The sequence below is a fragment of the Pyxidicoccus sp. M15 genome (assembly GCF_056858435.1).
In genome coordinates this window covers 7,105,876-7,221,218 of sequence record NZ_CM166495.1, presented here as the reverse complement: position 1 = coordinate 7,221,218, position 115,343 = coordinate 7,105,876, and the positions used below count along the sequence as shown (strand labels likewise).

Annotated in this window: 84 protein-coding genes and 1 pseudogene (2 of these 85 only partly in view); 38 read left to right on the top strand and 47 right to left on the bottom strand. The window is 68.5% G+C overall.

The window, feature by feature from the left end; translation table 11 throughout:
* The 5 genes in view from ACX9TP_RS26685 to ACX9TP_RS26665 are tightly spaced (at most 6 nt apart) and all read right to left on the bottom strand, a layout consistent with a single transcriptional unit that may run on beyond the window.
* Positions 1-1,182 carry the 5' portion of a CapA family protein gene (locus ACX9TP_RS26685; protein WP_482973437.1) on the bottom strand. Its footprint begins 48 nt before the window's first position, so only the first 1,182 of its 1,230 coding nucleotides appear in the window; it begins with the start codon at positions 1,180-1,182; the stop codon falls past the left edge of the window.
* Entirely contained in the window at positions 1,179-2,162 is a 984-nt protein-coding gene (locus ACX9TP_RS26680; protein WP_482973436.1) for a fatty acid desaturase family protein, read from the bottom strand. The genes ACX9TP_RS26685 and ACX9TP_RS26680 overlap by 4 nt, the downstream gene beginning before the upstream one ends.
* Before the next feature lie 6 nt (positions 2,163-2,168).
* Positions 2,169-2,780 (bottom strand): methyltransferase family protein, encoded by a 612-nt coding sequence (locus tag ACX9TP_RS26675; RefSeq protein ID WP_482973435.1) that lies wholly within the window; start codon positions 2,778-2,780, stop codon positions 2,169-2,171.
* A complete protein-coding gene (locus tag ACX9TP_RS26670) occupies positions 2,777-4,051 on the bottom strand; it encodes a hypothetical protein (protein ID WP_482973434.1) in 1,275 nt (424 codons plus the stop codon). The genes ACX9TP_RS26675 and ACX9TP_RS26670 overlap by 4 nt, the downstream gene beginning before the upstream one ends.
* A complete protein-coding gene (locus tag ACX9TP_RS26665) occupies positions 4,033-5,052 on the bottom strand; it encodes a hypothetical protein (protein ID WP_482973433.1) in 1,020 nt (339 codons plus the stop codon). The genes ACX9TP_RS26670 and ACX9TP_RS26665 overlap by 19 nt, the downstream gene beginning before the upstream one ends.
* A 498-nt stretch (positions 5,053-5,550) precedes the next feature.
* Between ACX9TP_RS26665 and ACX9TP_RS26660 the strand changes: the two genes are divergently transcribed.
* The 5 genes from ACX9TP_RS26660 (at position 5,551) to ACX9TP_RS26640 (ending at position 11,071) form a co-directional block, all read left to right on the top strand.
* Positions 5,551-6,021, top strand: coding sequence for a MarR family winged helix-turn-helix transcriptional regulator (locus ACX9TP_RS26660; protein ID WP_482973432.1), 471 nt, complete (start codon positions 5,551-5,553; stop codon positions 6,019-6,021).
* 95 nt (positions 6,022-6,116) lie between these two features.
* Positions 6,117-6,881 (top strand): NADPH-dependent F420 reductase, encoded by a 765-nt coding sequence (locus tag ACX9TP_RS26655; protein ID WP_482973431.1) that lies wholly within the window; start codon positions 6,117-6,119, stop codon positions 6,879-6,881.
* A gap of 152 nt (positions 6,882-7,033) precedes the next feature.
* Positions 7,034-7,780 carry an NADPH-dependent F420 reductase gene (locus tag ACX9TP_RS26650; RefSeq protein WP_482973430.1) on the top strand — a complete coding sequence of 249 codons (747 nt, stop codon included), beginning with the start codon at positions 7,034-7,036 and terminating at the stop codon, positions 7,778-7,780.
* Between the two features lie 385 nt (positions 7,781-8,165).
* The gene (locus ACX9TP_RS26645) at positions 8,166-10,550 is read left to right on the top strand and encodes a pyridoxal-dependent decarboxylase (protein WP_482973429.1); all 2,385 of its coding nucleotides are present in this window, start codon (positions 8,166-8,168) and stop codon (positions 10,548-10,550) included.
* A gap of 62 nt (positions 10,551-10,612) precedes the next feature.
* Positions 10,613-11,071, top strand: a complete 459-nt coding sequence (locus ACX9TP_RS26640) for an allene oxide cyclase barrel-like domain-containing protein (protein WP_482973428.1) — start codon at positions 10,613-10,615, stop codon at positions 11,069-11,071.
* A 296-nt stretch (positions 11,072-11,367) separates the two neighbouring features.
* On the opposite strand, the gene ACX9TP_RS26635 is transcribed toward ACX9TP_RS26640, so the two are convergent.
* The gene (locus tag ACX9TP_RS26635; protein ID WP_482973427.1) at positions 11,368-12,222 is read right to left on the bottom strand and encodes a CPBP family intramembrane glutamic endopeptidase; all 855 of its coding nucleotides are present in this window, start codon (positions 12,220-12,222) and stop codon (positions 11,368-11,370) included.
* Between the two features lie 459 nt (positions 12,223-12,681).
* Between ACX9TP_RS26635 and ACX9TP_RS26630 the strand changes: the two genes are divergently transcribed.
* Together ACX9TP_RS26630 and ACX9TP_RS26625 are read left to right on the top strand one after the other, a co-directional pair.
* Entirely contained in the window at positions 12,682-15,882 is a 3,201-nt protein-coding gene (locus tag ACX9TP_RS26630) for an FG-GAP-like repeat-containing protein (RefSeq protein ID WP_482973426.1), read from the top strand.
* Positions 15,883-16,220: 338 nt separating this feature from the next.
* Positions 16,221-16,682 carry a hypothetical protein gene (locus ACX9TP_RS26625; RefSeq protein ID WP_482973425.1) on the top strand — a complete coding sequence of 154 codons (462 nt, stop codon included), beginning with the start codon at positions 16,221-16,223 and terminating at the stop codon, positions 16,680-16,682.
* 184 nt (positions 16,683-16,866) lie between these two features.
* Here ACX9TP_RS26625 and ACX9TP_RS26620 read toward each other — a convergent pair whose 3' ends face one another.
* The 10 genes and pseudogenes from ACX9TP_RS26620 to ACX9TP_RS26575 form a co-directional block, all read right to left on the bottom strand.
* Positions 16,867-17,268, bottom strand: a complete 402-nt coding sequence (locus tag ACX9TP_RS26620) for a hypothetical protein (RefSeq protein ID WP_482973424.1) — start codon at positions 17,266-17,268, stop codon at positions 16,867-16,869.
* Entirely contained in the window at positions 17,265-17,411 is a 147-nt protein-coding gene (locus tag ACX9TP_RS26615) for a DUF5996 family protein (RefSeq protein ID WP_482973423.1), read from the bottom strand. The genes ACX9TP_RS26620 and ACX9TP_RS26615 overlap by 4 nt, the downstream gene beginning before the upstream one ends.
* A 363-nt stretch (positions 17,412-17,774) precedes the next feature.
* The gene (locus ACX9TP_RS26610; RefSeq protein ID WP_482973422.1) at positions 17,775-18,527 is read right to left on the bottom strand and encodes a hypothetical protein; all 753 of its coding nucleotides are present in this window, start codon (positions 18,525-18,527) and stop codon (positions 17,775-17,777) included.
* Positions 18,528-18,817: 290 nt separating this feature from the next.
* A complete protein-coding gene (locus tag ACX9TP_RS26605) occupies positions 18,818-20,104 on the bottom strand; it encodes a hypothetical protein (protein WP_482973421.1) in 1,287 nt (428 codons plus the stop codon).
* 179 nt (positions 20,105-20,283) lie between these two features.
* On the bottom strand, positions 20,284-21,204 hold the full coding sequence (locus ACX9TP_RS26600; RefSeq protein WP_482973420.1) for a polysaccharide lyase: 921 nt from the start codon (positions 21,202-21,204) through the stop codon (positions 20,284-20,286).
* Positions 21,201-21,614, bottom strand: coding sequence for a glycogen debranching enzyme N-terminal domain-containing protein (locus ACX9TP_RS26595; RefSeq protein WP_482982225.1), 414 nt, complete (start codon positions 21,612-21,614; stop codon positions 21,201-21,203). Before ACX9TP_RS26595 ends, ACX9TP_RS26600 begins: the two co-directional genes overlap by 4 nt.
* Before the next feature lie 256 nt (positions 21,615-21,870).
* A complete protein-coding gene (locus tag ACX9TP_RS26590; protein ID WP_482973419.1) occupies positions 21,871-22,293 on the bottom strand; it encodes a hypothetical protein in 423 nt (140 codons plus the stop codon).
* Between the two features lie 77 nt (positions 22,294-22,370).
* Positions 22,371-23,027, bottom strand: a complete 657-nt coding sequence (locus ACX9TP_RS26585) for a hypothetical protein (RefSeq protein WP_482973418.1) — start codon at positions 23,025-23,027, stop codon at positions 22,371-22,373.
* 208 nt (positions 23,028-23,235) lie between these two features.
* Positions 23,236-23,468: pseudogene (locus ACX9TP_RS26580) on the bottom strand (DDE-type integrase/transposase/recombinase); the annotation flags it as partial.
* Positions 23,469-23,542: 74 nt separating this feature from the next.
* Entirely contained in the window at positions 23,543-23,818 is a 276-nt protein-coding gene (locus tag ACX9TP_RS26575; protein ID WP_482973417.1) for a DUF3892 domain-containing protein, read from the bottom strand.
* 345 nt (positions 23,819-24,163) lie between these two features.
* Here ACX9TP_RS26575 and ACX9TP_RS26570 point away from each other — a divergent pair, with 345 nt between their 5' ends.
* Both ACX9TP_RS26570 and ACX9TP_RS26565 read left to right on the top strand, forming a co-directional pair.
* Positions 24,164-24,925, top strand: coding sequence for a hypothetical protein (locus ACX9TP_RS26570; protein WP_482973416.1), 762 nt, complete (start codon positions 24,164-24,166; stop codon positions 24,923-24,925).
* A gap of 347 nt (positions 24,926-25,272) precedes the next feature.
* Positions 25,273-26,622 (top strand): hypothetical protein, encoded by a 1,350-nt coding sequence (locus ACX9TP_RS26565; RefSeq protein ID WP_482973415.1) that lies wholly within the window; start codon positions 25,273-25,275, stop codon positions 26,620-26,622.
* A 347-nt stretch (positions 26,623-26,969) separates the two neighbouring features.
* Here the strand turns inward: ACX9TP_RS26565 and ACX9TP_RS26560 are convergent, their stop codons facing one another.
* Together ACX9TP_RS26560 and ACX9TP_RS26555 are read right to left on the bottom strand one after the other, a co-directional pair.
* The gene (locus ACX9TP_RS26560; protein WP_482973414.1) at positions 26,970-27,425 is read right to left on the bottom strand and encodes a hypothetical protein; all 456 of its coding nucleotides are present in this window, start codon (positions 27,423-27,425) and stop codon (positions 26,970-26,972) included.
* A gap of 216 nt (positions 27,426-27,641) precedes the next feature.
* Complete coding sequence (locus ACX9TP_RS26555; RefSeq protein WP_482973413.1) at positions 27,642-29,024, bottom strand: serine/threonine protein kinase; 1,383 nt, start codon at positions 29,022-29,024, stop codon at positions 27,642-27,644.
* Positions 29,025-29,381: 357 nt separating this feature from the next.
* Here ACX9TP_RS26555 and ACX9TP_RS26550 point away from each other — a divergent pair, with 357 nt between their 5' ends.
* Genes ACX9TP_RS26550 through ACX9TP_RS26540 form a run of 3 tightly spaced genes read left to right on the top strand, consistent with a single transcriptional unit; the run spans position 29,382 to position 32,938 of the window.
* Positions 29,382-30,200 carry an HmuY family protein gene (locus ACX9TP_RS26550; RefSeq protein WP_482973412.1) on the top strand — a complete coding sequence of 273 codons (819 nt, stop codon included), beginning with the start codon at positions 29,382-29,384 and terminating at the stop codon, positions 30,198-30,200.
* Entirely contained in the window at positions 30,197-31,762 is a 1,566-nt protein-coding gene (locus ACX9TP_RS26545) for an MXAN_6640 family putative metalloprotease (protein WP_482973411.1), read from the top strand. Before ACX9TP_RS26550 ends, ACX9TP_RS26545 begins: the two co-directional genes overlap by 4 nt.
* 54 nt (positions 31,763-31,816) lie before the next feature.
* Complete coding sequence (locus ACX9TP_RS26540; RefSeq protein WP_482973410.1) at positions 31,817-32,938, top strand: hypothetical protein; 1,122 nt, start codon at positions 31,817-31,819, stop codon at positions 32,936-32,938.
* A 30-nt stretch (positions 32,939-32,968) separates the two neighbouring features.
* On the opposite strand, the gene ACX9TP_RS26535 is transcribed toward ACX9TP_RS26540, so the two are convergent.
* On the bottom strand, positions 32,969-33,850 hold the full coding sequence (locus ACX9TP_RS26535) for a dienelactone hydrolase family protein (protein ID WP_482973409.1): 882 nt from the start codon (positions 33,848-33,850) through the stop codon (positions 32,969-32,971).
* A gap of 238 nt (positions 33,851-34,088) precedes the next feature.
* Here ACX9TP_RS26535 and ACX9TP_RS26530 point away from each other — a divergent pair, with 238 nt between their 5' ends.
* From ACX9TP_RS26530 to ACX9TP_RS26510, 5 genes are all read left to right on the top strand, one after another.
* Positions 34,089-36,335, top strand: coding sequence for a S41 family peptidase (locus ACX9TP_RS26530; protein ID WP_482973408.1), 2,247 nt, complete (start codon positions 34,089-34,091; stop codon positions 36,333-36,335).
* A gap of 27 nt (positions 36,336-36,362) precedes the next feature.
* Positions 36,363-37,400: a hypothetical protein gene (locus tag ACX9TP_RS26525; protein WP_482973407.1), complete on the top strand. Its 1,038-nt coding sequence runs from the start codon at positions 36,363-36,365 to the stop codon at positions 37,398-37,400.
* Between the two features lie 99 nt (positions 37,401-37,499).
* Complete coding sequence (locus ACX9TP_RS26520) at positions 37,500-38,951, top strand: hypothetical protein (protein ID WP_482973406.1); 1,452 nt, start codon at positions 37,500-37,502, stop codon at positions 38,949-38,951.
* A gap of 229 nt (positions 38,952-39,180) precedes the next feature.
* Positions 39,181-39,993 (top strand): GNAT family N-acyltransferase, encoded by an 813-nt coding sequence (locus ACX9TP_RS26515; RefSeq protein WP_482973405.1) that lies wholly within the window; start codon positions 39,181-39,183, stop codon positions 39,991-39,993.
* Positions 39,994-40,069: 76 nt separating this feature from the next.
* Complete coding sequence (locus ACX9TP_RS26510; RefSeq protein WP_482973404.1) at positions 40,070-40,780, top strand: iron-containing redox enzyme family protein; 711 nt, start codon at positions 40,070-40,072, stop codon at positions 40,778-40,780.
* Between the two features lie 116 nt (positions 40,781-40,896).
* Here the strand turns inward: ACX9TP_RS26510 and ACX9TP_RS26505 are convergent, their stop codons facing one another.
* Positions 40,897-41,991 carry a helix-turn-helix transcriptional regulator gene (locus tag ACX9TP_RS26505; RefSeq protein WP_482973403.1) on the bottom strand — a complete coding sequence of 365 codons (1,095 nt, stop codon included), beginning with the start codon at positions 41,989-41,991 and terminating at the stop codon, positions 40,897-40,899.
* Between the two features lie 213 nt (positions 41,992-42,204).
* Here ACX9TP_RS26505 and ACX9TP_RS26500 point away from each other — a divergent pair, with 213 nt between their 5' ends.
* Positions 42,205-43,245, top strand: a complete 1,041-nt coding sequence (locus ACX9TP_RS26500; RefSeq protein ID WP_482973402.1) for a peptidoglycan-binding domain-containing protein — start codon at positions 42,205-42,207, stop codon at positions 43,243-43,245.
* Between the two features lie 15 nt (positions 43,246-43,260).
* Here ACX9TP_RS26500 and ACX9TP_RS26495 read toward each other — a convergent pair whose 3' ends face one another.
* Positions 43,261-44,031, bottom strand: a complete 771-nt coding sequence (locus ACX9TP_RS26495; protein WP_482973401.1) for an RICIN domain-containing protein — start codon at positions 44,029-44,031, stop codon at positions 43,261-43,263.
* Positions 44,032-44,199: 168 nt separating this feature from the next.
* Positions 44,200-44,682 (bottom strand): hypothetical protein, encoded by a 483-nt coding sequence (locus ACX9TP_RS26490; protein WP_482973400.1) that lies wholly within the window; start codon positions 44,680-44,682, stop codon positions 44,200-44,202.
* A gap of 384 nt (positions 44,683-45,066) precedes the next feature.
* Here ACX9TP_RS26490 and ACX9TP_RS26485 point away from each other — a divergent pair, with 384 nt between their 5' ends.
* Complete coding sequence (locus tag ACX9TP_RS26485) at positions 45,067-47,160, top strand: PQQ-dependent sugar dehydrogenase (RefSeq protein WP_482973399.1); 2,094 nt, start codon at positions 45,067-45,069, stop codon at positions 47,158-47,160.
* 86 nt (positions 47,161-47,246) lie between these two features.
* On the opposite strand, the gene ACX9TP_RS26480 is transcribed toward ACX9TP_RS26485, so the two are convergent.
* The 3 genes from ACX9TP_RS26480 to ACX9TP_RS26470 all read right to left on the bottom strand — a co-directional run bounded on the left by ACX9TP_RS26480 (position 47,247) and on the right by ACX9TP_RS26470 (position 52,974).
* Complete coding sequence (locus ACX9TP_RS26480) at positions 47,247-47,642, bottom strand: hypothetical protein (protein WP_482973398.1); 396 nt, start codon at positions 47,640-47,642, stop codon at positions 47,247-47,249.
* A 112-nt stretch (positions 47,643-47,754) separates the two neighbouring features.
* The gene (locus ACX9TP_RS26475; RefSeq protein WP_482973397.1) at positions 47,755-49,371 is read right to left on the bottom strand and encodes a hypothetical protein; all 1,617 of its coding nucleotides are present in this window, start codon (positions 49,369-49,371) and stop codon (positions 47,755-47,757) included.
* 231 nt (positions 49,372-49,602) lie between these two features.
* On the bottom strand, positions 49,603-52,974 hold the full coding sequence (locus ACX9TP_RS26470; RefSeq protein WP_482973396.1) for a di-heme oxidoredictase family protein: 3,372 nt from the start codon (positions 52,972-52,974) through the stop codon (positions 49,603-49,605).
* Between the two features lie 407 nt (positions 52,975-53,381).
* Between ACX9TP_RS26470 and ACX9TP_RS26465 the strand changes: the two genes are divergently transcribed.
* Positions 53,382-54,959: a peptidoglycan DD-metalloendopeptidase family protein gene (locus ACX9TP_RS26465; RefSeq protein ID WP_482973395.1), complete on the top strand. Its 1,578-nt coding sequence runs from the start codon at positions 53,382-53,384 to the stop codon at positions 54,957-54,959.
* 142 nt (positions 54,960-55,101) lie between these two features.
* Here ACX9TP_RS26465 and ACX9TP_RS26460 read toward each other — a convergent pair whose 3' ends face one another.
* The 3 genes from ACX9TP_RS26460 to ACX9TP_RS26450 all read right to left on the bottom strand — a co-directional run bounded on the left by ACX9TP_RS26460 (position 55,102) and on the right by ACX9TP_RS26450 (position 60,403).
* On the bottom strand, positions 55,102-56,457 hold the full coding sequence (locus ACX9TP_RS26460; protein ID WP_482973394.1) for a hypothetical protein: 1,356 nt from the start codon (positions 56,455-56,457) through the stop codon (positions 55,102-55,104).
* Between the two features lie 668 nt (positions 56,458-57,125).
* A complete protein-coding gene (locus tag ACX9TP_RS26455; protein ID WP_482973393.1) occupies positions 57,126-59,954 on the bottom strand; it encodes a KGGVGR-motif variant AAA ATPase in 2,829 nt (942 codons plus the stop codon).
* On the bottom strand, positions 59,954-60,403 hold the full coding sequence (locus ACX9TP_RS26450) for a HEPN domain-containing protein (protein WP_482973392.1): 450 nt from the start codon (positions 60,401-60,403) through the stop codon (positions 59,954-59,956). The genes ACX9TP_RS26455 and ACX9TP_RS26450 overlap by 1 nt, the downstream gene beginning before the upstream one ends.
* A gap of 667 nt (positions 60,404-61,070) precedes the next feature.
* Between ACX9TP_RS26450 and ACX9TP_RS26445 the strand changes: the two genes are divergently transcribed.
* Positions 61,071-63,248, top strand: coding sequence for a M4 family metallopeptidase (locus tag ACX9TP_RS26445; protein WP_482973391.1), 2,178 nt, complete (start codon positions 61,071-61,073; stop codon positions 63,246-63,248).
* 63 nt (positions 63,249-63,311) lie between these two features.
* Here the strand turns inward: ACX9TP_RS26445 and ACX9TP_RS26440 are convergent, their stop codons facing one another.
* The 3 genes from ACX9TP_RS26440 to ACX9TP_RS26430 all read right to left on the bottom strand — a co-directional run bounded on the left by ACX9TP_RS26440 (position 63,312) and on the right by ACX9TP_RS26430 (position 64,796).
* A complete protein-coding gene (locus ACX9TP_RS26440) occupies positions 63,312-63,806 on the bottom strand; it encodes an ankyrin repeat domain-containing protein (RefSeq protein ID WP_482973390.1) in 495 nt (164 codons plus the stop codon).
* 228 nt (positions 63,807-64,034) lie between these two features.
* Positions 64,035-64,295, bottom strand: coding sequence for a hypothetical protein (locus tag ACX9TP_RS26435; protein ID WP_482973389.1), 261 nt, complete (start codon positions 64,293-64,295; stop codon positions 64,035-64,037).
* A 30-nt stretch (positions 64,296-64,325) separates the two neighbouring features.
* Complete coding sequence (locus ACX9TP_RS26430; RefSeq protein ID WP_482973388.1) at positions 64,326-64,796, bottom strand: DUF2752 domain-containing protein; 471 nt, start codon at positions 64,794-64,796, stop codon at positions 64,326-64,328.
* A 109-nt stretch (positions 64,797-64,905) separates the two neighbouring features.
* Between ACX9TP_RS26430 and ACX9TP_RS26425 the strand changes: the two genes are divergently transcribed.
* The gene (locus tag ACX9TP_RS26425; protein WP_482973387.1) at positions 64,906-65,823 is read left to right on the top strand and encodes an oxygenase MpaB family protein; all 918 of its coding nucleotides are present in this window, start codon (positions 64,906-64,908) and stop codon (positions 65,821-65,823) included.
* Positions 65,824-65,903: 80 nt separating this feature from the next.
* On the opposite strand, the gene ACX9TP_RS26420 is transcribed toward ACX9TP_RS26425, so the two are convergent.
* Both ACX9TP_RS26420 and ACX9TP_RS26415 read right to left on the bottom strand, forming a co-directional pair.
* Complete coding sequence (locus tag ACX9TP_RS26420; protein WP_482973386.1) at positions 65,904-69,506, bottom strand: ABC transporter permease/M1 family aminopeptidase; 3,603 nt, start codon at positions 69,504-69,506, stop codon at positions 65,904-65,906.
* Between the two features lie 13 nt (positions 69,507-69,519).
* On the bottom strand, positions 69,520-70,401 hold the full coding sequence (locus tag ACX9TP_RS26415) for an ABC transporter ATP-binding protein (RefSeq protein ID WP_482973385.1): 882 nt from the start codon (positions 70,399-70,401) through the stop codon (positions 69,520-69,522).
* 66 nt (positions 70,402-70,467) lie between these two features.
* Between ACX9TP_RS26415 and ACX9TP_RS26410 the strand changes: the two genes are divergently transcribed.
* A complete protein-coding gene (locus ACX9TP_RS26410) occupies positions 70,468-71,706 on the top strand; it encodes a glycoside hydrolase 5 family protein (protein ID WP_482973384.1) in 1,239 nt (412 codons plus the stop codon).
* A gap of 191 nt (positions 71,707-71,897) precedes the next feature.
* Here the strand turns inward: ACX9TP_RS26410 and ACX9TP_RS26405 are convergent, their stop codons facing one another.
* From ACX9TP_RS26405 to ACX9TP_RS26390, 4 genes are all read right to left on the bottom strand, one after another.
* Positions 71,898-74,225 (bottom strand): FG-GAP-like repeat-containing protein, encoded by a 2,328-nt coding sequence (locus ACX9TP_RS26405; protein ID WP_482973383.1) that lies wholly within the window; start codon positions 74,223-74,225, stop codon positions 71,898-71,900.
* Positions 74,226-74,330: 105 nt separating this feature from the next.
* Complete coding sequence (locus tag ACX9TP_RS26400; protein WP_482973382.1) at positions 74,331-75,083, bottom strand: response regulator; 753 nt, start codon at positions 75,081-75,083, stop codon at positions 74,331-74,333.
* Positions 75,080-76,363: a sensor histidine kinase gene (locus tag ACX9TP_RS26395; RefSeq protein ID WP_482973381.1), complete on the bottom strand. Its 1,284-nt coding sequence runs from the start codon at positions 76,361-76,363 to the stop codon at positions 75,080-75,082. Before ACX9TP_RS26395 ends, ACX9TP_RS26400 begins: the two co-directional genes overlap by 4 nt.
* 114 nt (positions 76,364-76,477) lie before the next feature.
* Positions 76,478-76,945: a hypothetical protein gene (locus ACX9TP_RS26390; RefSeq protein WP_482973380.1), complete on the bottom strand. Its 468-nt coding sequence runs from the start codon at positions 76,943-76,945 to the stop codon at positions 76,478-76,480.
* Between the two features lie 123 nt (positions 76,946-77,068).
* Between ACX9TP_RS26390 and ACX9TP_RS26385 the strand changes: the two genes are divergently transcribed.
* The 7 genes from ACX9TP_RS26385 (at position 77,069) to larE (ending at position 81,406) form a co-directional block, all read left to right on the top strand.
* Positions 77,069-77,845 carry a HesA/MoeB/ThiF family protein gene (locus ACX9TP_RS26385; protein WP_482973379.1) on the top strand — a complete coding sequence of 259 codons (777 nt, stop codon included), beginning with the start codon at positions 77,069-77,071 and terminating at the stop codon, positions 77,843-77,845.
* Positions 77,833-78,072 (top strand): sulfurtransferase TusA family protein, encoded by a 240-nt coding sequence (locus ACX9TP_RS26380; RefSeq protein WP_482973378.1) that lies wholly within the window; start codon positions 77,833-77,835, stop codon positions 78,070-78,072. The genes ACX9TP_RS26385 and ACX9TP_RS26380 overlap by 13 nt, the downstream gene beginning before the upstream one ends.
* Before the next feature lie 3 nt (positions 78,073-78,075).
* Positions 78,076-78,348, top strand: a complete 273-nt coding sequence (locus tag ACX9TP_RS26375; RefSeq protein ID WP_482973377.1) for a MoaD/ThiS family protein — start codon at positions 78,076-78,078, stop codon at positions 78,346-78,348.
* 3 nt (positions 78,349-78,351) lie between these two features.
* Positions 78,352-78,999, top strand: coding sequence for a ThiF family adenylyltransferase (locus tag ACX9TP_RS26370; protein ID WP_482973376.1), 648 nt, complete (start codon positions 78,352-78,354; stop codon positions 78,997-78,999).
* Complete coding sequence (locus ACX9TP_RS26365; protein ID WP_482973375.1) at positions 78,996-79,424, top strand: M67 family metallopeptidase; 429 nt, start codon at positions 78,996-78,998, stop codon at positions 79,422-79,424. Before ACX9TP_RS26370 ends, ACX9TP_RS26365 begins: the two co-directional genes overlap by 4 nt.
* Before the next feature lie 193 nt (positions 79,425-79,617).
* Positions 79,618-80,409 (top strand): adenylyl-sulfate kinase, encoded by a 792-nt coding sequence (gene cysC, locus ACX9TP_RS26360; RefSeq protein WP_482973374.1) that lies wholly within the window; start codon positions 79,618-79,620, stop codon positions 80,407-80,409.
* A gap of 103 nt (positions 80,410-80,512) precedes the next feature.
* Complete coding sequence (gene larE, locus ACX9TP_RS26355) at positions 80,513-81,406, top strand: ATP-dependent sacrificial sulfur transferase LarE (protein WP_482973373.1); 894 nt, start codon at positions 80,513-80,515, stop codon at positions 81,404-81,406.
* A 1-nt stretch (position 81,407) separates the two neighbouring features.
* Here the strand turns inward: larE and ACX9TP_RS26350 are convergent, their stop codons facing one another.
* The 3 genes from ACX9TP_RS26350 to ACX9TP_RS26340 form a co-directional block, all read right to left on the bottom strand.
* Positions 81,408-81,983: a DUF4256 domain-containing protein gene (locus ACX9TP_RS26350; protein ID WP_482973372.1), complete on the bottom strand. Its 576-nt coding sequence runs from the start codon at positions 81,981-81,983 to the stop codon at positions 81,408-81,410.
* Between the two features lie 28 nt (positions 81,984-82,011).
* Positions 82,012-83,331 (bottom strand): polysaccharide deacetylase family protein, encoded by a 1,320-nt coding sequence (locus ACX9TP_RS26345; protein ID WP_482973371.1) that lies wholly within the window; start codon positions 83,329-83,331, stop codon positions 82,012-82,014.
* A 169-nt stretch (positions 83,332-83,500) separates the two neighbouring features.
* The gene (locus ACX9TP_RS26340; RefSeq protein WP_482973370.1) at positions 83,501-86,968 is read right to left on the bottom strand and encodes a CHAT domain-containing tetratricopeptide repeat protein; all 3,468 of its coding nucleotides are present in this window, start codon (positions 86,966-86,968) and stop codon (positions 83,501-83,503) included.
* 181 nt (positions 86,969-87,149) lie between these two features.
* Here ACX9TP_RS26340 and ACX9TP_RS26335 point away from each other — a divergent pair, with 181 nt between their 5' ends.
* Together ACX9TP_RS26335 and ACX9TP_RS26330 are read left to right on the top strand one after the other, a co-directional pair.
* On the top strand, positions 87,150-88,073 hold the full coding sequence (locus ACX9TP_RS26335) for a response regulator (protein ID WP_482973369.1): 924 nt from the start codon (positions 87,150-87,152) through the stop codon (positions 88,071-88,073).
* Between the two features lie 476 nt (positions 88,074-88,549).
* Complete coding sequence (locus ACX9TP_RS26330) at positions 88,550-90,265, top strand: carbohydrate binding domain-containing protein (RefSeq protein ID WP_482973368.1); 1,716 nt, start codon at positions 88,550-88,552, stop codon at positions 90,263-90,265.
* 32 nt (positions 90,266-90,297) lie between these two features.
* Here ACX9TP_RS26330 and ACX9TP_RS26325 read toward each other — a convergent pair whose 3' ends face one another.
* Together ACX9TP_RS26325 and ACX9TP_RS26320 are read right to left on the bottom strand one after the other, a co-directional pair.
* A complete protein-coding gene (locus ACX9TP_RS26325) occupies positions 90,298-91,317 on the bottom strand; it encodes an RNA polymerase sigma factor (RefSeq protein WP_482973367.1) in 1,020 nt (339 codons plus the stop codon).
* Entirely contained in the window at positions 91,314-91,907 is a 594-nt protein-coding gene (locus tag ACX9TP_RS26320; protein WP_482973366.1) for a dihydrofolate reductase family protein, read from the bottom strand. The genes ACX9TP_RS26325 and ACX9TP_RS26320 overlap by 4 nt, the downstream gene beginning before the upstream one ends.
* A gap of 133 nt (positions 91,908-92,040) precedes the next feature.
* Here ACX9TP_RS26320 and ACX9TP_RS26315 point away from each other — a divergent pair, with 133 nt between their 5' ends.
* The 5 genes from ACX9TP_RS26315 to ACX9TP_RS26295 all read left to right on the top strand — a co-directional run bounded on the left by ACX9TP_RS26315 (position 92,041) and on the right by ACX9TP_RS26295 (position 99,176).
* Positions 92,041-93,873 carry a metallophosphoesterase family protein gene (locus ACX9TP_RS26315; protein ID WP_482973365.1) on the top strand — a complete coding sequence of 611 codons (1,833 nt, stop codon included), beginning with the start codon at positions 92,041-92,043 and terminating at the stop codon, positions 93,871-93,873.
* A 285-nt stretch (positions 93,874-94,158) separates the two neighbouring features.
* On the top strand, positions 94,159-95,400 hold the full coding sequence (locus tag ACX9TP_RS26310; RefSeq protein WP_482973364.1) for a sensor histidine kinase: 1,242 nt from the start codon (positions 94,159-94,161) through the stop codon (positions 95,398-95,400).
* Positions 95,401-95,801: 401 nt separating this feature from the next.
* Positions 95,802-96,998, top strand: coding sequence for a GmrSD restriction endonuclease domain-containing protein (locus ACX9TP_RS26305; protein ID WP_482973363.1), 1,197 nt, complete (start codon positions 95,802-95,804; stop codon positions 96,996-96,998).
* Positions 96,976-98,184 carry an AAA family ATPase gene (locus ACX9TP_RS26300; RefSeq protein ID WP_482973362.1) on the top strand — a complete coding sequence of 403 codons (1,209 nt, stop codon included), beginning with the start codon at positions 96,976-96,978 and terminating at the stop codon, positions 98,182-98,184. The genes ACX9TP_RS26305 and ACX9TP_RS26300 overlap by 23 nt, the downstream gene beginning before the upstream one ends.
* Positions 98,185-98,795: 611 nt before the next feature.
* Positions 98,796-99,176, top strand: coding sequence for a hypothetical protein (locus ACX9TP_RS26295; protein WP_482973361.1), 381 nt, complete (start codon positions 98,796-98,798; stop codon positions 99,174-99,176).
* Between the two features lie 640 nt (positions 99,177-99,816).
* On the opposite strand, the gene ACX9TP_RS26290 is transcribed toward ACX9TP_RS26295, so the two are convergent.
* Positions 99,817-101,010 (bottom strand): App1 family protein, encoded by a 1,194-nt coding sequence (locus ACX9TP_RS26290; protein ID WP_482973360.1) that lies wholly within the window; start codon positions 101,008-101,010, stop codon positions 99,817-99,819.
* A gap of 289 nt (positions 101,011-101,299) precedes the next feature.
* Between ACX9TP_RS26290 and ACX9TP_RS26285 the strand changes: the two genes are divergently transcribed.
* Entirely contained in the window at positions 101,300-108,280 is a 6,981-nt protein-coding gene (locus ACX9TP_RS26285) for a hybrid non-ribosomal peptide synthetase/type I polyketide synthase (RefSeq protein ID WP_482973359.1), read from the top strand.
* Positions 108,281-108,302: 22 nt separating this feature from the next.
* Here ACX9TP_RS26285 and ACX9TP_RS26280 read toward each other — a convergent pair whose 3' ends face one another.
* The 4 genes in view from ACX9TP_RS26280 to ACX9TP_RS26265 are tightly spaced (at most 53 nt apart) and all read right to left on the bottom strand, a layout consistent with a single transcriptional unit that may run on beyond the window.
* Positions 108,303-109,664, bottom strand: coding sequence for a DHA2 family efflux MFS transporter permease subunit (locus tag ACX9TP_RS26280; RefSeq protein ID WP_482973358.1), 1,362 nt, complete (start codon positions 109,662-109,664; stop codon positions 108,303-108,305).
* A 53-nt stretch (positions 109,665-109,717) separates the two neighbouring features.
* Positions 109,718-112,915 carry a DUF4215 domain-containing protein gene (locus tag ACX9TP_RS26275; RefSeq protein WP_482973357.1) on the bottom strand — a complete coding sequence of 1,066 codons (3,198 nt, stop codon included), beginning with the start codon at positions 112,913-112,915 and terminating at the stop codon, positions 109,718-109,720.
* Between the two features lie 8 nt (positions 112,916-112,923).
* Positions 112,924-114,228, bottom strand: coding sequence for a hypothetical protein (locus tag ACX9TP_RS26270; RefSeq protein ID WP_482973356.1), 1,305 nt, complete (start codon positions 114,226-114,228; stop codon positions 112,924-112,926).
* 17 nt (positions 114,229-114,245) lie between these two features.
* On the bottom strand, positions 114,246-115,343 hold the end of the coding sequence (locus tag ACX9TP_RS26265) for a serine/threonine-protein kinase (RefSeq protein ID WP_482973355.1). It continues 1,806 nt past the right edge of the window; 1,098 of the gene's 2,904 nt are visible here — the last part of the coding sequence; the start codon falls outside the window, past its right edge; it ends in the stop codon at positions 114,246-114,248.

Sequence of the window (115,343 nt, the reverse complement as noted above, 5' to 3'; positions counted from 1 at the left end):
CGCGAGGTGCGGCGCAGCGCGCTCCATGCCCAGCTCGTCCACCGCCACGACCCCCGCGTCCAGGAAGCCCTCGCCGCCCAGGCCCCGCCCGCACGCCGTGGGCACCGCGCGCACGTCCACGGGGCGCAGGAGGCCCCCCGCGTCCCGCGCGAGCGCGAGCTTCAGCACCGCGCCCGTCTGGCACGCCCGCGTGGGCATGATGCTCAGGAAGTTGCCGAGCGAGTACGCGATGAGCCCCACTCGTGGCGGCCCTCCCCGGCGCACCTGCGCGGGGCACGTGGGGTCCCCGCCGTCGATGGAGACCAGCTCCACGGGCTGCAGCACGTGCGGCGAGGAGCCCAGGAGGATGTCCGCCCCGCGCTCGATGAGGCGGTAGGCGTGCTCGCGCTGGAGGGACTCGGGCCAGTACTCGTACTCGAAGCCCCAGTGCGGCATGAGCACCACGAGGTCCGGCCCCACCGCGCGCGCCGCGTCGATGAGGGCGCCCAGCCGCTCCCAGTCGGGCGCATGCCGCGGGTTGCCCAGGCGCGTCACCGGAACGCCCTCGGGCGGCGCCCCCGTGAGGTGGTTGATGTCATACGTCACCGCGGCAATGCCCAGGCGCACCCCGGCCACCTCCAGGCCCGCCACCGCGTCCTCCGCCCGGGGGCCTCCGACGCAGCGGTGCTCCGGGCGGGCCAGCACGCTCTGGCGCGTGCGCTCCAGCCCTTCCGCGCCCTGGTCCAGCGCGTGGTTGTTGCACAGCGAGAACACGCGGTGGCGCGCGGTGCCCTCCCACGCGTCCAGGTAGCCCGGCGGCGCGTTGTAGTGGAGCGTCTCGTAGACGCGCCGGGGCACGGGCCGCGCCGGGTCCACGGGCGTCTCCAGGTTGGCGAAGGCCACGTGCGCGTCCGCCATCAGCGCCCGCACGCCCGGGGAGAGGGCCTCGCGGAAGCCGCTGCGAATCCACATCACATCGCCCACGGCGCACAGGTTGAGTGCCGCGGGCGCGTCGGGCTTCCAGCTCCCGGAGGCGAGGTGTCGGGCGACGCGCGCGAAGTGCTCGGCGTCCTCGGTGCGGCGCGGCTCGGGGACGTGGAGGAGGCTCTTGGCGATGTAGCGCAGGTTGAGGTCCCAGCGGGACAGCGGCCAGCGGCCGTCCTCGTAGCGGATGTCCGCGTACAGCTGGCGTAGGGCGTTCATGGGCGCTTTCGTTCCAGGGTGACGAGCCGCACGTCCTCGTCCACGACGGTGGGCCCGGCGAGCAGCGCGCGTCCCATGACGTCGAGGTAGCTGTCGAAGACGGGGGCGCCGCGCGCGAGCAGCCCGGGGCGCAGGTGGGTGTGCAGCCTCGCGAGGTTGTAGCCGGGCACGCGCGGATAGAGGTGGTGGTCCAGGTGGTAGTTGAGCCCGTTCCAGAGGAAGGTGACGAGCCGCGTGCCGCGCACCGTCGTCGCGGTGTGGAAGCGGTCCCCGCGCCACGTGTTGGCGTAGTGGTCCGCGATGGACTTGAGGCCGTTGAGGGGGCTGGCGAAGAGCACCGGCAAAAGCCAGCACTCCACCGCGCCGGGGACGAGCCCGTGCCGCGACAGCAGCCAGAAGAGCCCCGCGTAGAATCCCGCGTAGCAGAGCAGCACCGCGCCATGGCGGCGCAATCGCGCGCGGGAGAAGTGCTGCAGCGGATAGAGGACGTTGAAGTAGATGAGGCTCAGCGGGATGCCGAGCAGCACGGTGGCATAGAAGAGCGCGCACAGCCCGAGCGAGCGGCGGCCCGCGTTGTAGGCGTCGGGGTCCTTCTCCGTGCGGTTCCAGCGGTGGTGCGCGAGGTGGTCATGGCGCATGGGCTCGTAGGCGATGCCCACGAGCAGGCTGAGCGCGTTGCCGAAGAGGCGGTTCTGCCACGGCCTTGGGAAGAGGTTGTCGTGCCACGCGTCGTGGTCGAGCTGGATGAGCCCCATCACCGCCCCACCCGCGAGCATCCACAGCGGCAGCTTCACCCAGACGCTGCCCGCGTGGGCAATGGCCACGGCCGCCAAGAGCCAGACACCCAGGTGCAGCGCCGCCATGCCCACCGCGCGCAGAGGACGGATGCGGAGCAGCTCCACCAGCTCGGCGCGGGAGAGGCCGGGCTCCGGGGGCGCGGCACCGGGCGAATCAGCGGGACGCGAGAGGGCTGGCTGCATGGCGCGTCAGAAGTAGCGAGGGACGCGCTGGCAATAGCGCGCGTAGGGCTCACCGAGACGGTCCGCGAGCAACCGCTCCTCCTGGAGCACCAGTTGATGGAAGAGCCCCCCGAGCGCCGCACAGGCGCCCAGCGTCACCACGGACGGAGCCCAGAGCGAAGCCCCTACGAGGTACAGGTAGGAGAACACGTAGATGGGGTTGCGCGAGTAGCGGTGGAGTCCCCCCTCGTGCAGCTCGGGCCGGGCCTCCCCCGCGTCCACGCCGATGCGGAAGGCCGGGCCCATTCCATACTGGGCCCACAGCATGCCCATGAGCCCCACGACACCGAGCACCCAACCCGCGAGCGGAGGAATGGGCAGCAGCGGCCGTCCCCAGGGCATGACGGACCACGCGGGCCAGAACGCGGCCGCGAGCACGGAGCCGGCCCAGAGCAGCGAGACGCCGCTGATGCGCCGCGTGACGCGCGTGTGCGCGGAGTCCGCCGCCGCGCTCCGGTAGGCCAGCGGGCTGCGCCCGAAGCGCAGGCGGTAGACGAGGCTTGTGCCCAGGTGCCCCGCGAGCACGTGCAGGCAGATGAAGCCCAGGTACACCCCGGGCGCCTCGCGCAGCCCCATCATGGCGCGAGCACCTCCGCCCGCAGGCCGAAGCCCGAGGACGCCCACCCGGCGACGCGCTCCGTGAAGTCGCGCAACTCCTCGCGCGTCCAGAGGCCCTCGAAGACCGCCGTGCTGATGTTGAGCGTGTCCGCGAACGACAGGCCCGTGGCGCCCCAGGTGGCCGTGTGGCTGCGCATGGAGCGGATGCGGAACGGCGCCTCCGTGAAGTGCTTGTCCATCCGCCCCAGGTAGGTGACGACGAGCGTGTTCGTCCGGGGCTCGGCGATGAGCCCCGGACGCGCGCTCTTGCGCAGCACCCGCGCCGGTGCGAGCCGGGCCACCGCCATGCACTCCAGCGCCGTCGTCCAGTGCACGCCCTCATCGAGCACCCGCTGCACCTCGGAGCGGAGGAAGCGGGCCAGCTCGCGCGGGGCCTCCAGCCGGGCGCGGACCTCCTTCAGGGAGAGCTCAACCGGCACCGCGGAGCAGCCATTGCCCAGCGTCCGCCCGAGCCCCAGCATCCGCCGCAGGTCCACCGGCATGCGCAGGCGGATGAGTCCGTCCGCCGGAGACTCTCGCAGCGCCACGCCCGCGAGCAGCGCGGAGAAGAAGACCTCCGACGCCTGGAGGTCCGTGTCGCCCTGGGGAAGCGTGAGCCGCGCCGTGGCCGCTAGCGCGTGTCCGGCGGTGTCCCCACTGCGGCGCAGCCCCATTCCCCGCTGCGCCAGGAGCCGCCGGCGCGGACTCGTGAGCCCCAGCACCCGGCCAGGCTGGCGCAGCGCCGCGAGCAGCACCTTGCCATCCGTGAGCGTCGAGGGCTCCAGCGGGCGCGACTCCGACCCGCGTCCCGCGCAGAGCAACCACAGCCGTTCCAGCAGGTGCGCCAGCGCCTTCGCGTCCCCGATGGCGTGGTGCAACTGGATGCCCAGCAGCCAGGGCCCCTGGGCCGCGTCCACCATGGGATGCAGGTGCAGCCGCAGCGGCACGTCGCGCGTGAGGTCCACCCGCGTGTTGATGACTCGCGCCACGGCGTCGGGCTCGGACAGGGGCTCCGCGCCTTCCACCAGGGCCGCGTCCACCTCCGCGTCCCCGCGCACCGCGGGCACCCATGCGCGGCGCGCGTCGTTCCAGGCCACGTTGAGGCGCTCGCTCTCCCGCACCAGCGCTCGCAGCCCCCGGCGCAGGAGCGCCACGTCGGGCCTGTCCTCCAGCCGCAGCAGCACCGTGGCCCAGATGGTGGCGACCTCGCCGTCCAGCCGCGCCATCACCGTGTCTACGAAGTTCGCGCGCATCGCTCCACCCATCCCGCGAAGAGCTCCCGCGCCCGCGCGCCGTCCAGCCGGGCGCGGCTCACGACTTCGCAAGCGGCCCTCGGGTCCGCCACGTATTGGAAGACGAGCTCATCCGGCTCGTGCTGGCGGAGGCGGATGCCCGTCGGAAGAAAGCCGGCCGCGAGGAGTACCGGCGTCCCCTCGGCCACCCACCGGGGCTCGCCCATGGGCAGGTGGATGAGGTCCACGCGCGCCCGCTCCGACGTGAGCGCCGGGGTGCCCTCCGCGCTGAAGCCCACGAGGACCCGCCGCTCCAGACGCAGCGACGCGTTCCAGTCGAGCGGACGCAGCACGGCGCCCTCCCTCCATGCCCGGCGCTCCAGCGGCGTGAAGGCCACCGACTCCGCGAGCCCCACCCCGGCCAGGATGGACGCGAGCCACTCCCCCCACGGGCCTTCGGGCAGGTAGCGCCGGCGTGGCGGCGGGGGCGCGAGCACCGTCGTCATCGCCAGTGCCTGCATGGGCACGCCCAGGCCCTCCTTCACGCCAATCACCGTCTCGCCCCGCGTGTAGTTGACGACGAGGCCCATGGGACTCGCCCGCATGAAGCGCGAGGCGTAGCGCTGCGCCATGACGTGCAGCGTGGAGGTGTTCTGGTGCAGGAAGCCCACCCAGCGCCCGAGCCGCTCCAGCAGCGAGCCCCACAGCGCCTCGTGCTCGGCGCGGCCCGTGATGGTGCGGCGGCTCGGCAGCGCCACGGAGAGCCCCGAGTCCAGCGAGTCCCGCCCCGGCTTGCTCCACAGGCCCGTGTGCCACAACAGAGCCCCCCGCGCGTCGAACTCGCCGAGGCTCAGCAGTGCCCCGTCCCTCCAGAGCCGCACGGCGCCGCCGGGCTCGTAGAGGAACGGGTAGGAATACGTCTCCGCGTAGCGCGCGTGAAGCAGCTCGCGGAAGGCCGGCTCATCGGGCTCGGCCAGCCAGCGCGTGTGCTCGCTGGGGTTGGCGGCGCGAAGGTCGTCCATCAGGGAAACAGCTCGGTCCCGGCCCATGTGCGCTAGCAATGCATCCTTGAGGCCAGCCAGGAAGGCCCCGCTCCCGCCCGGACGCAACCTCGCTCGCCCAGCCCCTCGTGCAGCGCCTGGCACACGGGTGTGAGGCCCCCTGCACAGTCGAGGGTTTCGACTCCCGCCGCCTCCACTTTTTAGTACGTCTTTACGGATGGTTGGCGGCCTCCTCCATCCGTGTTGCACGTATGTCGCACGCGGGCCACCGCGTCAGCGATCTCCGCGCCACGTTCCCACTCCGGATGGAACGCTGCTGCCCGGCTGGCTGCTCCATCCCGGGGCGGAGCGAGCGCTTACCGACGGGCAGAGCCGTGGCGGAGGCTTCGCCCGGCAGCAGGGCCATCAACGACCCAGCCGAGCTCGAGTGCACGGCAGTCGCCGACTCAACTTCGCGTTGAATAAAGTAGCCCACAATTCTATTGTGCATGATCTAATTGGACGCGACTGGGTCAAGCGATGGGTAAACCGCGAAGCGAGAATGATCGGAAACGGGTCGGCCGGCAGCTTTCGTTCGCGCTCTACAGCGCGTCGAACCGGGTCATCCGGCTTCACCGGCCGTTCCTCGACCCGCTGGGCCTGACCTACCCGCAGTTCCTCGTGATGCTCTCGCTCTACGAGTCGTCCCCTCGGACCGTCGGCGCGTTGGGCCACGAACTCGGCATGGACAACGGGACGTTGACGCCGCTCCTGAAGCGCCTCGAAGGCGCGGGGCTGGTGACCCGCACCCGTGACCGGCACGACGAACGTCGCGTGCTGATTGACCTCACCGGGGCGGGCGAGGCGCTCCGCAAGGCGGCTTGCTCGGTCCCGGAGAAGATCGAGACGGCCTGCCGCCTCACCGATCGCGACCTCGCCGAACTTCGCGACACCTTGAACGGGCTGGCGCTCCCCCGTTCGTCTCAAGCAGCGGACCCCGCGGCCGACTGACGCCGTCGCGTGCCGCTCCAGACACTGAACGTTCCCGCACCCATCGGATGGGCCGGGCCGTCGCGCGCATGCGTTTTCCAAAGGACAGGCTGACCATGAACGACATGAAGAAGATGAAGATCGGGATCCTCGGCACGGGCCACATCGGCAAGCCGTTGACGAGGAAGCTGGCGGCGGCCGGCCATGACGTGAAGGTCGCCAACTCACGCGGTCCGGAAACGATCGACGCCGAGACCTTGGCGACGGGCGCACGGGCGGTCACGGCCGCCGAGGCCTTGCAGGACGTGGACGTGGCGATCATCTCGATCCCGCTCAACCGCCTGCCCGCGATCGCGCCGCTGATCGCCAGGCTGCCGGCCGATACGGTTGTCATCGACACCTCGAACTACCATCCGTTTCGCGACGGTAAGATCGACGCCATCGAGGCGGGTCAGGTCGAGAGCCTGTGGGTGGCCGAGCAGTTGGGCCGGCCGATCGTCAAGGCGTGGACCTCGATCATCTCGGACTCCTTCGTCAACAAGGGCCAGCCGGCGGGAGCTCCGGGCCGCATCGCGCTTCCCGTCGCGGCCGACCGCGAATCGGATCGGAAGGTCGGGATGGCGCTGGTCGAAGCGACGGGGTTCGACGCGTTCGACTCCGGCACGCTCGCCGAGTCGTGGCGACATCAGCCGGGCGCACCCGCCTATTGCACGGACCTCACCCGCAGTGAGTTGCCGGCTGCGCTGGCCGGGGCCGAGCGGGATCGGCTGACGAAGCGGCGCGATCTGGCGACCGCAGTGTTCCTCGAACGCTATGACCTTGGCAGGGAGGTTCCGCCTGCCGATTTCGTCATCCGCGTGCATCGCACGTTGTTCATGTGAACCGTGACGTCGGCAGGGAAGGGCCCTCGCGCAGGGGCCAGGTGCTCAAGCCCGGCCCAGTCCAAACGGGGTGTGACCTCCGTCGCACGCTCGAAGCGCCCGCCCACCCGGCGAGCGAGTGAAGCCTTCAATAACTCCAAGGAGATTCAATCATGAAGATAGGCATTTTGGGGACCGGCCACATCGGGAAGACCCTGGTCCGAAAGCTGAGCGCGGCCGGACATGACGTGAAGGTGGCCAACTCCCGCGGCCCGGACACCATCGAGGCCGACGTGCTGGCCTTCGGCGGACGCGCGGTCACGGCGGCGGAAGCTGTGGCGGACGTTGACGTCGTGATCCTCTCGATCCCCCTCAATCGTCTTCCCGAGGTCGCGCCGCTCATCGCCAGCGTACCCGCCGAGACGGTCGTCATCGACACGTCGAACTACTATCCGGGGCGGGACGGCAGGAACGACGCAATCGAAGCCGGTCAGGTCGAGAGCCTGTGGGTGTCCGAACTGTTGGGCCGTCCCATCGTCAAGGCATGGAACGCGATCGGTTCCGACTCTTTGGCGAAGAAGGGCAAGCCCGCAGGGAGCCCGGACCGCATTGCCATTCCCGTTGCGGCCAATAGCGAAAGAGAACGCAAGGTGGGAATGGCGCTCGTCGAGGACACCGGGCTCGACGCCTTCGACGCGGGAACGCTTGCGGAGTCGTGGCGGCAGCAGCCTGGCGCTCCGTGCTACTGCACGGACCTCACCCGCGAGGAGATGGCGGCCGCCCTGGCCGCAACAGAGCGGGCGCGATTGCCGAAGCGGCGCGACCTGGCTGTCGCGGCTGTCATGGAAAGGGTTGGAGACGGCACAACGAACCCAGATGCGGAATACGGCGTCCGCCTGAGTCGTGCGTTGTTCATGTGAGCCCTGGCGCAATCCTCCGAGCATGGGAAGGCCTCGGGCCTCGCGTTTTGATCAGGTCCACCCTCGCAGCGGGCGCTTCATGCGGTAGGCGATGCGGCCAGCCGCGTGCCCCTCCGGTGCCCCGCGCCCTGTGCCCCTTCAAACCGTGGCCTGTCAAGGCCTCCTCCTTCGCCCATCGGCTCCCCGCTGACGCGTCAAGGACGGGTCATTGACACGTCGAAGCGCGCGAACGCGTTCCCCCAGGCGCCCTCCGCGCAAGACGGGCTCCCAATGAAGGGGAGCCATCCAGGCTCGCGCTCCGGGCCCCCTTCCAGGTGAGAACGCCCCTTGCAGGGAGCGCCCCGCGGCCCTCGGCGCAAGCCGTTTCATGAAGGAAAGAGGAGCAATGACGAAGGCAGGTTCTCGTGGCGGGTCCGGCGTAAAGCGGTACTTCCAGTTCGGCGAGAGGCCCTTCCTCAAGGGGGCCGGCACCCGCTCACCTGAAGCCTGGTTCCTGGGCACCAAGGCCGAGAACGTCGAGGAGCTCGAGCGGCTCGTCGTCGAGGCCATCCGCGATCACGCCTTCTGGCGGCGGAACTTCCACCCGCAGGACCCCACGCATATCACCGAGCAGTCCAAGCGAGACCCCGCGTTCCTCCACGCGATGGACTCGCTGAGGGACAACTTCCGCTCGCTCCTGTCGTTCCTCAAGAAGTCCGTCCCCTTCTTCAGCGGCCGATACCAGGGCCACATGAACTGGGACACCACGCTCCCCAGCGTGCTCGGCTATTTCGCGGCCATGCTCTACAACCCCAACAACGTCGCGTTCGAGGGGTCCACCGCCACCACACTCCTCGAGATGATCGTCGGCGACGACCTGTGCCGGTTGCTCGGCTACAGCATCCCCGACGAGGACGCCATCGACAGGGGAGCCATCCGGCCCTGGGGGCACATCACCTGCGGCGGCACCATCGCGAACATCGAGGCCATCTGGTCCGCCCGGAACCTCAAGCTCTATCCCATCGCGCTGCGCGAGGCGCTCAAGGCCGAGCCGTCCCTGGCGACGGCGCGCGCGCTGACGGTCACCACGTGCGACGGGAGGAAGGAGGCGCTGTCATCGCTCGACACGTGGTCGCTCCTCAACCTCAAGGTCGACGACATCCTCGCCCTGCCCGGGCGCTTGACGGCCGAGCACGGCATCTCGGGCGACGCAATCACAGAGGCCCTGTCGAGGCACTCCCTCCAGCACCTCGGCATCCTCGAGTTCTCGAGGCGCTACCTGGGGGATGTGAAGGAATCTCCGGTGGTGCTGGTCCCCGCGACGAAGCATTACTCGTTCCCCAAGGCGGCGGCGGTCCTCGGCATGGGCTCGGCGAACGTGATTGACGTGCCCGTGGATCGCGACGCGCGGATGAGCCTCCCCGAGCTCGAGCGCATCTTGAGAGCGTGCCTCCAGGCGCGGCGGCCGGTCTATACGGTGGTCGGCGTGATTGGGAGCACGGAAGAGAGCGCGGTGGATCCGCTGAAGGGAATCCTCGAGCTGCGCCACGCGCTCCAGAAGAGCGGGCTGTCGTTCACGGTCCACGCGGACGGTGCGTGGGGCGGGTATTTCGCCGCCGTGTTGCGCCCCGACGAGGGGCCGCGCGAGAAGGAGGCGCCACACGGCCCGCCGCCCGAGGTGGGGATGAGCGGGTACGTGACGGCCCAGCTCTCGGCGCTCGGAAGGGCCGACTCCATCACGGTGGATCCGCATAAATCGGGCTACATCCCGTATCCGGCGGGGGCGCTCTGTTATCGGAACGGGGCCATGCGCGACATGGTGACGTTCAAGGCGCCCTATATCGTCCACGGCGACGAGGAGCCCGCGGTGGGAATCTACGGGCTGGAGGGCTCGAAGCCCGGGGCCGCGGTGGCGGCGGTGTACCTGAGCCACAAAGTCATCCGGCCGACGCGGAGCGGCTATGGGCAGATCCACAGGAGGGCCCTGTTCAACTGCAAGCGCTTCTACGCGCGGCTCCTGTGCATGGCCAGGCCGGAGGACAGGTTCGTGATTGTCCCGGTCCCACGGCTCCCCGCGGAGGTCTCCGGAGGCGACGTCGAGGCCGAGGTGCGGTTCATCCACGAGCGCATCAACCGGAGAAGCGTAGACGAGCTCCTGGCGGATCCCGAGGCCATGGCGCTCCTCCCCGAGCTCGGACCGGACCAGAACATCCTGACCTACGCCGTGAACTTCAGGAACCCGGACGGCTCGCTCAACACGAACCTGGAGCATGCCAACCGGTTGAACAAGGCCGTCTACGACCTCTTGAGCATCGATCCGGGGGACGAGATCTACGGCTACGGGATGATCGTGAGCACGACCGATTTCAGCGAGGAGCACTACGGGAAGACGTTCATCGAGGATTACAAGAAGCGCCTCGGCGTCTCGTCGTCGCCGGGCTCCACGGTGACGGTGCTCCGGTCGACGACGATGGCCCCGTGGCTCTTGTCGACACCCGAAGGGAGCTTCCTGGACGTGCTGGAGTTCGAGCTCCGCGACGCCATCCTGAAGTCGATGATGAGGGACTCGATGTTCCAGGTCTTCAATGAGGTCGACACGAACAAGGACGGCGTCCTGGACGTGGCGGAGGTGATGAGCAGGTTCCGCGAGAAGGGCTACCGCGACGAAGAAGTCGACGCGTTCTTGCAGATGTGCGACCTCGACAGGAGCGGCACGGTGTCCATGGAGGAGTTCCTGGGCGCGTTCTCGCAGTTCATGGCCCGGTCGAAGCTCGCGAGCGGCGTCGCGTGAGACATTCCGCGAAACAGCGGCAGCGACCGCTCCACGAAGAGCCAATTTCAAGGAGAGACACGATGCGCAAGCTGAGCCTCATGGCCGTTCTCACGGTGCCTGTCGCCACACAGATGCTGGGCTGTTCCAGCGCCCACGCGGAGGAAACCAACACGCTGGTCACCATCGCGGATGCCCGCAGTGGCATTGCGTCACCGGTGGACCTTGGAGCGCCAGGAGACTCGCCGGGCGACATGTTCGTCTTCGACCAGCCCCTGCTGAACGAGGCCCGGGAGACCATTGGCTCCAACAGCGGCTACTGCATCCGGACGCTGCCCGGCCAGTTCAGCGAGTGCCAGTGGACGCTCACCATGGCCGACGGCACCATCACCGTCGCGGGCCGCGAGGCTGAGACTGGCACCTCGCTCATCCCCATCATCGGGGGCACGGGCGACTATCTGGGAGTGGGTGGCATGCTGAGCACGACCCCCAATGGGGACAGGACGTTCACCCAGGTGCTCACCCTGCACAGGATGCGCTAGCGCGTCGTGTTGGACGGCGGCCACCGTCCGGTCCGCCCATTGGAACCCAGACAGGGCTGAAGTCGCTTTCCGAGAGCACCCGCTTTCCTTGCTTATCCAGGCCGCCCTCCCATGCGGGAGCGGCAAGAGCCTGGGCTGGGCCGCCTCGCTCACGTACGCCAGCACTCGCCGCCTGCCTCCACACCTCACGCAGGCGAACACGTCGAAGTCGAACGTCCTCCTACGTCCTCCTGCTCGAGCTCCCTGAACCTCGGCCCCTCTCCGAACAGGGGAAAGCCTTCCAGGAGCGGCTGCTATTACGCCGCTGGGAACCGGGCAACCGACACTCCCGAGTCCGCGCGTCGGCGCCACATCAGCGCCGTAGCAAGGGCCAGAATGATGGCGGCCGTACCCGGAATGCTCGCCTCCAGGCCAAATGCCCCTCCCGTCCACCACTCGGCTCCATTCGCCAGGACGGGCATCCACACGCCCTGGGCGTGGTTTCCGCTCACACCGAAGCCCAGAAGTGGGCCCTGCACGAAGTTGAGCGCGAAATGCAGCGCGATCGGCAGGGCGAGTGAGCGTGTCCGCAGGTATGCAGTCCCGAATAGAAGACTGGCGGCGAAGATGTTCGTCGTGGCCAGCACCTGCAAATCCCCGGCGGCGTCAATTCCGGTCGAATGCGTGAGCACGAAGTAGAGCGCCATCAGGACCTGAGCGGCCCATGCACCAACACCGTCGACGAGGCGCTGGAAAGCGAAGCCGCGAAACACGAACTCTTCGACCACGGCCACTGCAACACAATCGATGAGGCCGTCGATAACGGCTCGGGCATGGCTCTGGCCCCACTCCCATTCGACGGCTCCGATCAGCCAGGCCGTTCCCGCCGCCGATGCCCAGATGAACGCGCCGAGTGCGAGCCCCTGCGGAACGCCCCTCTTCCAACTGGCCGCGGTCCCGAGCACGGAGGAAATACGCTCGCGCCTGAAGGCCACACAGATCCAGGTGGCGATCACCGCCAATAACGCCTGGGAGGCTGGAGTGACGGAACTCCCTGACGAGGAGGCGTAAAGAGTCGCCGGTACGACCAGGGCACCCAGGGTGAAGTAGAAGACGAGGAGCCACCAACCATTGCGGAGCCGGCCGGCGCTATCTTTGAAGATGCCGAGCATCGAATTTGTATCCGACCATAGTCGGAGGGTATCCGCTAGCCGGCCGGTCATGCTCACCTGCCGGGCCCGTCGGCCCCTTCGCCGCCGCTTCCGGCCATGCCGTGGTGGAGTTCGAGGACGGACGCTTGCGATTGGAGACGTCGTCAGCACCGTCGCCCAGCAGGGCCGGGGCTCGGGGGAGCGGCACATTCCACGGGTTCTCCATCCGGACGGCCTCGGGGAAGCCGCGTACGAAGCGGGTGGGACCTCGCACGATGGCGGGACCCAACGGTGCCTCCCAGTCTCCTCGCGGCGTCTTCTCCTTCATGGGCTCCGTGCTGGCCGCTGCCTGGGGCGCCACGCTCGTCCACTCCGCTCCCGTTTGGGGGAGCATGTATCACCGAGCCGGAGTCCCAAGAGGCGGGCCTCCAATGTCAGACAGGTAGACGATAATCCTCACCTCTTCGATGAGGAGTCGGAATGTCTCAGCGCCTGTCGTTACTCTTGTTGCTCCTGGTGGCTTGCGAGCCACGGACGTCCCCCCCTGCGACGCGCACTGCCGCGCCGGGGCCACCGGAGACCGGGAGCGGGTCCATCATCTCCGGCTCCGAAATCGCTCCCGAGCTGACGCGGGTCGTCCTGCTGGACAGCCCGCTGGGCACCTGCTCGGGAACCCTGCTGTCCTCCCGCTGGGTGCTCACCGCGCGCCACTGCCTCACCGTGGATGGCACGGACACCGGTTCGTGGATGGACCCCACCACCATCACCGTCACGCTGGGCACCGTGGGCACCTCGAAGGGTGACACCTTCGTCAGCACCGTGAACCCGCACGCCGTGACTACCGGGGACGACGTCGCGCTCCTCAAGCTCGCCAAGCCCATCATCACCGGCATCCCCCTCCAGCTCTACCGGGGGCCCTCGCTCGTGGGCTCCACCGTCCGCTGCATGGGCTACGGCCGCTTCACCTCCACCGGCGGCTCCGGGACGCTCCGCTACGCGGACGTCCTGGTCAGCGCCCAGGTGGGACGCACCCTCGTCACGGTGGCGAACGGTGCCGGGCAGACACCGGCCAAGGGGGACTCGGGGGGGGCCTGCTTCGCCGTCGACGCCATCACCGGCCTGCCGAAGTCCGTGGCCGGAGTCATCACCGCGGTGGACACGAGCGTGACGCCCGCCAGGACCATCCTGGTGCGCACCGACACGTTCGACGCGGAGTTCGCCCGCATCGCGTTCGCGGCCACCCTGGTCGGTGAGCCCAACCCCCGGGTGGTTGCCCTCGGTGGCCCGAACAAGGCCAGGGACAGGGACTTCGACTTCGCCAACATCGATAATGCCCACGGCCTCGACTACGTCTACTTCGGTGACACTGCGGCCTCGGTGGTGCTGTCCACCGCGTCCGGAACGTACGCCGCCACGGCGCATTCGACGACGCTGGGGGGAACGGGGTGGTCGGAATGGGCGCTCGCCACGGACCTCACGGGAGACGGCCTGGCGGACTACCTCTTCGCGGGCGACACCCAGTTCTGGGTGGCGAAGGGCAAGGGGACTGGCACCTTCGAGACCCCCAAGGGCAACCCCATGGGCGTGGGCGGCAGTGGCGGCTGGCAGGACTCCGTCCTCCTCTCGGACGTGGATGGCGCCTTCGGCTCGGACTACGTCCAGCTCCGCGGCAATGAGGTGTACTGGAGCCGCTCGGGAGGCACGGCCACGTTCCTCCCGGCCTCGAAGGTGAAGACGCTGCCTTCCGCCTGGAACTTCGACTACTTCACCGCCGCCACCCTCGACGGGAACCCGGGCAAGGACCTGGCCTATCTGGACAGCGCCAGGGTGTCCGTCTTCCCAGCCGTCAGCGGCGGCTTTGGCGCCCTGGTGGAGACGCCCCTCGCCTTCGGCACGGGGTGGTCCCCCTTCGCGAGCCTCCATCTGGTAACGAGCCCCGACAGGCTGGTGGACTGGGTCGCCATCCGGAACAACTACCTCTACACGCAGCTGGCCATCGGGGGAGGTGCCTTCTCTCCGACGATGACGCCCACCCCCATCGAGTGGGGCGAGAAGTGGGACGAGCACGCCAGATGGGCCGACATGAACGGCGATGGGCTGATGGACATGGTCTCCTATGACGGCACCCACCTCTGGGTGAAGCTGTCCAATGGCCTGGGAGGCTTCAGCCGCATCGCCGTCCAGAACGTCGTCGCACCGCCCGGCGACGACATGGCGGTGCGCTTCGTGGACGCCAACGGGGACAAGAAGGCGGACGTCGTCTTCGTGGAGGACCTGGGCACCTCGCTGTCCATCGTCACCTACCTGTCCTTGCTGCCCTCCGGCACCAAGGCGCCGCTCGACGAGGTTCCCGACCCCGAGCTTCCCCCCAGCAAGGGCCCCATCAGCTTCGTTTCCCTCCTGAAGTACTGGGGCATCACCACGCCGATGGATCGGTTCTGCATGTTCATTCCCCGCTGCCTCAAGGTGAGCACTGGCGAGAAGACCGACGGCGCCGGCACCTCGGGCCTGCTCGTCACCCTTCATGGAGGGTTCCAGGCCCTGGGGGTGAATGGCCTGCTCGAGGAGGGCGTGCCCGCTGATGGCTGGGACTGGACGCGCTCCCAGGAGGCCGTGCTGGCCGGGGACGTGAATGGAGACGGGCGCGAAGAGGTGGTGCTGCGCGACGGGCGTGGGCTGGCGCTGCTGGGCCGGGACGCGCAGACGGGGCAGGCGCGGGTGTCCACCGCGCAGGCGTGGGAGTCGCCGGTGGGCGAGTGGCTGCTCCGGCAGGAGGACACGCTGGTACACCTGGGTGACTTCGACGGGCAGCCGGGCGCGGAGCTGCTGGTGCGAAGCCGCGAGGGTGGCATCGGCCTGCTGCGGGCGGATGGCTCGGGCGCGCTGGACTCGTGGGTGGTGTACCCGGAGGGAATGGAGCTGGGGAAGGGGCCGCTGACGCCGGACGACTCCCTGGAGGGCGTGGCGGACCACGACGGGGACGGGCGGTTGGACGTGGTGCTGCGCGGACCCGAGGGCTGGACGTTCCTTCGCGGGACGGAGCACGGCCTGGAGCCCTGGGGCTTCATGCCCTACGGGGAGCAGCTGGGGGATGACGTGCTGAGCCGGGACAGCCATGTGGAGGCCACCGGCCACTTCTTCTCCGCCCAGGGCCCCATGGAGCTGCTCGTGCGCGGCGAGCACGGGTACGCGGTGGTGGTCCTGTCCCAGGGCTGGCCCGAGCCGCTGGCCTTCTGGCCATGGGGAACCTGGACCGGCATCGGCGAGCTGCGTCCGGAGGACTCGCTGCGGCTCGCCGGTGACGTGGACGGCGACGGCCGGGACGAGCTGCTGGCGACGCTGCGTGAGGCCGTCGGCGTGCTCGCCGTTGGCAACGGTCAGCTCGACCCGCTGCTGGCGGGTTGGTATGACCAGAAGCTGGATGACTGGGAGCTGCGCCGCGAGGACATCTTCCAGGCCGCGGGCGACCTGAACGGCGACGGGCGCGACGACCTGGTGGTGCGCCGCGAGGACCAGCTGGGCGTGCTGGGCTCACTGGCGTGGCAGCCCGGGTGGCTGCGGTGGACGATGCCACTGGGCCCCTCGGGTGACGGCCTGGGCGTGACGGGGGCGGCGGCAATCTTCGTCGACCTGGACGGTGACGGCGTGCGCGAGGTGCTGGCACACGAGGTGGCACCGTAGCGCTGGAGTAGGAGGCCCCGTCACCGCGAGGTCCGGTGACGGGGCTCCCCCAGGTTCCAGGCCTGAACCGCGCTGTCGGGCAGCCGCGTCGGGCCCCCTGCCGAGTCCCGTGTGCCCGCGCGGCGCGCGGCCGTGCTGGCCCCGGCAGCGGCCCTTCTCGGCCCCTTCGCTCCAGCCCTCTCCCTCGACATGGCTTCTATCCCGCCTATCAGCGATAGCCGTCTACTGTCCGCTATCAAAAACAGTCTTCTTCAGGAATTGACCGACAAACCAGAAATACGTACTTATTGTCCTCGCCGAGCGCGATTTCCGTGCTCGCGAGCGCAGGAGGGATTGCCATGATCCGTTCGATGACCGTGCTGACGCTGACGCTGGGTGGCTTGCTCGTGGGCTGCGGTGGGATGCCCGAGGAGAGCCAGACCTTCGAGGCGCAGGAGTTGCAGTCGCCGGACGTCGCCCCTCCGCCCGTTTCGGAAGGCAATGTCTCTCAGAGCCTGGTGACGACCATCACCATCTCTGGCGCGAGCATCTCCTATGACTCCGCCAACGACTCCTTCACGGTCCGGGACACCCTGGCGGACGGCCACTCCGCCGTGGCGGTCGTCTACAACCACAACACCGGAAGCACAGGGAGCTGCTGGAACTCGAACGGCGCGGGGACGACGGCGGTCTGCGACCGGAGCTATCCCAACAACCCCGTGCTCTCCATTCGCGCGTGCACGGGTGAGGCCGGCCCAGGCACGCTCGTCGCCTGCTCCGGCTGGGTGGCGGTCAACGCGTTCGCTCCTGAAACGAAGTAGCGCTCCGAGAGCCTCCGCCGGGCCCGCCTCCTTCCATTCAGGAGCGCGGGCCCTCCAGCGGCAGGGACACCGTGAAGGTGGCGCCGCCTCCCGGCGTCTCCGACACACCGACGCTGCCCCCATGGGGGCAAGGCCAGGCACGGCAAGATGAAGCTGCCGCCAATGGACTGCTGAGCCGCCGCCCTCAAAACGTCCTGAACAGCCTGTAGGTGCAGTACCCGTTCATGCAGCGGCTCGACTGGCACTGGAGCGCGCTGACACAGCGCTGGCCTCCGGGCAGCCCGCAGACGCTGTCCCGGCACGCGTATGGGGCCTCGCAGCCCCGCTCGTCCTGGCAGGCCACGCGCACCACGATGCAGCGGCCTTCCTGACACGCGAAGCCGAAGCCGCAGGGGGGCGTGCAGGCACCAGCGCCCGCGTCCGGCGGTTGCTCCGAGGCCATCAGGCCCTCTCGCGAAGGATGGGCCTGCTCCTCGGACGCGGTGGACTCAGGGGCCTCGGGCTCGGAGACACCCTGCGAGGGCCCGCCACAGGCCAGGGCCAGGAGCCCCAGGGCCGCACCGGTGAGGCGTCCTCGCCACCTCATGCGCCACCGTCCGCCAGCTTCACCTTCCCGAGTATCTGCGCGTACCGGTGCAGCGTGGCGTAGGTGTCCTTCCACTCCTCCAGCGGAAGCTCCGGCCACGCCTCCTCGAGCGTGTCCACGTCAGGCGTCGATGCGAAGGCCATGATGCGGCCCCTCCCCACAGGCGAGGTCCGCTTTCAGGATGGGCCCGCGCCCCCACCCGGGCCATGCCCGGAGCCCGAGGCCGCACGACATGAGGACGGGAGGCGGGGCGTCGGCCCCCACGACTCCCCTGGACGCCACGCGGCGGACGGCCGGCGCGGCGCCCGGGAGCACGACTACTCCTGCGAGAGCGCGCCGTCGATGGGTCTTCGCCTGCTCTCGGTGAGCAGGCCGTCGGCGGGTGCTGGCATCCCTGACGGCCCCCGCTGGGGTGCACGCCATTCTGGAGCACCTTGCATGGCCCTCGAGTCCTGCCCCCAGAAAGGTGTCTCAGGAATCCCTGGGGCGGAGGAGGGGAGGGAGCGTCAGAAGGAGCCCTGGAGCCCGAGGCTGCCGCCCCCGGGCCGCAGCATGAGGGTCGGCGTGACGGCCTTGTCCGGCTCGGTGTCCGTCAGCTCGTAGCCGATGATTCCGAGCAGTGGCGCCGTCAGCGCCACCGGGCCCGCGAGCTCGGGGCGCTCGGAGAAGAGGACGAGGCCGGTGGCGGTGGCCGAGACGAGGACGCCGCCCGCGGCCCCCCATGCCGAACCGTTGCCCCCGGCCTTGGCGCCTCCCCACGCGATGCCCAGCGGCATCCCGATGCCGCCTCCCAGCACCGCCCCGGCGGTGGCAAGCCCCAGGATGCAGAAGTCCTTTCCCAGCAGCCCTCCACCCGTACACGACGCGAACCCGAGGAGTCCCAGGCTCGCGCCACCGATGAGGCCACCTCCCACGGTTCCCAGCATGCCTCCGCCCAGCTCCGCACCCAGTCGCGCGCGCGTGCTCCAGCGCGCGGGCTGCGCCTGCGCGAGCGTCCCCGTGTCAGGCGTGACTCCCGCGGCGGGTGATGGAGTCTCCCCGGTTCCGGGCGCCACGCGCGGGGCGCCCGCGGCGAGCGAGACTCCCTCGGCGGGTGAGGGGGCCCCCTTGTTTCCGGGCTCCGCGCGCGCAGCGCCCGCGGAGAGGGTGAGCAGCAGCGACGCCACCAGGGCGAGTCCGGATGAAAGGTGCGGGTGCATGCGGCCCGGCACTGCAATCATCGCGCCCCGTACGCCCCTCTCGCTCTCGACTGCGCGCATGTGCCGCGCCTTGCACAGGTGCCGTGCACGCGGTTGCACAACGCCTCGGCGCATACGCATGGGGCGGAAGGTGGCCCATGCCCCGCGTCGAGGTCCCAGCCGCCGGAGAAGCCACGACCTGGGTGGGTATGGCCCGGCGGGGCCAGGTGGAGGATGGACGCCATCACCTACTGTCGGTAGACCCGACTCCCGCGGCCCCCGCTCCCAGGACGAACTGGAGCCGCCTCCGCCGAAGTTGCCGAGGGTGAAGAGTTGAGGAGGCGTGTCGCGCTCCGCGAGGCCGTGCGCGCTCAGTCGAACTCGGTGTTCGTGGTCCGCACCGCGCGCCAGGGCTTCGCGTGCTTCTCCATCTCGGCGAAACCCACCCGCGCGAAGTCGCGGCCGCGTCCCACCTCGATGCCAATCCACAGCACCTCTGGCTCCTGGACGTACACCGCCACGTCCGCCCACTCCGTCCGGCGCGTGAGCAGCGGCTCGACGCTGTAGGCGCGCGGGTTCCGAGTCAGATCGCGGTCGAACAGCAGCACGAAGTCGCCCCAATGCATCCACAGCGCGCCGTTCTTCCGCAGCCCCAGCGCATGGAGATTGCTGTCGATGGTGTCTGGATCGTTGGACGCCGGCAGCCGGAGCGTGTCCTGCCTCCCGTCCGGCGTGTGGCGGTGGATGACCAGCGACTCCTCCTGGTGGTTGAGCAACTGGAGCACGTCGCCGGAGTTCGTCGAGAAGAGGCGCTCGTCGAACGAGGCGAACTTCGGGAACGGGCGGATGTCCGCCTTCGGCTGTCCCGGCCGCCACCGCAGCACGGCGCGCTCGTTACGCGCGAGGCTCAGCTCGAGGAACACCTGCGCGTCGGTGTTCCCCCAGATCATCCGAGCGTTGCCCACCGGCGTGTCCCTACCGTCGAGCAGGACGGTGTGCTTCACGCCGTGTCCGGTCAGCTCGTAGGCAACGACCGCGCGGACGGGGCAGGTGCGGTGCTCACACGGTTGATCGGGCCTCTCCGGTATCAAGTACAGGGCGACGTCGCGGCGCCTGTCCAGATGCCGTCCCTCCTCGACGCGGTACAGGAGCTCGGGCGCGCCACCGTCGAGCGGAACCCGGTAGGCGATGCTCACCTCGCCGCGCGGCTCCTTGTGCGCTTCCATGTGGACCAGCGCGTCTCGTCCATTCTCGAGGAAGGCCAGGGAGCCGACCTGGAAACCCCAGAGCGCGTCCGTGGGCGGCTTCGGCTTGGGGAGGGTGACGTGCCGTCGCGGCGTGCCGGTGAAGTAGTGCAGCGAAGCGTCCTTCTCCCACGCGGCGAGCACGTCGCCGGCCTTGTTCGAGGCGACGCGGTACAGGTTGTCCTTCGGAATCCGGTGGAGCGAGGTGAACTGCTGCCCGCCCGGCGCGAGCATCCGGAGGTTCGAGCCGCCCACGGTGAGGAATCCGCCGTTGGGCATTGGCAGCATCGTGGTGAGCCCGTGCAGGCGTGACGGCGTGTCCGGCTTCTTGCTGCGAGTGCCGAGGCCTCCTTCCGCGAAGGCGGCTGGCGCAACGAGCACGAGGGCAACGAGTGCACTCCGGATTCGCGACACAGCGGCACCTCCTGGCGATGCGCGAATCGACGGCCGCGCTCGCCGTCTATTCACTCCCCGGTAGGTGCTGGCTGTCCACCAGGAGAGCCGAGGCACGCTCCCGGCAGCAGGCGCTCTGGGAGTGACTCTCCCGCCGCGTTCACCTGGCCCACGGTTCGTGGGCGGGAAGTATCGCGGACTCAGAGCGACGGGGCCGTGGAGTAGAAGTAGTTGTTCCACAGCACGTCGTCGACGCGGAGGTAGTGGTCCTCGGCGGGCGGCGTGCCGGCGCCTCCGCGGAACCACTCCGCATTCCACTTGCGCGGGTAGTTCTCGTGCCACGTGTACGTGGCCGTGTCGTTGGCGAAGCGGCGCGTGTCGCTGCTCGCCACGGTGCACACGGTGCCGTCGGACTCGCGCCGGGCCCACATGCGCAGCTTCCCGTTCGCCTGTCCGCTGGTGTTCGCCTGGACGGAGATGATGAGCGTGTACCACTCGCCCACCGTCACCGTGCAGCCCGTGCCGAGCTTGTTGCCGTAGAGGATTCCGCCGGACGGCGTGCCCGTCATGTCGCAGCCGTAGTAGTACGCATACAGCTTGTTGTTGGGATTGCCGCCGAGCACGAACCGCGAGCTCCAGCCGTCGCAGTTCGCCTGGGCCTCGTCTCCGGCGCCGCCCGTGTAGCCCTTCCCTCCGGTCACGCCCGCCATCTTCAGGTCGCCGCTGTAGAAGTCCCAGCCGGGCTCCAGGTACATCCTCCAGCGGAGCGTGGCCGTGGCGTACTCGCCGGACGTCCAGAGCAGCGGATAGAACTTGCCGCCGTCGTTCTCCGTGCTGGCCGGCAGCTTCACGCGCAGGTACTCGTTGCCTCCCGAGGAGCCGACGGTGATTTGATTGGTGGCGACCCAGCCTGTCGACGCGCCGAAGTCCGCCTGCGCTTCGGCTTGCGTGTACGCATCCAGCGGCTTGCCATCGAAGGTCCACGGGCCTCGCGTCAGTGCCTGCGGGAGCATCCCCAGCTCCTCGTCACCTTCGGGCGCCGGGCCTCCGCAGGCGCTCGCGAGGGTGAGGAGGACGGCGAGTCGGATGGTGGCCAGGTCCGCGGAGCTTCGGGTCGTCATGGGTTCCTCGTGGGACAGGGATGCGCCGGGCCGGCACTCCCGCCCCGACGGGCCGGCTGCCGGTGGGTGGCACTCGGGCGGTTCCTAGCATACGGGGCCATTAACCAAGGAAAAATCCGTAAAACGGGAGAGGTGCTCAGGCGCGGTGGTGGACTCTCGCCGCGGCGTGGGGCGGCTGGCTCGCCAGCCCATCCATCCGGCAAGGTGACCTGCTCGGTGAGTTGGCTGAGCATCACCACCCGGCCGAGCGGCGCGGGGAGGGCTGCCACCAGGAGGGCGTGGAACCTTCGGGGAGGCACGCTGGCGATCGTCCCCGATGCGTACAACCAACTTTCTGGTGAGCCACAGCTCGCGCACCTTCTTCTCCGAGCGACTCGGCCGCGGGGCGTAAGGCGCAATCCTCGGCGCATAAGAGGAAAGGGGCCCTGTTGAGGGGGAGGGAGGGTGCAGAGGGGCCGAGGAGGGCCGCAGGCGGGGCCGCCCGAGCGATGCTCCCGGGGCCCCTTCACGTACGCCACCGTGGTGCCGCCCGGCTCACTGGCGCCGACGAGAACCTCCTGCCGCTCCTGGCTCACGGCGAATCCTCCACGCTAGGAAATTTGACGAGGAGGGGACGATTGTCGGCGGCGTTGGCCAGGGACAGGCTGGTCCCACGCCACTGGGTCGTCAGTCGGTGGGTGTCGTGGTCGTGGGGACCTGCCACACCTGCTGGAGCAGCGCGAGCATGCCCGGGTCGTGCTTGCCCAGCTCTTCATGTGTGAAGGGATAGAAGTCGTTGCGGCCGAAGCGCGCCTCCGAGTTCTCCGCGAAGTACTCCCCCACGTCGGTCATGGCATAGGCACGCTCGACCGTGTTGGGCCGCTCGGGCCCACGCCAGCGCTCCACGCAGTCATAGCTCTTGCTTGCCATCGCGCGCTCATAGACAGCCGCGAGGCCGGCGTGCTCCCAGCCGAGCACCTGGTCATGATAGGCGTGGCTGAGCTCGTGGAGCACGAACACGGGCATCCGCTTGGATTCCTTCTCGAAGATGAAGACGTTCGAGAACTCGACGCTCTTCAACATCGCCAGGTTGCGACCATTCTGGCTCATCCAGGATTTGGAAAGATGGTACGTCGCCCTGGGCTCCTCGTTGGGATAGGGCGGCGACAGCCTGAAGCAGGCCTCGCTCAGGGCTCGTGTCGCAGCAGGCAGGTCGGCGCGTCGTGTCCCGGCGTGGCGAAGAAGCGGAACGGCTCCACGCGAGGCAGCTCGCGGAAGGCGTCTGACTTCACGGCCTGGAGCACGGCCGCGTGCGCGCATTGGAGGGTGCGCACCAGCAGCAGCTTCTCGAGCGGCTTGAACACCTCCAGCTTGCGAACCGCTTCGTCCTCGGCCAGCTCCACCAGCGTCTCCCCGAGCGAGCCCAGCTCGAAGCCGCCAGAGGTGTCGAAGTTCGTCGCGCCGAACTCCAGCACGTTCTCCGTCGCCGTCTCCTCGTAGTGGTAGTCGACGAGCCCCTGTCCCCACACCATCTGCGGAACGTAGGGGCTCACGTCTCCGCCCGCCCAGTAGAGGAGCAGGGCGGACAGCGGCCGGATGCGCGCTGTGCGCACGCCGTCCCGCTCCTCCCAGGCATAGGCCTCCGGATGCAGGTAGCGAGGCTGGCGGTACATCCCGAAGCTCTTCACCAGACCCGCCGTCATCTCGTCGACGAGCCCTTCGTCAATCGCCTCGGCCTGGGCCACCTGCTCGCGGACGATTGCGAACCCGTCCGCCTGGCGCACCTCCTCCAGCAGTCGCGCCGCGCAGGCCGGAAGATTCCTCAGCTCCACGTCATTCCACATGAGCCCTCACGCCTCCGCGGTGGGAGGCCACAAGCGGACCAGATTCTCGACCACGCGCCTCACGTGCCCTTCGTCGAAGGGCTTCTCCATCAGGGTGTTGGGAATGCTCACATGGGCACAGGGCGAATAGAAGGCCTGTTGAGGGTGAGGGCTGGAGCAGAGGGCCGAAGAGGGGCGCTGACGGGTGGAGCCGAGCTGTGCGCCAGCGGTCCGAGACACGGGGCCGGCTGAAGGAGGGCGTGACGCCCAGCCATTGCAGGGTGGCCAGCAGGGGCGCCCTTCATGGGGCCGCCGTTGTCCGAATGCAGCACCGAGCCCCTCGGGGCAGCCGGCCTGCTGCCAGCAACGGCGGATGAGGGCCGCGGCATGCTCGGACGACTCCTCCTCGTGCACCTCGAAGCCCATGATTCGGCGGCTGAATATATCCACCACTAGGGCGAGGGCCGAGAGCAGCGCCCGGTGCGGAGGCCGGAAGCTGCCCTCGATGTCTAAATCCGCGGCAGTGTCCCTGCTGCCTATGGACACTCCCCCAGCGCGAGCAGGTTGTCGTTCCACTTGCCGTCGGCGTACGTCCGGAGATAGGGCCCGTTCTGCCCATCCACGACACCAATATCCGCTCTATTTCCCTCAACCAGCGTGTAGAACGTATTGGTCTTCTTGCGGATTGATTCAATCACATCCGCGACTGACCACTTCCAATTGGCCCCGCCCACGTGAGTGATCGCTTCATAACCACTCCCTGACTTGCTCTTCGTGATGCATGTCACCTTTACATCTGGCACATTGGCCATGACCACCGCTCCTTTGAGAGTCAAATGCGACTGCTCGCGTAGCGTGGTGTTCGCCCGGACGACTGCCCATCCCTCCCGAGAGGTATCGCGTGAGACTCCGTGGGCTTGGTGTCTGGTCCGATAGGGAATTGAGGAAGAAGGGCGACGGCTGGCGGATGCAGGGCGAGCCGTGGTCGGACGTTGGTTACAGTGCCTACCTCCCTGGAGGTATGTGCGCCTTCGACCTTCAACTGTACGGTTTCTTCAAGCGTGCAGAGATGAGACGAAGCCCGACCTGAAGGTCCTTGTCCAGCAATCCTTGCTGGCTACGTGAACTGTGGGCGAGTCAATCCAGCGGAGTCATCAATGGGAGCACTTTCGGAAGAAGCATCGGGGCGGGGGCTTGGAGGTATCGAACGGAGGACGCTCGCCAAGCGTATCGCAAAGAGCAAGGAAGCAGTTCTCGGAGCGATGCGGAAGCTCCATCACCCCCATGTTTCTGAATACGAATCAGCGAATCTGGAGGAGTTGGAGGAGCAGCTGGCACATGCCGCTCGGTTCTACGTGAAGACATGGCCGGGGCGCACCCGGCCGGACCTCATGGATGTGGTCTCGAAGGCGGTCCTCGTCGCGGACGTGGATGCCGCGCTCATTCGTCGCATTTTCGGAGGCGTCGCGACGGAGAGCGAACTGACGGCTCCGGTGGAAGCGCGGCTTCGGCGTGATGGGCTTCAGGTCAAGCGGGAGGTCAATATCCGAGGCAGCCGGGCCGACCTGGTGGGCTTTGCCGACGCCATCTTTGGTCGGGAGGTCGTGGCTGTCGAGTTGAAGAACGCACCGGAGGAATGCTCGCGTCTCGCGAATCAGCTCAAGGACTACCGCCATGCCGCGGATACCGTGCGAGTCGTCATGACGCCGGAGTGCCACGCGCGCGTCGTGCTCCAGCGAGGAGAAATGCAGAACCCCCGCGCCTATGAGGAGTTCATCTCGAACATGGGCGCCGAGCTGTGGATCTATGACGCCATCGACGAGGCGTTTACGAGGATTGCCGGCGGGACCGGCAGTTACGACCGCGCTGATTACAACGCCCTCTGGGATTCTTTGAATGAGAAGGCGTCCCAAACATAGGAAGGTATTCCCTGGTTGTGCTCCCCGTACCGCACTGCCCCGCTGACGGGTTGCCGGGAACACCTGCTCCCATGTGCGCCACCCGGGCGCAGGGCCTCGCCACCGCAGCGCGTTCGACCCGGGGGGATGGATTGCCCCCGGGGAGGGTGCCACGGGCGCATGGGCCTTCAACACCTGGGTGACACGTGGGAAGCCGCGCGGCCCCCGCGAGAGGGGCGCGCGACTCACCGTGCCGCCCGCGAGTGAGTCCCGAGCGAAGGAATCTGAGCAAGGCCGTTCGACTGCGCGGGGGCCGCGTGCGCGAGCCCCAAGCACCATTCGTACTCCAGCCACCGCCAGAAGGGCTCATGAAAACACGGTACCTGCTCATCCTCGTCGCATGTCTCGCCGCTTGCACGACGGGGCCCTACCAGAACACGTCGGTCCCCAATAAGTCGGCACCCATCCTGTTTCAGGGATACGCGTCGGCGGCGGGCGCCGCCATCACGGTGGACGCTCTCAACAACAACACGGGGGAGCGCCGGACGATTGCCTCCACGGTCGCGTCTTCGACGGCAGAGGTCGATAGCACGGGGAGGTCGTGGTACTACTGGAGCACCTCCGTGGTCCTGCCGCGCCAGGGCGGCTTCTGGCAACCGGAGGGGACCAGCAGCAGCAAGGCGAACATCATCACCACCATCGGCGGCGTCCAGTCCTATACGTTCACGGCGGCCCAGATGAACTGCACGGTCCAGAACCTCTCCGCCAAGGGCTACATGCAGGCAGCCCTGGACTGCGGGTCGACCTCCGATCCGCTCGTCCTGCTGGCTCCGTGCGACAGCAAGGTGATGTCCGTCAACGCGGAGATGAATGGCTGTTATCACGTCGGGACCAGCACCAACCTCGCGGACTTCCCCTTCGACCGCTCCTACGAGCTGGCGAATGGGCTTCAGGGGGTGTGCCATGATGACAGCAACTGGTTCCTCACCTCCGCGTGGCGCAATGTCTCCGGGCAGCAGAGCCGCATTGCGAAGAAGTCGGTCACCGTCAGCTTCAACGAGGACAACTTCCTCGTCTACAGGAGTCCGTATATCGACCAGGGATGGAGACACCCGGGCGATTGCGATGTGTTCGGTGGCCTGGTGTATGTCCCCCTGGAGCCGGATGAGGGCTTCGCGGGGTTCAACGCGATTGGCCGCTTCAATACCTCCAACCTGGGCTACCACCCGGTGATTCCACTTCCGGAAAACAGCCCGCAGCGCAGCCCCGGCAATTTCCCGTGGATGGCCAGAAACCCCAAGAACGGCCTCTGGTACAGCTCCAAGTTCGACGCTACCGAGCTGTACGTGTATGCCATTTCAGGCTCGAGCATCACCTACAGGGGCGCGGTCCCGCTTCCGCAGGCGCTTTATCGGGTCCAGGGCGGCGAGTTCAGTCCGAGCGGCAGGCTCTTTCTCGCCACGGATTGGAACACGGGGCTCGTTTCACTCGAGCTCGGGGAAGGCCTTGGCACGACGGCGGCCATTACCCAGTGGCACAAAATCAACTGGGTGCCGGGTGACGAGGAAATCGAAGGGCTGACCGTGTGGAACCTCGATGACGGGCGTGCCCCCGGCATTCGCGGCCAGGTGCATGTGCTCATGCTCGACGTGGGAGAGGTCAGCAACGACGACCTCTACTTCAAGCACGTGCGCGTCAGCCCGATTGATGCGCTCTGACCGGGGTCCGCGGGGTTGACGCCGCGGTAGGGGCGGAGCACCGCGCAGGTCCCCGACGTGGGGAAGTCGCGTTGGCACCGCGCTGGGATGAAGACGTCCCGCGGGGGCGCGGACAGCTGCCGAGGACCTTCTCGGCAGCCGGGCAGCTGCTCACGTCAAAGCGAGTCGCAGTCGTACCAGGTACTGTCGGTAATCTGTGGAGACCTCGGCCTGACTGGCGAGGCGCCAGGACAGGGGAGGGCGCGATGCGGCGCAGGTGCTGCGCGCGGCGCGGCAGGCTCCCCACTTGCGAGGCGTCCGCGGGGAGCGCTGCGGTGTAGCTCTCGGGGTGAGCGGGGCAACTTCGCTCAGTAGTCGAAGCGCGAGGTGATGATGCCGTCGAGCCGGTAGAAGGAGTTGCTCACGTCGATGGTGTAGGTGCTCCCCACCGGATGGCTGAGTCCCTTGGCGAAGCCCTGACACGCGGAGCACACGAGCATGCCATTGAGCGTCACGTCCCAGAGGCCCTGCACGAGGTCGTTCGTCGGCACGCCCTGCGGGGTGACCAGGTTGAGCTCGAGAACGGTGGCGGTGCCCGTGGTGTTCACCGTCACCTTCGCGTTGGCGAACGCGGGTCCCGAGCCTTCCTGCCAGCTCACCACCGAGTCATTGAGGATGGGAGCGAAGAGGGTGCCCTGGATGACGGCGGCTCCGCCCTTCGTCGACCAGATGCTGTGTACCGGCTGGCCCGTCGCGAGCACCAGCCCCGGAACCGTGACGACCGCGAGAAAGAGGGCAACGACGGATGGGCGAAGCCTGTGCATGGACGCACCTTCGAGGTGTGAAGACAGGGTTTGACTGCGAAGGACGCACGCAGTGTTCGCCCAATGTCTTTGAATGTCAAACATCCCCGTCAATGCCATGCACAGTGAAAACATCCCATCTTGTTGGAGCGCGCGCTCCGGCCCTGGACGGAGCAACAGGCGCCAGTCCCTCGGCGGCCGGCCGCGCTCACCTCGCTGGCAGGAAATGCTGTGCCCCTATGGAGCGACGTCGCCAGGGCGCTCCGAGGGGTCCGAGGTGGCGGGGCGCGGAGGTGCGTAGGCAGCGCCGTAACAAGCGCCTTTGTGCACGTAATAGGGCTCGTCACAGTCCTTCAGGCGGATGTTCACCTCCACCCAACACCCGCCGTTGATGGAGACATGCCCCCGGTGGGCACACCGACCGGACGCATCGGGCCGGAGCTGCCCTCGGAGCGGCTTGGGCGGCAGGTCCACGGCGATGACAGACATGGCCGCCGGAGCCCGGTTCAGCGGCACCGGGGCCGTCAGTGCAGTGTCACCGACGGCGACGGTGCCGGCATCCTTCGCCTCTTCGGTGGAGGATGCGTGGGCCGGTTCGGTCCTCTCTCGACGAGGCTCCGCGCTCAGCATCCACACGGCTCCAAGCGCCACGGCGGCGCCCACGCTGGCGGCCGCGATGAGGCGGGACCACGGAGCAGGCCCCCTGACTTGTGGAGGGACACTCCGTGCCTCCTCGACAGGGAGCACCTTCCGGGGAAAGAGCGGCACATCCGCGTCAGGCCCGGCGCTCCGCGCGGCCTGCTCCAGCGCCTCCGCCAATTCGCCGGCACCGCCACGCGCTTCGGGGCGCACGGAGAGCATCCGTGACACGAGCCGGCTCAACTCCGCGCAGCAGCGGGCATTGACGCCATGGGGCGGCACGGGGCCCGTTCCCTCCGGGCCCCAGAGGTGGGCCACCTCGTTCAGCAGGGCTGGCGTGGGAGGGTAGTCGCCGGTCACCAGCCGGTAGGCGGTCATCCCCAGCGCGAAGACGTCGTCGGCCGGTCCGGGCGCATAGGGCGGGTATGACGGCAGGAAGGGAAGGCGCACGGAGCGCCACGCCTCCGGTGCGCGGTAGGGCGGCGTCCCGGGAGGCAATGGCGGCGACGTGAGTATCGCGGCGCCCACGTAGCTTCCGGAGCCGAAGTCGGTCAGGAAGACCTGGCCGTCCGAGGCGCGCACGAGCACGTTGTCGCCCTTCACATCGCGGTGGACGCCGCCCGCGGCATGCGTGGCCGCCAGCGCCCGCGCGAGGTTGGCGAGAACGCGGAGCACCTGGCGCGAGGTGGGGCACTGCGCGTGCGCCCAGTCGTAGAGGGACACGCCGTCCACCCACTGCATCGCGAGGTAGGGGTAGGCCGCGCCCCCGGGCTGCAGCCAGCGCCCATGTCCCATGAGGCGCGGGACGTTCGGATGGTGGAGGCGGGAGAGCAGCTCCACCTCTCGCGCGAAGCGTCCATCTTCGGGGTGCAGGGCCAACTTGAGCGCCACGGGCCCCGGCACGTCCTCCGTCCCGAGCGCACGGTAGACGGCGCCGTACGCGCCCCAGCCGCGCCGCTCCAGGACACGCCAGGGCCCCACCCGGGTCCCCGGCGGCAGGCGTGCTGGAAACAGTGGGCCGGACTCCATGACGTGCCCCACGAGGCGGGAGGAGGTTCGCTACGAGCGCCGCGAGCCTACTCGCTGCATCCGCAGGTGTCAGCGCATCCTCTGGGGTTGGTACGAGCGGCCGACGCCCCGGCTCTTGCTGGAAGGGGGGCGCGAGTTCTTCGAGAGGCGCGACACCCGGGAGCCGCGCGCGCCGTGAAGTTTTCCTGTTCACGATATTGAATATGCGAATCGTTCTCAAGTAGCGTGCCGCCTCGAAATCGATAGCCGGGCCCGCGCCGACAGCGGGCTCGGGGGGTTCGCAGTGCGACCGGGAGGAAGGGCCAGCGAATGAGAACGCATGAAGAGACGATGACGAGAAGCTCCGGACAGCAGGGCCTCTGGGTGCTTGCCGCCGTGGTGGTGGCGCTGGTGTTGATGGTGAATTGCGGGTCGTCCGACGACGACCCGGTGCCGGATGCCGGCACGCAGTCAGATGCAGGCACGGACGCGGGAGTGCAGTGCCTGAACGAGGTGTCGTGCAAGGAGCAGAGCATCGACAAGCTCGGTCTGCTCACCACCGTGTCCACGGGCGAGCTGCGCGAGGAGCAGGCTCCGGCGGGCGAGTTCCGCACGTACATCGACGCGCGCGCGGGCGGCCTCACGCCGACGATGTCCTATACCTATGCCCGCTTCACGCCGCAGGGCCTGGCCCGGGTCTCGGTGGATGACCAGGCGGCGCTGGCGCTGACGGACTGGGACATCGCCTTCCGTCGCTACTACATCCGCGTGAACAGCGGTACGTCCGGTCCGTCCTGTGTCTCGGTGGCCACCACTCCGGAGGGCACCACGTTCGAGTCGGTGACGGCCGTGAACCCCGCCTGGGAGTTCAAGACGGAGGCCTGGTACGACCCGTCCTGCACGTTCATCAAGGACGCCTCGGGGCTCGAGGGGCCCCTCATGAGGTTGAGCACCTTCTGGACGTACGCCTCCTGCGTGCAGATGACCGGGGACGTCTTCGTCATCCGCCTGGCGGATGGCCGGCACGTGAAGCTGGAGGTCACGGGCTACTACGACGCGATACCGCAGCAGGTCTGCAACGAGACGGGCAGCGTGCCCCAGCCGAGCGGCTCCGGGCAGCTTCGCGTCCGGTGGGCCTTCCTGCCATGAGGCTCCGGGCGCTGCTCCTGCTGCTGCTTTCCGGATGTGGTCCGGTCCAGACTCCGCGCGGACCCCATGAGCGGCATGAGCCGTTCGTGGAGTGGCGCACGGGGCTGTTGGCGGGGGCGCGCCCGACCTCTCCATCGGCGACACCGCCGCGCTTCGCCGACGACGAGTCGGTGGAGTCGGTCGTGTCGCCGGAGGGGAGCTTCCGCATCCACTTCTCCCGCTCGGGGCCCAACGCCGTGCCGGCGGCGGACGCGGACGGCAACGGCGTCCCGGACGCGGTGGACACCGTCGCCCGCGCCTATGACCGGGTCGCGGACTTCTACGCCGGGCTGGGCTTCCTGCGGCCGCCGGATGACGCCTGGGTGGGCGAGGACGCCGGCGGCGATGGCCGCTTCGACGTCTACCTGGTGGACTTCGCGGGGCGCGCGGACGGGGCCTTCCGGCTGGACGGCTGTGTGGGCGAGTCCACGCAGTGCACCGGGCACATGCTCGAGGAGAACGACTTCGCGGGCTATGGCTACGACTCGTACGAGGAGGCGGTGGACGTACTGGCGAGCCATGAGTTCTTCCACGCCGTGCAGGCCGCCTATCACCCGGGCCTGGGCAGTGTGGCGTCGGAAGGCACCGCGGTCTGGGCCAGCGAGCGCTTCGAGCCCGCCCTGGATGACCTGGAGCACTTCACCGCTTCGTACATGGCGCGCCCGGACCGCAGCCTCGTGCTGGACCCGGAAGGGCCCGCGGTGTCCTTCAGCTACGGTGCCGGCCTCTACTTCCAGTTCCTCGGCGAGCGCTTCGGGGACGGAGTCCTCCGCTCGCTGTGGGAGGAGAGCGTCCGGACGCCGGGCGTCCGCTGGCCGGTGCTGGTGGACGCGTCCCTGCGCCGCGACTGGGGGGCGGACTTCGACACCGCCTTCGCCGAGTTCGCCCTGTGGAATCTCTCCACCGGCGCGAGGGCAGGGCGGGTTCCCGGCTATGCGCGCGGTGGAGGCTATGCGGCGGTGACCATCTCCGGCAGGGCGCTGCCCCTGGACGAGCCGTCCGTGCGGGTGGCGGCCGCGTCGACGCGCTACTTCGAGGTGGAGGGCGGCGCGCCGACGGTCTCCGCGGTCTTCGAGCCCGAGGCGGGCGGGCCTCCCGGCGGAGCGCACCTGCTGGTGGCGGCGGTGACGGCGGACGCCGTGTTGCGGGTCTCCCGGGCGGAGGGGCTCGGAGTCCTGTCCGCGAAGGTCGACGCCGAGGACGCGGCGCACGTGGTGGTCGCGGTGGTGGACGGACGGATGGAGGGCCTGGGGCGCTATGGCCGCTTGTGCATCACCGGCGAAGCGTCCGGCGCACCCTGTGTCGTGGTGCAGCCGGGGCCCGATGGTGGCGTGGGCAATGGCGCTGACGGCGGCACGGGGGACGGCACCGACGGAGGTTCGCCGGTAGAGCCCGGCCCGCCGTCGGAAGAGGGCGGCTGTGGGGCCGCGCCCGGCGGGCCGACCCGGGCCTTGCTGGTGCTCCTCGCGGTGGCGCTGTCGTGGCGTTGCGGCCAGAAGGGACGCCTCCGAGCCGGGCCGTGAGGCGCACGTGGCAGCGGATTGAATGCCCTCCTGAGATCGCGAAGGATGCACACCATGCCCAGGCCCCGTCCGACCAACACCGCCGCGCTCGACGCGCGAGACGACACGCAGAAGAAGTCGTCCTCCAAGGGAGTCAACAGGGCCAGGGCGGACACGCGCCCGGACGTGGCTTCCGTCGCGCAGGTGCTGGCGGACGTCCACGTCACCGCGCAGGGCACCGTGGTGGTGCTGGCGGGGACGCCGCACCCGGACTCCGACCACGGCTATGTCGCCGGGGATGACCTCTGGGACTTCGACAACGGGGTGAAGTGGAACCAGCCCTGGACCGACCGGGTCTGGCTGGAGCAGTTGACGGTGGACGTGGACGAGGACGAGGTACTGCACTCCGAGCTCACCTACGACGTGGACTTCAACCGTCTGCTGACCTCCGACGGCAAGGGCTGGAAGCGCACCAGGCTGCCCAAGGCGCTTCCCTACGGCTACGTGGCCTCCACCCTCCGGGACCTGGGCGCGCCCTGGGGCCTCACGGGCTTTGGTGTCTCCGTGCTCGCGTTCGCAGGCGGGGGCAAGGGCTGGAAGCTCCGGGAGGTCACGGGGGCCGTCGCGCTCGACCTGGTGGACGGTGTCATCCACGAGGGAACCCTCTTCGGCCTGTGCTCGGCGAACGGGCTGGGGCGGCTCACCCGCGAGGGCAAGGACCTGGGCTTCGAGCAGGTGGGCGAGGAGCAGCCAGGGCTCCGCGGTCTGTGGTCCCTCGCGGGCACGCTCTACGCGTATGGCGACGGCGGTCTGTTCGCGCTCGAGGACAACGCCCTCGTCGCGCGGCACGCCACCCGCTTCCCCGTGAGGGGCGCGTGCGCGGGGCCCGAAGGAAGCCTCTTCTTCCATACCGACGCGCAGGCGTTCCAGCTCCCCGCCAGGGGCAGGGCGCGCAAGCTCGCCCTCCCCAAGGGGGCCGTGCAATCACTGGCCTTCTTCAAGGACCACCTGTTCGTCGGCCTGGACGACCGCGTCCTCCGCCTGGACGAAGACCAGGCCACGCCGCTCAAGGTCCCCACGCCGGCGCCGGGCTACCCGCGCCTCAAGGTCGCCGGTGGCAGGCTCTGGGCGGTGTTCCCACACCACCTGGCCTTCACCAGGAGCGGCAAGTCCTTCCAGGCCCTTTCGTTTCGCTGAAACGGAAGCATGGCCATGACGGCATGAGCGTCAGCGCAGGTGCTTGTTGAAGAACTCCAGCGTGCGCGTCCAGGCGAGCTTCGCGGCTTCGGGGTTGTAGCGAGGCGTCGTGTCGTTGTTGAAGCCGTGCTGGGTTCCCGGATAGGTGAAGGCCTGGAAGTTCACCTTGTTCGCCTTCAGCGCTTCCTCGTACGGAGGGAAGGTCCCGTTGACGCGCGGGTCGTTCTCGGCGAGGTGGATCAGCAGCGGCGTCTTGATCTTCGCCACCTCCGCGGGCGCCGGTGAGGTGCCGTAGAAGGGCACGGACGCCGCGAGCTTGGGCACTCGCGTCGCGAGGATGTTCGCCATGGCGCCGCCGTAGCAGAAGCCGACCACACCGACCTTCCCGGTCGAGTCCGGCCGCTTCATCAGCCAGTGGACGGCGGCGACGAAGTCCTCCTGCGTCTTCGCCTGGTCCAGCTTCGGGAAGAGCGAACGCGCTTCATCTTCGGTGCCGGGGTAGCCGCCGAGCGGGAAGAGCGCGTCGGGCGCGAACGCCATGAAGTTCTCCAGCGCCAGCCGCCGGGTGATGTCCTCGATGTGCGGATTGAGCCCGCGGTTCTCATGGATGACGAGAATCGCTGGCAGCTTGCCCGTGGCCTTCGCCGGACGGGCAAGGTAGCCCCGCATCTTGCCGTAGCCCTTCGGCGACTCGAACTCCGCGTACGCCGTCTTCAGCCGCGCGTCGTCCTTCGGCACCTGCTGCGCTTCGGCGAACTTCGGCGACAGCATGCCCAGCAGCATGGTGGCGGTGACGCCGCCGGCGGCAAAGCGCGCCGCCTTCTCCAGAAATCCGCGGCGGTCGATGTCGCCGTGAACGTACGCATCGAACAGAATCAGCAGGTCCTGGTCGAAATCCTCAGCGCTCTTCATCTCCGCCATGGCGCCGCAGCGTATCACGCCGGGGTGATGAACCCAGGCCCCCTCGCCCGGCATGCGGGGCGGAGGAAGAATGCCTCGGTTCGCCCCGGACAGGTGGCGCGTGGCTTTTCAGCGCCTGCCGTCCAGATGTAACACGGTTTCTCGAATAGAGTCGGCGTGCGCTGACATCGCGCGGCGCAAGGAGGGAGCACGAACGATGCGGTCCCATGGCATGGGTTTGAGGCTGGGAGTGTGTCTGGTCCTTCTCGCTGTCTCGGGGGCAGCGGCACCACAGACGCAGCCGGAGGAGCGGGAGCGCACGCGGCTCCAGCGGCTGGCGGCGCTGGGGGACCTCTGGGGGCAGGTGCGCTACCGCCACCCGTGGATGCTTTCACGGCGCATCGATTGGGACGCGGCGTTCATGAACGCCGTGCCGAAGGTGGAGGCCGCCAGGAGCACCGACGAGTACGCGGCGGCCGTGCAGTCGATGCTCGACGCGCTCGGGGACCCCGCCACCAAGGTGAAGCGCGTGCAGCCGCCCGCCACGCTGGCTCCGCCGACGCTGCGGCCGGTGATTGGCATGGAGAAGGACGTGGTGGTGCTGGACCTGCGCAACCTCACGTCCGCCGAGGGCCTCCAGGAGTTCTGGGGCCTGGGCCCCCAGCTCCGGGAGCCCGTCGCCAAGGCGCGCGCCGCCATCGTGGACCTGCGTCTGCGCGGCTTCGACCCGGAGGAAGTCTGGAGCGTCTCCAGCGCGATGGACCAGATCCTCCCCCTGTTCTTCGAAGGAGACCTGGCCGTCCCGGGGCTGAGGTACTCGCTTCACGGGGGCTACAAGGCCCAGACCGGCATGGACACCCCCTACACCACGGCCTTCACCCAGGATGCCAGCTCGGTCGTGAAGGGTTTCCTCGGGAAGAAGCCCGCGCGGGTCGTCTTCCTGCTGGACGATCACAGCCTGGTCTCTCCGAAGCTCCTGGCGCTGCGCGCCGCCGGTCGCGCGCTCTTCGTGGGCGAGGGGCCGGTGACGGACGCGTTGAGCGTGGACACCCAGGACGTACCGCTGGGCGAGAAGCTCACCGCCACCGTCCGAACGAGCGAGACGGTGCTGCCTCTGGGGCTCGATGAGGAGCTCCCGGCACGAGCCGACCTGAAGGCCCCCGACGCGGCCTTCGCCCGGGCGCTGGTCCTGGCCCGTCAGAAGTCCAAACCCAGGGCCGCCACGGCCACCGTCCAGCCCGAAATCCAGTGGCGCCCGGACAACGCATACAAGGAGGCCCCGTACCCCTCGCGCGAAATGCGCCTGCTGGCGGCCGTGCGGCTGTGGAACGTGGTGGAGCGCTTCTTTCCCTATACCCACCTGATGGATGTGGACTGGAGCCAGCAGCTCCCCATGTTGCTGGCGCGCTTCGAGGCCGCCACGGACGCGAAGGCGTATGCGGTCGAGGTCGCGAAGGCCGCCAGGGAGCTGCGCGACGGCCATGTCTCCCTCAGCGGTCACCCCGCGTACACGGAGATCTGGGGCCGTGCCTGGGCTCCCTTCGAAGCGCGAGACTTCGAGGGGAAGACGGCCGTCGCCGAGCTCTTCGATCCGCAGCTCGCGCAGGGGCTCGTCGTGGGGGATGTCATCGAGAAGGTGGACGGCGAGCCCATCGAGGAGCGGCTCCAACGCTTCGACCTCATCCACCAGGGCTCCACGGAGGCGGCGACCCGCTTCGTCCACATCTACCAGGCGCTCGCGGGCCCCCAGGACACCGAGGTGACCTTCACGGTGCGCGGCGAGAAGGGGGCGCGCGAGGTGAAGCTGAAGCGGGCTTCCTATGTGGCCCCGAAGGGACGCCCGCACGAGCCCTTCAAGCTGCTGAAGGACGGCATCAGCTATGTGAATCTCGCGCAGCTCGAGCCCGGCGAGGTGGCGGAGGTCATGAAGAAGGTCCAGGGGACCCGAGCCCTGGTGTTTGACCTGCGGGGCTACCCGCAGGGGACGGGAAGCCTGCTGGCGCCGTACCTCAACGTGAAGGGCGCGAAGACCTGGGCCCGCTTCGAGGTCCCCCTCGTCGCGGGCTCGACGCTGGTGAACGGCCGTGCGGTGTTGATGCAGGACCTTCCCACCGCGGATGTGCCGGTGTACCGCGGCCGCACCGTGACACTCATCGATGAGCGTGCCATGAGCCAGGCCGAGCACGTGGGGTTGATGCTGGAGGCCACCTGTGGGACGACCTTCGTCGGCAGTCCCACCGCCGGAGCGAATGGCAACATGACGTACACCGTGCTGCCCGGCGGCATCTGGATGAGCTTCACGGGGATGGACGCCCGTCACGCAGATGGGAGCCAGCTCCAGCGCAGGGGGCTCACGCCCCATGTGGCCGTGCGCCCGACGCTCGCGGGCCTGCGCGCGGGCAGGGATGAGGTGCTGGAGCGCGCGCTGCAGCTCCTCGAGGAGCCGGTGAAGCCCGCCGCCGCGGGGCCGGCGTCCCGCCCGGCGCAACGCCCGTAGCTGTCACTTTCCATAGAGGAGCTGGCCATGGACCTTGCATCCGCCATTCGACGTTTCGAGAGCCACGAGGGACCCGCGCTCGCGCATGACGACGGCGCGGCGCGGGAGGTGGAGCACTCCCTCGCGTACCTGGGCTCGGAGGCGGCGCTCGCCAGCCTCGCGGAGGACCCCTACTGGCCGAAGTGGGACACGCCGTGGTGGCACCTGCTGCTCCTGCACGAGCGGGGCGCGTCGGAGCGGATTCCTCCTGCGGCCGTCGAGGCGCTCGTCGCCGCGCTCTCCCGCATGCCGCTGAAGATCTTCCCCATCCACCCCGAGGACACGCCCGCCGGGGTGGACCCCGTCACCGATTCGCTCTGCCACTGTGCCCTGGGGTGCATCGTGCCGGTGCTGCTCGCCTGCGGCGTCGACGTGGACACCCGCCTGCCCTGGGTCCGCGACTGGTTCGCGCGCTACCAGATGGCCGATGGCGGGCTGAGCTGCGACCCGGAGGCGTACCTCGTCCAGGGCGAGGTCCCCAGCTCCATGGTCGGCACCGTGGCGCCGCTGGAGGCGATGCTGGCCCTGACGGCCGTGCGCACGCGCCCCGAGGACGTGGCGTTCATGGACCGCGCCGCGGGCTTCCTCGTCGGGCGTGCGCTCGTCCGGGGCTCGGACACGGTGCACAACGCGGAGGAGCGGGAGAGCGCGACCGCGTGGCCGCTCCTGACCTTCCCGCGCTTCTACTTCCACGACGTCCTGCGCGGCCTGGCCGTGCTGGTGGAGTGGGCGCACCGGCTGCGGCGCCCGCTGCCCTGGAGCGCGCTCTCGCACGTCGTCGTCGACCTCGAGGCCCGGTTCCCGGATGGGCGGGTCCGCATCGGGCGGCAGGCGTTCGCCGGCAAGACGACGCGGGTTCCGGCGGAGGACGGGAGGTGGACGAAGCGCGTGCCCGCCTCCAGCTTCCCGCTGCTCGAGGCCTCGAGCCCCGTGGGCGAGGTGTCGCCCTTCCTGACGCGCTCCTGGCAGACGACGCGCGAGCGGCTCGTCGCGCTCGCGCGGGCGGGGCTGCTCCAGACGGAGTGAGCGCGCTCAGGGCCCCTGGGCGTGGTGGGCGTGGTCGGGCGATGTAACCCGAATTTCCACATGTGCGTATCCCATGAAAACCCACCACGGGGGACGCACATGGGAATCGGCTCACTGCTCAAGAACAACCCTGTCACCAGCGCCTACAACGCCACGAAGGATGCGGTGACCGAGACGGTCGACACCGTCGTCGACACGGGCGAAGAGGTGGTCGAGACGGTGACGACCGAGGCCACCGAGGCCTACGACGGCATCAGCGGCTTCATCGACTCCCCGCCGTCGCTTCCCTTCTCCCTCAACCCCTTCTCCGCGCGAGACGAGATTGCCCAGGCCGCGGAGCGCGGTATCGATTTCGCCAAGGACGTCGGCCGCAAGGTGATCAACACCGTGAAGGACCAGGTCGACTTCCTCGCGATTGAGGACCAGATCAAGGACCTCGGCCCGAAGGACAGCTACCAGCTCAAGGCGAGCATCGACGGCTCGGTGTACGGCATCGGCGGCCGGCTCGAGGGCTCGCAGACCATCACGAAGAACGAGGACGGCTCGTACACGCTCGCGGTGGAAGGCGAAGCGGGGGCGGGCCTGATGGCGAGCCTCGAGAAGAAGGGCGGGAAGCTCTCCGGCGACAGGTTCTCGAACTCCAGCGCCACGGTCGAGTTCACCTTCGACAGCGCTGAAGAAGCGGCTGACGCGGCCCGGACGTTCCTGGGGCCTGTCGCCGGCGGCGTCTCCGGATTGCTCGACGGCGGCATCAAGGGGGCCCTCGATGGCGCGACGCCGGACTACGGCGCGCTGCTCGACAACGTCTCCGCGCTCGAGCTCAACCCGAACACGTCCTCCAACCTCGTCGGCAAGCTGAGCGGCGCCGGGCGCGCCTCGCTCGGGGCGGGCACGTCACAGGAGCTCGGCGCGAACGTGCGCCTCGAGTTCGGCGACGGGGCTCCGAAGCTGGTGCTCAACCAGTACACGAGCATCTCCGCTGAGACGGCCGGCTCGCTCCCGGGCGTCAAGGGCGAGCTCAGCGGGGACGTGAAGCTGCAGGTGGAGGAGAGCTTCGAGCTCCCCGAGGGCCTCAGCGTCAGCGACGTGCTGAAGGACCCGGACGGGGTCGCGAAGGAGATCGCGAAGACGGCCGTGCGCACCGGCGAAGTCTCCGTGTCGCTCACGGCGGACGTGAAGGCGCAAGGCAAGCTGCCCTTCGTGGGCGGGCTCGGCGGCCAGGCCGAGGCGAAGCTCGAGTTCACCGGTGGCGTCGACGAGGTCTTCGGCTCGGGCGGTCTCCAGTCCCTCCTCCGCGGTCAGTTCGGGACGGCCTTCAACCAGCTCGCCAAGGTCACGGAGCTCGAGGCGTCCCTCACGCCGTACGAGACCGACGTCACCGAGTTCTCCAAGGGTTTTGGCAGGGGACTGACCTCGTTCGGTGGCGGCTTCTCGGCGACCACCACCGACCGCAAGGCGCCGGTCTTCGAGTACTCGGGCACGGTGGCGGACGTCCGCGACCAGCTCCGCAATGAGGTCAGCCGCCTGCGCAACCAGGTGCGCTACGTGTAGCTCACCTGCCGCGAAGAGGGGCGCCAGGCCTGGGCCCATCTTCGCGGCATGCCCTGCATGAAGGCCCGGCCTCTCACCCGCCCAGGCGGCGCTCCCGCGCCCCGCGGGTCTCATGGATGTTCGCCCGCGCAGCGAAATTGGCGCCGGGCTCGAACTCGGTTCACCGGCGACGAAAGTACGTGCGAGGGCGGTGAGACACCGGCCCCGCTTCGCTACCGGGAGAACACCCATGACGTGCAGGCACTGGTGCTGGCGTGTTGCCACCACCCAGCGGGAACTCGATGACGCGGCTCGCATTCGCTGGGCAGTCTTCGGCGGAGAGCTGGGCCTGGTGGATGAACGGACGACGCCGTCGCGACGGGAGGTGACCTGTTTCGACACGCTCGCCACCACGGTGCACGTGCTCGTCTATGCCAACGCCGAGCCGGTGGCGACGCTGCGGCTGTTGTTGCCCAACCCGGACGTGGCGGCGAGCCTGGGTGGGACGCTGGGCGTCGACCTGGAGCAGCGGGTGGACCTCTCGGGCGTGCTCCAGCCGGGGATGGTTGTCGCCGAGCCCTCGCGCCTGTGCGTACTGGAATCGTGGCGCCACTCGCCGGCCGCGATGTGGCTGCAGGCGGGCATGTACGCGGAGAGCAGGCGGCGCGGGGTGACGCACTGGATAGCGTCCGCGAACCTGGAGACGGACTCGCGCGAGGACGCGCTGCTGGCGTGGAAGGTGGCGGCCAGCCGGGGTTTGCTGAGCCCGCGCTGGCGGGTGGACGTGCCGGACCCGGGACAGGTCCTGGCGCATCCCCGCAGCCCCTTCTACACGCCGGAGGAGCGGGCGAGGGCGGAGCAGGGAGTGCTGGACGGGCTGCGGCTGCCCTCGGCCCCGGCGCTCTTCGCCAGGAGGCTGGGAGCGCGCTTCATCGCGCAGCCCCTCCATGACACGTACTTTCACTGGTTCACGCTGCCGCTCATCATCGCGCTCGATGAGATTCCGGCGGACACCCTGGCGTGCTTCCGCGCGCTGGAAGACGGCCTGAGCCCCGCCGCCTAGGCCGGGGCGGTTCCTTCCTTCCTCACCTTCAACAAGCAGCAGCCGGGAGCCCAACGCACCCGGACGGGAGACGTACGTGCAAACACAGACGGAGAATCAGACGGGGACTCACTGGGTGGCGGTACTGGACGAGGAGGCGCGAGCGCTGGTGGCGGCGGTGGATGCGCACCCCGACGCCGGACGCGTCTTCGATGGCACCATCGACAGGGCGGGCTACATCCACTACCTCATCCAGACGTATCACTATGCCCGCTGGAGCACGCCCATCCTCGGCGAGGCGGGGGAGCGGCTGAAGCGGCTGGGCCGGCACCCGGAGCTGGCGGAGCTGTTGTGCCAGAAGGCGGGTGAGGAGCGGGGGCACGAGAAGTGGCTGCTCTCCGACCTGGAGAACCTGGGCTGCCCGGAGGCGCAGGTGGAGGCGGCGGCGCGGCGCCCCGCGGTGGATGCCTATGTCGGGTGGAACTTCTTCACGTCGCGCTCCGGCGTGCCGACGGCGGTCCTGGGGACCGCGTACGTGCTGGAGTACCTGTCCCAGACGCGCGCGGGTGTGGCCGCGGAGCGGCTGCAGGCGGTGGGCGCCATTCCCAACATCCACAAGTCGGTGACGTTCCTGCGCAGCCATGGGGCGCTGGACGGGGACCATGTGGCGGAGATGGCGAGGATTCTCGGGCGGCTGACGGACCCCGAGGACCAGGCGGCGATCCTCTTCTCGGCCCGGGCCACCCGGAGCCTCTACCCGGCCATCTTCCGCGAGGGCGGCCCCACCCACCTCCCTCTCGCGAGGTAGAGACAGCCGCACGCAAGGTGAGAGAGCCTCCCGTTCGAGCCCTGTTCCGCGGGAGGCGTCTTCCCATGCTGTCTCTCTCAGCAATCCCTACCGGACGCGGGCGCGCAGGTGCGCCCTCAGACGGGCTTGTTGAGGCGGGCGGCCTGATAGAGGAAGTCGGCGCGGTCGTCGACCCCCAGCTTCTTGAAGAGATTTCGCACGTGGGTCTTCACGGTATGGAAGGAGAGCGCGAGCGCATCGGCGATCTGTTCGTTGGACTGGTTGCGAAGCAGGTGCCTTGCGATGTCTGCCTCGCGAGGCGTGAGCTTGCTCCGCATCTCCACGGGGAGCGGGATGGACATGGGAATCTCGTTCATCACGAGCGCCCATTGCCGGGGGCCCTCGTGGGCGGGCAGTTCGACGAACCGGACCACGCGGTAGGCATCGAAGTGGAGGGAGACCCAGACGTTCTTCGCGAGCCGCGAGTCCGCGTCCATGTGGACCAGGGCGTTCAACTGCGTCCGGAGGAGCTCGGGGATTCCGGAGGCGTCGAAGTCGGAGGGGGTGAACCACTTCTCCAGGAGGCTGGCGGCGCGCCGTGAGCGCAGCACCACGCGCGAGGGCGGCTCCACGATGAGGAAGCCGGTGTCGGGGTGGCTGTAGAGCTCCTCGAGGAGACGGGCGCCGGTGGTGAGGGTCTGGACTTCGCTGCAGTTGCGCACCGAGTTCATCAGGTGCTCGTTGAGGCTGGAGACGACGGTGGCGCAGTGGGTGGTGAAGGCGCGACTGCGGGTCCGGTAGAGCGCGAAGGCGCCGAACAAATCCGGACGGATGGGGAGCAGGACGGCCATGACGTGCTCCAGTCCCATCCCCAGCTCCCGGCTGTGTTGGTAGAGGATGCTGTGTTCGTACTCCTCGCGGGAGAGCATCTCCTGATCGCGGATGACCGCGTTGGGCCGGGCGAAGATGGGGCCCCGCACGAAGTCATGTTCGGACACGCCGGCATACGCATCCAGCAGGGGAATGGGCGGGCCCGGGACGAGCCACTGGAAGTCGAGCGAAGGCGTGATGCGCATCAGGCACAGGGCCGCGGCGTCGGCCTGGGCGAGCTCGAGGAGAGGCTCTCTCGCTGCTTCGAGGACCTTGGGGAAGGACAGCGAGCTGTTGAGCGCAGCGATGACCCTGTCCCTGAGCATGAGTTCATGGGTGTTGAAATTCATCGGACTGGACATCCGCCCTCCATGATCAGGCAACCCTCGCAGGGTCGCGTGTGGGTTCGACACATTCATATGCCCGGACTGAAAATCTGTCCCTCACCCTGGAGAGGTATTGCGCGAATCGGGCGAGCAGGGCAGGGGGCAGCATTGTGCGGCGCGTCAAATTCCGGCCGCGCCGACGCGAATCCAAGCAACTCTCGCTCTCGGCGAACGAGAATTGGGAAAATCATGCGAACCAACTCCCACCGCCCCCGCCTCCACGTCGGCTCTACTGGCAACCGCGTCAAGAAGGTCGAAGAGCGGCTGGAGTCGCTCGGCTACCTCAAGGGTGCCGCGGACAAACGCTTCGACGCCCGCACCGCCAAGGCGGTGGTCGACTTCAAGCGTGACCACGGCTGGACGGGGAAGCCGGAGGGAGTCGTCGGCGAGCGCATGGCTCGCTCGCTGAAGCAGGCCGCCGCCACCACCGGCGGCACCGGCGGCACCGGCGGCACCACCACCACCCAGGCCAGCGCGACCGGCGGCAGCGGCGACAAGAAGACCCCGTCGACGCTCAAGGGCGCGACCTACAACGTCGAGCGCGACCGCAGCCCCGCGGAGGTGAAGGACAAGCTGGGCACCTTCGCCAGGCGCAACAAGCTCGACTTCATCCAGGTCCAGGAGATCAACGGCTATCACAAGGCCCTGGAGAGCATTCCCGGCTACCGCCTGGTGACGTTCCCCAAGGCCAAGGACCACGGCGAGTCGGGCATCCTCGTCAAGGACGACCTGCTCACCAAACAGGCCGCGTCCATCCAGGGCGAGGGCGGCTGGTACACCGTGAACGGCGGCCGCGCCCCGCCGCGGGCGGCCGTCGCGGTCCAGGTCGCGGGCTGGCTGAAGGTGGTCTCGGCCCACCAGCCGCCCACGGTGGACTGGAAGGACGGGAAGCCCGTCGGGCCGCCGAACCGGGTGAACACCTACAAGTCGCTCTCCGAGAAGCTGCTCGCCTTCGCGAAGCGGCAGCTCAAGAACCACCCCGAGCAGGCCCTGCTCATCGGCGGCGACTGGAACGAGCCGGCGTCGACCAAGGGGAAGTGGTCACCCGCGTGGATTGCCCAGCAGGCGGGCATGAAGACCCACGGCGGCACGAAGACCCACGGCAACGGCAGCATCGACTGGGAGATGTCCAACGGGTGCCGGGTCTCGAATATCAAGGCCGGTCCCCAGCTCGGCTCGGACCACAACATCCTCACCTTCACCGTGAGCCGCCCGAAGGGCAAGGACTAAAGCGCGGCCCCTGGGTCAGAGGTCCAGCTGCCAGAGCTGGTTCTTCGCCCCTTCGCTCTTCATGGGGTAGGTGATGAGCCGCCCCGTGCCGTCCGCCCTGGCGCCCTCGATGTCGAGCACGAAGCCATTCAGCTGGCTCTGGATGTAGTAGGTGCCGCGGGCCCGGCCGGGCACGAGCTGCCACACCTGGTTGGGCCCGCCGTGGGCCTCCCACATGATGACGGCGGTGCTCGGGGCCTTGTTGGCGCCCTCCACGTCGAGCACGAGCCCGTTGAGTCGGCTGCGGATGAGGTAGCCGCCCCGCGTGGGCACCAGCTCCCACTTCTGGTTGTCATTGCCCTCGCGGTGGGACTTGGCCGGGTAGGCGACGAGCCCCGCGCCGGGCGAGCGGTTGCCGCCCAGGATGTCGATGACGAGCCCCGCCAGCCGGCTGCGGATGAAGGTGCTGCGCTGGGCGCGCGACTCCCCCCGGCCGGGGTTCCAGTCCGGTCCGCGGGGGGCCCGGTTCTCATGCGGGGGCGGCGGAGGAGGCGGCGTGGGGCGCGCCTCGCCCTGGCACCAGCCCGCGGGGCTGCACGTGCGCGCGCCATCGCACTGCGAGCTGTCGTGGCAGCGGTTGGGGCCGGGGCGGTTGCGCGACTCGTCCCAGCGGTACGCAGGTCCCGGCCCCGCCGCCGCCGTCAACGGCAGGAGCAGCAGCGCGAGCACCGCCCATCCCTTGCCCTTCGCGGACGACCGGTTTTCACGCGCACGACCATCCTCGGAGCCACTCCGAATCGCCAGCATGGGACTTTCCTTGTGGGGGTTCCAGCAGAGGGGCGGTGCTCGCCGCTCCCTCGCCTCATGCCTTTCATGACGGGGGCACGGGGATTTCATTCACCCCTGCCCATGCGCGCTCGGGTGCGACATCTCCCGTCAAGGTGCGGAGACCCGTGCGGGTTGAGGACGGCCAGCTCAGGGCTCGGGGAAGCCGTTGCGCACCCACGCGTTGGCGACGTCTCTGTTGAACTTGAAGTTCGCGGGCACGCGATGCTTCGCGACGGTCGCGCCCGCGTCGTCGATGGCCGAGAGCAGCGCGTGGGGATCATACTCATCGGCCACGAGCTCGAGCCGGACCTCGTACCAGCGGCCCTCCCAGGCGATGGAGAGCTTCTTGGTCATGGCCTGGTCGTGCTGTCGCGCGGAGCGGTCGAGGACCTCCGAGGCCGTTTTCACGAAGGTCGCGAACGCCGGCCCGTCGAAGGGCTTGGGGTTCTTCTTGTCGCGGCCCATCACCCACGGACTGATGAGCACGGGCTCGGGAATCCCCTGCTTGCGGATTTCCACGGCCCAGCCGTCGTCCTCTTCGTTCTTGATGACCCTGGCCGACCAGCCGTTCTTCCTCCAGAACGTGGGCTCCATCACTTCGGGCTCGGCAGGCGTACGCTCGTCGCTCATGGGGGTTCCTCATACCCTCCAATGGCCATTTCTTGGCCAGAGAAGTAGCTGTCCCAGGTGCCTCGGAAGTCCCCCCCGCGCTCGACGTCCTCGCGGCCGAGCGCTCCTCGCAACGCTGCTCGCTGCGCGGAGCCCGCCTGTATGCGGCGTTCGGGAATAAGCGTTCGCTCTTTTCGATGGAGGTGGAGCGCTACACCCGGACGGTCCGCGACGGAGTCCTCCGCGCGCTGGAGGCGCCTCGCTCGGAGGACGTCGTCCGCCGGTGTGCCCCGGGCGCGGGGCCCCGGATGCTCGGGGTTCAACACCTCGGATGCAGATGCAAATAGATTGCTTGTGGCGTGCCCCGAATCCCGGGAAGGAGGCGGCACGCCAAGGAGCGTCTTCATGAATGTCCGTCACCTTCCCGTCCTGGTTCGCCGCACCGGTCTGGCTCTATTCGCCGCCGCCGTCGGTGCTTGTGCAGTGCCGCCGGAGAGCGACCCCGAGCTCTCGACGCAGACCGCCGCGCTGACCGCGGGCACCCGGCTCATCGGCGTGCAGTCTGGCCGCTGCCTCGACGTGGCCCAGAACAGCCAGACGCCGGGGCAGGGGGTCAACATCTACGATTGCCACGGGCAGGGGAACCAGCGGTTCCTGTTCACGCCCGAGGGCGAGCTGCGCGTGTTCGACGGCGCCCGGTGCGTCCAACCGGCGGCTGCCGGCGCCGGGGCACGGGCGGTCATCGGCACCTGCACCGGGGCGGCGGACCAGCGGTGGGTCCGCAACGCCAACGGCACGGTGGTCCATACGCCGTCCTCGCTGTGCCTCGACGTGTCCGGTCAGGCCACCGCCAACAGCTCGCCGGTCATCCTCTGGAATTGCAACGGCCAGACGAACCAGCAGTGGTCGCTGCCACCCGACACCCAGCCCCCCACCGTGCCGACGGGGCTCACCCTGTCCAACGTGACGTGCAACTCGGCCACGCTCTCGTGGTCTCCTTCCACGGACAACGAAGGCGTCGCCTTCTACGACGTCTACCATGACGGTCAGCTCATGAAGACCGTCTCCGCCGCCACGGTGTCCACCTCGCTCACCGTGGTCCCCGGTGCAACGTGGGGCCTGTACGTGAATGCGAGGGACGCGGCGGGCAACGTGTCTCAGGGCAGCGCCACGCTCTCCATCACTCCGCCGCCGTGCCAGGTGGACACGCAGGCCCCCACGGTGCCGACCGGCGTCACCGCCACCGCCTCGGGCACCAGCGTGACGGTGGGCTGGAGCGCGTCGACCGACAACCTGGGCGTGACGGCGTATGACGTGTTCCGAGGAGGGGTGAAGATTGGCACGGTGTCCGGCGCCCCGCCCGGGACGTCCTTCGTGGACAGCGGCCTCTCCCCGAACACGGCCTACGCCTACACCGTGCTCGCCCGCGATGCCCAGGGCAATGCGTCGGCGCGGAGCTCGGCCGTGACGGTCACCACCGGCCAGGCCTGCTCGAACGCAGTCTGCTCCGTCACCCAGGTCGCCACCGATACGGACATCCCGTGGGGCCTGGTGAGCCTGCCGGACGGCGCGGTGCTGTACGGCCGCAGGGACGCGCAGAACATCGTCCGCCTGGACCCGGCGACGGGCCAGAAGACCTCGGTGGGCACCGTCCCCAACGTGCAGAGCACCGACGGCGAGGGCGGGTTGATGGGGCTGGCCCTCTCGCCCACCTTCTCCAGCGACCGCTGGCTGTACGTGATGCACACGTCTCCCACCGACAACCGCATCGTGCGGCTGCGGTACGAGAATGGCGCCCTCAACACCGCCTCGCTCCAGGTGCTGCTCCAGGGCATCGGCCGCAACAAGTTCCACAACGGCGGGCGTCTGCGCTTTGGCCCGGACGGGAAGCTCTACGCGGCGACCGGAGATGCCCAGAACGGCGCCTACGCGCAGGACCTCAACAACCTGGCCGGCAAGGTGCTGCGGCTCAACCCCGACGGCACCATCCCGTCCGACAACCCGTTCGGCAACTACGTGTGGAGCTACGGCCACCGCAACCCGCAGGGGCTGGCTTTCGACTCCCAGGGCCGTCTGTGGGAGCAGGAGTTCGGCAACTCGGTGATGGATGAGACCAACCTCATCCAGAAGGGCGGGAACTACGGCTGGCCGAACTGTGAGGGGACGGTGTCCCAGGGCGGCTCGGGCTGCGCGACGGCCGGGTACATCGCCCCGAAGCAGACCTACCCCACGGCGGAAGGCTCCTGCTCCGGCATCGCGGTGGTCCGCGACGTCCTCTACGTGGCCTGCGCCCGCGGCTCACGCCTCTACCGCGAGGTCATCAGCGGCACCAGTCTGACCAACGTGCAGCAGTTCTTCGTCGGCACCTACGGCCGGCTGCGCACCGTCGAGCCGACCCTCGACGGCAACCTGTGGCTGACCACCACCAACCAGGGCGACAAGGACAGCATCCCCGACAACAGCAACGAGAAGGTCTTCCGCGTCATTCTCGGACAGTAGGGTGCGTGTCCCATGCCCCCGGTGCCCTGGAGGCGCTGGGGGCATGGCGTCCCTTCCTCCTGCGTGCGCGCCCGGGTTCGGGGGCTTCAGGCTCGGCGGCCCACGCGTTCCCACCGGACGGCACCCCAGGTGGCCGCCAGTCCCAACGGAATGAAGACGGGCGCGAACATCAACGCCGCCCACAGGGCCTCGGTGACGTGCTGGCCCAGCACCATGCCGTAGAACACGATACCGGTCAGCACGTAGCTGAAGAGCATCGCAAGCTGTGCTCGCCACACCTGGCCCTGGTTGTAGGCACGGGTGACGACGACCGCGGCTCCCACCAGGGTGCCGGCGAACACCGAGCACCCGACGACATAGGGAAGCAGCTCGCCCATCCAGGCCGCGCTCCGGAAGTACGCCAACGCGAAGGCCGGCGTGGCGAGGATTGTGTAGCCAAGCCCGAGTACCGCGCCCCTGACTGCCCCCAAACCGATGCCCATGCTTCCTCCTGTGCAAGGTGAAGAATGGGCCCGGGCGCTCCCGCCGCGAGGCGCGTGAAGCTGAACGGCTCGTTCCCCGCGGTGAACGGTCCGGTGTGCCCTCCGCGCCGCATCAGGGCGTGGTGAAGAGGGAGCTGGCGGCCTGCGCCGAGCCCTGGGGCAGCCCACTGAGTGACTGGAACGGGCGGTGCTTCGGGTCGTGGCCGGTGATGTCCAGGGCCGTCACCAGCACGAAGTAGATGGAGCCCGGCAGGAGCGTGCCGGGAGGCAGCCGCACCTGCGTGGTCGAGCCGGGCAAGCGGAGGGCGACCTGGAGGTTTGAGCGGTAGGAGCCCCAGCTCTGGGTGAGGCGATAGAGGCCCACCCAGTAGCCGGTGGGCGAGCCCAGGTCGGGTGGCAGCCAGGCGATGACGGGACTGGCGGCGCCGACCTGCCGCTGCACGTTCGCATCCAGGCCGTCGATGGTCAGCCCGCGGGGCGGAGTGATTCGCGGGACGATGGGCGCCGCGACGAGGTCGTCCAGCCGGTCATGGACCCTCAGGGCCCGGAAGCTCATGGCGAAGGTCTGCCCGGAGCCATCCGGCACCACGTTCCGGTAGCCCATTGAATAATCCGCGGTGGCTATCCGGGCCCAGGACGAAGGGAACGGATCGCCATAGGACAGGCGCCGCGTGAAGGTGTACGCGGCACCCGCGGGAAGCGGGAGGTTGACCAGGCTGCCCGAGTACCACAGCCAGCCGTCTCCGGGCCGGTGCGGGGCTCCGTCGACGAAGAAGTAGGGCCTCCCGGCAACCGCGGAAGGGTGCATCTGCCCGGCGGCGGCGAGGTGCTCGGAGAGGCGCCACTCGACGGACAGCTCCCGGGTCGGTACCGGCTGCATCACCCCGCCGAGCGGCAGGGGCGTGACGCCATCCGGGGTGAAGTCGAAGGGCGCCAGCTCCACGCTGCGCACCACGGTGTGGAGGGTCAGTGCGCCACCATCCGGCAGCGTGCCCGCGTCCATCGCGCCGAGCTGAGTCACATACAGCGAATCCCCCTTGGCCGCCTCGACGACGGGGAAGGGCTCGGACAGGTTCCAGGCCCAGGCCTCGGTGGCGGACATGCTCGTCTGTCCATCCACGGGTTCTTCATTGAAGGAGATCAGTCCCGCCAGGGAGAGCTGCCCGGAGACGAACTCCAGCCAGGAGCCCTGGACCACCGGGTCACCGTAGGTGACCCAGGGGGCGAGGTTCGACAGGTCGAGCTGCATGGGCGACAGGTCGACGCCGGAGAGGACCGTGTCCGGCCGGCCGATCTTGTCCGAGCCGATCTCCACGTGCCGTGAGTCCGTGAGGATGTAGTTCGAGCCCGTGCGCAGGTAATACGTGCCCTGGGGCACGCCAGCGAACTGGTAGCCGCCGTCGGTGGGCGTGCCGTCGATGCGGGTGAATGTCCCGGCGTCGGGGATGAGCAGGTAGGGCGGGTTGGCCGACATGTCCGAGGGCTTCTCGGCGATGCCCACCAGCGTGTGGAACCTCGTATGGCCCGTCACCCGCACCGTGTCGCCGCCAGGCGTGCCCCCATCACCGGGCTCACATCCCGCGCTGAGCGGCTCGCCCATCCAGGTACCGCCGCCCACCTGGGGGCCCTGGGCTCCCTCTGGGGACAAGGCGTCGGGCTCACCCCCCGCGCAGCCCAACCACGTGACGCAGACCACGGCCCATAGCGGACGGAAACGATGCGGCTTCATGTGACCCCCTCCAGGTGTGCGGAGACGCGACGCGTGAAGGCTGCACCTGGAGGCGGTCTGAGTGGTGCCCCTCGAGCGCGATGGCCTTGCCGCTGGATGTGGCGCGGAGGATACGGAGCGCTCGCGAAGGGGCTGTACCACCAAGGTGGTATGCCCTGGCTTCCCGGGGGGGCGATAGGTTGGGAGCACGCCGGAGGGGGGCCGGCGTGCTTCAGCTTCCGGGGCCGTGGTTCAGAGCGACTGAAGGAACTCGAGCAGCGCCGCGCGGTCCGCGTGCGCCATGGTGCGGAACGCCTCCTTCGAGGCCTCGGCCTCGCCGCCATGCCAGAGGATGGCCTCGCTCAAGCTGCGGGCGCGGCCATCGTGCAGATAGGCCTCGCCTCCGCTTACGCCGGCGGTGAGCCCGATGCTCCACAGCGGCGACGTGCGCCACTCGGCGCCCGATGCGGTCCACTCGCTCAGGTTGTCGGCCAGGCCGGGGCCCATGTCGTGCAGCAGCAGGTCGGTGTACGGGTGGATGGTCTGCCCCCGCAGCTCGGCGAGGGGGTGATGGGCGCTCGTGGTCATCGTCGGTGCGTGGCACTGCGCGCAGCCCGCCGAGGTGAACAGCGTCTCGCCCTGCAAGGCCTCCGGGTCGGTGAGCTCGCGGCGCGCGGCGACACCGAGCGTCGCGACGTAGCGGTACAGCAGGGCCAGGTCGGCGTCGGACAGCTCGGTGCTCGGCCCAGGGGTCGACTGTGACGCGCCACGGTCGACGTTCGGGAAGATCGACGTCGTGACGCCCATGTCGTTGACCAGTGCGCTCGCGAGCTGATGAGTCACTCGCGCCTGACCCGCCTTGTACCCGAGCCGACCGAGGCGCTGGGCGCCCGTCTGCGGGTCGATCACCAACTGCATGCGGCCAGAGATGCCATCGCCGTTCGCATCGTCGGGATCGGCGAGCGCGGCCACCGCGTCCTCGCGCACCGCCTCGAGCAACCCGAGCCCGACCAGCTGTGGCGTCAGCCGCACCGAGTAGAACGAGGGCACCACGCCGGTGAACGTGTAGCTCGGCTTCCGCAGGGAATAGGGGGTGCCGTCGCCGTAGGTGCCGTTCGTGATGGTGTAGCCGCTGATGTACGCGCCGCCCTCGGCCACGCCCGAGGTGACTTGCGGCTGCAGGTAGCGGCCGAGGTTCGGGTGCGAGGCCCCGGTCGCGTCACCGCCGACCCGAACGACGGACCCGAGCATCGGGGCACCGACGGCGGGCGGGAGCGCCCGGCCGTTGTTCACGTGACACGCCACGCAGCTTCGCGCGACGAAGGCAGGGCCGAGCTTGCCGGTCTGCGTGGTGAAGACCGGGTTGCCGGGCTCTTCGTGCGAGCCGTCACCAAAGTCGGTGTGATGCAGGCGGCGGCCGAGCATGAATGGCTGCACGCTGTTCTCCGACATGTGTCCTGCGAGCTGCTTGAACCGGTGCAGGGGCTCGTTGGAGTACTGGTACGGCAGCGTGGCGCGGCCACCCATCCACGCCGACTGTGGCAGGGGAAACGAGTCTTGTGCGCCCGACGGCAGCACCGGCCCCTGGCCGTACCAGGGCACGATGCCGCCCGAGCCAACGATGTACAGCACCGTGGTGCCGTAGTAGTTCGCGCGGCCGTTGGTCGGAGCCTGGAGGAACTGGCTGACTTCGATTTCGACGCGATCCCCCACCCGCAGCGGCCGGTTCTCCTTGGGGTTGTGGCTGATGGTGGCGCGGTAGTGCAGCGGGTCGAGCCGGGTCGCGCTCAGGTTCGAGAAGTACTCGGCCTTGGTGGTGATGCCGCGGAAGAGGGCCCGGAACTCCGGTGCATCGAGCGGCCATTCGGGGTTGATGTTGAACTCGAGCTCGGTTCCACCCTTCGCGACCTTGTCGACGATCTCGATCTTCGCGGTGCGCTGCTCCCAGTAGAACGTGAGGTAGTGGTCGTAGATGTGAAACTCCGCCTCGCGGGCGTGGCGGTCGCGCGCCCGGTCCCCGAAGCGGGTGATCAAGGCGGTCGGCGTGTCCTCGACCATCGCCGGCTCGAGCACGGTGGTGGCGTCGAACAACGGCACCGGCCCGCTGCCCGCGACCAGGGTCGTCGCCGTCACGGTCGCGCTGAAGGCGCTGGCGCCGGCGGCGTTGGTGGCGCGCACCGCGTAGGTGTGGGTGGAGCCGGCCGCCAGGCCGGAGTGCGCGTAGGGCGGGGTGACGCCGGTGACAGTTACTCCATCACGCTGCAGGTCGTACCCGGTCGCGCCCGGCACCGCGCTCCACGAGACGGTGAGCTGGCTCTCGCTGTTGGCAGTCGCGACCAGCCCGGAAGGCACCGCTGGCACGGTAGGTGTGGCGTGCGTCGTCGCCGTCACGCTCGCGCTGAAGGCGCTGGCGCCAGCGGCGTTGGTGGCGCGCACCGCATAGGTGTGGGTGGAACCGGCCGCCAGGCCGGAGTGCACGTAGGGCGAGGTGACGCCGGTGACAGTCACTCCGTCACGCTGCAGGTCGTACCCGGTCGCGCCCGGCACCGCGCTCCATGAGACGGTGAGCTGACTCTGGCTGTCGGCGGTCGCGACCAGCCCGGAAGGCACCGCCGGGGTGCTCGGACCGGTGCTTCCATAGACTTCAAACTCCCACAAGGAGTAGCCGCCCGAGGTGCCGCGTGCGGTGCCGTACACGCGCACGTAGCGGCCGGTGCCCGAGACGGCGTGCGTGGCGACTCCCCCGCTGCCTCCAGTGACGGTGGCCACGTCCGTCCACTTGGTCAGGTCGTTCGAGAGCTGGAGCTTGTAGTCCTTTCCGTAGGCCGTCTCCCAGCGCAGGACGATGGTGGAAATCGTGTAGCTCTGGAGCAGATCGACCCAGAGCCAGCCGGGATCGGTGGGGGTGCTCTCCCAGCGAGTGCCGAGGTCTCCGTCGCACGCCTTGTTGGGCGTGTGGGTGGTGTTCTGGGCGTTGGACGCCGAATACACCTTGCCGATGGCGAGGTTGGTTCCCAGCGGGTGGATGGTGAAGACCAGCGTCTTCGAGTCGGTGCCGGCGGCGTTGGTGGCGCTGACAATGACGCGGGTGGTTCCGGCGGCGGTGGGCGTGCCAGAGATCTCTCCCGAAGCCGGATTGACGCCGAGGCCGGGCGGCAGACCGGTGGCGGCGTAGCTGCTGGGCGCGTTGCTGGCGGTGATGAAGTAGCTCAACGCAGTGCCCACCGTTCCGCTTTGGGTGAGCGGGCTGGTGATGGACGGAGGAGGGGCCCCGGCTTCAGCGATGGTGAAGACCAGCGTCTTCGAGTCGATGCCGGCGGCGTTGGTGGCGCTGATCGTCGCGCTGGTGGTGCCCGCCCCGGCCGGCGCACCCGAGATCAGCCCGCTCGTCGGGTTCACGTTCAGCCCGGCCGGCAGGTTGCTCGCGTCGTAGGCCGTCGGCGAGTGGGTGGCGGTGATCTGGTAGCTCAACGTCACGCCCGCGGTACCCGCCTGGGTGAGCGCGCTGTCGATCACTGGCGCCACCGGTGCCCCCGGCGTCACTGGCGGCTGTCGCGGGTCGGCCGGCTCGCACGCCAGGACCGCACACAGGACGAGGCAGAATCTGAAGAGTGTCGAGTGCATGTGAGCGCCTGCGCTCCTGACGGAAGTGCACGTTGTCGACGCAGAAGGTGCCCGCGGCGGTGGTGACGAACCTGAGCAGCCCCAGCCGGTTTACCACTTTGTTCGGCGTCAGAAGAAACTATCTCTTGGTTCGGCGATGTAAAGGCGCGGTGCGTCGCCCCCTCGAATTGCGTCACCATCCACGTCCACGCCACCGGTCGAGGAGCCCGTCACGAAGCAAGTGAAGGGGCCGGCGCCGCTCCAGATCTCCGTCTGGGACTGCGCCGCGGAGAGGGCTCGGAAGGGTCCTGCATCCAGGAAAAACGGCTAGTCATATTTTTTATTGGGATGACGGAGAGCACGGGCTCTCATGGATGGGCAATGACTGCCGCCCCCGGGCAGCCCCCCCACGCAGGATGGAAATCCCCATGAAAGTCGAAGGCTGGCTGAATCCACGTACGTGGCTGTCAGGTCTGTCACTGGCGCTGCTGCTGAGCGGCACCGGCTGCGGTTCTGAGGAACCGATTGCAGGCACGCAGGAGGCGTCCACGCAGGAGGCGCCTCTCGTCACGCCGTTGGCGCGGCCCAACTTCCAGGCTCCCTTCCCCTGCGGGCAGTCCTGGACGTACAGCCATCACAGCGCCGAGGTGCGGCGCGCTCTCGACTTCATCAATAATGGGGGTGGCACCAGCGGCCAGCCCCAGCTCGCCTCGGCGGCGGGTTACGCCACGCGCCACTACGAGGCCGGCGGCGCGGGCAACTACATCAAGATCGACCACGGCGGTGGGTGGGTGACGTACTACTTTCACCTGTCCGCCTTCTCGGTGCCGAGCGGCACCCAGGTGGCGCAGGGCCAGCAGATCGGCCTGACGGGGAGCACCGGCGCGAGCAGCGGACCGCACGTCCACTACGAGCAACTGCTCAATGGCGTGGGCCAGGACATCGTCCTCAACGGCGTGTCGCTCGCGCCCTATCCCGGCAGCTACGGCTCCAGGAGCATCACCAGCAACAACTGCTCCACTTGCGTGCTCAAGGGGGACATCAAGGCGAAGTACGACGCGGTGAACGGCCCGGCGCTGCTGGGCAGGTGCCTGGCCGGTGAGCTGTCCACGCCGGACGGGGTGGGCCGCTTCAACCACTTCGAGCGCGGCAGCATCTACTGGACTCCGACGCTCGGCGCGCGCGTCGTCATGGGGCAGATCAAGCTCAAGTGGGAGCAGCTGGGCTGGGAGCGCAGCGCGCTGGGTTATCCGAGGACGGATGAGCTGACTACGCCGGACGGAGTGGGCCGCTACAACCACTTCGAGCGCGGCAGCATCTATTGGACGCCGCAGCTGGGGGCCTGGGAAGTCCACGGGGCCATCCAGGCGAAGTGGGAGCAGCTGGGCTGGGAGCGCAGCGAGCTGGGCTACCCGAAGACGGGGGAGCTGACGACGCCGGACGGGGTGGGCCGCTACAACCACTTCGAGCGTGGCAGCATCTACTGGACGCCGCAGCTGGGGGCCTGGGAAGTCCACGGGGCCATCCACGCGAAGTGGGCGGAGCTGGGGTGGGAGCGCGGCACCCTGGGCTACCCGCTGACGGGTGAGCAGAGGGCGTCGGACGGGGTGGGCCGCTACAACCACTTCCAGCGGGGCAGCATCTACTTCACGCCGGCGACAGGAGCGCACTCGGTCAATGGTGAGAACAATACCAAGTGGGTGGAACTGGGCCGTGAGGCGGGGCTGCTGGGCTACCCGCTGACGGACGAGACGAAGACTCCGGATGGGGTGGGCCGCTTCAACCACTTCCAGAATGGCAGCATCTACTGGACGCCGACGACAGGAGCGCACGAGGTGCACGGCCCCATCCTGGACAAGTGGGAGTCCCTGGGCTGGGAGACGGGAGCGCTGGGGTACCCGGTGCGGGATGAGTACGCCGTCACCGGTGGCCGTGAGAGCGAATTCCAGAAGGGCTTCATCACCCTCAACACCACCACCGGCGCCGTGACAGTGCGCATGAAGTAGCTCGCGAAGCGCGGAAGCGCCATGGCGTTGGGGCAAGCCAACCCTGCTTGCTCCGTCCCTCCAGGGTGCGGCGATGCGACGCGTGGCGGCCGCACCCTGGAGGAGGACTGCCCGGGCCGCTGGGGGCCCGGGCAGGGGGGCATCACCAGTCGTAGCCGTGGGTGCTGACCAGCAAGACGGCCTTGCCGCTGTTCGGGTAGAACAGGAAGGCGTAGTCCTTGTGGAGGTGGCAGTTGTGGCAGGGGACCTCTTCCCCGCCGAGCCACGCCTGGATGGGGCCACCGCCCGCGAACGCGTCGATGGCGGCCAGCAGCGGGTCGTTGCTCGAGCCGAAGAAGTAGGTGTCCACCAGGCCGGCGCGGTCGGTGACTTCGCCGTAATCGGACGGCGGCAGGGCCCGCGTCGTCTCGGCGATGTAGTCCACCACCGCCTGGACGGTCACCGGCGTGGCCGGGCACTCCGGGGTGCTGTACGCGTCGATGGCGCTCAGCCCGTTCGACTGGCGCATGGGCTCCAGGGCCGAGGCGTCAATCTGCGTCACCGACAGCGGCTCGCCCGGGAGCATCTCGCAGGCGCTCGCGTACATGCAGCGCTGCACCTGGCGGTAGGTGCCACACGCGCCGAAGTCCAGCGTGCCCGCGGGCTGCGCGTGGATGCAGTTGTAGACGGACAGCTGGCAGGAGGGGGACGGCCACGTCTGGTACGGGTCGTCGTGGGTGCTGATGGCCAGCCCGGTGACGCGCACCACCAGGCGCGCCGTCTCGTCCACCACGGTGCCGCCGTTGAGCGCGGCGGTGAAGGTGAGGGGAATCGTGTGCGGGTCCACGGCCTGGTGCACCTGCGGGTAGCGCCAGTCCAGCTGGAAGGTGTCCGCGTCCACGCGGGAGACCGCCGGCACGCCGTCCGGCGCGGTGACGGTGAGCGACGTGGCCGCAGAGTCCACCCGGCCGCGATACATCAGGTCGTCGGTGCCGGCGGCGTTGCGCACGTAGACCGGGTCGACGTTCTCGAAGACGTTGATGGAGGTCGGCCCGCGGAAGTCGAAGAAGCGGGGCGAGAGGATGATCTGCGCGTAGTACCGCGTCGGCCAGCCCGTGAAGGTGTCGATGGAGACCAGCAGCGGCGTCCCGGAGAGCATCGTGTTCAGCTCGTGGCCCTCCTCGAGGACCACCTCGAAGCGCCGCTCGCTGATGACGTTCGCCGTGCCGAAGGCGTCATCCGGCACGAAGCTGAAGACATCCTGGATGTAGCGGTTGGTGGTGCCGCGAATCACGAGCACGCGGCGGTTGTTGCGCGTCTCGAAGGTGCCCAGCGTCTCGAAGCTGAGCTCGTGCGTGCCCGTGGGCTCGTACGCGTAGATGCGGGTGGCCGTCGCCGCGGCGGTGGAGACTCCCGTCTCCTCCACGGGGACGACCAGCGACTCATCGGGGGATGTGTTGTCACAGGCGGTGGCGCCGAGGGACAGGGCGCAGGCGAGCGCGAAACTACGGAACGTCATGTGGATCCTCCAAGTGAAGAATTCCGGGGATACCATATGTGCCCGACGCACGTCTGACGCGACATGTCCCAGACGCGTGACGACACGTGTGTGACACGCTGGCGCGGGGTGGTGGGCACCAGGAGGGAGTCCTCCCGGGCACTGCGCCAGCAAGCCAGTGCGAGACAGGCCCCATACGGCTCCCCCTGATGTTGCGCGGAGGATACGGCGCGCTCGCGAAGGGGTTGTGCCACCAAAGTGGTGTGCCCCGGCCTCCCGGGCGCCGGTCGGTTGGGAGCACGCCGGAGGGAGTCGGCGTGTTGCTGATTCCTAGTCTGCGGTGAAGTACAGGTTGTTCAGCAGCATCCGGTCCTCCGCCGCAACCTAGCCCGCGATGAGCACGAAGGGCGCGCTGACGGTGCTCTGCGTCAGGCGACCCGCGACGAAGCCCTCGTGGACGAGAGGTCCGCGTTCCGGCCCTCCTCGCGCTCGGTGGAGGGCTCCATCATGACGGTGACCTCATAGAGATAGATGTGCGTGGTGGCGTCCAGCACCCTAGTGTAGGTTGCGGGACTGGCGCGACCGGAGGTGCTCACCGCTGCCGCTGCGGTAGGTGCCTCCTCCTCGCTTGGCCTCGCAACTGCAGACTCGGCCGACCTGTCTACCACTCAGGCCATGACGCGGCAGTGTTATCCCTTGCGCGTCAAGCCCAGCCCGAAGAGGTAGATATCGGGAATTTGGAGTTGGGGTTTTCGTCCCCGCCACGCTCGACGCTCAAGCAGCCCGGCGTCTCGCATATGCTCGACCTTCTCCATCACGAGTTTTGCGTCCGCTTTTAGCTTCTTCTTGAGGAACCCGACGAGAGCATCCTCCTCGACCGGCCAGACGTATTCGAAGGCGGAAAAGATATCCGGCAGCCACTCATCGCCAATAGACCACTCCTGCTTGAACTCGGCTCGCAGATCCTCCACCGCCTGCTGCGAAACATTACCTCGGAGGGCTTCCATAAACCGTCTCGGACTGAGAAGTGCGCCTGTCTCTTCAGGGTTTTCTTGGAGCTTCGCAACCTCGGAAAACAGAAGCAAAGCGTTCCGTGGGCGCAACAATTCCGCCGAGTCGGATATGTGGTTTAGAACCCAAGTGTAGACATAGCCTTTCTTGTAGCCGGAGGGGCCAGATGCCATTGTCTCGCCCGCAAGCACATGAATACACTTGCGTATCCATTCCTCATCGTCCGGAGGAATGAATCCGAGCGGCTGTTCCAACATCGCGTCAAAGCTTGCCAGCCACAATCCTTCCTGCCGGAAAAGTTGCCGGATGGAATCGTCGTGTCCAAGTCGCTTGAGCACCGTCCGATAGATGTCTGGACCATCCCACGTGAGGGTGCCACGGTCTATTCCATCTCGAAGTTTAGCTTTATCGGTCACCTCGGTGACCTCGCGATTCCAGATGTCCTCGCGCAAGAACAACTTGGCGCGGATCCGAGGCCACCGTCGCACGGAATGCTGCCAGTATTCAACTAAGGAGGAGACTAAGAGACCGCGCTTTCGGCTGTCACGCGGTAACGCCGTGTCTAGATCGTCATAGCTTAGGCAGCAAAGACGGTCATCCTGAGACAAGTCTTGGTCAAGTTGCGCCAACCAATGGCGCACCGCAGACTGCGTCTTTGAGTCACCAAGCGTTGTAATACAGGATTCAAGAGTGAGAAGTTCGGGTAGTGGTCGCTCATTGAAGACGAGGGAAAGCCGAAAGGCTGCTAGCGCCCGCCAAAAATTCGCAAGCAGATCCGGATCTCCCTCTGCGGTATTTAGGATGCTCACAAAGTCATCGCGAGCTGGAAAGCCGTCGCCCACAGCGAATCCGACCTCCCACCGTGTCCTCTCGATGAGGCGAGAGTCCAGTCCCAAGTGGCTGGCGAGGGCACGGGCGACCTCCTCCTGTGTTAGGATTTGGAATAGCGCGGACTTGCCGGCCCCTTTGCGTCCTAGAACTAGGAAAGCTTTTGGATCCAAAAGCGTCCGGTACGCAGTGCGGGGCAAGAACCTTTGGCGGAAGTCCTCAAGGGTGATGAACTCACGCTCACCTGCTGGGCTCTCGGTTACCTGCTTGAGCGCCTCCAATGCTCTCTGTCGGATGGAAGGCTGTGGCTGCTCCTTCGGCGCCGCAGTATCAACGTCGGCGCGCTGTACAGGGGGAGCCAATTTGACGTCGAGAAGCCGCTTCACCAGCACGTCGTATGGGCGCTCGGGTCGCTCTGCCTGCAACCGCAGCATGTCGGAGACCGCGCCTACCATGAAGAAGTCCTTCAGGTAGGGAATAAGGACGACATCATGGGGTACGGGTTCCAGGGGAGAGTCCTGCGACTTGTCACTCGGGTATGCATACCCGCTGCCAGAGAAACGCTCGAAAATATGCTTCCAACAGGCCTCGCCCGTGGAGCGGCGTATCTCTGCCACATATTGTTCAGCGTCCTCCATCCGCGGAGGTAGCTCCACCATCGTATAGACGATGAGGAAACTGCGTGCGAGTTGATCTGCCGCCTCAGGTGTGAGTTCCCGTACCTCCCGGAAACGCTGGATGTGCTCAAGCACGATGGGTAGGTAGCGCCTGTCCGCCTCGCCACCACGGAAGACAAGCACGTCCAGAGTAGACAGACCATTAAGAGTGATGCCGCCCAAGTCTGTAAAGCCGGTCCGGCAGTCCACCAACACGACATCTGCGGCGCGCCATTCGAGTACGTCCCCAATGAGTGCACGTAACGGGTTCTCTAGCCCCTGCTTGCGACCAATTTCGGCTAGGTTTATCCTCCCCAGGCGCTCCATGTATGTATCGTCGATACGCCCGGCGGGGACGATGACCAGGGAGCCTCCGGTAGCTGCTATTGCCTGATCAGAGCAGGGCAGCACGAAGTCGTCTAGCTCAGGTTTGTATTCATCCCCAAAGAGCGCTCGCTCAAGAAGGTAGTCCACCACGCCTGCACGTACCTTCCCACTGGGATCATCATTCGCGAAGAAGTAGCCCTCGATTCCAGGCGCCTCCAAGTCGAGATCGATGACTACGACCCGCCTACCTTCCCGTGCCAGCGTCAGCGCCGTCAGTGCGGTTGTGGTCGTTCGTCCAACGCCTCCCTTGAATGAGTAGAATGCGATGACGGGGGGCCAGTCCTCCGGGTTTCTGTCAGTGCCCCGAATCCATGACTCATTGGAAAGCAGTCGCTCAACGACGAAGGCATTAGAGCGCCCCAATAACTGCCTGCGCAGATTATTTACAGTCTTCGCTAGGGAACTGCCTTCATGCAGGAGTTGCACTCCCATGGTGCCCAGATAGGGGCGGATGTCCTCACGAGCCTCAACCTCGGCCTTGAGTCTTTCGACCTCTTCCAAAGGCAACCCTTCGACAGCGAACGAGCAGCGGCCATAAATGTCTCGTACGCACGTGAAGGTGGCGGATGGAAAGCGCGCCGCTAGTTCCAGGGTGTATTCGTCACAGGCTTTCCATGCATCAGCGATATGTGCCATCACAGAACTCCGTCAATGAACATGCTGACGATAGTATCAATGGTTTTGTCGGATTCACGCAGATAGACTTCGGATATCTGTTTGGAGTCCCAGCGTGAGCCATCGTAGCGGTGCTCAGGGTCCCAGTGGCAGAAGTACCGAGGGCCTCGGTTCTTGCGCGGCTTTGGCGGAGCAATCTGCTGTAGCAGGGTCGGTGCAAGGCTTGCCGGGTCTCCGTAACGAGCCACTACCGTATTGCCGACCAATAGTAACTGCGTCACTTCGTCATGGAGCGACTCTAGGTCATGCGTATGCTCGGGTGGCACACCTGCCTTCTCCAAGAGCACCTTCAGTGTGCACTCAACGACGTAGCCTGCTAGGTAGCAGGCGTTCCGATGTGACTCGGCTAGGCGCAAGGCGCGCGCGTCTGACATCATCCGCTCTGCAGTCTTCGCGAAGTCGTCTGCCATCCCGGTCGTTTCCTACCTCGTCCGCTCGCGAGATGCCACCTTCATGAAGGCTAGTGTGTAACTTCTCCCTACGCCAACCCGACCACCGCAGCCTCGAACGGGTGCAACTCCACGTCTTGCCGAATGGAGCGGCCCTGCGCCGCATCCTCCAGCACCTGAAGCAGCAAGCCACTCCTGCGCCGCGCCTGCGCGCTGGCCACCGGAGCAGTCCCTCTGAGGGGAACCGGTCCACTGGGGCATCCCCTGTTCAACCCTCCATGCTGGCGCGAGCCCCGGCGCCCTCATGGCGCGCCAGGGGAGGTGCGTGCGGCAACCAGCTCAGAGGGGCAGTTCGGGAATGGGGAGCACCGTCATGGAGGACATTGTTGTCTCCTCAGCGCCCCACGCCCACTCGCAACAGGGCTCCTGTTTCTCCTATGCGCGGTGCGGCACCGGTGAGTGCTCCCACCCTGCGCATCCCATGGCGGTGGCGGACACGGTGCGGGCATGGTTGGCCCTGTCTGACCTCTCCGCCGCCGTGTCGTGTCAACTCCTGATTGGGAATGTGTATAGAAGGGCGGCACGTCCTTGTAATCCAGCTGCTGGTGCATCCAGCATGTGCGATCACACCTTCACGCAAGGGGGATGCATGCTGGAGAAGCGATTGCGTGGTGCCCTGGGTATCTCGTTGCTGTCTTGGTTTGCGGGTGCCTGCACCGAGGTCACGCCCTCGGGCAAACCGCCGGACGCGGTGGTGGAGAAAGCGCCCGCGGCCCTGGAGGGCCTCCAGGTGGTGGCTGTCGACGAGGCCGCGGTTCCCACCTTCGTCACCGGCCCCCTGGGCGCCGTGCCGACAGGGGCCGAGGCCGTCCACTCCATCCAGCCGGCCCGGTTGCTGCCCGTGCTGGAGCGCGTGGCACCGCTGTTCCGGCTGAACCCCGGCGACCTCTATCTGAAGAAGGCCTATGTGGGCTTCGATGGGGACGCGCACTACCGCTACGGCGTGAGGCACAACGGCATCGAGGTGTATGGCGGGGAGCTGCGCCTGCACGCCCGTGATGGCGCCGTCTTCGCGGCGAACACCAACGCGCGCGGAGACCTGCTGGCGCCGGACAAGGCCTCCGTCCCGGCCGAGGCCGCCATCGCCGTGGCGAAGGAGGACCGCGAGTCACCCGCGGGCGCCACAGTGAGCGGCGAGCCCCGGCTCGTCTACTGGCGCGAGGGTGAGCAGCTCGTGCTGGCGTACGACGTGCGCGTGAAGGGAACGAAGGAGGACGGCACGCCGCTGCATGACTCCGTGCTCGTCAATGCGCGCAGCGGGGACGCCTTCCTGCGCATCTCGCACATCCACTCCGCGCGCTTCCGCCGTGTCTACGACGGCGGGAACCAGACGCCGCTGCCGGGCGTCCCCGCGCGCTCCGAGGGAGACCCGCCGGTGGCGGACCCCATCGTCAACATCGCCTATGACCACCTGGGCTCCGTGTACGAGTGCTTCAGCAACCTCTTCGGCCGCGACTCGTATGACAACGCGGGGGCACAGTTGATCAGCACGGTGCACCACCGCACCCACTACGTGAATGCCTACTGGGATGGCACGCAGCTGGTGTTCGGCGATGGCGACGGCACGACGGCGAGCAACCTTGCCCGCGCGGTGGACGTGACGGCACACGAGCTGACCCACGCCGTGACGGACCACTCGTCGGGCCTCATCTACTCCGGAGAGTCCGGGGGCCTGAACGAGTCCATTTCCGACATCTTCGGCGCCGTCTGCGAGTGGCACAGCAAGGGCCGGGTGGTGGACGCCAACACGTGGCTCTTCGCCGAGGAGGTCTGGACGCCCGACATTCCCGGGGACGCGCTGCGCTACATGCACAACCCCACGCTGGACGGCTCCTCGCTGGACCACTACGAGGATTATGAGTCGGGCGTGGACGTGCACTACAGCTCAGGCATCTCCAACCTGGCCTTCTACCTGCTGTCCGAGGGCGGCCTGCATCCGCGCTTCCCCGGGCAGAGCCCGGTGTCGGGCATCGGCATCGAGAAGGCCGCGCGCATTGTCTACAAGATGAACGAGGACCTGTTGCTGCCGTCCTCCCGCTTCCTGGATGCGAAGACGGCCGCGGAGCAGGCCTCGGTGCAACTCGGTCATGACGCCGCGACGACGGGCTCGGTCACCGCTGCCTGGAAGGCCGTGGGCGTCGATGAGATCATCCGTCATCCCCCGCCGCCGATTCTGGAGAAGGACGTCCCGCTCACGGACCTCTCCGGTGCGCGGAGCGAGAAGTGGTACTTCCAGGTGAAGGTGCCCGAGGGCGCCAGGGACCTGACCTTCACCCTCTCTGGCGGCGCGGGCGACGCGGACCTCTACGTGCGCCGGGGCGCGGCCCCGACGACCACCCTCTATGACTGCCGCCCCTACAGGAGCGGCAACAACGAGGTGTGCACCTTCGCGGAACCCGGCGACGGCATCTGGTACGTGATGCTGAACGGCTTCACCGCCTTCAGCGGGGTGTCGCTGGTGGTGACGTGGACGGGGGGCTACGTGGTTGTCGAGCCCGGGGTCTCGGTCACCGGCCTGTCCGGCGCCGCGGGCTCCTCCCAGGTGTTCACCGTCCAGATTCCCGAGCGCGCGGGAGGCGGCGGCACCCGCAACGTGCACGTCCGGTTGCAAGGCACGGGCAACGCGGACCTGTATGTCCAGCGCGCCTCGGTGCCCTCGTTCTTCTCCTACGACTGCCGCGGCGTGAACGAGCACGGCACGGAGACCTGCAACCTGAACGGCTTCGAGCCGGGCAAGTACTACCTCCAGGTATACGGCGCGAAGGGCGGCTTCACGGGCGGCTCGCTCATCGCCACGTTCAACTGAGTGGACAGTCCGGCCCGTCCTGCCCCTGCCTTCAGGGAGGGGGAGGGCGGGCCCGCTGGGCCGTCAGGAGCCGTCGGACGCCTGCCCCTTGCGCGCTGTCTCCAGCAACTCGCGGATGGCATCGGCGTCTTTGCCATCGGTCGGCGCCCAGTTGGCGGGCATGCGGCCGGCGCGGTCTTGGATGAATGGGTCGGCACCGGCTTCGAGCAAGGCCTGCACGAGCGCCGGCACCGCATGCGCCAGTGCGCGCTGCAGCGGTCGCTGCCCTTCATCGTCGGGCACATCGGGATCGGCCCCCGCCGCCAGCAGGCTGCGAACGATGGGGCCGTGCACGCACGCCGACGGTTTGAACAGTGCCATGTGCAGCGCGGTGAGTCCCTTGTCCGTACGGTGATTCACGCTGGCACGGCGTGCGAGCAGGAGGTCCACTACACGCAGTTCGCCACAGCGCGCGGCCAGCATCAGGGCCGTCGGGTTGCCCTTGAACTGGGTCCAGTCGGGGTCGAGGCCGGCGTCCAGCATCCGCCCCACCAGTTCGAGGTTGCCGGCGGCGGCCACCGAAGGGAAGTCCTGGGTCGTCCACTGGCTGCGCGCGATGCCGCCGGAGAACGTTCAATCAATGGCCGCGAACTGGTTTTCGGGCTTGCCGCGCTTCATGGGCGGATCTGAAGGAGTCGTGGCGTCTGTGCGCCAGGGTTTCGAAGGGCGGCGAGGTGCTCGGCATGCCGCGCGCGGGACGGGCCCGAGAGGCCCGTCCCGGTACAACCGGGGACCGGCTCGCGACGACTACGAGCTCGACATCGCACCGCCGAGGATGTTGAACACGATGCCGGCCAGGAGCGTGCCCGTCCACGCGAGCATGATGTTCTTGTTCTGGTTCTGCTCCACGTTCATCCAGCCCCAGATGAAGGTGTAGATGCCGCAGAAGAAGCCCAGGATGCCGTGCAGCGCGCCCTTGGCCTGGAACAGCTTGATGAGGACCATGATGAAGCAGATCAGGTTGCCAATGCCGCAGAGCATGCCGAGCAGACCGAAAATCGTTCCCATTGTGTGTCTCCTTGCGTGGTGTTGTGGGGTTCAGCCGAGGGTTGAGTCGATGAATGTGCCGCGAAAGACGAGAAGCCGGACGAGCCAGTAGGCCATCAGCGCCACCAGCAGCAGGGCCGTCACCCGGGTGCGCCGCTCGAAGCGGGCGACCGCGTCGATGCCCCGGCGCCGGGCCGCTTCGGGGAGGAACGCCATGCCGGTGATGAGCACCAGCGCCGCCAGCAGGAACGGGGCGAAGGCGTGCCAGGTCAGCGCGCTCCGCCATTCGCCATGAAGCAGGGCCGTCGTTGCCCGGGACAGTCCGCAGCCCGGGCAGGGGACTCCCAGCGTGCTCTGGAGGGGGCACGGCCACGCGGGCAGGCCGAAGTGCAGCAGGCCCAGATGGGCGGCGGCCAGGGCGCCCACCGCCCAGCCGGTGGTCCGACGTTCCAGGACCTGGGCCATGACGGGCGTGGAGAGCAGTGGCGTGTGACGAGCGGATGAGGCCGGGATTGGATTCATTCCCCGCCCCCCCTCGGAAGCAGGTCTGCTTCGCGTCCTAGCACGACCAGTGTTGGGCGTCGAACAGAAGACGTGTCAGGGTGCGGCTATCATCGAGGGGGGAATCCGGATGAACCGCTACGCACTTCGCGACCACACCGACCGTCTCGACGCGCAGACGCAGTACGAGGAGATTGTCCGCATCCTCTCCACCCAGGAGTTCCCCTGGGACATCGAGCAGGCGCTCAGCTTCGCCCTGTTCCGCACCTACGCGGTGCCGAGCATCGGCGTGCTGCTGCACGAGACGGGCGAGTTCAACCAGCGCACCCAGAAGCGCTACGACGACACCGTGCTCATCCTCGATGCGATTCTCGAGCACGGCATGGCCAGCCCGGCCGGCAGGAGTGCCTTCCGGCGCATGAACCAGATGCACGGCGCCTACGACATCTCCAATGACGACATGCGCTACGTGCTCTCCACCTTCGTGGTGATGCCCGTGCGCTGGCTCGCGGAGTTCGGGTGGCGGCCGTTCACCCCGCACGAGGTGGAGGCGTGGACGTGCTACTACCGCGCCGTCGGTCGCCACATGGGCATCCAGGACATCCCGGAGACCTTCGACGCGTTCGCCGCGCTGATGGATGGCTACGAGGCGAGGCACTTCGCTTTCGACGCGCGCAGCAGGGCCGTCGCGGACGCCACCCTCGAGCTGCTCGCGACGTTTCCCCCGTCCCACCTCGCGCCGAAGAGCCTGGTGAACCTGTTCGCTCGGACGCTCATGGACGACGCGCTGCTCGACGCGTTCCACTATGCGCGCCCCTCTGCCCTCGGCCGGAAGGTGTTCCGCCTGGCGCTCAAGGCCCGGGGGAAGTTCGTGCGCTATGCGCTGTCACCGCGAAGCGAGCCGCTCTTCGGCCGCGGCCGGCCCAACATCCGCAGCTACCCGAACGGCTACGCCGTGGAGCAGCTCGGCACCTTCCCGAAGGGCTGCCCCGTGAAGCATGGCGCCACGGCGGCGCCCGCGAGCCGCGGCGCGCGTGAGCGACAGTGATGCGCGGCTCGGACGGCTTCGAGCTGCGCCTCCGCGGGTGAAGGCTCCCGGCGGTGCTCACCGCCGGGAGGATGAGCGGCTCAGCGCGCGGGCTGTGCCTTCATCGCCACCGGTTCTCCGTCGGTGGGCTCCGTCACGTTGTCGCTGGACGTGCGGTCGATGAGCACGTTGAGCGGATCGACGCCCACCTTCGCGGGCTTCACGGGGACGGTGAAGGAAATCTCCGACTCGCCCTTGGGCACCTTGCGCTTCTCCAGGAAGAGGGCCTCTCCCTTCTCGTCGAGCGCGCCCACGTCCATCCAGTCGTTGAAGTCCAGTTCCGTCTGGGTGCCCTTGTCGTTGCTCCGGTACTTCTTCGCCATCACCTTGAGGGTGACGTCCCACGTGCCCTTGTCGTTCTTCCGTGTCGTCGCGGACACGGTGCGGTTGTCGTAGAGGGTGATGGTGTCGAAGAGGTCCTCGAGGAGGTACTGGTACTCCGGAGGCGTCTCCTCGCGCAGGAAGCCGAGCAGCTCGGTGGAGCCCGTGTACGGCGGGCCCTGGAAGCGGACCTTCTCCACGTAGCGCTTCAGCGCGCGGTTGACGCGCTCCTCGCCGATGAAGTCCTGCAGCGCGTACATCACGAGGCTGCCCTTGTTGTAGTGGATGTACGCCTGGTTCTCCACGCGGGACAGGGGCACTTCCTTCTTCCGCTCCATGGCGCGGCCCATGAGGTAGCGGTCCAGCTCGAACTTGAGGAAGCGCTTCATCTTCGTCGGCCCGTAGCGGTGCTTCAGCACCATCAGCGCGGAGTACTGCGCCATGGTTTCCGACGTCATCGTGGCGCCCTGCGCGCGCCCGCCGACCACCTGGTGGGCCCACCACTGGTGGGCAATCTCGTGCGCGGTGACGTAGTACGGGTAGTCCACGTCGTCGGCGTTGTCCTCGCGCACGCGGGCGATGAAGCCGAGGCCCTCCGAGTACGGAATCGTGTTGGGGAACGCCTGGGCGAACATCTGGTAGCGGGGGAACTCGAGGATGCGCGCCTGCCGGTGCTGGTACGGCCCGAAGCTCTCGCTGCAGTACGCCAGCGCGTCCTTCATGCCGCGCATCATCCGCTCCAGCGCGTAGGTGTGCGTGGGGTGGTGGTAGATCTCCAGCTTCACGTCGCGCCACGTGTCGCGCGTGACGGCGTAGCGCGCGGACAGCACGGAGAAGAAGTTGAGGATGGGCTGGTCCATCTTGTAGCGGAAGAAGCGGCGGCCGTTCTCCGTCCACTCCTTCTCCAGGTAGCCCGGCGCCACCGCAATCTGGTCCGGCGACGTGCTCACCGTGGCCGTGAAGGAGATGAAGTCCGAGTCCGGGCGGATGTAGTTGTCCTCGCGGGCCTTCGGGTCATCGCGGTCCGGCAGGCGCTCCTTCGGCGCGAGGCCGTACTCCTTGCGGTCCCCGTCCTCCACCAGCTCCGAGTCCTTCTGGTAGCCGAGCACCGGGAGGTGGGTGTTGTTGAAGAAGGTGCCGTTGCCGGCGATGTCCGTGGGCTGCGTCCCATGCTCGAAGCCGCGTGTGCCGAACTCCAGGTCGAAGGCGAGGTCGGCCTCTGCGCCCGGGGCCAGCGGCGTGGGCAGCTCGAAGACGAACAGCCCCAGCTCCGTGTCGTGTGAGACGGGCCTGGCCGCCCCGGCGATGGACAGCCCGCGCACCCGTGCATTCTGCGGCAGGCTGATGAGCACCTTCTGGATGGGCGCCTGCGTCTTGTTGCGGACGCGGTAGGTGCCGAGCGACTCCAGCCGCAGCTGCTCCGGATGGATGTGGAAGGTGACGTCCGCGGCGATGATGCGAGGGTGGGGCAGGTCCGCGTAGGACCTGTACTCCTTCTCGTACCGGGCCGTCTGGCGCTCCCTGTCCTTCGCCGTGACATACGGGTTGAGGATGTGCGTGTTGTAGAAGATGAACGCTCCGGCCCCCAGGAACACGAGCAGCGACGGCGCGGCGGCCAGCGTCCAGCCCGTGGAGCGCCGGGCCTTCGCGGCGGAAAGCCGCTCCCTCCAGCGTGTCTCGCGTCCGCGCACGGTGAGCAGGTAGCCCGTCGCGACGAGGAGCGCCGCCAGCGCGTACCAGTACAGCCGGTGCCAGAAGATGACCGGGAGCAGGTTCGCGTAGCGGTTCATGTCCGAGTACTGCACCGACGGCTCGGAGGCATAGCGGACGAGGGAGTCCTCCACGCCCAGCAGCCCCAGTCCGGCCTGGGCCGCGAAGTAGAGCACCATCACCAGGTACGCGAGGTACTTCTGGTGGATGAGCACCTGCGCGAAGAAGGCGAGCACGCACAGCAGCACGTCACGCAGGTAGTCCACGAGGATGAGCTGCGTGAAGTAGAGGCTCCACTCGATGTCGAAGAAGCCGCGGCCCACCTGGGACACGAGCGCGGCGACGGCGACGACCGCCTTGAGCGAGAGCGCGACGAGCAGCAGCGCACCCAGCTTCCCGGAGTAGACGACCCACGTCGGGACGCGCGTGGCATCCACGATGTCCCCGAGCTCGGCGTCGCGCTCCTTCCACACCAGCTCACCCGCGTAGAAGGTGATGGTGATGAGGACGAAGGGGCGGAACGTGCCCATCGCGAGCTCCAGCACCTGCCACGTCACCGGGTACGTGGGCGTGCCGAAGATCTGGTTCGAGAAGAGGATGCCGAGCGTGACGAAGGAGAGCCCGGCCACGATGAAGGACCAGTACACGGGCGAGCGGAGGACGTCGCGGAAGGCGAGCCACGCGGAGGAGACCGCGGTGCGAAGCCAGCTTCCCGTCGTCGGCGCGGCGGCGACGGAGGGCAGGGCGACGGGAGCCGGAGCGGCCGCCTCGCGAATCGCGCCCCGGCCGCTGTGCTCCTCCACGGTGGTGCGGAACCGCGCCACCGCGAGCCCCAGCAACGCCGCACCCGCGGCGAGCCAGAGGAGGCGGTTGGCGAGCAGGACGCCGGACAGGGGCACCAGGTCGCGGTTGCGCTCATCGGGCGTCCAGTACCGCGTCACGGTCTCGAAGGTGATGAACCCGAACGGGTCCAGCAGCGAGCCCAGGTACTGGTACTGCACGTCCCCGACGGCCGCGCTGATGACGAGGTAGCCGAGCACCAGCACGACGATGCCCACGTACACCGGGGCCATGCGCCGTGACACCGCGGCCAACGAGAAGAAGAGGGCGCCGGTGAAGAACAGCGTGGGCCACACGCCGATGACGTAGGGCAACAGGTACGCGGCCGTCTGGTGCGTGGTGAGCTGGGAGTGGTCCATCAGCCACGCCACGAGCAGGCCCACCGCCAGGCCGGGGAGGATGGACAGCAGCAGCACCGCGCTGAAGAGGTACGCGCCCAGGAAGCGCCCGAGCAGGTACGGGGCCTTCTTCACGTTCTTCGTGAAGATGAGCATCCACGTGCCGTGGCCGAAGTCCTGGTACGCGGCCTGGCCGAAGATGGCGGCCACCATGAGCAGGCCGAAGAAGGCGAGCGAGGTGATGAGGCCGAAGAGGCTGTGGGGGCTGTTGACGAAGACGCGCTCGGCGCCGGAGCCCGCGGAGACGCTCTTGAACACGCCTCCGGTGGCCATCGCCATCAGGAGGCCGGAGCCGGCCAGCACCACGGCGTAGACCCAGGTGGAGATCATCTTCACCCGGCGCCGCAGCTCGAAGAACACGAGGGCAGAGAACATGGCGTGCCCCCCTTCAGGACTGCTTCTGGGCCCGGGTCAGGGCGTGGAAGTAGACGTCCTCCAGGTCGGGATTCGCGGGCTCGAAGCCCGGCGGAGCGCTCTCCGCGTAGACGTGGACCAGCCGCTGCCCGGCCACGCGGCGCACGGCGATGACCTCCAGCTCCTTCATCAGCGCGTCCAGCTCCTCCTGCTGGGTGATGAAGCGCTTCCACACGCGCTGCTGGAGCGCGTCCACCAGCTTGAGCGGGTGCCCGCTGAGCACGACGTTGCCCTGCGCGAGGATGGCCATGTTCTGGCAGAGGTCCGCGACGTCCGAGACGATGTGCGTGGACAGGAGCACCACGACGTCGGTGCTGATTTCCGCGAGCAGGTTGTGGAAGCGGAAGCGCTCGGCGGGGTCGAGGCCGGCGGTGGGCTCGTCGACGATGAGCAGCTTCGGGTTGCCGAGCAGCGCCTGGGCGATGCCGAAGCGCTGCTTCATGCCGCCGGAGAAGCCGCCGAGCCGGCGGTCCCGGTGCTCCCAGAGGTTGGTCTTCTGGAGCAGCGCCTTCACCGCGTCATGGCGCGGGCCCCGCTGGGCGATTCCCTTGAGCTGGGCGAGGTGGTCCAGCATGTCCCAGGCCGTCACCTTGGGGTACACGCCGAAGTCCTGGGGCAGGTAGCCGAGCACCTCGCGCAGCTTGTCCCTGTCGCGGCGCAGGTCGATGCCGTCGAAGGTCATGTTGCCGGTGTCCACGTCCTGCAGCGTGGCGATGCTGCGCATCAGCGTGGACTTGCCGGCGCCGTTGGGCCCGAGCAGGCCGAACATGCCCCGGGGGATGGTGAGGTTGACACCCTGCAACGCACGAGTGCCGTTGGGGTAGGTCTTCGACACGCCTTCCAGTCTGAGCTCCATGGAGGCGCACGCTAGCGGACCCCGGGGCCAGTGCGCGAGGCGGAGCTCGCAGGTAGCATGTGGGCCATGTCCTTTTCGTGCCGGAGCACCGCCGCCGCCCTGGCCCTCGTCCTCTGCGCATGCGGGGACGGTGAGCCGGTGATGCTGGAGGCCGTCGCCGCGGACTGCGCGGGAGGCGCGGCACAGCAGCTGGACCGGCTGCCCCCGGGGAGCATGGTGCTCAACGCGTACTTCCTCCAGGAGGAGGCGACGCGAGATGTGCGGCACGGGCTGCCGGAGTCGCCGGTGCTGGAGGAGGTGCTGGCGAAGGCGGCGGCGCTGGGCGTGCGCGCGGTGCGGACCAACGGGCACAACGACGCGGTGTCGAAGGTGGGCGACAGCGCCATCCAGGTGGCGCCGCTCCAGTACGACGAGGTGGGGCTCGTGGGGCTGGACCGCGTGCTCGCGCGGGCGCGGGTGCATGGCGTGCGGCTGGTGCTGACGCTTGGCAACTACTGGGACGCGTATGGCGGGGCGCGGCAGTACGTGGAGTGGGCGGGGCTGCCGCGGCCGGTGGAGGGCGACCCCCGCTTCTTCACCGAGCCGTCCGTGGTGGCGCACTACAAGGCGCACGTGGCGCGGCTCCTGGAGCGGGTGAACACGGTGGATGGCATCCGCTACGGCGACCATCCGGCGGTGCTCGCGTGGGAGCTGCTCAACGAGCCGCGCGGGAAGGGCCTGGACAAGGAGGGCGTGAAGCTGCGCGCCTGGATTGACGACGTGGCGCGCGAGGTGAAGGCGCACGCGCCCGGTCACCTGGTGGGCACGGGGGAGGAGGGCTTCGAGCCTTCACCGGAAGGCTACGACGCGCCCTTCTGGGCGGCGGTGGGCTCGACGATGCTGCGCACGCCGGGCTCCAGCTTCGCGCGGAACACGGCGTCACCGTTCATCGACTTCGCGTCCGTGCACTTCTATCCGGAGGCCTGGGGCCTGGACGGCCCGGGCACGGCGGTGGCGGGGGCGAAGTGGATTTCGGAGCACGCGGCGATTGCGCGCAGCCTGGGCAAGCCGCTGTTCGTCGGGGAATTGGGGCTGCGCAACGAGGGCGACCTGGACCTGTCGCAGCGCCGCGCGCTCTACCGGGGCTGGCTGGAGTGCATGCGCGAAGAGGGCGTGGGCGGCGGGGCGCTGTGGATGTTCGCCAACGACTCACGGCCTGACGCGTGGGACGCGCACACGTTCTACTTCCGCGACGGCACCGCGCCGGAGGACCCGGTGAATCGCTACGCGGACCTCATCGTCGAGGCGGCCGCGGCGGCGCGGTGAGGCGCTCTCGCCGCGAGACGCCGAGGGCACCTGCTGGTGGGTGGTAGCCGGGGTGGCATGCGTGACAGGCGGAGCGGCACGGAGGCCGGAGACCCCGGAGAGTGGTTTCCGGCCCCGGGGCCTTCAGCGTGACACCGGCCGGCCCCCCGTCGTGCGGCATGCCGCACGCCGTGAGGCCGGGCGGAGTGGCATCAGAGGTCCATCACCTGGAGGGTGGTGGTGCAGAAGGCGCTGTTGCCCGCCGCGTCCGTGGCCGTGTACTGCAACACCGTGGTGCTTCCTGGCGGATAGGTCCCGGCGGGCGGGCCGCTGACCGTCGCGCCGCACGCGTCGAAAAACGTGGCCTCCGCGTGGGTGACGAATGTGCCCTCCGGGCCCGTGGCAGCCACGACGCGTCGGAACGGGCAGGTGATGACAGGCGACGTGAGGTCGACCACCGTGACGGTGGCCGTGCAGGAGTCGCTCGACTGGCCGTCCGAGACGGTCAGCGTGACGGAGTGGGTCCCCGCGGCGAACGGCCCCGAGGGAGACTGCGTGACGGTGAGCGGCGCGGGCTGGTGGTCTGGATCATGGCTGCCGTCATCCACGCTGGCCGGGGCGCTGCAGGTGTCGGTGCTGGCGATGAGGATGACGTCGCGGCAGACGGCCACGGGCGGCACGTTGATGGCGCAGGCCAGGTTGACGGGAGCGCTGCCGCTGTTGTTGGTCTCCACGCACTCGGTCTCCCGGCCGGTGCCGGTGCCGTCATCGTCGGCCACGGCCCAGACCTCGCCGCTCCCTCCCGGGGCCGGGGCGAGGACCAGGGTGGCGCCCGCGGTGTTGCCCGCGGAGAGCACGGTGGGGAGGGTGGCCACGCCCAGCAGCGTGCCTCCCGCCGCCGGGTTGCCCTGGTAGAAGGCTACGCGCAGCCCGGCGGAGACGGCGGCATCACCCTGATTGAAGACCTGGGCGCTGAGGGTGAGGGCTCCGCTGGTCTGGTTGCACGCGGAAGAGACCGCCGTCACCGTCACGTCCGCCGCGGCGAAGGGGCTGGTGACGCCCGTGCCCTGGCTGTTGGCCCGGAAGGTGTTGAGGCCTGGCGCGAGCCAGTTGGTGATGGGGTGCGCGGGGACGGTGCCGTCGTCGTTGATGTTGGTGACGGAGTAGGCGTGCTGGTTCCAGATGCGGCGCGTGTTCACCCAGCCGTCCTGGCGGTCCCGGAACACGCGGATGCCCGTGGGGCCCGGGAAGAAGGTGTTGTTCGAAGCGACGACGATCTCCGCGTTGTCATCACCGTCCACGTCGACGATGACCGGGTTCTCGTAGAGCGTCCCGGAGGCATGCTCCACGCTGAAGCGCACCAGGCCGGTGGCGCCATCGTAGATACGCAGGCGGACCTCGTCGGCGTAGACCACCTCGGCCCGGCCATCCCCCTCGAAGTCGAACGTGGACGAGCCTGTCGCGTTCGAGCTGTTGTCCTGGATGACGCTGGACCATTTGACGGTGCCATCCGTTTCGAAGACGGAGTACTGCGTGGCGCCAGCCACCCCGATTTCCGGCTGCCCGTCCGCGTCGAAGTCGGCGATGTTCGGCGCGCCACCCCGGCCCCCTCCCGGGATTGTCTGCGTCCAGAGCAGCGTGCAGTCGTCATCCATCAGGATGACCTTGCCCCGCCCCACCACCACGACCTCGCCGTGGGAATCCCCGTCGAAGTTGCCCACGCCCGTCAGCCCACTCCCGATGTCCGGGTTGCGGCACTTGATGGTGCCGTCATGGCGGTAGAGGGTCTTGTCGCTGACCACCTCCTGCAGCCCGTCACCGTCGATGTCCGCCGCGAACGAGATGGGGCCGGCGTGGCCGCCCCCCATGCCGTCGGCGCCCACCCACTTCAGCACGCCCGTGTTGCTGAAGACGTGGTTGCCATTGAGGATCTCCACCGAGCCATCACCCTCCAGGTCCGCGAACGAGATGCCGCCATGGCTGTTCTGGGGGACGGACGTCCGGAACTTGAACGCGCCGGTGTTCTCGAAGCAGAGGATGCCGATGCCATCCTCCGGGATGGCGCAGAGCTCCACCAGGCCGTCACCATCGATGTCCGCGCCCGCCACGCTCGCGGCGCCACGCACGCGCAGCGCCGGGTCCGTCACGGTCCACAGGTCGCTGCCGTTGGCGCCGCTGATGGCACGCAGGACCGCGTTGGTGGTGTAGTTGCGCCGGGTGAAGGCGCTGAAGACGATGTCCGGGACGCCATCGCCGTTCACCTCCACGACGATGGGCGTCATCATGACCTGGTTGTGCTCCGGCATGACGGGGCTTCCGCTCCAGGCCCACTCGAGCTCCGGCTCGAAGTTGGAATTGAAGGGCGGATGGACCAGGCACTCGCCGTTCGCCTCCGCTGCCCGCGGGCCGGGCGGGGGCGGGCCTTCCTGCTTCGGAAGTCCGGTGTCCCCGCAAGCCGTCATCACCAGCAGTGCCGCAGCCGAAAGCCGGAGGCCCTGCTTCAGCTCCCGGGCGCACTGCCCCTTCGTGACGCGCTCCATGCTCTCCCCATTTCTTGGCCTTCCAGGATTGGTGGAAATTTCCTGAAGGAAGGGGCGGGGTATAGTGACTACCCTTGAGCAATTGCAACCGGGTGTTGGCTTACTTCACACGGAAATCAAGCCCTTGCGGATGCCCTCGGTGACGGCCTCGACGCGGTTGGTGACTTCGAGCTTCCGGTAGATGTGCTCCAGGTGGGTGCGGATGGTGGCCTTGCTGAGGCTGAGGAGCCGGGCCGCCTCGCTGTTCGACACCCCCTTGGCGATGAGCTGGAGGATTTCCCGCTCGCGGTCCGACAGCGGCTTGAGCGGGGGCTCCATGGCGGACGCGGCCTGCGAAGGGACTTCCGGCGCGGGGGGCGGAGGCGCCACGGGCTCGGTGGGCACGGGGCCGGAGTCCGGGTCCACGCGGAAGTGGCGCAGGAGGCGGCGGGCGAGGTTGGGCTGGATGACGGTGCCCCCCGCTCGGACCTCCTTGATGGCCTCGATGATCTTGTCCACCGGGGCGCCCTTGAGGAGGTAGCCGGACGCGCCGGCCTTCACCGCCTCCAGCACTTTGTCCTCCTCGTCGAAGATGGTGAAGATGAGGATTTCAATCTTCGGGAAGCGCGCCTTCACCTCGCGCGTGACGTCGATGCCGCTCATGCGCGGCAGCCCCAGGTCCAAGAGGAGCACGTCCGGCATCAGCCTGGGCACCTCCTCCAGCGCGGCCTCGCCGGACAGCGCGGTGCCGACGATGTCGATGTCCTGCTGACCCTCGAAGAGGCGGAGCTGGTTCTTCAGAATCTTCGTCTGGTCTTCCACCACGAAGACGCGGATGGGGGGCGCGGCGGGAGGGGCGTCCACGGGGGCTCCGGTCATGACGGCATACAGGGGAGGGAGAAGGCCACCTGGGCGCCAGCGCCCGGCGACGAGTCCACGATGAGCTGGCCGCCGAGCTTCATGGCGCGCTCGCGCATGTTCAGCAGGCCGTAGTGGCCGCGCGGCGTGCGGGACGGGTCGAAGCCCTTGCCGTCGTCACGCACGATGAGGTGCACGCGGTCCTCGCTGAAGTCGAGCCGCACGTGCACGGCCTTCGCCTCCGCGTGCTTCACCGCGTTGGACAGCGACTCCTGGAGGATGCGGAACAGCGCCAGCTGCGCGTCCGGGGACAGCTTGCGCTGCAGGCCGGTGCGCTCGAAGCGGATCTCCAGGCCCGTGCGCTCCTGGAACGTCTTCGCGTAGTCCTCCAGGCCCTGCGCCAGCTCGAAGTCCTCTCGCATCATCCGCAGGTTGCGGCGCAGCTCCTCGATGGACTCCTCCGCGGTGGCCTTCAGCTCGCGGATCTCCGAGCGCAGCCCGTCCTCGCGCGCGAGGTTCAGGATGTACTCGGCCTGGATGATCATGGACGAGAGCGAAGCGCCCAGGCCGTCATGGATTTCGCGCGCCAGCCGGTTGCGCTCCTCCACCACGGCCAGCTCCTTCAAGTCGCCCTGGAGGGACACCACCTCGCGGTGGGCGGTGGCCTCGCGCTCGTTCAGGTACACGAGCACGTAGACGATGATGAAGTTGAGCGCGAGGTACCAGAGCAGCGTGAGCAGCTCCACCGCCGTCACCGAGCGGTTGAGGAGCAGGTCCAGGCGCGTCGTAATCGGCAGCGCCAGCAGCGGCGGGAGGATGGCCAGCGGCTTGGGGTAGAGGATGGAGAACAGCGTGGTGAAGAGCAGCTGCGTGGCGAGCAGCGGGCTCTGCAGACCGCCGCCCACCTGGGGCTTGGCGATGAGCACGACCATGATGGTCAGGTCGAGGCAGAGCGTGGTGTACGTCACCCAGCGGCCGGCCTTCGGGTGGTCGATGACGAGCAGGTTCGCGACGCTGTAGAGCAGCATCGTGAAGTAGCCCACGAAGGCGAACGGCCCGGTGAGGCCGAAGTAGCCGCTCCACGCGGGCACCGCGAGGATGAGCAGGCCCAGCGTGAGGAACATCATCCGCGCGTAGAACAGCGCGCGGGCGCGGGCGACGAAGCGGTCCTGTTCCCAGGACGCGGTGGCCTGTTCCGCGGAGACGCTGTCCGTCAGCTTGCGGCGCTCCAGCACCTCCCGCACGCGGGCGCGCAGGTCGTTGGCTGGCGTCTCCTCGCCCAGAGCGAGATGGGTGTTCATCGGGCAGGCAGCTTACGGGAGCGGGCGGGCGGGCGGAAATCCAGGGAGCAGCCTGCTCCCCTCCCGGGTGGGGGAGGGGGCACGTCCGGGGCCTCGCGCGTCACCGCCCCCGGGTCACTTCGCGCAGGCCTGGCGGGCTTCGGGCTTGCGCTGGAAGACGTACTCCAGCCGGTCCTTCTGCTCGCCGGTGCGCTCGTCGAAGAGCGGCGTGCCGCCCGCGTACATGGTGCCTTCGTCGTGGCCGTACCTGTCGAGCCCGTGGCTCTCGAGCCAGCGGTCCACGCAGGCCTCCTGCGCCTTGCGGTCACCGCCGCCAGCGCCCTTGGCCATGGTGCCGGCGTCCTTGGAGGCCGTGCCCGCGGTGCCCGCGTCGTCACCAGCGGTCAGCGCACCGCGCGAGGTGCCCGTCTGGGCGCCGTCCGAGGGAGCGCCCGCGTCCTTCACGGCCTCCATGGCGTCGCGCGGGTCGGGCTGGGGGGCCGACGCGTCGGTGGGCCCGGGGGCCTCGCCGGTGTTCTTGTGGCAGCCGACCGCCAGGAGGAGGGCGGTGGAAAAGACGAGCACGCCGGGCAGGTTTCTCATATGTCCTGGCTGGTAAGGTCCGCGTCGAAGCGGCACGGTGGGTGGGCGCCTGCGCCCGTCTTCCCGGTGGACGCAGGGGCACGCACCTTATTCGCTTCCGACCCCTCGCGAAGGGGCAATCCGATGCACGGGCACGACACCGACCATCATCCCCGCATCCCCCACGCCTCGCGTCTCGAGCGCGCCCGGGTGCTCCTCGTGGGCGCCGGCGGCCTGGGCTGTCCGGCGTCCCTGGCGCTGGCGCAGGCCGGTGTCGGCCACCTGACGCTCGCGGACCCGGACCGCGTGGACGTGACGAACCTGCCGCGCCAGCTCTGGCACCGGACCGCCGACGTGGGCCGCAACAAGGCGGAGTCCGCCGCCGCGGGGCTGGCGCGCGCCTTCCCCACGCTGTCCACCGAGGCCCTGCCGGAGCGCGTGGACGCTGGCAACGCCGAGGCCCTCTTCCGCGCGCACGACGCCGTCATCGACGCCACCGACGGGGTGGCCACCAAGTTCTTCCTGTCGGACGTGGCGGTGCTCACGGGCGTGCCGCTCATCTACGGCGGCGTGCTGCGCATGCAGGGGCAGGCGATGCGGGTGGACCCTCGCGGGCCGTGCCTGCGCTGTCTCTACGAGGCGCCGCCTCCGCCGGACGCGGTGCCCACGTGCGCGCAAGCCGGCGTGCTGGGCTCGCTCGCGGGGCTGGTGGGCGCGGTGCAGTCGCTGCTCGCGCTGGAGCTGCTGTCCGGGGCCGCGCGCCCCGTCCCCGGCGAGGCCACGCTGCACGTGCTGGACGGCGTGTCGCTGCTGGGCCGCCGCGTCCGGGTGGAGCGCGCGCCCGACTGCCCGGGCTGCCGCGTCACCGCCGTTCCGGAGTACCCGGAGGCCGCACGGGAGGCCGAGTCATGTCCGAGGTGAGGGCCACGCTCGACATCACGCGCGAGGTCTGTCCGATGACCTATGTGCGCACCAAGCTGAAGCTGGAGGCGCTGGAGCCGGGGGCGCTGCTCGAGGTGCTCCTGCGTGGCTCCGAGCCGCTGAAGAACGTTCCACGCAACGCGCGCGACGAGGGACACGAAGTCGTCTCCCTGGAGTCGCGCCCCGACGGAACCCACGTGTTGTTGCTCCGCAAGCAGGGACGGTAAGCCATGGCGACCATTCGCATTCCCACCCCGATGCGCACCTTCACCCGCAACCAGGCCGAGGTCACCGCCGCCGGCGCCACCGTGCGCGAGGTGCTGAAGGACCTGGACACGCGCTTCCCCGGCATCGGCGCGCGCCTCCTCGACGAGCGCGGCGCCGTGCGCCGCTACGTCAACGTCTTCCTCAACGACGAGGACATCCGCGCGCTGCGCGAGCTGGACACGCCGGTGGCGGACACGGACCGCCTCACCCTCATCCCCGCCATGGCGGGAGGGTGAGGCATGGCGCTGCGTGAGGAGCAGATCCTCCGCTACTCCCGGCAGATACTCCTGCGCGACGTGGGCGGCCGCGGACAGGAAGCGCTGCTGACCGGCACCGCGCGGGTGGATGCCATCGGCGCCTCGGGGATGACGGCCGCGGCGTACCTCGCCGGAGGCGGCACCCCGGTGGTGGGCACGGGCTCGCTGACGCTGGGCCCCTGGGCGCCCGGCTTCCTCGTGTCGGCGGACGACGTGGGCCGCCCCGCGGTGGAGGCCCTCGACGCGGCGGTGCCCCGACTGAACCCGGACGCGGCCGGCGCCGGGCGGGGTGGGGGACTGGTGGCGGAGCTGCCCTCGGGCTGGAGCGGCGAGGCCCCCTGGGTGGCCCTCGGCGGTGACGGCATGCGCGCGGCCGTCGTCTTCCGGGGCGCGGACGGGTGCGTGTGGTGCTTCGGGGAGACGGTGCGCCACCTCGTCCAGCCCCCGGACGGCGCGCTGGGCGTGGCCCTGGGCGCGCTGGGCGCCCTGGTGTTCCAGCGGCTGCGGCTGGGCCTGGGCCCCGCGCTGGGAGGCCGCTGGCTGGTCGCCCCGGGCGTGGTGGAGGAACTGGAGGTGCGCAGGTGTGCCCGCTGTGCCGGGAGCCCGAGCCCGGAGCCCCCGCGGCCGTGATCCGCTGGCCCGAGCCCGGCTGGCCGCAGGCCGTCCACGACGCGGTGGTGCGCCACCTGGAGGCCGCGTACCCCCACGAGGGCTGCGGCGTGATTCTCCAGTCCGGGGACGCGGGCCCCTGGAGGGTCCGCCCGCTGCGCAACGTCTCCCCCCGGCCCCGCACCGCCTACGCCTTCGCCCCCGAGGAGTGGCTCGCCGTCTCCCTGGAGGCGGACGCACGGGGAGAGCGGGTGGTGTGCGTCTTCCACTCCCACGTGGAAGCACCCGCCACGTTCTCCCCGGAAGACCGGGCCCGAGCAGCCCCGGAAGGTCACCCGCTGCTCCCCGGAGTTTCCTACCTCATCGGATCCGTACACCGAGGCTGTGTGGTCTGGGTGTGTCAGTACGGGTGGCAGGGGGACGATTTCAGGCTCCAAGAGGGTTGAAAACGTCATTTCATAAACGAAAAAACCATGTATCGGCAGGCACTTGGCTGCCCGCTCACCCCACCTGCGGAAAGGTGTGTGCGAATTGTCAAGTGAGGGGGTTTTCGTCTATAACCACGCGCATCTTCTGGATCTGCGGCGTCCACACGCAGCTTGCAAGAAGCGCTCCGGACGCAGGGAGTTGAACAGGCTTATGGCCCCCAACACTGGTTTCACCCTCTGGCTGACCGGCATGTCCGGGACCGGGAAGAGCACGACCGCCGCCTATATCGCGGCGCGCCTGCGGCAGGTTGGCCGCAACGTGGAGATCCTCGACGAGGGTGAGCTCGGCGAGGCGCTCTGGGCAGGTCTGGGCGATGCGAAGGACGACCGCACCACGGTGGTCCGCCGCCTCGGCTTCGTCGCCAATCTCCTGACCCGCAACGGCGTCGCGGCGCTGGTGCCCTGCGTGAGCCCCTACAAGCCGGGCCGCGAGGAGAACCGTCGCGCCATCGGCCGCTATGTGGAGGTCTACGTCGACTGCCCGACCGAGAAGCTCATCGAGCGCGACAGCACCGGCCGCTACAAGAAGGCGCTCAACGGCGAGATTCCCAACTTCATCGGCATCACCGAGCCGTACGAGCCGCCCAACTCGCCGGAAGTGACGATCCACTCCGACGTGGAGTCGGTGGAGGACGGCGCGGCGAAGATCTTCCAGTCGCTCCTGGACCTCGGCTACATGAACACCGAGGAGCTGAAGATCATCACCGGCAAGAAGATGAAGGCCAACCCGCTGCCGGCCAAGGGCGAGAAGGCGGAGAAGGCGGAGAAGGGCGCCGCCAAGGCGGACAAGGGCGCCAAGGCCCGCCGCGGTGACGAGGCCCGTCCGGCCGCCAAGGCCGCGAAGGCGGACAAGGGCGCCAAGGCCCGTCCGGCCACGCGCGCGGCCCGGGTGGCGAAGCCGGCTCCGTCGTCCAAGAAGCCCGCGAAGAACAAGGCCCGCTGAGCGAGGGGCCTGACGGCCCACGCTCCCAACACCGTCAGAAGGGCTCCAGGTTGCCGCGTCTTCCGCGTGCAATCCGGGGCCCTTCCGTTTTAGGAGTTCCCCCATGCTGAGCCCCGAGCGGATCCAGAGCCTGTGTGAGTCCTCGCGCCCGAAGCTGGAGGCCATGCGCGCGGCGCTGCGCGCCCATGGCAGCGCGCTGGTGGCCTTCTCCGGAGGCGTGGACTCCACCTTCGTGCTGAAGGTGGCGGTGGAGGAGCTGGGCGAGCGCGCCCTGGCGCTCACCGCCCTGTCCGCGTCCGTGGCGCCGGAAGAGGCGCAGGAGGCGCGGGAGCTGGCGGAGCGGATGGGGGCGCGGCACGTGGTGGTGGGCAGCAACGAGCTGGCCAACCCGCAGTACGCGGCCAACCCCACCAACCGCTGCTACTTCTGCAAGACGGAGCTGTACGACATCTGCGAGGCCCGCCGGCAGGAGCTGGGCCTGGCGGTGGTGCTGGACGGCTTCAACGCGGACGACTTCAAGGACCACCGGCCCGGCCACAAGGCGGCGCAGGAGCACAAGGTGGTGTCCCCGCTGGCGCAGGCGGGGCTGACGAAGGAGGAGATTCGCGCCTGGAGCCAGTCGCTGGGGCTGCCCACCTGGGACAAGCCGCAGATGGCGTGCCTGGCGTCGCGCATTCCCTACGGGACGGCGGTGACGCGGGACAGGCTCATCCAGATTGCCTCCGCCGAGTCGGAGATGCGCAAGCTGGGCTTCCGCCAGTTCCGCGTGCGCTACCACCAGGAGGTGGCGCGGCTGGAGGTGGCGGCCGAGGAGTACGAGCGCTTCCTGGCCGCGGACGTGCGCCAGAAGGTCAACGCGGCCTTCCTGGCGCTGGGGTTCAAGTTCGTGTCGCTGGATTTGGAGCCGTTCCGCTCCGGCCGCATGAACGAGGCGGCCGGCGTGGCGCGCCCCGAGGGCGGCAAGGTCGCCGGCTTCTCGCTGCCCGTGGTGAGCTGAGTCAGACGCGTAGCGCGCCACGGAACGCCCTGGCGCCATAGTAGGACTGTGCGCCGTTGTGATACACGAACACGGCGCCGTAGCGGTAATCAGCGAAGAGGGCGCCACCGAGCTTTCGAATGGCAGAAGGTGTCTTCACCCAGCTCGAGGTCTTCGTATCGAAGTTTCCAAGCTTCTGAAGCTCTCGATATTGCTCTTCCGAGAGAAGCTCGATGCCCATGGCGGCGGCCATGTCGATGGCATTGTTTTCCGGCTTGTGTTCCTTCCGCGAATCCAGCCCTTCGCGGTCGTAGCAGACGCTCCTGCGGCCTTTGGGACTCTCTTCCGAGCAGTCATAGAAGATGTATTCGCCGGTCTTCTTGTCATGACCGACGACATCCGGCTCGCCGCCAGTCCTCTCCATTTCATGGAGTGACCACAGCTTCTCGGTGTTGGCTTCGAGCTTTGCTTGTATCTGGTCCCACTCGAGGCCCTTGTGGCGGCTCATGTTCTTCTCGAAACGGGCCTTCAATGTCTTGAGCAGGTCTTTGCGTTGATCCGCGGACAGCTTCTTTTTGCTGCTGCTGTTGGTGCTCATGTCTTTGTCGCCTCTGTTGAATTTGAACTCAGGGGCTCGGAGAGACGGTGGCGGTGCCGGCCGCCTTCTCCCAGTGCTGGATGCGCTCCGCCAGCTCGCGGAAGGAGGGGAACTCCACGTCCTGGCACTGGCGCTGGCCCTGGTCGTCCGGGCATCCCGCCGCGGCGAAGGCCAGCGTCCGCTGGAGCGCCTGCCAGTAGATGCCACCGTTCAGCAGGCCGAAATGCTGTGCCACGTTCCAGGGGACCCGGCCTTGCTTCTCGTAGGACAGGAGGATGGCGGCCCGCGAGTCGGCCTCCATCCGCTCACCCGTTCCGTCCTTGCCCTGGTACGCATCATCGATGGAGTAGGTGAGCGAGTCCTCGTGCCACATCAGGGGGAACTGCAACAACCCCGTCCCCACCGGGCCCGTCATGCGACGCGGCGGACCGAGCGGCTGTATCGTGCTGGTGTCGTACACGTAGCCCTTCTGCGCGAGCACCTGGTAGAGCGCGAAGTTGGCGCGGAGGAACGGCGCCCGGAAGCCCACCACGTTGTAGGGCCGGAGGTTCTGCACCTGCGGCCGCCCTTCCGCGTCGAAGAGTTGCCGCCCCTCGTGTTCGACGGGAAAGGCCGGCATGGGCAGGCACACGTCCGTCACGCGCTGCCACCGTGGGCTGCCGCACACCGTCCCTGTCGGGCAGGTCGCGTGCGCATTGCATTCGGAGGTGCAGACCCCCACCTCCGACGTCAGGGAGAGGCAGCGGCCGGAATGGCAATCCGCCGCGGCCCGGCAGCCGGCCCCCACCTCGCCCTGGGCCGCCGTCTTCAGCGGCTCCCACCTCGGGAACACGGCCTTGCCGGCGGCGTCGCGCACGGGCTCGAAGAGGTTGGCCTCCAGCAGTTGCTCGAACTCGTCGAACTCCGCGCGCCAGGTGTCCTCGTTCCACGTCTGGCCGGAGGCATGGCGGACCGAGTGGTTGGCAATTTCATGGCCCTCGTTGAGGGCCTGCTGCGTCAGCGCCCAGCGCACGAGCGCTTCTTCCCGCGTCGTCGGCACATCGAGCGGATCCACCGCGACCCCCTGGACCGCGGGGTCGTAGTACGCGGTGGTGATGAAGTAGGTGAAGTGGACGCTCCGGCCGGTCTCCCGCCCGGTCCGCCGGGCCAGCTCCAGCGTGTCGAGCCACATCTGGAAGCGCTTGCTCCCGTCGTAGGCGATGGTGAGCTGCAGCGGGTGGGGGCGGAAGTCCAGCGTGAGCGGCTCCCCGCTCGGCCTCTCCGGCGCAGACCTGCACCTGCAGGACGAGGCCAGGACAGCGAGCGTCACCAGCAACAGGAACGGCGCGATGGAGGTGCGAGCGGGCATGAGGAGGACCTGTGCGGAGTGGCTGTCGCTCCATCCCGAGCGCGGCCGGCGCTACCTTTCCGTATCCCCGTCGAGGATGTCAAAGCCGCCGGCGCCCTGGCCGCCTCCAGACGGCGGCGGAGTTTCGCCTCTGGAGAGGCCGGCGAGTGGGCGCATCCGCGGCGACCGGCTATGGGTACTGCGCCACCTGGGGACGCGGCGCGCTCAAGCGCAAAGGCGTCTCAAGACCCATGACGATGAAGGGCGCCCAGTAGTGAGGGTGGGGTTGGACACGCCGCAGCTCACGCATTGCGTCGCGTAGCGCGGGGGCCCGGCCCTGCCCCGCCAGGAGGTGACGGTAACAGGCCTCCATGAGTGCTCCCGTCTTCGCGTCGTTCACCTTCCAAAGACTCATCACCACCGTCTCCGCCCCTGCCACGAGGAAGGCCCGGCGCAACCCGTACACGCCCTGGCCGAGCTTCACATCACCGCGCCCGGTGTCGCACGCGGACAGCACCACCAGCTGGGTGCCCCACAGGTCGAGGCCCGCCAGCTCCAGCGCCGTCACCAGCCTGGTGTCAGGCGAAGGGGCGCCGGGACTGATGCCGGCGGGTCTTGGGGCGTGTGCTCCCGCGAGGACGAGGCCGGAGCGCAGCAGCGGGTCCGGAAGGCTCGGCGCCCGCGCGTCCTCGGCCAGCCCTCCGAAGTGAACCACGGCGCGAGAGGCAGGGGGCGCAGGCGCGTCCTCCAGGAAGAAGCCATGGGTGGCCAGGTGGAGGATGGCTGGGGGCGGCAGGTACAGCAGCCGCTCCTTGGTGGCCGCTGCGCCCAGGAAGAGCTCGGCCTGAGGCAGCAGGCGTTTGATGCTCTCGGCCTCCTGGCGGGTGCCGGGCAGTGGCGCCGGGGCCCACGCACGTGACGTCAGGCCCGCGCGCGGCGTGGAGACGAGGGGGGCCTCAGGAAGGGAACGCGTGGCAAGCCCGGAGTCGTCGCCCCTGGTGGGAGCCGGTGCTGGGTGAGTGGCATGGAAGTTCGGATCGGCGAGGACGACAACGGAGTCTGGGTCGTCGCGCGCCTGAGGGCGCGGCAGCAGGCTCCTTCCGGAGGGGACGTACGTGAAGTCGAAGGCGTCCACGAGGAACTGGTGGCGATCGTGAAGCGCGGCGAAGGGCACCAGGGCCAGCTGTCCGTCGGGAGAGAGAAAGAGGTGGCGGGTGTCGCCCAGCAGCGGCAGCAAGGGTTGGAAGGCGAGCTGATAGAGCGACTGGGCGGGAGCGTGGAAGTCCGCGTCGCGGGTGGCCAGCGCGTTCCGCAGGCGCGAGGCGGCCAGGTCGATGGGCTCGGCGGGGCCCAGGTCCGCGACACGGGTCGAGGCATCGGGGAACAGCACCAGTGCCAGGTAGCGCAGCTGGCTGGAATGCTGGGACTCCGGCGCGCCGGGCCCGAGCACCAGCGGACGGTCCACGTACGCGATGAACTCGACGAGGGCCGCGTCGTCGGGCACGGCCGCGGCGACCCGGTCGACAATCTCCGCGGGCGCCGGCAGGGCCGCCACCGAGCGCAGCGAGGCGGAGCGTCGTGCCAGGTCCGCTTCGAGGGTAGCGGCCTGCCCTGAGAGCTCATCGAGGCTCCGCTGGTAGGCGGGCAGTGGAAGCGTGCCAGGACCCTGGAGTGACAGCTGGGCCAGCTGCGTGCGCAGTCCCCTCAGGTGCTCGAAGGTGTCGCGGTCCTTTTCTCCCAGGCCGCGGTAGATGGCGCGGGAGATATCGGCGCTCTCGTCGACGGAGCGGCCCTTGAGGAGGAGCACGGCGGCGAGGGCCTGGCGTCTGACGCAGGCGTCGCCGGGATGCGCGCGCAGCAGCGCGTAGAGCCGCTCCTCGTCCGTGCGCAGCAACTGGAGGAAGCGGGCCAGCCGCGACTCGGAGAAGACGAGCGCCTCCTGACGCAGGCGATGCTCCGACAGGTCGAAGGCGCGGGAGAACAGCGGCAGGGCTTCGGCGAGGCGATGCTGGGCCAGCCGATCCACTGCGAGGTGGTTGAGCGTGGCTGCGACACTGGGATGGCTCTTGCCGTGAGTCGCTTCCAGGATGGCGAGCGCGCGCTCGTGGAGCGGCGCGGCACGGCCGTACAACCCCTGCGCCGAGTAGAGACCGGCAAGGTGGTTGAGCGAGAAGGCGACAGCGTAATGGTTCCTGCCCAGGGAGGCTTCGAGGATGGCCAGCGCACGCCCGAAGAGCGGCCCGGCCCGGCGATACAACCCCTGCGCCTGGTAGAGCGTGGCGAGGCCGATGAGCGCCTTGGCGATGAGGGGATTGCGCTTGTCGAGGACTGCTTCCAGGCTCGTCAGGGCGCGCTCGTAGAGCGGCCCGGCCTGGCCGTACAACCCCTGGGCCATGTAGAGGTCCGCGAGGGTGATGACCGAGTCGGCGACGAAGCGATGATCCCTACCCAGGGCAGCTTCATCAATGGCCAGCACGCGCTCGTAGAGCGGCCCGGCCTGGCCATACAACCCCTGGGCCACATAGAGGTTGGCGAGGTCGAAGAGCGACTGGGCGACGTCTTGATGGTTCCCGCCGAGGGCGGCTTCCTGAATGGCCAGCGCACGGTGAAGGAGCGGCTCGGCCTGGTCGTACAACCCCTCTTGCATGTAGAGCCCACCGAGCCTGCTGAGCGATTGGGCCACGAGGGGATGGCTCCTGCCAAGAGCCGCTCCCCGAACGGCCAATGCGCGTCGCAGGAGCGGCTTGGCACGAACGAACAGGCCCTGGGAACGGTAGAAGCTGGCGAGTCTGTTGAGCGAGTCGACCACATCCGGAGGGTTCCCACCGAGGGCTGCTTCTTGAATGGCCATCGCGCGAGCGGCGAGGGGCTCGGCACGCGCGTAGAACCCTTGCAGTTGGTAGCAGCTGGCAAGGCTGAAGAGCGACTCGGCGACGAAGGGGTGATCCTTGCCCAGGGCGGACTCCCGTATCGCCAGTGCGCGCAGATGGAGGGGCTCGGCATGGGCGGGCAATCCCTGACCCGCGTGGAGCCTGGCGAGGGCGTAGAGCGTTTGAGCCACATCCGGGTGGCTCTTTCCGAAGGTCGCCTCCCGAATCGCCAATGCCCTTTCGAGGAGAGGCTCGGCACGCGCGTACACGTTCCTGTCCAGGTAGAGGGCGGCGAACTCGTTGAGCGACTCGGCGACGAGGGGATGGTTCCCGCCGAAGGCCGCTTCCCGAATGGCCAGTGCACGTGCGTAGAGCGGCTCGGCACGCGCGAACAGGCCCTGCTTCCGGTAGAGGTTGGCGAGGGTATTGAGCGATTGGGCGACCTCCGGGTGGCGTCCTCCAAGGGCCGAGTCCCGAATGGCCAGCGCGCGCAGAAGGAGCGGCTCGGCTCGGACGACGTCCCCTCGCAACAGGTGATGCAACCCGAGCCTGTCCAGGCACCGGGCGACGTCGGGATGGGTGCCCCCGAGCACCGCCTCATGCAGGGCCAGCGCCTGCTGACCTCTCTCGATGGCCTCGGCGTACCGGCCCGCGTCCCAGAGCGATTTCGACTCTTCGAAGGCCGTCTGCGCCTCCCTCAGCCGCGCATCCGGTGGCGCCTTCCCATCCGCCATGCCTGCCACACAGCACAGCAGCACCCACAACACCGTCCCGGAAGATTGCCGCATCTCCGCCCCTGGGACCCTCCTGGTTCCAATCTCCCGGTCCCGAAGTGGTAGAGCCAGTGACCCGGAAAATCATGCAAAGTGTGCGTCGAACTCTTGCGCACGGGAAGGCGGTCGTCCCCCTGGCTGCTCAGCGGGCGTGAAACCCGGCCCTGCGATGTACGGAGTGCCTACCCTTTGGGGCATGACACGCTCAGAGACGGAGACAGCCAGCATCCTGCTGGTGGACGACATCCCGGCCAACCTGGTGGCGTTGGAAGCCATCCTGGCGCCTCTGGGCCAGCGCCTGGTGCTGGCGCGCTCGGGGCGGGAGGCGCTGGCGGCGCTGCTGCAACAGGACTTCGCCTGCATCCTGCTCGACGTGCAGATGCCGGGGATGGACGGCTTCGAGACGGCCCGGCTCATCAAGGGGCGGGAGCGCACGCGCCACGTGCCCATCCTCTTCATCACCGCCTTTTCCGGCGAGGACTCGCTGGTGCAGCGGGGCTACGCGCAAGGGGCGGTCGACTACATCGTGAAGCCCTTCAACCCGGACATGCTGCGCACCAAGGTGGCGGTGTTCGTGGACCTCTACCTCCAGTCGCAGCACCTGAACCGGCACGCCGGGCTGCTGCGCGACCGGGAGCGCGAGGTGATGGAGCGCGAGGCCGAGGAGCGGCTCCGGGCCGCGGCCCTGGACGAGCTGCAGCTGGCTCCCGAGCCGCTGGTGCTCACCGATGCGCTCATGGCCGCCGCTCCGGTGCCAATGGCCATCCTCTCCCCCGAGCTGCGCGTGCTGCGCGTCAACGACGCCTGGGCCCACCTGTGGGAGACCAGCGCCGCCATCCTCGCCGGACGCCGGGTGAGCGAGGTGGCGCCCGCCCTGGCCCAGGACCTCGAGGATCCCGTCTCACAGGTCCTCTCCTCGGGGCGGCCCCTGACCGACCTCCACCTGATGCCCGCGCAGCGCGACGGGGCCCGCCGCAATGCGCGCCTGTTGGCGAGCTACTTCCCACTCTCGGCGCGCGATGGTGCCCCTACCGCGGTCGGCGTGCTCTTGCGCTCGGAGTCCGGCGAGCTCGCACAGCCCTCCCTCGCCGAGGCCCACCCCTCGCGCAGCGTGCACTGAGGCTTCAAGAGGAGAGGTCGAGGCCCTCCGTCATTGGCTTTATTGGACCCGAGCGCGAGATAGGGGCCGAGCCGCGCAAGCAGCTGGAGCCTGGCGCCTGCCCCTTCGTGGACGAAGGCTTCGGCGTCCGTGCCCCATGCGTAGCCGCTTGCAGGCCCAGCTCCATGCGCGCGTCCGTTCCCGACCTGGGCCGCGGCGGCGCTTCACGGGCGGTAGGAGGGCTTTCAGTGCCCTCCTGCGCCAAGGCGCGTCCAGCGGTCAGCCAGAGCAAGACGGAAAGTGATTTCACGCGCTCCATCATGATGTGGAGGACCCGGGCACCCCGAGGTCACTGACGCTCGCAGCAGGGCTTCGGCTCTGCTCCTGTGGTACGAGAGGCCCGTTCTGTGAAACGGAGGCTCGTTGTGACGTTGTTTCGAGTGTATCTGGCTGCGCTGCTGGTCCTGGTGGTCGCCTGCGGTGATTCGAATCCTGAGGTGACGACTGATGCCGGCCAGACCCTGTCGGACGCAGGCGCCGAAACAGCGGACGCGGGCGAGAAGACGCCGGATGCAGGTGAAGTGACGCCGGACGCAGGCGACGAGACTCCCGACGCTGGAAGCGAGACTCCGGATGCAGGCGAAGTGACGCCGGATGCAGGCGAAGTGACGCCAGATGCAGGCGACGTGACTCCCGACGCGGGAAGCGAGACGCCGGACGCAGGCGAAGTGACGCCGGATGCGGGAAGCGAGACTCCGGACGCGGGAAGCGAGACGCCGGACGCAGGCGAAGTGACGCCGGATGCGGGAAGCGAGACTCCGGACGCGGGTAGCGAGACGCCCGACGCAGGGGAGGGGACGCCTGACGCGGGCCAGGAGCCCGAGGTGCGCGTCATCGACAACGGGGGCTTCGAAGAATGGCCCGCTGCGCTTCCGGAGATGTGGTTCGGGAGCACGTCGAATATCTCCACCGAAGACGTGCGGAAGGTGACGACGAACGCATTCGAAGGCGTGAACGCGGTCCGGCTGGCCAACACCTCGACCACGCACAAGCGCTTCAGCACCCAGGCGAAGTCGATGCCCGCCGGCCGCTACTCCTGCACCTACCAGGCACGGGGCACCGGCGAAGTTCGGAACGCCTTCTTCGGCGACGGCTACTCCAGCTACTCGGCCTACACCTCGGTCGACACCGGGGAGTGGAGGCAGTTGGCGTACAGCTTCAACCTCGCCGCCGACGTCTTCGACACCTTCGAGCTCATCTTCAGCGTCCGGAATACCAGCGGCGAGCATCTGCTCATCGACGACGTGCGCTGCGAGCGGGCCGCCGAGCCGTGTGACGCGGTCTCTTGCGAGGCCTGGGAGCGTTGCGAGAATGCCACCGCCACCTGCGAGCCGCTCTCCGGCCGCTGCAACGACGCCGCCGACTGCAGCGAGTGGCAGGCCTGCGACGAGACCCATACCTGTGTTGTCGCGGAGGGCCGCTGCACCCGTCACGCGGAGTGCGCGAGCACCCCGGAGACGCCGGTCTGCGACTCCGCCACGCATCTCTGCATCGAGGGCGACCCCTGCGCCGGGGTCATCTGCAGCAACCCGGCGACGAGCTGCAACCCCACGAGCGGCGTGTGCGAGCTGGCCGAAGGGGCCTGCTCCACCACCTACGACTGCCTCGGTGCGCTGCCTGCCTGCGACCCGGCAACCCGGCGCTGCGTCTCCGCCTCCCACCCCTCGAACATCATCCGCAACGGTGGATTCGAGAACTGGGACACCTATTACATCCCCTACCACGGGGACCATTACATCCCCGACTACTGGTACGGCATCGACAACGGCGTCAGCGACCCGGGCTCCGAGATCAAGCCCTCGCGCCTCGCGCTCTACACGAACGCGGTGCACGGCGGCTCGAGGGCGCTGCAGTTCGTCGTCCCCATCCAGGTGGCCGAGCGCTTCTCTCTCGAGAGCTTCGACGTCCCGAGCGGCACCTACTCCTGTTCGTATCGGGTGCGAGGCCACGGCAGCATTCGCCATCGCAGCTATTCGAGCGCCGGCTGGAGCCCGCAGACCGACTTCATCACCGTCGACAGCGACGAGTGGCAGCCGGTGTTCTTCCGCTTCACCGGCAACGTGCACGACTGGCGCCTGTTCTTCTATCCGAGCCGCAGCGAGGCCGACCGCGACCACCTCCAGGTCGACGACGTCGTCTGCACGAAGGGCTAGGAACACCGCCCCAACCGTGCTCCGGCCCCCTCCTACGGGAGAGGGGCCGGAGGCGGCGCCGCGCCCGGCCAGTACCGGTAGCCATTCACCTGGAACGGGACGCCGAGCTCGCCGCAGATTTCCGCAATCACGTCCGGCGTGAAGAAGTAGTTGCGGACCCGGGCGATGCGGTCGCCGTCGGTCTCCACGGTCATCACCGTGCGGACCCTGGGGCCCTGCACGTGCTCGTACCAGAAGAGCAGGACCCAGCCGTCGCGATGACGGCGCACCTCGCAGCGAGGGATGGTGCCCAGGTAGCCCTCGAGCAGCTCGGCCGGGACGCCGCCACGCTCGTCGAAGGTGATGGGTGCCAGCGTGCCCGCGAAGGAGCCGGTGCGCGGGTCCTTGGGGGCCTCGGGGCCGTACTCGGTGACCACGCCCACGATTTCCACGGTCGCGCTGTCGAGCAGCAGCGCCGTGAGGCGCTCCATGTCCCGGGCGTTGAAGGCGTCGCTGAATGCATCCAGGGCCCCGGGCGTGGGCTCGCGGGTGGGCGCTTCGTCCAGTGGTGCCGCCAGCCGTCCCCGCCCGCGGTGGAGGGCGGCCTTCACCGCGCCGACCGTCGTGGAGAGCGTGTCCGCGATTTCCTCGAGCGAGAAGTCGAAGACGTCCTTGAGGACCACCGCCGCGCGCTCCTGGGGTGGCAGCCGCACGAGCAACGTGCCGGCCGCCTCGCGAGACTCACGGGGCTCCTGGCCGGGAGGGAGCGTGGGAGGCGCCGCGGCGGTCAGCTCGAGGCGCGAGCGGCGCACGCGGTCAATCCAGAGGTTCGACGCCGTCCGGAACAGCCAGGCCCTGGGCCGCGGGACGTCGCTGAACACGGTCCCCAGCGTCACGAAGGCGCGCATGAGCGCCTCCTGCACCAGGTCCTCCGCGTCCCACGCGTTGCGGGTGAGGTGGCGGCAGTAGCGGTAGAGCTCGGGCCGGAGCGACTCCACGAGGTCGAGGAAGCGCTGCCATGACGTCTTCACGTCGTCCCTGAGCGCGTCGATGGTGGGCGGGGGCTTGCTCATGTCCGGTGAGGTTCGTAACACAGCACGACGAGGTTGCGGCCCAGCTGCGTCGTACGGACCAAGTCCAGCTTCCGCCGGAGCCCCGAGGGAGGGAAGAGCGGCGTTCCCGAGCCGAGCAGGACGGGGTGCACGATGAGCCGGTACTCGTCGATGAGGTCGTGCTGCGCGAGGGTGGAAACCAGGCCCGCGCCGGCCCAGGCCACGAGCGGCTTGCCAGGCTGACGCTTGAGCTCGGTGATGGTCTCCGCGACGCGGTCGCGGACGATGCGCGTGTTGTTCCACGCCGCATGTTCCAGCGTCCGTGAGAGCACGAGCTTCGGCAGGGCGTTCATCTTGCGGGCGAAGGCGAGGTCCGCCGCCGAGCGCGGGTTCACCTCGGCGTTCGGCCAGTAGTCCAGCATCAGCTCATATGAGCGTCGGCCGTAGAGCGCGAGGCCGACGGAGTCGATCATCTCGTCGCAGTACTGCTCGAACTGCGGGTTGCCATCGTCGAACCAGTCGAGCTCGCGGTTGGGCCCCTCGATGTAGCCATCGAGCGACACGATCATCGAGACGAAGAGGCGCCTGCCAGAGGATTGGGTGGTCGTCATGCTGAGGAGACGAATCAGGGCACGGAAAAGATACGGCGCCGTGCTCGCCGGCTCCCCCCAGTGCACCGGTGGCCGGGCCAGGGGTGGGCTCGCCCCTTTGCAGATGTGCGATGCGCTGTCGCAAGATGCCGCCATGTCGTTCCGAGACTTTGAAATCTATCTGACGACCCGGTACGTCTCGCCCACCACGGGGGCGCCACTCGGTGCCGGCTCCGCCAGTGACTACCCCTCGCGTCTGCGCCGCATTGAACGGCTGACCGGGCGGCAAGTGGAGGGGGCGAGCCCCGATAGCTTGCGTGAGTGGGCCGACCAGCTCGGTGACGACCGCGCGGTGGTCGCGGAGCTGGATCCGAAAGGAGTCGCGAACGTACGGGTCGCTCTTCAGCGTTACGCCGACTACCTGTCCCTGAGCCTGGGAAGCCAAGGCGGCACCCCTGCTGCGAAAAAGTCCGGCGAGCCGCGGAGGGCTTCACACTCGCAGGTGGAAACCCGTCGCGCAGGCGAGGGAGCCCCTCCGCTCTTCAGCTGGATCCACCTCTCCGACATTCACGTGGGTCACGGTGATGCGACCCATGTCGAAGATCAAAAGCTGGTGCTTGGCGCGCTGCGCCGCGACGTCGAACACAGGCTCGCTTCCGGTGCACCGCAGCCCGATGCCATCTTCGTGACGGGCGACATCGCGTTCAGCGGAGCATGTCGCACTCCCGATGAGTACACGCGGGCGGGGCAGTGGTTGACCGACATCGCGCGGGCCGCAGGACTGAGTCCCGACTCGGTCTTCGTCGTGCCTGGCAACCATGATGTGCAACGCCCGGCGGACAGGGCCGTGATTGCCAGGACGCTGCTGCGCCAGCTGCGCAAGGGCGAGGTCTTGCTCGACGAGGCGTTGGCGGATCCCGCCGCCCTGGCTCAACTGGCGGCGCGGCAGGCGAACTACCTGGCATTCACCAAGGGCTTCGCCCCCGCGTGTCGGTCCGACGCTGAAGTCCCCGGCCCGCAACTCTACTGGCGGCATACCCTGGAGGTGCAGGGCGGACCGAGGATCCGGATCGTGGGCCTGAATACCGCGCTCCTGGCGGCGGACGAGGCCGTCTTCGAGTCCGACCAGGGGCGCCTGCGGCTGGGGACCCGGCAGCTCTCGGCGGCCTTCACGGAGCCGCATGTCGCACCCGACGAGGTCGTCATCGTGCTCGGTCACCACCCGCTACGAGACCGCTGGCTCGCGGACGAGACCGATGCCGCGCGGTGGATTCGCGGACATGCGCATCTCCATCTCTCGGGCCATGTTCATGAGGGCGCCTCGGAGCGTGCAGGGAGCGGTGGCGGCACGGCGCTCGTTTCGATTGTCGCGGGAACTGTCCATGGCGAGAGGACTCCGCACGGCCACCCGGCGCGGCACGGCTATAGCTTCGGTGCCCTAGTGGCGAGAGATGGCACGCTGAAGGTCCGTGTCTGGCCCCGGATGTGGTCAGACGCGAACAAGGACTTTCGCCTGGATGTCGACACCGTGCCGCCCAACGAGACCTACGCTGAGCACGACCTGTCTCGCGTGAGGGCGCCCGCGGGCATCAAGGTGGAAGCTCCGGTCATGGACCCGGCGAGCCCCGAGGAGCCCCGAAAGGTGCGCCTGACGGTCCATCGGGCCTTCTTCCTCAGGAGCGGCGAGGAGTGCTTCTTCATCAATGCCACCAACCTCTCCAGGACCCGAGAGGTCGAGCTGACACATCTCTGGCTTCACCTCCACTCCCTGGTGCTTCAGGCGGACAGGCCCCTGCCCAGGAGACTGAAGCCCGATGAATCATGGGAGACCTGGATACGGGTCGATGTGGTGCCGGAGCAGTTTCACGAGAGCCTCTACACGCTCGCGCGGGCCCGGCTCTCCAGCGGGCAGGTCGTTTCGTCAGAGAAGAACGAGGATGTCCCCGAAGAAGGTGTGGTTCCAGGCGGTCCCATCAAGAACGCGTGAGGCGACGTCCGGCGGCTTGGGCTCCTCGGAATCCAAGCAGGCACTCACGGGAGCCGAGGGGATATCAGGGAAAACCGGGGCCGCGTACCGCGTGCGCCGGTCCTCACGGAACCCGGGGGGCAACCGAGGCCGGCTGTGCGATGCTGTTATCGGATGAAAACAGTCGCACGACAATGGCTTCAGCGGCTCGGTGGTTTCGCTTCCGCTGGGGGTGGGCACATTCCCGGCCGCCTCGACGCCATCCGCGCCGGGTATGTGTTCTGCGGACTTCTTTGTATCGCCTGCGTGGTCCTAGACTGGGCCATCCTGGGCAGCGTGACTCTCGCGACGCTGCCGGCCCGGTGTGTCTGGGGCGGCACGATGGTCCTGTTCGGGCTGCTCAGCCGGACCGCGCCGGATGAGCATTCCTGGCATGCGACGCTCGTCGCGGTGGTGACGGCGCTCTGCTTCCCGGTGATTGTCCTCCAGACGGGGGGCTGGCAGAGCCCGCTCTTCTTCTGGAACATGGTCATCCCGCTGTGTTTCATGGCGATTGCGCATGGTGACCTGCGCGCGGTCGTGGTCAGCACCGTCCTCAACGCTGTTGGCGTCCTCGTCATCGTCGGGAGTGATGGCGGCGGCGTGGGCGAGGCATCGCTCTGGGGCGGAATGAGCGTGGTCGCCGGCCTCATCGGGATGTACGGCACCTACGCGCACCACCGGGTCCTCCAGGACAAGCTGCGCCACGAGCGGGAGCGCGCGGAGACCCTGCGGCAGCTCGCCGAGAGCGAACGGCGCCGAGGCCGCTTCGAGCGGCTCGCGCTGCTCGGGCAGCTCGCCGCGGGCGTGGCGCATGAAATCAACAACCCCCTCGCCTTCGTGAGCTCGAACCTGAGCCATCTGGAAGCCCTCGGAGCGCGCGGCGAGGTATGTGCTCCCCAGGAACTCGCGGAGATCCACCGCGAGTCGCTCGAGGGGGTGGCGCGCATCAACCAGATTGTCCGGGACCTGATGAGCTTCGCGCGCGATGACTCGAACGAGGGCGACACCTGCTCCTCCGCCGCCGAGGTCGTCGCGGAAGCGCTCCGGCTCGGGAGGCCGAAGCTGCACGCGGGCGTGCGCGTCATCGACGAGGTTTCCTCCCAGCTCTCGCCCGTGCGGCTCGGAAAGGGTCGCTTCGTGCAGGTGGTGCTGAACCTGCTGACGAACGCGGTGGACGCGATGTCCGCCACGGGCGCTCCCAACAGGCCAGAGCTCCGCATCGGTGCGAAGGAGCAGGAGGAAACGGTCATCCTCCACGTGGAGGACAACGGGCCGGGCATTCCCGAGCACGTGCTGGAGCGCATGTTCGAGCCCTTCTTCACGACCAAGGCTCCCGGCGTGGGGACCGGGCTGGGGCTCGCGCTCTGCCGCGAGTACGTCGAGCGGGTGGGCGGAACCCTCACCGCCGAGAACAGGCAGAGCGGTGGCGCCCGGTTCATCGTCACGCTGCCGATGGACCGCCCGGCCAGATTGGGCTCAGCGAACGGTCCTAGCGTCGCGGCTTGAGCACATACCCCTGACCCCAACGGGCGCGGCTAAGCCCGCTCCCGCACCCGGGCCAGCGCCGCAGCGCTCACCGCGTTGGGGCCCACCCTTCGCGTCACCCTTTGCGCCTTGAATGCATTCGTGTACGGCACCGCGACCTGCCTGCTCTCGCCCCAATGGGTGGTCAGATCTGCCGGTGAGCCGAGGCGACAACTTCACTGACACAGGGGGGCGAGGAGGGCCACTGATGGGGGGGCCGCGCGGGCTGCGCACCAGCTCCGTTACGGTCTCTCGCCTGCAAAGGGAGTCCGTATTATGTCCCTCCCCTGCATCGCAGCCGTTGGGGGGCCGAGCAGCACTAAGTGCCGCCACAGCCGAGCTGCCTGGTGCTGCATCTACTGCGAGTGGACCTTCACGTACCTATGCTCTATGCGGCGCGGCGCGAGATTCGTAAGCTCGCCCCGGCTGCGCAGGTATGGCAGGGTAGGTGCGAGGGAGTCAAGGTGGGTAACGGCAACGACGACATCGACACTGAGGACGATCACGACCAAGGGCCAAGCCGTCGGATTCGCCATTCGATTCCGGAGCAGGGGCTCTCGGTCGAGGTCGTTAAGTCAGAGCGGACCGTGCTGGAACTCTACCGCCAATTCCGAGATGGCTGGCTCGAACTCAGGGCCGCGTTCCAGCGGGAGTTTGTCTGGACACTAGAGCAGCAGAGCAGGCTTATTGAGTCCGTACTAGCCCGGATCCCGTTGCCCCCAATCTATCTCGCCGAAGACGCCGATGGGCGGATGCTCGTCATCGACGGCCAGCAACGGCTCACGACGTTGTTCCAATTCATGGACGGGAGATTTGCACTTGAACATGTCGAACTTCTTCCTCATCTAAATGGTAGCCGCTTCAGCGATCTCGATGCAAGGCTGAGGCGCCGCATAGAAGCTACCGGTCTAACAGTATTCTTAATCCAGCCAAACTCCGCCCCAGATACCGCGCTCTACTTGTTTGAGCGGCTAAATACAGGCGGGACGGCATTGACGGCGCAAGAGATCAGGAACGCGCTCCTCCAAGGTCCAGCTCGCGACATGATCAGAGACATCGCGGACGGTCCCTTTCGAAAAGTTGCCGGTCTGCATTTCTCTTACCGCCAAGCAAGAGTCGACGAACTCGTTTTACGAGGACTTTCATTCTTAACATTCGGTTTCGAGACATATCCCGGCAACATGTCCTCGTTCTTAGACAATGCGCTTCGAGAACTGAACCGGATGGGACACAGCGGCCTCATCAAGATTAGAGAGCGATATCTGCGTGCGCTTTCTCTCGTGGGCGAAGTGTTCGAAGACTCAGCCTTCCGCCGTTTCGATCCCAAAACAGGCTTGGTCAAACCGCAAATTAATGCGGCCCTGATGGACGTGGAAATTTGGGGCTTCGATCGAGTCCCCGAACCAGCAGAATCATGGGGCGCGCATAGGCGAACTGTTCGAACTGCGATGCTGAATCTACAGTCTGAAACTATGTTCTCCGGCGCAATCAGCCACGCGACGGGCTCCCCCCTTCGGGTTCGCCAGCGGTTCTATCAGTGGGAAGAGGTTCTCAAGCATGTTGCGCACGCTCACCCTTGACGGGTTTCGTTCTTTTGCAGAGTCGCACACTCTCGAACTCGCCCCAATCACAATACTAGCAGGCCCCAATAATGTAGGGAAAAGTTCGGTTGTTGCGGCGCTGGCATGTCTAGTCCAGAGCGCCGAGCTAGCATCTCGAGCAAATTTAGTCCTAAACGGTCAATGGGTGGCGCTTGAAACTTTCGGCGACATCGTCAATTACCGACGTACAGGCGAGGGGCTATGGTTCGAGATCGGGGTTTCAGACGATACAAGTGATGCATTATGGAGGATCATAGCGCCAACGGATCGCCGGCCGTTTGGCATAATTGACAGCATCGAACTTGAATCAGGGGATGGCGTAGACCGGTTCGAGCGCACCGACACCGGCTATGTATGGAAGTCCTTAACTGGAGAGACGTGGAGGGATTGTGGAGAGGTGGAGTTTGTTAGCCCGCTAGAGATACGACCGACCAAGGGACCCATGAATCGGATTTGTCTCTCCATCAATCCATCAAAATTTCGATATCTTGGTCCCTACCGCGCAGAACCCGCACCTCTATACAGAGGCAAGACTATTCCAAACGGCCCTCCTCTTGGAACTCGTGGTGAGTACATTGCTGAATACCTCTCATCGGAGCGACACAGGGAGGTGAGCCTCAGGCCAGCAGGAGGCGAGCCAGTACGTTTGGCGGAAGCGATTGACGAGTGGTGGTCTTATGTTTTTGACTCACAGCTTGCAGCGCGCGTCAATGAAGTCGAGCGCATTGGGTATACACTTAAAGTGCAAACTCCCGGTGCCGAAGACTTGTCGCTTGGTGCGGTCGGTCTTGGGCTATCTCAAACGCTTCCCATTCTTGCACTTATCCTGGGTTCTTCGCCTGGCGATGTTCTCGCTATCGAGACTCCTGAAGCGCACTTGCATCCCGCAGCGCAGCATCGACTGGCGCACGCATTTATTGCCGCCGCCCGAGCGGGGCGCCAAGTCATTGTCGAAACCCACAGCGAACATATTGTGAACGCCATTCGCATTGCGCTCAAGAAGGAGCAACTCGGCACGAAAGACGTTGCGGTGCACTTCTTCCGCCAAGACAGCGAAGGCACCACGACGCCAACGCGGATCGACATTGACCACGCGGGCCGAATTCAGCGTTGGCCTCCTGGGTTCTTCGATCAAGAGGCGCGCGAGCTTCTGGAGTTGCTCTGATGGTAGCGCTCCTTCTGAATCACGCTATCATTGATAACTTGGCTGTGCGCCGCGATGACACAGCCGAACACTTGAAGGCACTCCATCGAGTGATTGACGCGGCACGCCGCATAAATCCTCAGTCGGCCCTGTACGTCCACGACAAAATATGGCAGCGAAAGCCCGACGGGACCTTAGATTTGTACACGTGGGGCAGACAACAACTAAATGTAGTGACATGGAAGGACGCACTCGTAGGGATACTCCGAGCCTGCACAGAAGGCCCGTACCTCTCCTCCTTGGAATGCGACGAAAATGGGCCTCCGACCACCATAGCGCCACCAGTCGGACGCGCGGATCTGGAGGAGGTGGTCAGTCGCGGCCTTCACCATCGCCTCTCTCATGATGGTTACGTTGCATTCGTTCTTTCATATGGGGTGGCGAGCGGGGAACTACCGGCCCGTCAATATGACGGCGCACGTGACGTGTCGCAGGCTTCGCTCCCCAATCATCACGACACACGTGCGACTGAGGAGGCAATCAGTGCGCTGGCGCGCGATAACATCGCGACACGGCGGGATGTGCTAGAGCATGTTGAGTCGACATGCCCTAGCGTACGTTTCCTTGATCGCGTGTACAAGAACCTCGATTCGGCACATATCGACGTCCCGCTTGAAAAACTCCTGACTGCGCTGCTTGGATTTGAAGAATACGCTCGCGCGACGGCAGAAGGCGGAGTGCCGAAGCAAACGTACGAGGCGGCAACAGGGATAGAGATCAGCGACGAAAGCGCAACCGTCTATAACAAGCCAAGTCTTCGCAAGCAGCTTGAGTTTGAGGTGCCGGGCCAGGGGAAGAGATTTTTTGGTTATCACTCAAAGGTTGGGGCCTCCACACGCATCCATGTCTGGTGCTCAGTTGAGACGAGTAAAGAGCCCGATGGAAGCGCGCGTCGCGTCGCGACCGTTTGGATAGGGCGCATTGATTTTCATCCCAAAGGAGCAAAAGGCTAGCCACAGGCAGCCTTCCTTGTCGACAATATCCCAGCGGTCACTGCGATTGGGTCTCAATCAGCAGTTGCCAGTGCGCCCAAACTTTCTTCAGTGTCTTCTTGTCAGGGCGCCCTTCACCAAACCAGCGAACTCACGCTGCGTCAGCCCGCTTGCTTCGAACTTCTCGGCGATCCGCAGCCACTCCGGCCTTTCGATGCTCTTCCGCAGGCATCGACGGATGACCCGGTCTGCTCAGCTCGGCAATGCCCGGCAGCACGCCGTCCGCCCGACGGATACCTCCTTCAGCCTCCTACGGGCCTCTCGTGATCCCTGAGAGACCGGGGAACGCGGGCGGCTCGCGTCCATGAGCGGACTGCCCCTGTTGGGCCGCATGTACCCCCAGTGTGCTCCTCCAGCGTGGTTCGAGGCGGCGCAGCGGGGAACAGCGTGGGGCGGGGCGGGATGTCGAACCCGAGGAGAAACAAGGCAATAGCGGGTAACAGCGCGTCCTGCTTGGGGTTTTCTACCGCCTTGCCGTGGGTTCGATTCCCGCTGCTCCGTTCATTCCCCCGAGGTGCGCTCAGCGCGGGTGCGCTGGCGTCCAAGCCCAGCTTGGAGTCGGCCGTGGCCGAGACCTTCAAGGTCTTGAGCGCCGCCCACCTCAGCCGCGCTGGGGCTGCGCCTCGTCTCCCCGTTGAGGGGCCGTTTGAGGCCGCGCCTCATCCGCGCGCGAAGCCTCCTCGATGCGGGGGAAGGCGGAGCGGCCGATGAGCCCCTGGCCCACCGCGTGTCTTGCGGCCTCGCAGGTGTCCCGCACCGCCAGCGCGGGGACGCCCAGCGCCCGCAGTTGCTCCATCTGCTGTTGCACCTCCTGGTCCCGGCGGCGGCTGGTGACGTCACGGATGTAGACGGCGCGGATGCGGCCCGGATGCTCGCGGACGATGGTGCCGTACACCTCCGGGTCCTGTTGTCCGCTGTCCCCGATGAGGACGAAGGGCAGGGAAGGGTAGGCCTCGAGCAGTCGGCGGATGCGCGTCAGCTTGTCCTGGCCCTGGCCGAGCGCCGTCGACTTCGGCTCGATGAGGGAGATGTCGGTGAGGAAGAGCGGCCCGTGGGGGACGTCCTGGACCTCGAAGAAGGCATCCATCAAGTCATAGAGATTCCACCCGCTGCGCGAGACATAGAAGATGGGGTTGAGGTCCCTGCCGTCGGGGCCCTGCTCCAGCGCGCGGTAGAAGGCGGCCACGCCGGGGAAGGGCTTTCGGCTCCGCGCATCGTTGAAGAGGACGGTGTGGATCATCTCCAGCCGGTGCGTGGCCCGGGTGCGGATGACCGTGTCGTCCACGTCGCTGATGATTCCGAACTCCGCCTCGTCGGATGGCACGAAGACGTGCGCCGTCGCCCGGATGCCCGCGGAGCCGGCCATGGACTCGAGGAGCTCGAGCTCCACCTCCTTCCAGCCGGGCTCCACGTGCCCGGTCAGCGGCAGCTCCAGTCGGAAGAAGCCCTCCTCGTCGGTGACGACCTCCTGGCTCGACGTGCCGAAGCGGACCGCGATGCGTGCCTCCGGAATCTCGTCGCTGCGGAAGCGCCGGATGGAGGCACGCAGGTTGTCGAGGCGCCCGTTCCGCGCGCGGGTGGCGTCCTCCGAGGCCGCTGCGTCGGAGGCGTCATGGATGACCCTCTCGCGCTCGAGGAGCCGGCCGCTGACGACGAGGTACTCACGGGTGCCGTAGCTGCGAAAGGGAAGCAGCTGCAGCGGGTCGAACAGGCCGAGGCGCTTCTTGGCCCGGCGCTTGAGGCGCTTGGCTCCGCCTACCGCCCTGCGGGTGAGTCGAACGAGTGGATTCGCCATGGTCCTCCCTTCGCGGAAGGTACGGATGGCAGCTCGCCTGCGCAGGCGGGCGTTCAATGGGCTGGCCTGCCCGGCTGCAACCCGGGCGGGTGCACCCGCGGTGAAAACAGCCAGGCGAGCCTGACTGGCAGGCTGCCCGGTGACCGGACAAGAGAGTACCGGGTCGTTAGTTCTCTCTGAAAAACAGCCAATGGGTGTTCGGGGTCGGCTGGCCGAAAGGCGTGTCGCCCCGAACCCAGCCCCCAGCCGCGCACGTCGTTCCCGACCCACTGAGAAGCCTTGAGGGCGAATGTCGCATCCCGTTGAGTCGCAGTCCCACCAAGTCACGGGCCTGGAGTCGAGCAGCGGGCCTCTCTCGTACAACCAGCAGGCACTGTGGTTCGCCTCCAAGCTGGACCCCATCGCGTACAACCTCGCGTACGGGTTTCGACTCAGGGGCGCGTTGGACCCGGAGCTGCTGAAGCGCGCGCTGGCGTTGCTCGTGGCGCGGCACCCCGTGCTTCGCACGACGTTCTCCGACACGGAACGCGGACCGCGCCGGGTGCTTCATGACCGGATGGACTTCGCGTTCCAGCATGTCGAGGCGGCGCACCTCGACGAGGCCGCCATGCTCCAGCGGCTGTATTCCGACGCGGCCCACCCCCATGACCTCCATCGTGGACCGGTGCTCCGCGGCGCGCTCTACACCCGCGGCCCGGGCGAGCACGTGCTGCTGCTGGCCTGCCACCACCTCTCACTCGATGGCGGCTCGCTCGGCCTGCTGCTCCAGGACCTCCAGCGCAGCTACGCCGCGGTCGCCAGCGGTCGCGAGGCTGGACTCGGGCCGCCGCCCACGCGCGAGCATGACGAGTTCGTCCAGTGGCAGTCGCAGTGGCTGGCCCGCGCCGAGGCTGAACGGGCACGCACCTGGTGGCGCGAGCAGCTCGCCGGATGCACACCGGTGCTGCACCTGCCGACGGACCGCCCCCGGCCGACCCGGCAGAGCTTCCGCCAGCACACCCACGTGATGACGCTGGACGAGCCCCTGGCCCAGGCGCTCGCGGCGCTGGCGAAGGGGGAGGGCACCAGCCTCTATGCGCTGCTGCTCGCGGCCTTCCAGGCCCTTCTCCACCGGCACAGCGGACAGGAGGACTTGCTGGTGGGCGTCCCGTCCTCGGGGCGAAGCCAGGAGTGGCACTCGCGGGTGGTGGGGTATCTCGTCAACACGCTCGCCGTGCGCTCCCGGGCTCCGGCGGACGTGTCCTTCCGGTCCTTCCTCCAGGACACCGCGCGCACGCTGCGCGAGGCCCTGGCCCATGGCAGCTACCCGCTCCCCAAGGTGATTGAAGACCTGAAGCCGCCGCGCGACGCGGGCCGCTCGCCGCTCGTGCAGGCGACGTTCACCCAGATGCCGCGCCTGCGGCTCGACGCGTCCGCGGAAGCGCCGCCGTTCGAGCTCGAGCGGCTCACGGCCTCCAACGTCGGACTGGCTGGAGACCTCTCCGTCCACGTCCACGCCACCGGCTCCGGGACACAGTTTCTCTGGGCGGTGAATGCCGATGTCTTCGAGCCGGCCACCGTGGAGCGCCTCGCCGCGCGCTACGTCACGCTGCTGGAGTCACTCCTCACCGGGCTCGACCAGCCTGTCGCCGCGCTGCGCCTGCTCCCGCCGGAGGAGGAGCAACAGCTCGTCGTGGAGTGGAACGCGACCGCGACGGACGTCGAGTCGGAGGTCTGTCTCCACGCGCTGTTCTCCCGTCAGGTGGAGCGGACGCCGGACGCCGTCGCGCTCCTGTTCGAGCGCGAGGCGCTGACGTACCGGGAGCTGGACGCGCGCGCCAACCACGTCGCCCACCACCTGCGGAGGCTCGGAGTGGGGCCCGAGGTCCGCGTGGGCCTGTGCGTGGAGCGCTCGCCGGAGCTGATTGTCGGGCTCCTCGGAGTGCTGAAGGCGGGGGGCGCCTACGTCCCACTCGACCCGGCGTATCCCTCCGAGCGCCTCGCCTTCATGGTGGCGGACGCGCGGCTCACGGCCCTCGTGACGCAGCGCTCGCTCGCGGAGCGGCTGCCCGAGAGTGACGCCGCGCGGCTCTTCATCGGCGCGGGAGGGGAGGACCTGACGGGCCCCTGCGACGCGCCCGACAGCGGCGTGGGCCCTGGCAACGCGGCCTACGTCATCTACACCTCGGGTTCGACGGGCCGGCCCAAGGGCGTCACCGTCGAGCACCGCCAGGTCGGCAACCTGCTCGCGACGCAGCCCCGGGTGCTTCCGCTCGGCCCGGGAGACACGGTGCTCCAGTTCGCTTCGGTGAGCTTCGACATGGCGGTGCAGGAGATCTTCTCCCCGCTCGTCTCGGGGGCCACCCTCTGTCTCGCGCGGCGGGAGTCGCTCGTGCCCGGGCCGGAGCTCGCGAGCCTCCTGCGAGAGCGACGCATCACCGCCGCCATCCTCTCCCCGTCGACGCTCGCGGTGCTGCCCGAGGGGGAATACCCGGCCCTGAAGTTCATCATGGCGGGTGGCGAGGCCAGCCCGGAGCCCCTCGTGGCGCGCTGGAGCGTGGGCCGCCGCTACCTCAACGGCTATGGGCCCACCGAGGCCACCATCTACGCCACCCATGCGCTGTGCACCGCGGGCGCGCCGGTGACGCTGGGCCGGCCCATCGGCAACGTGCGGGTGTACCTGCTGGACGCACGGCTCCAGCCTGTGCCTCGCGGGGTGGCGGGCGAGCTGTACATCGGCGGTGCAGGGGTGGCGCGCGGCTATCTGGGTCGTCCCGAGCTGACCGCCGAGCGCTTCATTCCAGACCGCTTCAGCGACAGGCCCGGAGGCCGCCTGTACCGGACCGGCGACCTCGCGCGCCAGCTGCCCGACGGCCGGCTCGAGTTCCTCGGGCGGGTGGACCACCAGGTGAAGCTGCGCGGCTTCCGCATCGAGCTCGGAGAGATTGAGGCCGGGCTGCGCGCACACCCGGACGTGCGCGACGTCGTGGTGCTCGCGCGGGAAGAGCCCTCGGGCGGGAAGTTCCTCGTGGCCTGCACGGTGGCGCACGAGGGCCGCGAGCTGGAGGAGGCCGCGCTGCGGGCCTTCCTCAAGCAGTCCCTGCCCGAGTACATGGTGCCCTCCGCCTTCGTCGCGTGCGAGCGCCTGCCGCTGACGTCCAACGGGAAGGTGGACCGCGCGGCGCTGCTCGCCATCCCCGTCCAGCGGGTGCGCGGTACCCGCTCGCGGCCGCCCGCGAGTCAGGCCGAGCGCACTCTCGCGCGCATCTGGCAGGACGTCCTCCAGTTGGACCGTGTCGGCGCGACGGAGAGCTTCTTCGACCTCGGTGGGCACTCGCTGTTGCTGACGCAGGTGCGCACCCGGGTGGGGCAGGCCTTCGGTCGCGCGCCGTCCATGGTGGAGCTGTTCGAGCACGTCACCATCGAGTCCCTCGCGGCGCACCTCTCCGCCGCGCCCGCGCCGGAGCTCCCTCGCACCAGGGCCGTGCCTACCGCGGAGGCGGGACACGCGGTGGCCATCATCGGCCTGGCCGGGCAGTTCCCGGGGGCGAAGGACCTGGAGCAGTTCTGGCGCAACCTCGCCGCGGGCGTGGAGTCCATCTCGCAGCTGAGCGACGAGGCGCTGGCCGGGGCCGGTGTCCCCGCTTCGCTGTCGGGCCGCTCCGGGTATGTGCGGGCCAAGGGCGTGCTGGAGGGCGCGGAGTTGTTCGACGCGGACTTCTTCGGTGTCAACCCGCGCGAGGCGAGCCAGATGGACCCGCAGCAGCGGCGCTTCCTCGAGTGCGCATGGGAGGCCCTGGAGGACGCGGGCTATCCGCCCCAGACGCATGACGCCTCCGTCGGCGTCTTCGCCACCTCCAGCGCGACGAGCTACCAGCCGCTTCCGGCCTCCGAGGAGCCCGCCGACATCTACCAGCTCAAGCTGGGCCTGGAGAGCGACTTCCTGGCGACCCGCGTCTCCTACAAGCTGGACCTGCGCGGGCCGGGCATGACGGTGCGCACGGGCTGCTCGGGCTCGCTCGTCGCGGTGCACCTCGCCTGCAAGAGCGTGCTCGCCGGCGAGTGCGACCTGGCGCTGGCGGGAGGCGTGGCCATCTCGGTGCCGCTTGCGGGCGGGTACGTCTACCAGCCCGGGATGATTCTCTCGCCCGACGGCCACTGCCGGGCCTTCGACGCACGGGCCGGGGGAACGGTGCGGGGCAACGGCGTGGGCGCCGTCGTGCTCAAGCGGCTCGACCGGGCCCTGGCAGATGGGGACACCGTCCACGCGGTGATTCGCGGCACCGCCCTCAACAACGACGGGGCGGGCAAGCTCGGCTACACCGCACCGAGCGTCACCGGACAGACCGAGGTCATTCGCCGGGCGCACGACGCGGCCGGCGTCCAGCCCCACGAAGTCTCGTTCGTGGAGACCCATGGAACGGGCACGCCGCTGGGGGACCCCGTCGAGGTCGCCGCACTGGCGAAGGCCTTCCAGCGTGACACCGGCCCCCAGGGCTCCTGCGCGCTGGGCGCCACCAAGCCCAACATCGGCCACCTGGACTCGGCGGCGGGAATCGCCGGACTCATCAAGACGGTGCTGTGCCTGCGCCACCGCCAGCTCCCGCCCGTCGTGCACTTCGAGCAACCGAATCCCGCGCTGGGGCTGGAGGGGACGCCCTTCTCCGTCAACGCGCGGCTCACGGACTGGACTCCGCCCGCCGGCCTGCCGCGCATCGCCGGGGTGAGCTCCTTCGGCATCGGCGGCACCAATGCCCACGTGGTGGTGGCCGAGGCCCCGGCCATTCCCTCCGTGGAGCAGACGGAGCGCTGGCAGGTGCTGCCCCTGTCCGCGCGCACTCCCACAGCGCTCGCCGCGACGGCGAGGCGCCTGGGGGAGGCCCTGGCCTCGCGGGCAGAGGTGCCGCTGGCCGACGTGGCCCACACGCTGCAACAGGGGCGGGCCGCCTTCGAGCAGCGCACGGCGCTCGTCTGCCGGGACGTGCCGGGCGCGGTGCGGGGCCTGGAGCGGCTGGCGCGTGAGCTCGGGCAAGGTGAGCGCGCTCCAAGCGTGGCCTGGGAGCGGGAGGTGGTGTTCCTGTTTCCCGGGCAGGGCGCGCAGTACGCCGGCATGGCGCGCGGGCTGTACGCCGCTCAGCCGGTCTTCCGTGCCGAGGTGGACCGGTGCGCCGAGCTGCTCCTGCAGCACCTGGGCGAGGATGTGCGTGAGTTGCTCCTCCTGGAGGACGCCTCCGACGAGCGCATCCACCAGACGGCGCTCGCGCAGCCCTGCCTCTTCGTCGTCGAGTACGCGCTGGCCCGCCTCTGGATGTCCCTGGGGCTGACCCCGAAGGCGATGGTGGGCCACAGCCTGGGCGAGTACGTGGCCGCCTGCCTCGCTGGTGTGTTCTCCCTAAAGGACGCGCTGGGGCTCATCTGCGCCCGGGGCCGGCTGATGCAGGCCGCGCCCGCCGGAGCCATGCTCGCCGTCGGGCTGGACGCCGACGCCCTGCGCCCGCTGCTCGACGCGCACCTCTCCATCGCGGTGTACAACGCGCCCGAGCAGATGGTGGTGGCCGGCCCCGTGGAAGCCATCTCCGGGTTGCAGCGACGGTTGGAAGCGCGCGGCACCGAATGCAGGCGTCTGCGGACCTCGCATGCCTACCACTCGCCAATGATGGAGCCGGCGCTGGAGCCGTTCGCCGAGCAGGTGCGGCGCATCCAGCTCGCGGCACCGGCCATTCCCCTCGTTTCGAATGTCACGGGGACATGGATGACGGCTGCGCAGGCGATGGACCCGGACTCCTGGGTCCAGCACCTGCGCCAGCCGGTGCGCTTCTCCCAGGGACTGGCGTGTCTGCTGGAGGGAGGGGAGCGGCTGCTGCTGGAGGTGGGCCCGGGCCAGGCCCTGGGCGGGCTCGTCCGCCAGTGCCCGGGGTTCGGCGCGGTCCATGCCGTGCTCTCGTCGCTTCCCCGCTCGCGCTCAGGTGCCGATGACGCGGAGTTCTTCCTGGCCCAGGTGGGCGAGGCCTGGAGCCGCGGAGCGACGGTCGACTGGCGGGAGCTGACTCCGGGCGAGCGGGGCCGGCGCGTCTCCCTGCCGACGTACCCGTTCGAGCGGCGACGCTACTGGGCCGAGCAGGCGGGGCCGCACGCCGTCCCGTCGCTGGTGCCCACGCGCCAGCGCGTCGAAGAGCCGGCGCCCGTCCTCCCGGCGTCCGCGAGTGTCCTGTCCGCGGAAGCAGACCCCACCGACGAGGCCCTGAAGCGCATCTGGCGCGAGCTGCTGGGCATCAGCACGATGGGCCGCCACGATGACTTCTTCGACCTGGGGGGCCACTCGCTGCTGGCCGTGCAGCTGGGCACGCGGATTCGCGAGACGTTCCAGATCGACTTTCCCCAGCAGCGGGTGCTCGAGCACCGGACGATTGCCCGGCTGGGCTCGTTCATCCAGGAGGCCACCCGCGCGGCCCCCTCCGCGGCACCCTCCAGGAGCGCGTCGCTGCTCGTCGAGCTGAACCGGGGTGATGCCCGCCGACGTCCGCTCTTCCTGCTCCACCCGGTGGGGGGCACCGTCTTCACGTACCAGGCGCTGGCGCGCATGCTCGACCCGGGCCTGCCCGTCTACGGCGTGCGCGCGCGAGGGCTGGAGCCCGGGGAGGTCCATGCGGGGAGCATCGAGAGCATGGCGGCCCTGTATCTGGAGGCCGTGCGCACCCGCCAGCCGTCCGGGCCCTACCGGCTCGCGGGGCACTCCTTCGGAGGCGTGGTGGTCTACGAGATGGCCCAGCAACTGCTCGCGCGGGGTGAGCAGGTGGAGCAGCTCGTGCTCATGGACTCCCCCGGCCCGGGGCAGATGCCGGTCAGCCTGGGCTCGCATGAGGAGATACAGGAGTACTTCCGCCGCATGGCGCCCGAGCTGTTCCGCGAGCTCTTCCTGAACTCTCCCGGGCGCGAGGGCTCGCTGGAGACCCTGTTGCCTCGCAGCGAGGTGTTCCTCCGCGTGTTCCAGGAGAACGCCGCGGCCATGTTCGCGTACGTACCGCGCCCATACCCGGGCCGGCTCGTCTTCTTCCATGCGCGGGAGCGGGACGCCACCAACCCACCGCATCCCGAGCTGGCGTGGATTCCGCTCGCCACCGAGGGCGTCGAGGTCCACGTCGTGCCCGGCAACCACGTCACGATGCTGGCGGAGCCCCACGTCCGAAGCCTCGCGAAGAAGCTGCGCGGCGCACTGGAAGAGCGATGGGAGGCTCCCGTTCGCCCGGCCGTATCAGCCGAGGCGCGCTCGGAGCTCGCGAGGACCGCCTAGCGGGGCCGGGGGCCGGACGCGCTCAGCGTCCGGCACCGTCCGGTGCTCGCACCGCGGCCGAGAGCGCTCCGATGGCGGCCAGGGCCGAGGCCACCTGGAAGCCCCGGGCCACCGCGCGGGTGAGCGCCTCGGCCGAGTCCGGCTCCGCGTGTCCGGCGAGCACCGTCGTGAAGATGGCTCCGGAGAGCCCCACGCCGAGCGCCATTCCCGCGTAGCGCGAGGTGGCGAGCACCCCGGAGGCGATGCCCTGCCGGTGCCGGGGAGCCGCGCCCAGCAGCGCGCTGTTGTTGGGCGCGATGAACATGCCCGCGCCCAGCCCGCACACCGCGAGCCCCATGGCCACGTGCGAGAGCGGCGACGAGAGGTCCAGCCGCGACAGCAGCAGGAGCCCGCCCGAGAGCACCGCCATGCCCACCATCGCCGGCCAGCGCGAGCCGATGCGGTCCGACAGCGCCCCGCTCAGCGGCGCGGCCACCATCATCACCACCGGCTGCGCGGTGAGCAGCAGCCCCGCATGCGCCGGGTCCAGTCCGCGCGCCTGCAGCAGGTAGAAGGGCAGCAGGAAGACGAGGCAGTAGATGCAGAGGTAGTTGAGCAGCGCGGCCGCGCTGGCCGCGCGGAAGGTGACGTTCCGGAAGAGGCTCAGGTCGAGCATCGGCACGCGCAGCCGCCACTCCAGCGCGATGAAGGCGCCCAGCACCACCACCGCGCCCGCGAGCAGCCCGATGATGCCCGGCGAGCTCCAGCCCCACGCATGCCCCTGGTTGAGCCCGAGCAGCAGCGCCACCATGCCCGTGAGGAAGAGCACCGCGCCGGTCCAGTCGAAGGGCTCGTCCCGGGCGACGGGCGCGTCGCGCGGCACGAAGCGCTGGCTCAGCGCCAGCGCGAGCAGCCCCACTGGCAGGTTCATGTAGAAGACGGAGCGCCACCCGAGGTGCTGCGTGAGCCAGCCGCCGAGCGACGGCCCCACGATGAGCCCCAGGTACGTCATCATCGCCTGGAGGCCGAGCACCCGCCCACGCCGCTCGGGCGGGAAGCTGCCGGTGAGGATGGCCGCCGAGTTGGAGAGGAGCATCGCCGCTCCCACGGCCTGGAGGGCGCGGGAGGCGATGAGCGCCTCGACTCCGGGAGCCAGTCCGCACAGCACGGAGCTGACCACGAAGCCGCCGAAGCCCAGCACATACACGCGCTTGTGCCCGCGCGCGTCCCCCAGCCGGCCGAAGCCGAGCAGCAGCCCGCTCACGGCCAGCAGGTACACCGTCACCACCCACTGGATGGTGGCCACGTCCGTGCGCAGCTCCGCGCGCAGCACCGGGAGAATCGCGTTCACCACGCTGCCGTCCAGCGCGGACATGAACGTGCCCGCGCCCACCGCCAGCAGCACCCACCGTCCCGAGCGCCCTCCGGAATCAGGGGGCGTCTCGGTGTGCGTGGGCCTCAGGGCGTGCCGCACAGGCCGTCAGCGCCGCAGGTCAGCCCGTTCTCGCAGTCCTCGTTCGTCGTGCAGCCGACCCCCTCCGGGCAGTCCTGCCCCAGGCCACCGGTCATGCTTTCCACCGTGAAGCGGGCGTTCTGCACGAACTCGATGGCGGGCTGGTTGCCGAAGGCGCCGTTGCGGTCATTGACGAGCTCCACCGTCCTCGAATTTGCCTGAACCGTGGCCGTGATGTCGAGGTTGGGGGCATTGTTGATGGCCGTCATGATGACCTGCGCCATCTGGGCCTCGCTGGAGCCGCCGGGGACGTTGATGCGGACGTTACCCGGATAGGTGCCACTGAACCTTTCGAACTCGAACACGACGTACGGGTTGCGACCGTCGGAGAGGATGAAGAGCTCTCCGTCATTCATGACGTTGCTGGCGACGGCGTTGAGCCTTCCCTTGGCGGGAGCCAGCTGGACGCGGTTGCACGTCGTGTTGCAGGTGCCGCAGGTGTCGATGTTGCCGTCGTCGCACGTCTCTCCGGGGGCCAGCACACCGTCGCCGCAGTAGGCCCCGCTCAGCACCAGTGGTTCCGAGCAGTCGGCCGCGCAGAGCGTGCAGTTCTTCTGGCCATAGGGGCACTCGGTCTCGTCGACGTTGTTGCCGTCATCGCAGACCTCGCTCTCGTTGTTCTTCGAGCCGTCGCCGCAGAACGGGCCGGACAGGCTCAGTTCCCCGTTGCAGCTGGAGTTGCAGGCCACGCAGTTGCGCGTGCCATAGGCGCAGGAGGTCTCGTTGACGACGTTGCCGTCGTCGCAGACCTCGGTGCTGCTCTTGAAGCCGTCGCCACAGACGGGGCCGGTGAGCTCCAGCTCCTCCATGCAGTCGGACCTGCACAGGGTGCAGCTCGCCGTGCCGTACTCGCACGAGTCTTCCGTGGTCGTGTTGCCGTCGTCGCAGACCTCGTTGCCGTTGCGGATGCGGTCACCGCACACGGGGCCCGTCAGGCTCAGCACGCCCGTGCAGGTGGCGTTGCAGGCGAGGCAGCTCTGGGTGCCGTAGTCGCACGTGGTCTCATTGAGGTTGTTGCCGTCGTCGCACGCCTCGGTCGGGTCCTTCTGGCCGTCGCCGCAGAAGGCGCCGGTCAGCTCCACCGGGGCCGTACACGTGGCGTTGCACTTCGTGCAGGTGCGGGTGCCGTAGTCGCACGACGTCTCCGTGGTGGTGTTGCCGTCGTCACAGACCTCGGTGTCGTCGTTCTTCGCGCCGTCGCCGCAGAAGCGGCCGGTGAGGTTGAGGGACGCGGAGCAGGTGGCATCACAGGAGCGGCAGTTCTTCGTGCCGTACGCGCACTCCGTCTCCGTCACCTTGTTGCCGTCGTCACACGCCTCGGTTGCGTCATTCTGGTTGCCATCGCCGCAGAAGCGGCCGGTGAGCGTGAGGGGCGCGCCGCAGGTGCTGTTGCACAGCGTGCAATTCGCGGTGCCGTAGGGGCACTCGGACTCGGTGTTGGTGTTGCCGTCGTCACACACCTCGGTGTCGTCGTTCTTCGCGCCGTCGCCGCAGAAGCGGCCGGTGAGCTTGAGCGAGGTCGCGCAGGTCGCATCACACGTCGTGCAGTTGCGGGTGCCGTAGGCGCACTCGGACTCGGTGGTGTTGTTGCCGTCGTCGCACACCTCGCTGTCGTCGTTCCGGTCGCCGTCGCCGCAGAAGCGGCCCTCGAGCTCCAGGGGCGTGGAGCAGGCCGCGTTGCAGCGCGTGCAGGTGCGCGTCCCGTAGGCGCACTCCGTCTCGGTGAACCGGTTGCCGTCGTCGCACGCCTCAGTGGTGGGGCCCTCGCGGTCGACGGAGTTGTCGCCGCAGGTGTTGCGCACGCAGCCCTTGAGGCAGTCGTCCTCCTCGGTGTCGTTGCCGTCGTCGCACTCCTCGCGCGCGGCCGGGTTGTGGTGGCCGTCGCCGCAGAAGGCGGGCGTGCAGTCGTTGTCACAGAAGGAGGACTCGCCGCCGGAGTCGCAGGCCTCGCTGGCGTTCGCGTTGAGCAGGCCGTCACCGCACAGGGGCAGGGTGCAGTCCGAGTCACAGGTGACGGAGTTGCCGCCCGTGTCGCACTGCTCGCCTCGCGCGGGGTTGCGGAAGCGGTCGCCGCAGAAGGCGATGGAGCAGTCGGCATCGCAGTTGGCGGAGTTCACCGCGCCCTCGTTGTCGCACTGCTCGCTGGCGCTGACGTTCACGAAGCCGTCGCCGCAGGCCTGCACGGTGCAGTTGGCGTTGCACTCGGGGGACTCGCCGGCGGTGTCGCACTGCTCCAGCCCGGGGGACTGCCGGTCGGTGACGCCGTCGCCGCAGCGGGGCAGCTTGCAGTTGCGGAGGCAGTTGTCGGTGTCGACGTTGTTGCCGTCGTCGCACTCCTCGTCCAGGTCGCGCACGCCGTTGCCGCAGCCCTCGCCCGAGCGGCAGTCGGAGGCGCAGCCGTCGCCATCCGCGGAGTTGCCGTCGTCACACAGCTCTCCGGCCGCGACGTCGATGATGCCGTTGCCGCACGACTCGTCGGAGCGGCAGTCTGAGCCGCAGCCGTCGCCGCTGACGTTGTTACCGTCGTCGCACTTCTCACCCCGGGCGACGTCGACGATGTCGTTGCCGCAGCTCTCCTCGGAGCGGCAGTCGCCGCTGCACCCGTCGCCGCTCTCGTTGTTGCCGTCGTCGCACTTCTCGCCCCGGGTGACGTCCACGTAGCCGTTGCCGCAGAACTCCGTGGAGAGGCAGTCCGCGCTGCACCCGTCGCCGGAGCGCGAGTTGCCGTCGTCGCACTTCTCGCCGACGGAGGTGTCCACCGTGCCGTTGGCGCACATCTCGCTGGAGCGGCAGTTGGCGCTGCAGCCGTCCTCGTTCAGGGTGTTCCCGTCGTCGCAGACCTCGCTGGCGACGACGTCCACGGTGCCGTTGCCGCAGGTCTCGTCCGAGCCGCAGTCCGTGCTGCACCCGTCGCCCGCGAGGATGTTGCCGTCGTCACAGGACTCACCGGACTGGACGATGCCGTCGCCGCAAGTGGTCTGGATGCACACGTCCTGCCGGGCCGCGCACTGCTGGCCGGACGGACAGACGAGGCCCGAGGGGCACGTCACGCTCTCCGGCTTCATGCAGGAGAGGAACGGCAGCACCAGCGCGAGCAGGACGAGCAGCCCGGGGGGGAGGGAAGGGGAGGCGTTGCGTCGCATGGTGGGCCTCAGAAGCGGAACGTCGCGGAGGCGCCGCCGCCGCCAGCGCCGAGGAGGGGGGTGACGCTCGCGGAAGGCTTCGAGGCCTCGGACGGGTCGACCTGGTGGGGCTGGAGCCGGTTGAGGTAGACGAGCACCGCGCCCGTCACCAGCGCCGCGCCGCCCACGGCGTACCCGGCGAAGGCGCCCTTCTGGAAGGTGTCCCCGCGGGTGCGCTGTTCGGCGACGGAGGCCTCGGGCACACAGCCTCCGCAGCTGGCAATCGCCGTGTCGAACCGGGAGTAGTCATCGCGGGCCATCATGTGCAGCAGGCCGCCGCCCGCCGCGAGCGCCGCGCCCGCGCCCACCACCGCCCAGGGCTTCCACGCGGACCACTTCCTCCGGTACTGGATGAGGTCCTCGGAGGTGAACATCTTCAGGTCCAGCGTCGCCTTCTCACCCGGGGACAGCGTGCGGCTCTGCTCCTGGGTGAGGTAGCCCTCTCCGGTGGCGACGAGGGAGTGCGGGCCGGCGCGCACCCAGCCCGCGTGGCGTCCGGGGCCCACGAACAGGGGCCTGCCGTCCATCACCACCGAGGCGCCCGGCGTCTCGCAGGAGATCTCCACCCAGGCGAGCTGCTTCTCGACGAGCGCCTTGTACGCGCGGGCGCTCTCCAGCTTCTCGGCATCCAGCGGCGCCTCGCCGTAGCGCATCGCCGCCTCCAGGTGCTCGCGGACCTCGATGGGCTGGTCCAGATTGAGCAGCGCCAGCGCCAGGTTGTAGTGGATGGCGGGGTGGTCCCAGGACGCGAGCGCCTGCCGGTACTGCTCCGCCGCCTTGAGGAAGAAGGACTCCTTCAGCAGCGCGTTGGCGGAGCGGAACAGGTCGATGGCCACCTGCTGCTTCTGCGGGGGCACGCCCCGGGCCCAGGGGCGCTCGTCGCCGGACAGCACCACCGTCGAGCGTCGCTCGGCAGCCGGCACGTCCACAGGCGGCGTGGCGGCGGTGGCCGGCGCCTCGGGGGGCGTCACCTGCAGGGGTTCTGGAACAGGTTCCGCGGTGGGCTCGGCGGCCGGACTCGAAGCCGCGCCCTTGCGGAGGCGGCGCTTCGTCGTCTTGGCGGCGCGCGGCGCGTCCGGAGCCAGCGGGTCGGTGGACTTCGCGGCCTTGCGCACGCGCTTCGTCCCGGTCGTGGACGCGGACGGCTTCACGCCCTTGCGTGCTGGCTTCTTCGTGGTGGCCGTGGCCGGGGACTCGCCCTGCGCGGCGGCTGGAGACGCCAGGGGCGCCAGGAGCGCGAGCGACAGGAGGAGTCCGATTGTGGAGCGCTTCATCACCATTCCCGTGGGCTTCACTTCAACTCGTCGATGACGGGGCTGCCGAGCTGGGCCTGCAGGCGCTGGACGCGCTCCTGCTCCCGGCGCAGCAGGGACTGGAGCTGCTTCGCGGCATGGATGGCGTCATCCTGGGCCTTGCGCGCGGCCACTGCGTTCTTCTCCGCGTACCGCTTCGCGAAGCGCGCCCGGAGCTGCGCCTTGTTGGCGTTCTCCAGCGCGTCCAGCAGCTCGTCGTTCTTGCGCTGCAGCTCGTCGTTGGCGACGGCGACCTGGGCGTTGGCGGACTCGGCTTCTTCCTGCGCCTTCTGCCGCTGCAGCTCCTTGGCCTGCACCTCGGCCAGGCGCGTGCGCGCCACCGTTTCCGCCTCGCGTGCCTCGGACTCGGCGCTCTTGGCGATGACGGCCTGGCGCTCCGCCTCCTGTTGCGCGTTGTGGATGACCACCAGCGCAATCACCGCGGCGAGCGCGAGCATGCCGAGGAACGCCGTGCTGCCGATGACCAGCGCCCGGCGGCGGCGCGCGGCCTTCTTCTCCTGCGCGAGGACCTGCTCCAGGAAGTCCCGCTGGAGCTTCGGCAGCTCTCCGCGGTAGCGCCGCTGGAAGCGCCGCGCCTCCTCTACCACCTCACCGCGCCACAGCAGTCCGGCGTCGAAGCTCTTCGCCTGCCACTGCCGGGCCGCGTTGCGCAGCTGCTCCAGGAAGGCCGTGTCCTCCTGGCCCTCGTCCAGCCAGCGGCGCAGCGTGGGCCAGCTGTGCAGCAGTGACTCGTGCACCAGCTCCACCGTCGCGCCCGTGGCGCCGCCGCCGGTCTGCACCACCAGCAGGCGCGCCTGGACGAGGTGGTCGATGAGGCGCTGGATTTCGCCCGCGTCCTTCGCCAGCTCGCGCAGCTCGCCCATGGAGACGATGGCGCGCGTGCGCTCCGTCGTCACCAGGCGCAGGAAGACGGCCCGCACCAGCGCCTGCTGCGCGTGGGACAGCTCCCCGAGCACGCTGTCGGCGTGGGTGGCGAGCGCTCCGGCGATGCCGCCCATGGACTGGTAGCTGCGCTCGGTGAGCACCTTGCTCGCCGTGTCGCGCTGCTCCCACAGCAGCGTCGCCGCGAACTGGAG

What these genes read in the sequence shown, in the direction of transcription:
- ACX9TP_RS26680 (WP_482973436.1), bottom strand. Translation starts at nt 2,162, where the DNA reads ATGCAGCCAGCCCTCTCGCGTCCCGCTGATTCGCCCGGTGCCGCGCCC.
- ACX9TP_RS26675 (WP_482973435.1), bottom strand. Translation starts at nt 2,780, where the DNA reads ATGATGGGGCTGCGCGAGGCGCCCGGGGTGTACCTGGGCTTCATCTGC.
- ACX9TP_RS26670 (WP_482973434.1), bottom strand. Translation starts at nt 4,051, where the DNA reads ATGCGCGCGAACTTCGTAGACACGGTGATGGCGCGGCTGGACGGCGAG.
- ACX9TP_RS26665 (WP_482973433.1), bottom strand. Translation starts at nt 5,052, where the DNA reads ATGGACGACCTTCGCGCCGCCAACCCCAGCGAGCACACGCGCTGGCTG.
- ACX9TP_RS26660 (WP_482973432.1), top strand. Translation starts at nt 5,551, where the DNA reads ATGGGTAAACCGCGAAGCGAGAATGATCGGAAACGGGTCGGCCGGCAG.
- ACX9TP_RS26655 (WP_482973431.1), top strand. Translation starts at nt 6,117, where the DNA reads ATGAACGACATGAAGAAGATGAAGATCGGGATCCTCGGCACGGGCCAC.
- ACX9TP_RS26650 (WP_482973430.1), top strand. Translation starts at nt 7,034, where the DNA reads ATGAAGATAGGCATTTTGGGGACCGGCCACATCGGGAAGACCCTGGTC.
- ACX9TP_RS26645 (WP_482973429.1), top strand. Translation starts at nt 8,166, where the DNA reads ATGACGAAGGCAGGTTCTCGTGGCGGGTCCGGCGTAAAGCGGTACTTC.
- ACX9TP_RS26640 (WP_482973428.1), top strand. Translation starts at nt 10,613, where the DNA reads ATGCGCAAGCTGAGCCTCATGGCCGTTCTCACGGTGCCTGTCGCCACA.
- ACX9TP_RS26635 (WP_482973427.1), bottom strand. Translation starts at nt 12,222, where the DNA reads ATGCTCGGCATCTTCAAAGATAGCGCCGGCCGGCTCCGCAATGGTTGG.
- ACX9TP_RS26630 (WP_482973426.1), top strand. Translation starts at nt 12,682, where the DNA reads ATGTCTCAGCGCCTGTCGTTACTCTTGTTGCTCCTGGTGGCTTGCGAG.
- ACX9TP_RS26625 (WP_482973425.1), top strand. Translation starts at nt 16,221, where the DNA reads ATGATCCGTTCGATGACCGTGCTGACGCTGACGCTGGGTGGCTTGCTC.
- ACX9TP_RS26620 (WP_482973424.1), bottom strand. Translation starts at nt 17,268, where the DNA reads ATGAGGTGGCGAGGACGCCTCACCGGTGCGGCCCTGGGGCTCCTGGCC.
- ACX9TP_RS26615 (WP_482973423.1), bottom strand. Translation starts at nt 17,411, where the DNA reads ATGGCCTTCGCATCGACGCCTGACGTGGACACGCTCGAGGAGGCGTGG.
- ACX9TP_RS26610 (WP_482973422.1), bottom strand. Translation starts at nt 18,527, where the DNA reads ATGCGCGCAGTCGAGAGCGAGAGGGGCGTACGGGGCGCGATGATTGCA.
- ACX9TP_RS26600 (WP_482973420.1), bottom strand. Translation starts at nt 21,204, where the DNA reads ATGACGACCCGAAGCTCCGCGGACCTGGCCACCATCCGACTCGCCGTC.
- ACX9TP_RS26595 (WP_482982225.1), bottom strand. Translation starts at nt 21,614, where the DNA reads ATGCGCCGAGGATTGCGCCTTACGCCCCGCGGCCGAGTCGCTCGGAGA.
- ACX9TP_RS26590 (WP_482973419.1), bottom strand. Translation starts at nt 22,293, where the DNA reads ATGAGCCAGAATGGTCGCAACCTGGCGATGTTGAAGAGCGTCGAGTTC.
- ACX9TP_RS26585 (WP_482973418.1), bottom strand. Translation starts at nt 23,027, where the DNA reads ATGTGGAATGACGTGGAGCTGAGGAATCTTCCGGCCTGCGCGGCGCGA.
- ACX9TP_RS26575 (WP_482973417.1), bottom strand. Translation starts at nt 23,818, where the DNA reads ATGGCCAATGTGCCAGATGTAAAGGTGACATGCATCACGAAGAGCAAG.
- ACX9TP_RS26570 (WP_482973416.1), top strand. Translation starts at nt 24,164, where the DNA reads ATGGGAGCACTTTCGGAAGAAGCATCGGGGCGGGGGCTTGGAGGTATC.
- ACX9TP_RS26565 (WP_482973415.1), top strand. Translation starts at nt 25,273, where the DNA reads ATGAAAACACGGTACCTGCTCATCCTCGTCGCATGTCTCGCCGCTTGC.
- ACX9TP_RS26560 (WP_482973414.1), bottom strand. Translation starts at nt 27,425, where the DNA reads ATGCACAGGCTTCGCCCATCCGTCGTTGCCCTCTTTCTCGCGGTCGTC.
- ACX9TP_RS26550 (WP_482973412.1), top strand. Translation starts at nt 29,382, where the DNA reads ATGAGAACGCATGAAGAGACGATGACGAGAAGCTCCGGACAGCAGGGC.
- ACX9TP_RS26545 (WP_482973411.1), top strand. Translation starts at nt 30,197, where the DNA reads ATGAGGCTCCGGGCGCTGCTCCTGCTGCTGCTTTCCGGATGTGGTCCG.
- ACX9TP_RS26540 (WP_482973410.1), top strand. Translation starts at nt 31,817, where the DNA reads ATGCCCAGGCCCCGTCCGACCAACACCGCCGCGCTCGACGCGCGAGAC.
- ACX9TP_RS26535 (WP_482973409.1), bottom strand. Translation starts at nt 33,850, where the DNA reads ATGAAGAGCGCTGAGGATTTCGACCAGGACCTGCTGATTCTGTTCGAT.
- ACX9TP_RS26525 (WP_482973407.1), top strand. Translation starts at nt 36,363, where the DNA reads ATGGACCTTGCATCCGCCATTCGACGTTTCGAGAGCCACGAGGGACCC.
- ACX9TP_RS26520 (WP_482973406.1), top strand. Translation starts at nt 37,500, where the DNA reads ATGGGAATCGGCTCACTGCTCAAGAACAACCCTGTCACCAGCGCCTAC.
- ACX9TP_RS26515 (WP_482973405.1), top strand. Translation starts at nt 39,181, where the DNA reads ATGACGTGCAGGCACTGGTGCTGGCGTGTTGCCACCACCCAGCGGGAA.
- ACX9TP_RS26505 (WP_482973403.1), bottom strand. Translation starts at nt 41,991, where the DNA reads ATGTCCAGTCCGATGAATTTCAACACCCATGAACTCATGCTCAGGGAC.
- ACX9TP_RS26500 (WP_482973402.1), top strand. Translation starts at nt 42,205, where the DNA reads ATGCGAACCAACTCCCACCGCCCCCGCCTCCACGTCGGCTCTACTGGC.
- ACX9TP_RS26495 (WP_482973401.1), bottom strand. Translation starts at nt 44,031, where the DNA reads ATGCTGGCGATTCGGAGTGGCTCCGAGGATGGTCGTGCGCGTGAAAAC.
- ACX9TP_RS26490 (WP_482973400.1), bottom strand. Translation starts at nt 44,682, where the DNA reads ATGAGCGACGAGCGTACGCCTGCCGAGCCCGAAGTGATGGAGCCCACG.
- ACX9TP_RS26485 (WP_482973399.1), top strand. Translation starts at nt 45,067, where the DNA reads ATGAATGTCCGTCACCTTCCCGTCCTGGTTCGCCGCACCGGTCTGGCT.
- ACX9TP_RS26480 (WP_482973398.1), bottom strand. Translation starts at nt 47,642, where the DNA reads ATGGGCATCGGTTTGGGGGCAGTCAGGGGCGCGGTACTCGGGCTTGGC.
- ACX9TP_RS26475 (WP_482973397.1), bottom strand. Translation starts at nt 49,371, where the DNA reads ATGAAGCCGCATCGTTTCCGTCCGCTATGGGCCGTGGTCTGCGTCACG.
- ACX9TP_RS26470 (WP_482973396.1), bottom strand. Translation starts at nt 52,974, where the DNA reads ATGCACTCGACACTCTTCAGATTCTGCCTCGTCCTGTGTGCGGTCCTG.
- ACX9TP_RS26465 (WP_482973395.1), top strand. Translation starts at nt 53,382, where the DNA reads ATGAAAGTCGAAGGCTGGCTGAATCCACGTACGTGGCTGTCAGGTCTG.
- ACX9TP_RS26460 (WP_482973394.1), bottom strand. Translation starts at nt 56,457, where the DNA reads ATGACGTTCCGTAGTTTCGCGCTCGCCTGCGCCCTGTCCCTCGGCGCC.
- ACX9TP_RS26455 (WP_482973393.1), bottom strand. Translation starts at nt 59,954, where the DNA reads ATGGCACATATCGCTGATGCATGGAAAGCCTGTGACGAATACACCCTG.
- ACX9TP_RS26450 (WP_482973392.1), bottom strand. Translation starts at nt 60,403, where the DNA reads ATGGCAGACGACTTCGCGAAGACTGCAGAGCGGATGATGTCAGACGCG.
- ACX9TP_RS26435 (WP_482973389.1), bottom strand. Translation starts at nt 64,295, where the DNA reads ATGGGAACGATTTTCGGTCTGCTCGGCATGCTCTGCGGCATTGGCAAC.
- ACX9TP_RS26430 (WP_482973388.1), bottom strand. Translation starts at nt 64,796, where the DNA reads ATGAATCCAATCCCGGCCTCATCCGCTCGTCACACGCCACTGCTCTCC.
- ACX9TP_RS26425 (WP_482973387.1), top strand. Translation starts at nt 64,906, where the DNA reads ATGAACCGCTACGCACTTCGCGACCACACCGACCGTCTCGACGCGCAG.
- ACX9TP_RS26420 (WP_482973386.1), bottom strand. Translation starts at nt 69,506, where the DNA reads ATGTTCTCTGCCCTCGTGTTCTTCGAGCTGCGGCGCCGGGTGAAGATG.
- ACX9TP_RS26415 (WP_482973385.1), bottom strand. Translation starts at nt 70,401, where the DNA reads ATGGAGCTCAGACTGGAAGGCGTGTCGAAGACCTACCCCAACGGCACT.
- ACX9TP_RS26410 (WP_482973384.1), top strand. Translation starts at nt 70,468, where the DNA reads ATGTCCTTTTCGTGCCGGAGCACCGCCGCCGCCCTGGCCCTCGTCCTC.
- ACX9TP_RS26405 (WP_482973383.1), bottom strand. Translation starts at nt 74,225, where the DNA reads ATGGAGCGCGTCACGAAGGGGCAGTGCGCCCGGGAGCTGAAGCAGGGC.
- ACX9TP_RS26400 (WP_482973382.1), bottom strand. Translation starts at nt 75,083, where the DNA reads ATGACCGGAGCCCCCGTGGACGCCCCTCCCGCCGCGCCCCCCATCCGC.
- ACX9TP_RS26395 (WP_482973381.1), bottom strand. Translation starts at nt 76,363, where the DNA reads ATGAACACCCATCTCGCTCTGGGCGAGGAGACGCCAGCCAACGACCTG.
- ACX9TP_RS26390 (WP_482973380.1), bottom strand. Translation starts at nt 76,945, where the DNA reads ATGAGAAACCTGCCCGGCGTGCTCGTCTTTTCCACCGCCCTCCTCCTG.
- ACX9TP_RS26385 (WP_482973379.1), top strand. Translation starts at nt 77,069, where the DNA reads ATGCACGGGCACGACACCGACCATCATCCCCGCATCCCCCACGCCTCG.
- ACX9TP_RS26380 (WP_482973378.1), top strand. Translation starts at nt 77,833, where the DNA reads ATGTCCGAGGTGAGGGCCACGCTCGACATCACGCGCGAGGTCTGTCCG.
- ACX9TP_RS26375 (WP_482973377.1), top strand. Translation starts at nt 78,076, where the DNA reads ATGGCGACCATTCGCATTCCCACCCCGATGCGCACCTTCACCCGCAAC.
- ACX9TP_RS26370 (WP_482973376.1), top strand. Translation starts at nt 78,352, where the DNA reads ATGGCGCTGCGTGAGGAGCAGATCCTCCGCTACTCCCGGCAGATACTC.
- cysC (WP_482973374.1), top strand. Translation starts at nt 79,618, where the DNA reads ATGGCCCCCAACACTGGTTTCACCCTCTGGCTGACCGGCATGTCCGGG.
- larE (WP_482973373.1), top strand. Translation starts at nt 80,513, where the DNA reads ATGCTGAGCCCCGAGCGGATCCAGAGCCTGTGTGAGTCCTCGCGCCCG.
- ACX9TP_RS26350 (WP_482973372.1), bottom strand. Translation starts at nt 81,983, where the DNA reads ATGAGCACCAACAGCAGCAGCAAAAAGAAGCTGTCCGCGGATCAACGC.
- ACX9TP_RS26345 (WP_482973371.1), bottom strand. Translation starts at nt 83,331, where the DNA reads ATGCCCGCTCGCACCTCCATCGCGCCGTTCCTGTTGCTGGTGACGCTC.
- ACX9TP_RS26340 (WP_482973370.1), bottom strand. Translation starts at nt 86,968, where the DNA reads ATGCGGCAATCTTCCGGGACGGTGTTGTGGGTGCTGCTGTGCTGTGTG.
- ACX9TP_RS26335 (WP_482973369.1), top strand. Translation starts at nt 87,150, where the DNA reads ATGACACGCTCAGAGACGGAGACAGCCAGCATCCTGCTGGTGGACGAC.
- ACX9TP_RS26325 (WP_482973367.1), bottom strand. Translation starts at nt 91,317, where the DNA reads ATGAGCAAGCCCCCGCCCACCATCGACGCGCTCAGGGACGACGTGAAG.
- ACX9TP_RS26320 (WP_482973366.1), bottom strand. Translation starts at nt 91,907, where the DNA reads ATGACGACCACCCAATCCTCTGGCAGGCGCCTCTTCGTCTCGATGATC.
- ACX9TP_RS26315 (WP_482973365.1), top strand. Translation starts at nt 92,041, where the DNA reads ATGTCGTTCCGAGACTTTGAAATCTATCTGACGACCCGGTACGTCTCG.
- ACX9TP_RS26305 (WP_482973363.1), top strand. Translation starts at nt 95,802, where the DNA reads ATGCTCTATGCGGCGCGGCGCGAGATTCGTAAGCTCGCCCCGGCTGCG.
- ACX9TP_RS26300 (WP_482973362.1), top strand. Translation starts at nt 96,976, where the DNA reads ATGTTGCGCACGCTCACCCTTGACGGGTTTCGTTCTTTTGCAGAGTCG.
- ACX9TP_RS26290 (WP_482973360.1), bottom strand. Translation starts at nt 101,010, where the DNA reads ATGGCGAATCCACTCGTTCGACTCACCCGCAGGGCGGTAGGCGGAGCC.
- ACX9TP_RS26285 (WP_482973359.1), top strand. Translation starts at nt 101,300, where the DNA reads ATGTCGCATCCCGTTGAGTCGCAGTCCCACCAAGTCACGGGCCTGGAG.
- ACX9TP_RS26275 (WP_482973357.1), bottom strand. Translation starts at nt 112,915, where the DNA reads ATGCGACGCAACGCCTCCCCTTCCCTCCCCCCCGGGCTGCTCGTCCTG.
- ACX9TP_RS26270 (WP_482973356.1), bottom strand. Translation starts at nt 114,228, where the DNA reads ATGAAGCGCTCCACAATCGGACTCCTCCTGTCGCTCGCGCTCCTGGCG.